The organism is Candidatus Hydrogenedentota bacterium, assembly GCA_013359265.1.
Classification (GTDB): domain Bacteria; phylum Hydrogenedentota; class Hydrogenedentia; order Hydrogenedentales; family SLHB01; genus JABWCD01.
In genome coordinates, this window is the sequence record JABWCD010000010.1 from 57672 (window position 1) to 165032 (window position 107361).

99 protein-coding genes and 1 pseudogene (1 of these 100 cut by a window edge) are annotated in these 107361 nt (G+C 59.7%); 70 read left to right on the forward strand and 30 right to left on the reverse strand.

What is annotated here, in order from left to right; genetic code table 11:
- The 4 genes from secD to HUU46_10855 form a co-directional block, all read left to right on the forward strand.
- Positions 1 to 900, forward strand: the final stretch of a protein-coding gene (gene secD / locus HUU46_10840; protein ID NUM54130.1) for a protein translocase subunit SecD. 1815 nt of this gene lie to the left of the window's left edge; 900 of the gene's 2715 nt are visible here — the last part of the coding sequence; its start codon lies off the left edge, out of view; its stop codon occupies positions 898 to 900.
- 45 nt (positions 901 to 945) lie between these two features.
- The gene (gene cysE / locus HUU46_10845; protein ID NUM54131.1) at positions 946 to 1770 is read left to right on the forward strand and encodes a serine O-acetyltransferase; all 825 of its coding nucleotides are present in this window, start codon (positions 946 to 948) and stop codon (positions 1768 to 1770) included.
- A 403-nt stretch (positions 1771 to 2173) separates the two neighbouring features.
- Positions 2174 to 4009: a 2-oxoacid:acceptor oxidoreductase subunit alpha gene (locus tag HUU46_10850; GenBank protein NUM54132.1), complete on the forward strand. Its 1836-nt coding sequence runs from the start codon at positions 2174 to 2176 to the stop codon at positions 4007 to 4009.
- Positions 4010 to 4021: 12 nt separating this feature from the next.
- Complete coding sequence (locus HUU46_10855) at positions 4022 to 5074, forward strand: 2-oxoacid:ferredoxin oxidoreductase subunit beta (protein ID NUM54133.1); 1053 nt, start codon at positions 4022 to 4024, stop codon at positions 5072 to 5074.
- A 24-nt stretch (positions 5075 to 5098) separates the two neighbouring features.
- On the opposite strand, the gene HUU46_10860 is transcribed toward HUU46_10855, so the two are convergent.
- A complete protein-coding gene (locus HUU46_10860) occupies positions 5099 to 6364 on the reverse strand; it encodes a hypothetical protein (protein ID NUM54134.1) in 1266 nt (421 codons plus the stop codon).
- Positions 6365 to 6508: 144 nt separating this feature from the next.
- Here HUU46_10860 and HUU46_10865 point away from each other — a divergent pair, with 144 nt between their 5' ends.
- The 7 genes and pseudogenes from HUU46_10865 to HUU46_10895 all read left to right on the forward strand — a co-directional run bounded on the left by HUU46_10865 (position 6509) and on the right by HUU46_10895 (position 17712).
- Positions 6509 to 7660 carry a cysteine desulfurase gene (locus tag HUU46_10865; GenBank protein ID NUM54135.1) on the forward strand — a complete coding sequence of 384 codons (1152 nt, stop codon included), beginning with the start codon at positions 6509 to 6511 and terminating at the stop codon, positions 7658 to 7660.
- Positions 7661 to 8132: 472 nt separating this feature from the next.
- Positions 8133 to 11045, forward strand: a complete 2913-nt coding sequence (locus tag HUU46_10870; GenBank protein ID NUM54136.1) for a hypothetical protein — start codon at positions 8133 to 8135, stop codon at positions 11043 to 11045.
- Between the two features lie 102 nt (positions 11046 to 11147).
- Positions 11148 to 11999: an ABC transporter permease gene (locus tag HUU46_10875; protein NUM54137.1), complete on the forward strand. Its 852-nt coding sequence runs from the start codon at positions 11148 to 11150 to the stop codon at positions 11997 to 11999.
- Positions 12000 to 12143: 144 nt separating this feature from the next.
- Positions 12144 to 14219 carry an ABC transporter ATP-binding protein gene (locus HUU46_10880; GenBank protein NUM54138.1) on the forward strand — a complete coding sequence of 692 codons (2076 nt, stop codon included), beginning with the start codon at positions 12144 to 12146 and terminating at the stop codon, positions 14217 to 14219.
- A gap of 131 nt (positions 14220 to 14350) precedes the next feature.
- A complete protein-coding gene (locus HUU46_10885) occupies positions 14351 to 15682 on the forward strand; it encodes a radical SAM protein (protein NUM54139.1) in 1332 nt (443 codons plus the stop codon).
- 126 nt (positions 15683 to 15808) lie between these two features.
- Positions 15809 to 16346, forward strand: a pseudogene (locus HUU46_10890) (transposase).
- A gap of 259 nt (positions 16347 to 16605) precedes the next feature.
- Positions 16606 to 17712: a site-2 protease family protein gene (locus HUU46_10895; protein NUM54140.1), complete on the forward strand. Its 1107-nt coding sequence runs from the start codon at positions 16606 to 16608 to the stop codon at positions 17710 to 17712.
- A 468-nt stretch (positions 17713 to 18180) separates the two neighbouring features.
- Here the strand turns inward: HUU46_10895 and HUU46_10900 are convergent, their stop codons facing one another.
- The 9 genes from HUU46_10900 to HUU46_10940 all read right to left on the reverse strand — a co-directional run bounded on the left by HUU46_10900 (position 18181) and on the right by HUU46_10940 (position 28885).
- Entirely contained in the window at positions 18181 to 18726 is a 546-nt protein-coding gene (locus tag HUU46_10900) for a type II secretion system protein GspG (GenBank protein NUM54141.1), read from the reverse strand.
- A complete protein-coding gene (locus HUU46_10905; GenBank protein ID NUM54142.1) occupies positions 18716 to 19474 on the reverse strand; it encodes a hypothetical protein in 759 nt (252 codons plus the stop codon). The genes HUU46_10900 and HUU46_10905 overlap by 11 nt, the downstream gene beginning before the upstream one ends.
- 5 nt (positions 19475 to 19479) lie before the next feature.
- The gene (locus tag HUU46_10910; GenBank protein NUM54143.1) at positions 19480 to 20559 is read right to left on the reverse strand and encodes a PilZ domain-containing protein; all 1080 of its coding nucleotides are present in this window, start codon (positions 20557 to 20559) and stop codon (positions 19480 to 19482) included.
- Between the two features lie 100 nt (positions 20560 to 20659).
- Positions 20660 to 21874 (reverse strand): exo-alpha-sialidase, encoded by a 1215-nt coding sequence (locus HUU46_10915; protein ID NUM54144.1) that lies wholly within the window; start codon positions 21872 to 21874, stop codon positions 20660 to 20662.
- 47 nt (positions 21875 to 21921) lie between these two features.
- Positions 21922 to 22671 carry a sulfite exporter TauE/SafE family protein gene (locus tag HUU46_10920; GenBank protein ID NUM54145.1) on the reverse strand — a complete coding sequence of 250 codons (750 nt, stop codon included), beginning with the start codon at positions 22669 to 22671 and terminating at the stop codon, positions 21922 to 21924.
- A gap of 726 nt (positions 22672 to 23397) precedes the next feature.
- Complete coding sequence (locus HUU46_10925; protein ID NUM54146.1) at positions 23398 to 24345, reverse strand: 2-dehydropantoate 2-reductase; 948 nt, start codon at positions 24343 to 24345, stop codon at positions 23398 to 23400.
- Between the two features lie 125 nt (positions 24346 to 24470).
- Positions 24471 to 25664: an SUMF1/EgtB/PvdO family nonheme iron enzyme gene (locus tag HUU46_10930; GenBank protein ID NUM54147.1), complete on the reverse strand. Its 1194-nt coding sequence runs from the start codon at positions 25662 to 25664 to the stop codon at positions 24471 to 24473.
- A gap of 49 nt (positions 25665 to 25713) precedes the next feature.
- On the reverse strand, positions 25714 to 26907 hold the full coding sequence (locus HUU46_10935) for an SUMF1/EgtB/PvdO family nonheme iron enzyme (protein NUM54148.1): 1194 nt from the start codon (positions 26905 to 26907) through the stop codon (positions 25714 to 25716).
- 49 nt (positions 26908 to 26956) lie between these two features.
- Positions 26957 to 28885 carry an acyl-CoA dehydrogenase family protein gene (locus HUU46_10940; protein ID NUM54149.1) on the reverse strand — a complete coding sequence of 643 codons (1929 nt, stop codon included), beginning with the start codon at positions 28883 to 28885 and terminating at the stop codon, positions 26957 to 26959.
- Between the two features lie 798 nt (positions 28886 to 29683).
- Between HUU46_10940 and HUU46_10945 the strand changes: the two genes are divergently transcribed.
- Both HUU46_10945 and HUU46_10950 read left to right on the forward strand, forming a co-directional pair.
- On the forward strand, positions 29684 to 30937 hold the full coding sequence (locus HUU46_10945; protein NUM54150.1) for a DUF1015 domain-containing protein: 1254 nt from the start codon (positions 29684 to 29686) through the stop codon (positions 30935 to 30937).
- A gap of 92 nt (positions 30938 to 31029) precedes the next feature.
- Positions 31030 to 31674 carry a hypothetical protein gene (locus HUU46_10950; protein ID NUM54151.1) on the forward strand — a complete coding sequence of 215 codons (645 nt, stop codon included), beginning with the start codon at positions 31030 to 31032 and terminating at the stop codon, positions 31672 to 31674.
- 3 nt (positions 31675 to 31677) lie between these two features.
- Here HUU46_10950 and HUU46_10955 read toward each other — a convergent pair whose 3' ends face one another.
- The gene (locus HUU46_10955) at positions 31678 to 33177 is read right to left on the reverse strand and encodes a PilT/PilU family type 4a pilus ATPase (GenBank protein ID NUM54152.1); all 1500 of its coding nucleotides are present in this window, start codon (positions 33175 to 33177) and stop codon (positions 31678 to 31680) included.
- A 212-nt stretch (positions 33178 to 33389) separates the two neighbouring features.
- Between HUU46_10955 and HUU46_10960 the strand changes: the two genes are divergently transcribed.
- On the forward strand, positions 33390 to 33530 hold the full coding sequence (locus HUU46_10960) for a hypothetical protein (GenBank protein ID NUM54153.1): 141 nt from the start codon (positions 33390 to 33392) through the stop codon (positions 33528 to 33530).
- 3 nt (positions 33531 to 33533) lie between these two features.
- Here the strand turns inward: HUU46_10960 and HUU46_10965 are convergent, their stop codons facing one another.
- The 3 genes from HUU46_10965 to HUU46_10975 form a co-directional block, all read right to left on the reverse strand.
- On the reverse strand, positions 33534 to 33902 hold the full coding sequence (locus HUU46_10965) for a hypothetical protein (GenBank protein ID NUM54154.1): 369 nt from the start codon (positions 33900 to 33902) through the stop codon (positions 33534 to 33536).
- Positions 33899 to 34636: a phytanoyl-CoA dioxygenase family protein gene (locus HUU46_10970; GenBank protein ID NUM54155.1), complete on the reverse strand. Its 738-nt coding sequence runs from the start codon at positions 34634 to 34636 to the stop codon at positions 33899 to 33901. The genes HUU46_10965 and HUU46_10970 overlap by 4 nt, the downstream gene beginning before the upstream one ends.
- A 166-nt stretch (positions 34637 to 34802) precedes the next feature.
- A complete protein-coding gene (locus tag HUU46_10975; GenBank protein ID NUM54156.1) occupies positions 34803 to 34970 on the reverse strand; it encodes a hypothetical protein in 168 nt (55 codons plus the stop codon).
- A gap of 501 nt (positions 34971 to 35471) precedes the next feature.
- Here HUU46_10975 and HUU46_10980 point away from each other — a divergent pair.
- The 9 genes from HUU46_10980 to HUU46_11020 all read left to right on the forward strand — a co-directional run bounded on the left by HUU46_10980 (position 35472) and on the right by HUU46_11020 (position 46146).
- Positions 35472 to 37808 carry a DUF4838 domain-containing protein gene (locus tag HUU46_10980; protein NUM54157.1) on the forward strand — a complete coding sequence of 779 codons (2337 nt, stop codon included), beginning with the start codon at positions 35472 to 35474 and terminating at the stop codon, positions 37806 to 37808.
- A 23-nt stretch (positions 37809 to 37831) separates the two neighbouring features.
- The gene (locus HUU46_10985; protein ID NUM54158.1) at positions 37832 to 38284 is read left to right on the forward strand and encodes a PIN domain protein; all 453 of its coding nucleotides are present in this window, start codon (positions 37832 to 37834) and stop codon (positions 38282 to 38284) included.
- Between the two features lies 1 nt (position 38285).
- Complete coding sequence (locus HUU46_10990) at positions 38286 to 38495, forward strand: hypothetical protein (protein NUM54159.1); 210 nt, start codon at positions 38286 to 38288, stop codon at positions 38493 to 38495.
- 145 nt (positions 38496 to 38640) lie between these two features.
- Positions 38641 to 40125: a DUF1501 domain-containing protein gene (locus HUU46_10995; protein NUM54160.1), complete on the forward strand. Its 1485-nt coding sequence runs from the start codon at positions 38641 to 38643 to the stop codon at positions 40123 to 40125.
- 74 nt (positions 40126 to 40199) lie between these two features.
- Entirely contained in the window at positions 40200 to 40472 is a 273-nt protein-coding gene (locus HUU46_11000; protein ID NUM54161.1) for a BrnT family toxin, read from the forward strand.
- Positions 40469 to 40744: a BrnA antitoxin family protein gene (locus tag HUU46_11005; protein NUM54162.1), complete on the forward strand. Its 276-nt coding sequence runs from the start codon at positions 40469 to 40471 to the stop codon at positions 40742 to 40744. The genes HUU46_11000 and HUU46_11005 overlap by 4 nt, the downstream gene beginning before the upstream one ends.
- 292 nt (positions 40745 to 41036) lie before the next feature.
- On the forward strand, positions 41037 to 42242 hold the full coding sequence (locus tag HUU46_11010; GenBank protein ID NUM54163.1) for a type II secretion system F family protein: 1206 nt from the start codon (positions 41037 to 41039) through the stop codon (positions 42240 to 42242).
- 158 nt (positions 42243 to 42400) lie between these two features.
- Complete coding sequence (locus tag HUU46_11015; protein NUM54164.1) at positions 42401 to 43141, forward strand: superoxide dismutase; 741 nt, start codon at positions 42401 to 42403, stop codon at positions 43139 to 43141.
- A complete protein-coding gene (locus tag HUU46_11020) occupies positions 43078 to 46146 on the forward strand; it encodes a PKD domain-containing protein (protein ID NUM54165.1) in 3069 nt (1022 codons plus the stop codon). The genes HUU46_11015 and HUU46_11020 overlap by 64 nt, the downstream gene beginning before the upstream one ends.
- A 15-nt stretch (positions 46147 to 46161) precedes the next feature.
- Here the strand turns inward: HUU46_11020 and HUU46_11025 are convergent, their stop codons facing one another.
- Positions 46162 to 46971 carry a flagellin FliC gene (locus HUU46_11025; protein NUM54166.1) on the reverse strand — a complete coding sequence of 270 codons (810 nt, stop codon included), beginning with the start codon at positions 46969 to 46971 and terminating at the stop codon, positions 46162 to 46164.
- 352 nt (positions 46972 to 47323) lie between these two features.
- On the opposite strand from HUU46_11025, the gene HUU46_11030 reads away from it, so the two are divergent.
- Positions 47324 to 48259, forward strand: a complete 936-nt coding sequence (locus HUU46_11030) for a DUF72 domain-containing protein (protein NUM54167.1) — start codon at positions 47324 to 47326, stop codon at positions 48257 to 48259.
- A 7-nt stretch (positions 48260 to 48266) separates the two neighbouring features.
- Here the strand turns inward: HUU46_11030 and HUU46_11035 are convergent, their stop codons facing one another.
- From HUU46_11035 to HUU46_11045, 3 genes are all read right to left on the reverse strand, one after another.
- A complete protein-coding gene (locus HUU46_11035) occupies positions 48267 to 50483 on the reverse strand; it encodes a glycosyltransferase family 39 protein (protein NUM54168.1) in 2217 nt (738 codons plus the stop codon).
- 59 nt (positions 50484 to 50542) lie between these two features.
- Positions 50543 to 50785, reverse strand: coding sequence for a CDGSH iron-sulfur domain-containing protein (locus HUU46_11040; protein NUM54169.1), 243 nt, complete (start codon positions 50783 to 50785; stop codon positions 50543 to 50545).
- A gap of 76 nt (positions 50786 to 50861) precedes the next feature.
- A complete protein-coding gene (locus tag HUU46_11045) occupies positions 50862 to 51641 on the reverse strand; it encodes a dienelactone hydrolase family protein (protein NUM54170.1) in 780 nt (259 codons plus the stop codon).
- 290 nt (positions 51642 to 51931) lie between these two features.
- On the opposite strand from HUU46_11045, the gene HUU46_11050 reads away from it, so the two are divergent.
- Positions 51932 to 52339: a PIN domain-containing protein gene (locus HUU46_11050; GenBank protein ID NUM54171.1), complete on the forward strand. Its 408-nt coding sequence runs from the start codon at positions 51932 to 51934 to the stop codon at positions 52337 to 52339.
- A gap of 66 nt (positions 52340 to 52405) precedes the next feature.
- Here the strand turns inward: HUU46_11050 and valS are convergent, their stop codons facing one another.
- Together valS and HUU46_11060 are read right to left on the reverse strand one after the other, a co-directional pair.
- Complete coding sequence (valS, locus tag HUU46_11055) at positions 52406 to 55036, reverse strand: valine--tRNA ligase (GenBank protein ID NUM54172.1); 2631 nt, start codon at positions 55034 to 55036, stop codon at positions 52406 to 52408.
- Positions 55037 to 55952: 916 nt separating this feature from the next.
- On the reverse strand, positions 55953 to 56606 hold the full coding sequence (locus tag HUU46_11060; protein NUM54173.1) for a site-2 protease family protein: 654 nt from the start codon (positions 56604 to 56606) through the stop codon (positions 55953 to 55955).
- Between the two features lie 230 nt (positions 56607 to 56836).
- On the opposite strand from HUU46_11060, the gene HUU46_11065 reads away from it, so the two are divergent.
- The 13 genes from HUU46_11065 (at position 56837) to HUU46_11125 (ending at position 69789) form a co-directional block, all read left to right on the forward strand.
- Complete coding sequence (locus HUU46_11065; GenBank protein ID NUM54174.1) at positions 56837 to 57163, forward strand: integration host factor subunit beta; 327 nt, start codon at positions 56837 to 56839, stop codon at positions 57161 to 57163.
- Between the two features lie 139 nt (positions 57164 to 57302).
- The gene (locus HUU46_11070; GenBank protein ID NUM54175.1) at positions 57303 to 58325 is read left to right on the forward strand and encodes an agmatine deiminase family protein; all 1023 of its coding nucleotides are present in this window, start codon (positions 57303 to 57305) and stop codon (positions 58323 to 58325) included.
- Positions 58326 to 58333: 8 nt separating this feature from the next.
- On the forward strand, positions 58334 to 59209 hold the full coding sequence (locus HUU46_11075) for a carbon-nitrogen hydrolase (protein ID NUM54176.1): 876 nt from the start codon (positions 58334 to 58336) through the stop codon (positions 59207 to 59209).
- Between the two features lie 3 nt (positions 59210 to 59212).
- Positions 59213 to 60592 carry a sodium:solute symporter family protein gene (locus tag HUU46_11080; protein ID NUM54177.1) on the forward strand — a complete coding sequence of 460 codons (1380 nt, stop codon included), beginning with the start codon at positions 59213 to 59215 and terminating at the stop codon, positions 60590 to 60592.
- 65 nt (positions 60593 to 60657) lie between these two features.
- The gene (ccsA, locus tag HUU46_11085) at positions 60658 to 61506 is read left to right on the forward strand and encodes a cytochrome c biogenesis protein CcsA (protein NUM54178.1); all 849 of its coding nucleotides are present in this window, start codon (positions 60658 to 60660) and stop codon (positions 61504 to 61506) included.
- Positions 61503 to 62777, forward strand: coding sequence for a glutamyl-tRNA reductase (locus HUU46_11090; protein NUM54179.1), 1275 nt, complete (start codon positions 61503 to 61505; stop codon positions 62775 to 62777). The genes ccsA and HUU46_11090 overlap by 4 nt, the downstream gene beginning before the upstream one ends.
- Entirely contained in the window at positions 62777 to 63694 is a 918-nt protein-coding gene (hemC, locus tag HUU46_11095; GenBank protein ID NUM54180.1) for a hydroxymethylbilane synthase, read from the forward strand. Before HUU46_11090 ends, hemC begins: the two co-directional genes overlap by 1 nt.
- On the forward strand, positions 63691 to 65211 hold the full coding sequence (gene cobA, locus HUU46_11100; GenBank protein NUM54181.1) for a uroporphyrinogen-III C-methyltransferase: 1521 nt from the start codon (positions 63691 to 63693) through the stop codon (positions 65209 to 65211). Before hemC ends, cobA begins: the two co-directional genes overlap by 4 nt.
- A complete protein-coding gene (gene hemB, locus HUU46_11105; GenBank protein ID NUM54182.1) occupies positions 65174 to 66229 on the forward strand; it encodes a porphobilinogen synthase in 1056 nt (351 codons plus the stop codon). Before cobA ends, hemB begins: the two co-directional genes overlap by 38 nt.
- Before the next feature lie 26 nt (positions 66230 to 66255).
- A complete protein-coding gene (locus HUU46_11110; protein NUM54183.1) occupies positions 66256 to 66411 on the forward strand; it encodes a hypothetical protein in 156 nt (51 codons plus the stop codon).
- 226 nt (positions 66412 to 66637) lie between these two features.
- Positions 66638 to 67468, forward strand: coding sequence for a sugar phosphate isomerase/epimerase (locus tag HUU46_11115; GenBank protein NUM54184.1), 831 nt, complete (start codon positions 66638 to 66640; stop codon positions 67466 to 67468).
- 13 nt (positions 67469 to 67481) lie between these two features.
- The gene (locus HUU46_11120) at positions 67482 to 68474 is read left to right on the forward strand and encodes a PmoA family protein (protein NUM54185.1); all 993 of its coding nucleotides are present in this window, start codon (positions 67482 to 67484) and stop codon (positions 68472 to 68474) included.
- Positions 68475 to 68490: 16 nt separating this feature from the next.
- Positions 68491 to 69789: a Gfo/Idh/MocA family oxidoreductase gene (locus HUU46_11125; protein NUM54186.1), complete on the forward strand. Its 1299-nt coding sequence runs from the start codon at positions 68491 to 68493 to the stop codon at positions 69787 to 69789.
- A gap of 278 nt (positions 69790 to 70067) precedes the next feature.
- Here the strand turns inward: HUU46_11125 and HUU46_11130 are convergent, their stop codons facing one another.
- Positions 70068 to 71534 (reverse strand): sulfatase, encoded by a 1467-nt coding sequence (locus HUU46_11130; GenBank protein ID NUM54187.1) that lies wholly within the window; start codon positions 71532 to 71534, stop codon positions 70068 to 70070.
- A gap of 122 nt (positions 71535 to 71656) precedes the next feature.
- On the opposite strand from HUU46_11130, the gene HUU46_11135 reads away from it, so the two are divergent.
- Positions 71657 to 71824: a hypothetical protein gene (locus HUU46_11135; protein ID NUM54188.1), complete on the forward strand. Its 168-nt coding sequence runs from the start codon at positions 71657 to 71659 to the stop codon at positions 71822 to 71824.
- 25 nt (positions 71825 to 71849) lie between these two features.
- Entirely contained in the window at positions 71850 to 72761 is a 912-nt protein-coding gene (locus HUU46_11140; protein ID NUM54189.1) for an ATP-grasp domain-containing protein, read from the forward strand.
- An 11-nt stretch (positions 72762 to 72772) separates the two neighbouring features.
- On the opposite strand, the gene HUU46_11145 is transcribed toward HUU46_11140, so the two are convergent.
- A complete protein-coding gene (locus tag HUU46_11145) occupies positions 72773 to 73123 on the reverse strand; it encodes a hypothetical protein (protein ID NUM54190.1) in 351 nt (116 codons plus the stop codon).
- A gap of 186 nt (positions 73124 to 73309) precedes the next feature.
- Here HUU46_11145 and HUU46_11150 point away from each other — a divergent pair, with 186 nt between their 5' ends.
- Positions 73310 to 74143, forward strand: a complete 834-nt coding sequence (locus HUU46_11150) for an SDR family oxidoreductase (protein NUM54191.1) — start codon at positions 73310 to 73312, stop codon at positions 74141 to 74143.
- A gap of 14 nt (positions 74144 to 74157) precedes the next feature.
- On the opposite strand, the gene HUU46_11155 is transcribed toward HUU46_11150, so the two are convergent.
- Positions 74158 to 74730 carry a DUF2585 domain-containing protein gene (locus tag HUU46_11155; GenBank protein NUM54192.1) on the reverse strand — a complete coding sequence of 191 codons (573 nt, stop codon included), beginning with the start codon at positions 74728 to 74730 and terminating at the stop codon, positions 74158 to 74160.
- A gap of 113 nt (positions 74731 to 74843) precedes the next feature.
- Between HUU46_11155 and HUU46_11160 the strand changes: the two genes are divergently transcribed.
- From HUU46_11160 to HUU46_11215, 12 genes are all read left to right on the forward strand, one after another.
- Positions 74844 to 75734: an HAD hydrolase-like protein gene (locus HUU46_11160; GenBank protein ID NUM54193.1), complete on the forward strand. Its 891-nt coding sequence runs from the start codon at positions 74844 to 74846 to the stop codon at positions 75732 to 75734.
- A 118-nt stretch (positions 75735 to 75852) separates the two neighbouring features.
- Positions 75853 to 76059, forward strand: a complete 207-nt coding sequence (locus tag HUU46_11165) for a hypothetical protein (GenBank protein NUM54194.1) — start codon at positions 75853 to 75855, stop codon at positions 76057 to 76059.
- Entirely contained in the window at positions 76056 to 76322 is a 267-nt protein-coding gene (locus tag HUU46_11170; GenBank protein ID NUM54195.1) for a type II toxin-antitoxin system RelE/ParE family toxin, read from the forward strand. Before HUU46_11165 ends, HUU46_11170 begins: the two co-directional genes overlap by 4 nt.
- Before the next feature lie 12 nt (positions 76323 to 76334).
- Complete coding sequence (pdxB, locus tag HUU46_11175) at positions 76335 to 77477, forward strand: 4-phosphoerythronate dehydrogenase PdxB (protein NUM54196.1); 1143 nt, start codon at positions 76335 to 76337, stop codon at positions 77475 to 77477.
- 75 nt (positions 77478 to 77552) lie between these two features.
- Entirely contained in the window at positions 77553 to 78839 is a 1287-nt protein-coding gene (locus tag HUU46_11180) for a DUF2088 domain-containing protein (protein ID NUM54197.1), read from the forward strand.
- A 245-nt stretch (positions 78840 to 79084) separates the two neighbouring features.
- Positions 79085 to 79312, forward strand: coding sequence for a DUF433 domain-containing protein (locus tag HUU46_11185; protein ID NUM54198.1), 228 nt, complete (start codon positions 79085 to 79087; stop codon positions 79310 to 79312).
- A 9-nt stretch (positions 79313 to 79321) separates the two neighbouring features.
- Positions 79322 to 79669 carry a DUF5615 family PIN-like protein gene (locus HUU46_11190; GenBank protein NUM54199.1) on the forward strand — a complete coding sequence of 116 codons (348 nt, stop codon included), beginning with the start codon at positions 79322 to 79324 and terminating at the stop codon, positions 79667 to 79669.
- A gap of 36 nt (positions 79670 to 79705) precedes the next feature.
- Positions 79706 to 80998, forward strand: coding sequence for a diphosphate--fructose-6-phosphate 1-phosphotransferase (locus HUU46_11195; protein ID NUM54200.1), 1293 nt, complete (start codon positions 79706 to 79708; stop codon positions 80996 to 80998).
- Between the two features lie 6 nt (positions 80999 to 81004).
- Positions 81005 to 81286 carry a BrnT family toxin gene (locus tag HUU46_11200; protein NUM54201.1) on the forward strand — a complete coding sequence of 94 codons (282 nt, stop codon included), beginning with the start codon at positions 81005 to 81007 and terminating at the stop codon, positions 81284 to 81286.
- The gene (locus tag HUU46_11205) at positions 81270 to 81500 is read left to right on the forward strand and encodes a hypothetical protein (GenBank protein ID NUM54202.1); all 231 of its coding nucleotides are present in this window, start codon (positions 81270 to 81272) and stop codon (positions 81498 to 81500) included. The genes HUU46_11200 and HUU46_11205 overlap by 17 nt, the downstream gene beginning before the upstream one ends.
- Before the next feature lie 123 nt (positions 81501 to 81623).
- Entirely contained in the window at positions 81624 to 83072 is a 1449-nt protein-coding gene (gene gnd, locus HUU46_11210; GenBank protein NUM54203.1) for a decarboxylating NADP(+)-dependent phosphogluconate dehydrogenase, read from the forward strand.
- A gap of 3 nt (positions 83073 to 83075) precedes the next feature.
- Complete coding sequence (locus HUU46_11215) at positions 83076 to 83984, forward strand: sugar phosphate isomerase/epimerase (protein ID NUM54204.1); 909 nt, start codon at positions 83076 to 83078, stop codon at positions 83982 to 83984.
- Positions 83985 to 83987: 3 nt separating this feature from the next.
- Here HUU46_11215 and HUU46_11220 read toward each other — a convergent pair whose 3' ends face one another.
- Both HUU46_11220 and HUU46_11225 read right to left on the reverse strand, forming a co-directional pair.
- Positions 83988 to 84341, reverse strand: a complete 354-nt coding sequence (locus HUU46_11220; protein NUM54205.1) for a DUF5615 family PIN-like protein — start codon at positions 84339 to 84341, stop codon at positions 83988 to 83990.
- Positions 84338 to 84577: a DUF433 domain-containing protein gene (locus HUU46_11225; protein ID NUM54206.1), complete on the reverse strand. Its 240-nt coding sequence runs from the start codon at positions 84575 to 84577 to the stop codon at positions 84338 to 84340. Before HUU46_11225 ends, HUU46_11220 begins: the two co-directional genes overlap by 4 nt.
- A gap of 101 nt (positions 84578 to 84678) precedes the next feature.
- Between HUU46_11225 and HUU46_11230 the strand changes: the two genes are divergently transcribed.
- Positions 84679 to 85659, forward strand: coding sequence for a D-glycerate dehydrogenase (locus HUU46_11230; GenBank protein NUM54207.1), 981 nt, complete (start codon positions 84679 to 84681; stop codon positions 85657 to 85659).
- A 217-nt stretch (positions 85660 to 85876) separates the two neighbouring features.
- Positions 85877 to 86494, forward strand: coding sequence for a hypothetical protein (locus HUU46_11235; protein ID NUM54208.1), 618 nt, complete (start codon positions 85877 to 85879; stop codon positions 86492 to 86494).
- A 43-nt stretch (positions 86495 to 86537) separates the two neighbouring features.
- On the opposite strand, the gene HUU46_11240 is transcribed toward HUU46_11235, so the two are convergent.
- Positions 86538 to 87344 (reverse strand): hypothetical protein, encoded by an 807-nt coding sequence (locus HUU46_11240; GenBank protein NUM54209.1) that lies wholly within the window; start codon positions 87342 to 87344, stop codon positions 86538 to 86540.
- A gap of 172 nt (positions 87345 to 87516) precedes the next feature.
- On the opposite strand from HUU46_11240, the gene HUU46_11245 reads away from it, so the two are divergent.
- Genes HUU46_11245 through HUU46_11265 form a run of 5 tightly spaced genes read left to right on the forward strand, consistent with a single transcriptional unit; the run spans position 87517 to position 92448 of the window.
- On the forward strand, positions 87517 to 88164 hold the full coding sequence (locus HUU46_11245) for an IMP cyclohydrolase (protein ID NUM54210.1): 648 nt from the start codon (positions 87517 to 87519) through the stop codon (positions 88162 to 88164).
- The gene (locus HUU46_11250) at positions 88161 to 89702 is read left to right on the forward strand and encodes an AAA family ATPase (GenBank protein NUM54211.1); all 1542 of its coding nucleotides are present in this window, start codon (positions 88161 to 88163) and stop codon (positions 89700 to 89702) included. Before HUU46_11245 ends, HUU46_11250 begins: the two co-directional genes overlap by 4 nt.
- Positions 89695 to 90540 carry a tetratricopeptide repeat protein gene (locus tag HUU46_11255; GenBank protein ID NUM54212.1) on the forward strand — a complete coding sequence of 282 codons (846 nt, stop codon included), beginning with the start codon at positions 89695 to 89697 and terminating at the stop codon, positions 90538 to 90540. The genes HUU46_11250 and HUU46_11255 overlap by 8 nt, the downstream gene beginning before the upstream one ends.
- A 6-nt stretch (positions 90541 to 90546) precedes the next feature.
- Entirely contained in the window at positions 90547 to 91977 is a 1431-nt protein-coding gene (locus HUU46_11260) for an adenylosuccinate lyase (protein ID NUM54213.1), read from the forward strand.
- A gap of 18 nt (positions 91978 to 91995) precedes the next feature.
- Positions 91996 to 92448, forward strand: coding sequence for a cyclic nucleotide-binding domain-containing protein (locus HUU46_11265; protein ID NUM54214.1), 453 nt, complete (start codon positions 91996 to 91998; stop codon positions 92446 to 92448).
- Positions 92449 to 92550: 102 nt separating this feature from the next.
- Here HUU46_11265 and HUU46_11270 read toward each other — a convergent pair whose 3' ends face one another.
- Positions 92551 to 93291, reverse strand: a complete 741-nt coding sequence (locus HUU46_11270) for a metallophosphoesterase (GenBank protein NUM54215.1) — start codon at positions 93289 to 93291, stop codon at positions 92551 to 92553.
- Between the two features lie 205 nt (positions 93292 to 93496).
- Between HUU46_11270 and HUU46_11275 the strand changes: the two genes are divergently transcribed.
- Genes HUU46_11275 through HUU46_11295 form a run of 5 tightly spaced genes read left to right on the forward strand, consistent with a single transcriptional unit; the run spans position 93497 to position 98270 of the window.
- The gene (locus HUU46_11275) at positions 93497 to 94102 is read left to right on the forward strand and encodes a PilZ domain-containing protein (GenBank protein NUM54216.1); all 606 of its coding nucleotides are present in this window, start codon (positions 93497 to 93499) and stop codon (positions 94100 to 94102) included.
- A complete protein-coding gene (locus tag HUU46_11280) occupies positions 94099 to 95196 on the forward strand; it encodes a pyridoxal-phosphate dependent enzyme (GenBank protein ID NUM54217.1) in 1098 nt (365 codons plus the stop codon). The genes HUU46_11275 and HUU46_11280 overlap by 4 nt, the downstream gene beginning before the upstream one ends.
- 24 nt (positions 95197 to 95220) lie before the next feature.
- Positions 95221 to 95658: a hypothetical protein gene (locus HUU46_11285; GenBank protein ID NUM54218.1), complete on the forward strand. Its 438-nt coding sequence runs from the start codon at positions 95221 to 95223 to the stop codon at positions 95656 to 95658.
- 7 nt (positions 95659 to 95665) lie between these two features.
- Positions 95666 to 97183 carry an alkaline phosphatase family protein gene (locus HUU46_11290; GenBank protein ID NUM54219.1) on the forward strand — a complete coding sequence of 506 codons (1518 nt, stop codon included), beginning with the start codon at positions 95666 to 95668 and terminating at the stop codon, positions 97181 to 97183.
- Positions 97184 to 97190: 7 nt separating this feature from the next.
- Positions 97191 to 98270, forward strand: a complete 1080-nt coding sequence (locus HUU46_11295; GenBank protein NUM54220.1) for a hypothetical protein — start codon at positions 97191 to 97193, stop codon at positions 98268 to 98270.
- A 20-nt stretch (positions 98271 to 98290) separates the two neighbouring features.
- On the opposite strand, the gene HUU46_11300 is transcribed toward HUU46_11295, so the two are convergent.
- Positions 98291 to 99502 (reverse strand): Gfo/Idh/MocA family oxidoreductase, encoded by a 1212-nt coding sequence (locus HUU46_11300; protein ID NUM54221.1) that lies wholly within the window; start codon positions 99500 to 99502, stop codon positions 98291 to 98293.
- Between the two features lie 249 nt (positions 99503 to 99751).
- Here HUU46_11300 and HUU46_11305 point away from each other — a divergent pair, with 249 nt between their 5' ends.
- The 4 genes from HUU46_11305 to HUU46_11320 all read left to right on the forward strand — a co-directional run bounded on the left by HUU46_11305 (position 99752) and on the right by HUU46_11320 (position 102389).
- On the forward strand, positions 99752 to 99982 hold the full coding sequence (locus HUU46_11305) for a hypothetical protein (protein ID NUM54222.1): 231 nt from the start codon (positions 99752 to 99754) through the stop codon (positions 99980 to 99982).
- A complete protein-coding gene (locus tag HUU46_11310; protein NUM54223.1) occupies positions 99969 to 100439 on the forward strand; it encodes a hypothetical protein in 471 nt (156 codons plus the stop codon). The genes HUU46_11305 and HUU46_11310 overlap by 14 nt, the downstream gene beginning before the upstream one ends.
- A gap of 80 nt (positions 100440 to 100519) precedes the next feature.
- Positions 100520 to 101806 (forward strand): PQQ-like beta-propeller repeat protein, encoded by a 1287-nt coding sequence (locus HUU46_11315; protein ID NUM54224.1) that lies wholly within the window; start codon positions 100520 to 100522, stop codon positions 101804 to 101806.
- A gap of 169 nt (positions 101807 to 101975) precedes the next feature.
- Positions 101976 to 102389: a hypothetical protein gene (locus tag HUU46_11320; protein ID NUM54225.1), complete on the forward strand. Its 414-nt coding sequence runs from the start codon at positions 101976 to 101978 to the stop codon at positions 102387 to 102389.
- 120 nt (positions 102390 to 102509) lie between these two features.
- Here the strand turns inward: HUU46_11320 and HUU46_11325 are convergent, their stop codons facing one another.
- Entirely contained in the window at positions 102510 to 104039 is a 1530-nt protein-coding gene (locus HUU46_11325; protein ID NUM54226.1) for a sulfatase, read from the reverse strand.
- A 182-nt stretch (positions 104040 to 104221) separates the two neighbouring features.
- The gene (locus tag HUU46_11330) at positions 104222 to 104980 is read right to left on the reverse strand and encodes a class I SAM-dependent methyltransferase (protein ID NUM54227.1); all 759 of its coding nucleotides are present in this window, start codon (positions 104978 to 104980) and stop codon (positions 104222 to 104224) included.
- 728 nt (positions 104981 to 105708) lie between these two features.
- Here HUU46_11330 and HUU46_11335 point away from each other — a divergent pair.
- Positions 105709 to 105969 carry a hypothetical protein gene (locus HUU46_11335; protein NUM54228.1) on the forward strand — a complete coding sequence of 87 codons (261 nt, stop codon included), beginning with the start codon at positions 105709 to 105711 and terminating at the stop codon, positions 105967 to 105969.
- Positions 105970 to 107361: the final 1392 nt, after the last annotated feature.

Here is a 107361-nt window from a genome sequence, read left to right on the forward strand (position 1 = left end):
GTGGACATTGCGGCGGTGCGCTCCCAAATCGAGTCCGCGGGCTTCGACGAACCGACGGTCACCGCATACGAACAGTCAAACGTCGAATCCCGCAACCAGTTCATGATCCACGTTGGCGAAGCCGAGAAACAGTCGACCGAAGGTACCGAGGTCACCGCCGTCAAGAGCGTCGATCAACGCATGCAGGAATCGCTCGTGAGTCTTGCCGGTGGCGACGCGTCGAAAGTGGTCGTGGAACGGGTCGACATGGTGGGCCCCGCGGTGGGCGCGCAGTTGAAGTGGGATGCCGTCAGCGCGGTCTTGTGGGCCACGGTGTTCATCATCATCTACCTGTGGTTCCGATTCGAATTGAAATTCTCGGTAGGCGCCGTGGCGGCGATGCTTCACGACGTGTGCATCACTATCGGCATCATGTCCATGCTCGGACGCGAGGTGTCGCTGGGCGTGGTCGCGGCGGTGCTGACCGTCGTCGGCTACTCGCTAAACGACACAATCGTCGTGTTCGACCGCCTGCGCGAAGACCTCAGACTGATGCGCGGGCGCGGCATGAGCCTGCTCGAAATCATGGACAAGGCGATCAACGAAACCCTGAGCCGTACATTGCTGACCAGCACATTGACGCTCGCGGTCGTCATCGTTCTGCTGATCTGGGGCGGCTCGGTCATTTTCGACTTTGCTCTGGTGCTGGCCATCGGTATCATCGTGGGCACGTATTCGTCGGTTTACATCGCAAGCCCCATCGTGTACTGGTGGCAAAAGTACATCGCGAAGCTGGGGCCCTCACAGGTCGCCGGCGGAGGCGATTCCGGGCCTTCGGGGCGCTATCGGCGCCGCCGCCAGCGCGACGATGGCCCGCACACGGACGATCCTGCGAAGAAGGAAAAGGAATTGCTGGTCTAATCGGCCTGTTTCCTTTAGGCGCCGGATGCGCATCCGGCGCCTTTTTTGTATAGGCGCGTTGGCGCGAGGAGTTCGAACGTGGATTCCCTATGGAAGACAATTCGCGAGGAAGCGGAGCGCGAAGCGCGCAAGGAACCGCTGCTCACCAACTTCCTCTACGGCGTGATCCTCAATCATAAATCGTTGGAGGACGCGCTGACGTTCCTGCTCGCGTCGAAACTCGAGAGTTCGACCATCCCCGCGATTGCAATGCGCGACCTGCTCGAAGAAGCCTTCGAGAACGATCCCACCTTCAGCAAACATGTCCGCACCGACATCAAGGCGGTGAAAGACCGCGATCCGGCGTGCTCGGGGTACTCGACGCCGCTCCTGTATTTCAAAGGATTTCACGCGTTGCAGGCGTACCGCGCCGCGCACTACTTCTGGTCGCGCGAACGGTATCAGTTGGCGTTGTTTCTTCAGAGCCGCGTTTCCCAGGTGCTGCAGGTGGACATCCATCCCGCCGCGCGCATCGGCTGCGGCATCCTGATGGACCACGCTACGGGCGTCGTTATTGGCGAGACGGCCGTGGTCGAAGACAACGTATCCATGCTGCACGGCGTCACGCTCGGCGGGACCGGCAAGGAGAAGGGGGACCGCCATCCCAAGGTCCGCCGCGGCGTCCTCATCGGCGTCGGCGCGACGATTCTAGGCAATATCGAGATCGGCCAGGGCGCCAAGATCGGCGCCGGCAGCCTCGTGCTCAAGTCGATTCCACCCCACTGCACGGCCGTCGGCGTACCGGCGGAAGTCGTGAAAGGCCTTCGTACGGGCCAAGCCGGCCTCGAAATGGACCACAGCATCGATCCCTTCCACGGCGACGGAATCTGAGGGCGCCGCTGCGTTTCGGTACCCGTCCCGATCTGCCGCGATCTGCCCTGATCTTGACTAGGCCGCGCTAATCAAGTATTTTATTGTAGTTTAGAAGTCCTGGTTGTCAGTCGCACCAACGCCCGGCCGCAAAGGCGCGGGAGAGGACGGCAGGCCGAGAAGCCTGCCGAAGCTGGCTTGTTCTGTTTAGGCATGACGACGCACCCCGCTACGGGCATGGGGTGCAACGTTAAGTGATTGCGTCCCGGCAAATTGTGACGCAGTCGCCCGCCCCGTACTCGCTGGTTCCAGTCGCCGTTCCTCGGCGACAAGTCCAGCGCAGGTGTCCTGTTTTACCGAACGCAGACCTTGCAGAGAATATAGCCGCGCCCCGCGCGCGTTAGTAGAGGTGGAGTTTACGTAGATGAGTCAGGCAGTCGCCGGTGAGGCGAAGGAAACCGCGTCACCGGACCCGTGGCAACAGATCAACGACGTTGTCATTCGTATAGCGACCCCAAACGGGTCGGGCAGTCAGTCGGCAAACAATGCGCTGATGCGCTCCATCTTCACGATGGGCGTTCCGGTAAACAGCAAAAACCTGTTCCCGTCCAATATTCAAGGCTTGCCGACGTGGTTTACCATTCGCGCGAGCGAGCACGGATGGCAGTCCGCGCGGAACCGCACCGACCTGTGCATCGCGATGAACCCCCAGACCGCGGCCGAGGACATCGCCGAGTTGCAGGCTGGGGCGATGCTTATCGTCCGCGAGTCGCTTAAGCACCTCGTCACCCGCGATGACCTCAGTGTCTATATCGTGCCCTTCAACAAGATCGTCAACACCGTCTGCGAGGAAACGCGCCTGCGCAAGATGGTAATCAACATGATCTACGTCGGCGTCGTGGCGTACTTAATCGGCATCGATTTCGAGGAAGTGGAGAAGGCCATTCACTGGCAGTTCGCCAAGAAGGCCAAGGCCGCCGAATTGAACACGAAAGCCGCCCGCGCGGGGTTCGACTATGCCGTCGGAAACCTGCCGGCGCAGTCGCGTTACGTGCTCCGGCGCAGCACCGCGGCCAGCGGCAAGATTCTGATCGAAGGCAACCAGGCGACCGCGATGGGCATGGTCTTCGGCGGGATTACGTTCGCGTCGTGGTACCCGATCACGCCGAGCAGCAGCGTGTGCGAATACCTGATGGGGTTCCTGGAAAAACACCGCCGCGAGCCGGACGGCAAGAATAATTACGTGGTGCTTCAGGCCGAGGACGAACTCGCGGCGATCGGCATGGTGCTTGGCGCAAGCTGGGCCGGCGCCCGCGCGTTCACGGCAACGTCCGGCCCGGGCATTTCGCTCATGGCGGAGATGGCCGGGCTGTCCTATTTCGCGGAAGTGCCTGCCGTCGTCGTGGACGTGCAGCGGATGGGCCCAAGCACAGGCCTCCCGACGCGTACCGCGCAGGGCGACATTGGTAAGGCCTACATGCTGTCGCACGGCGACTGCAAACACATCCTGCTCATTCCCGGCAACATGCGCGAGTGCTACGAGTTTGCCATGGAGTCGCTCGAGCTAGCCGAAAAATTCCAGACCATGGTGTTCCTGATGTCCGACCTCGACCTTGGCATGAACAAGTGGATGTCCGAACCATTCTCGTACCCGGACAAACCGATCTCGCGGGGCAAGGTCCTGTCGAAGGAAGACTTGAGCAATAACGGCACGTTCGCGCGTTACAAGGACATTGATGGCGACGGCATTCCGTACCGGACAGTCCCGGGGACGGATCACCCCGGCGCTGCATTCTTCACCCGCGGCACCGGGCATACGGAGACGGCCGCGTATTCGGAAAAGCCCGACGCGTGGCAGCGCAACATCGACCGGCTGTCGCGCAAGTTCGATACGGCGCGGGAGTGCGTGCCGGCCCCGGTTGTTGACGCCGGGAGCGGCGCAGAGATCGGCATCATTGCGTACGGCTCGACAGACGCGGCAGTCGCCGAGGCGCGCCACATCCTCGAACACGAGTACGGAATTAAGACCGACTACCTGCGCATCCGCGCACTGCCGGTCAACGGCGCGGTCAACGCGTTCTGTTCCTCGCACCGGAAGGTGTTGATTGTGGAGCAGAACCGCGACGCACAGGTCGCGGCAATTCTGAAGAGCGAATATCCGGAACTTGCGCCACGCTTCAAGAGTGTCTTGCACTATAACGGCTTGCCCGTCGACGCGGACACGCTCGTTGGTAAGATTCGCACGCATGCGGAAAGCTAGAAGAGGAACCGAATGAGCAGCACAGTCGCAGCACCGCCCGCCAAGACCCCAAAGACCAATCGAATCGGCTTGACCCTCAAGGACTACCAAGGGGCGGAATCGACATTGTGCGCGGGCTGCGGCCACGACGCCATCACGAGTTCGATCATCAAGGCCTTCTACGACCTCGGCGTGCCGCCGCACATGGTCGCCAAGCTCAGCGGTATCGGCTGCTCGAGCAAGACGACGAACTACTTTCTAAACGGCTCGCATGGGTTCAACTCCGTGCACGGCCGCATGGCCACCATCGCCACCGGCGCCAATCTGGCGAACCGCCACCTCGTCAATATTGGGGTATCCGGCGACGGCGATACCGCCTCGATCGGACTTGGCCATTTCTGCCACATGGTGCGCCGCAACGTCCACGTGGTCTATATCATCGAAAACAACGGGTGCTACGGTCTGACCAAAGGCCAGGCGTCCGCCACGGCGGACAAAGGCACAATCATGAAGAGCGGGATTACCATCCAGAGCCAACCGGTCGATTTGTGCGCGTTGGCAATCGAGATGGGCTGCGGGTTCGTGGCGCGGTCGTTTTCCGGCGATACGCAGCAGGTGCGTACACTCATCAAGGCGGCCGTCGCTCACACCGGCACCGCGGTGCTGGACATCGTTTCGCCGTGCGTTACCTTCAACAACCACGAGGGCTCGACCAAGAGCCAGGTGTACGCGCGCGACCACGAAGAGCCGCTGCACGAAATGGACTTCATCCCGCATTACGAGAACATCAGCGTGGAATACGAGCCCGGCACGACCAAATTGGTCAAAATGCACGACGGCTCCCGCGTAACGTTGAAGAAACTCGAAGTGGAGTACGACGCGCACGACCGCATGAAGGCCCTTGAACTGCTGAGCCAGGCGCGCGAGAACAACCTGTTTTACACCGGCCTGATTTACTTCAACCCGAACATCGTTCCGCTCGACGAACACGTCAAGCTTGTCGACGAACCGCTGGCGCACCTGCCCGAATCGCGCGTTCGCCCCTCGAAGGAAGCGTTCGACTCCATCATGAAGTCGTTCGGTTAGACGACGCCGGGTTTCCGACGTAGGCTATTTAATCGTCACCTTCGCCTTTACCGTGTCCCTGGCGCCGGAATCCCCGGTTGACCTCGCGTTAACTTTGAATTGCTTCGATCCCGAAGTGCCGCCCGTCGTTTGCACGCGCATCTTTAGATTCTTACCCTGCCCGGGAGCAATACCCGGCAAGGTATAGCCGCTGCCCACAACCTGACTGGTCACGTTCGTGTTGCCGTCAAGATAGGTTACGTTGAATCCCGCGACGCTGCCGGCGCCCGTGACTTTAATATCGTCCGTCTGCGTGCCACGGTTTTCGACACGAATCGTACAGTTCGCCGTGTCGCCCGCATCCACGCTCAGCTTGGCCTGCTGGCCCTTGCCGGACGTGTTGATGGTTCCCTCGCCCTTGAAATTGTTGCTGTTGCCTTTCGCGATAGACGCGTCCGGCTGGTAGTCCTTCTCGATCGCCACGTTGTCATAATCGACATCGAACGTAACGTCCGCCGCAGGATTCGTACCCGCGCGCGAATAGGCCGCCGACCGGATACCAAAATACGCGCCATCGAGCGGCGTATCGTCCGTGTCGGTCACCATAACCTTGCCGCCACCACTGCTCACATCCGCGCTCAAAGTTAGCGAGCCGCCGCTGTATGTTCCCTCAATCGAGAACGTAAACGCGCCCGCGGCCCCCTTCAGCGATTTGGACGCCTCGGAATCTACCTGTCCGTCACCGCCATGTTCGAACAAATGCAGCTTGCCTTCGGTGTCCGACGCCCAGGGATCGATTTCGTCGCCACCCAGTCGCAGCGTATACACGGCAAGATAATAGTGCTGCCCATCGTTCGCATGCGCGAAGCCCGCGAAGGAACCGGGTGAAAAGGCCCCGCTCCCCAGAACACCCAGCGCCACCGTAACCGACAGATCGGGCACCGTCGGATCGTTCGCCTTCGCAATCAATTCCGAAACATCCACGTCCACCGAATACCGGAAATTTCCGCCCGCCACGTTCGGAGCCGAAAAATGCTGCCCCGTTATTACGAGCGACGCACTGTCGTCCGCAAGCGTATGCAGGAACACGTGGCTGCGCAGCACCTTGTTTCCAGTGACGTTCTGAATTGACCACGACGAGTCCGACACCCCGCCGCCGATCGTGTGCGACGAAGTTAGGCTCAACGTGAAATCGTGGTCTCCATCTTCGAAGTCTTCAAGCAATGGGGCGGAAAGCGCGCACGCGTAAAGCGCGCAGAAACCTGCCAATGCGCTAATCTGCAATTCTCGAACTCGCGGGCGGACCGGCATAGCATTACCTCCGATTGGGAACCAACAAACCCGTTTGCCGCGCAGCCATGAACAAGCGGCAAGTTTAGCCGATTTAGGCCGATAGTCCAATAGGGGCGGTCGGCGCGCACAAATGCGCTAGAATCGGCGCGGGAGAGCCGCGAAGTGACTACAGTTTACCTTGACCATAGCGCCACCACGCCCGTCCGGCCCGAGGTGCTGGACGCTATGCTGCCCTTTCTGCGCGACGCATACGGAAACGCCGGCTCAATTCACGCCTTCGGGCGCGCGGCACGCCGCGCGGTAGACGACGCGCGGGACCAGGTCGCCGCGCTTCTTCATGCCGACCCGCGCGAGATCGTGTTAACATCGGGCGGGACCGAGTCGAACAATCTCGCCATTCGCGGCGCGGTTGCCGCCGTCGCGCCGGGTAGGCGCCGAATCGTTGTATCGGCGGTCGAGCACCACGCGGTCCTGCATGCCGCAGAGTATGTCCGTGCAAATGATGGCGTTGAACTCGTCGTGGTCGGCGTCGATTCAATGGGTCGCGTCGACAGCGACGAAATTGCTGCCGCTGTGGACGACGCCACCGTCCTGGTTTCCGTGATGCACGGCAATAATGAGACCGGAACAATCCAGCCTGTTGAGGCCATTGCGCGGCGTTGCGCCGAGCGCGGCGTGCCCTTTCACTGCGACGCAGTGCAGTCCGTTGGCAAAGTGCCCATCGACGTCGACGCCTGGCCCGTCAGCATGCTTTCAATCTCGGGCCACAAACTTGGCGCGCCAAAAGGCGTAGGCGCGCTTTACATCCGAAACGGCGTTTCGATTGCCGCGCAGGCCGTGGGCGGAGGGCAGGAACGGGGACGGCGCGCGGGGACAGAGAACGTGGCCGGAATCGTTGCGCTCGGCAAGGCATGCGAAATGGCCCGCACGGAAATGGGGGAGGCCAGTGCGCGAATGGCGCAACTTCGGGACGTGCTCGAACGCGGCATCCTGAATTGCATCCCCCAAGCCCAGGTGAACGGGTCGCAAAGCCACCGGTTGCCGCACATCCTCAATGTCGGATTCCCCGGCGCGGACGGGGAGTCGCTCGTCCTCGCGTTCGACTCCCTCGGTATCGCCGTGTCGAGCGGCTCCGCCTGCACGGCAGGATCGCTCGATCCCTCGCACGTTCTGCTGGCGATGGGGCTGTCCTACGGGCGCGCTCAGTCGGCGGTGCGGTTCAGTTTGGGTACGACGACGACACCGGCCGAGATTGAATCGGTCGTGGCCCGCACGCCGGACGTGGTTCGCCGCTGTAGCGCCCGTTCTCATTAAAAGCACTACTCTCGAATTTGCACCTTTCTCTAAAATCGTCATAGTGGAACATATTGAAACCACTTGCGTTACAACACAATCTGTGGTACAAGAAGGCGTCTTAATCCGGCCCTGGGGCCTGCCGGGGGAATGGTTGACCAATGGGGGACGCTCATTGCCGCTTCGCGACGCAAAACGTCACTCCAATGCGGCCTGGCAACCATGCGAGATTACGACGCGCCATCCACATCGAGGTGGAGTTTGCCTTTATGGAGAGGGTGGCGTGCCAGAGTCAAAGCGTTACCTTGAAAAGGGTTAAGTGCGTAGGGATGTAGTCCGTAAGCACGCGCTGCGACGAACGCTGGAATCGGGGACGTCCGCAAAATGATTCGGTACGCGACTTGCTCCCCGCGCTCAGGCCGGACTGTTCTTGGTCCTGCGTGGCAAGGGAAGAGCGACGTGGATCACACACGCGCCGAGGGAGAGTAACGGGATGCAGTTTACCCGTCTGACCTTTGCACTCATATGCCTTGCCTCGATGGCCCAGGCTGCCCAAGTTGTCGACTACGACATCGTGTATGTACGCCAGCCGCGCGCGGGCGACAACGAGCACGTAATGTGGCCGGAGGTGTTCCACCCCGCGCGAATCGAACCGGGCTGCGATCTCATGCTGCTCCATCCGGACGGATCGGAAGAGGTTCTGGTCGACGCAGGCGAGGGCGCGGCGACCGACCCGTTTGTGTCCTTCGACGCCAAGTGGGTGTACTACGCGTTCTTCCATCAGGTGGACCCGGTTGGCGCGTACAACATCACCAAGGCCGGTTCCGACATCTTCAAGATCAACCTGGAAACGCGCGAAATTGTTCAACTGACCGACCAGGAATTTACACCAAACATGGGATCGGGAACGTGGCTTCTCGATAGTTTTGTCGACAATCCGACGTGGGTTGCCAACAGCCTCGTCCACGGCATCATCAATCTTGGGCCATGTCCGCTGCCCGGCGGGAAGATCGCGTTCGTAAGCAGCCGCAACGGGTTCACCCCGCCGAAGCTGTATTACACGGCGCCCACCCTGCAACTGTTCGTGATGGACGATGACGGTTCGAACGTGCAATGCATCGCCCCGATGTCGATCGGAAGCGCCATGCATCCGGTCCCGCTGAAAGACGGCCGGATCATGTTCAGCTCATACGAATCCCAGGGGTTGCGCGATCTCCGCATGTGGGGACTGTGGGCCATCTGGCCGGACGGGCGCAAATGGGAGCCTCTCATGAGTGCGTTCCTCCCCGGCCAGGCCCTGCACTTTACGACACAACTTTCCAACGAGGACATCGTCGTCGAGAACTACTATAACCTGAACAATTTCGGGTTCGGGACCCTGTACAGCATCCCGCCGCGCCCGCCGCAGGACGAGCCGCCCTTCCAGACGTGGGTCCGGAAAGAAAATACGTGGTTGGTCCAGGTGCTCGCGAGCGGCATCGAGTGGGGCCAGCAAATGAGCTTCACGCCAAAGGGAATCACCGTGCTGACGCCGTTCTCGAGCGGCGCGGATGAAGCGGCCGCGGTCGGCTCCGGCGGAACACGTGTCGGCAAGTTCACACACCCCTGTGCCGCGCCGAACAACGATCTGCTGGTGGCCTATTCGGCTGGACCAGTCAACGCGCTCAATCGGCCCGTGTCGCTGCCCGCCCCTGACGCCGGCATCTACCTGATTCGCGATGGCGGCGTGATAACCAGCCCAAATCAATTGGTGAAGATTAAGAACAACGGCAACTACAACGAGGTCTGGCCGCGCCCGGTGGTTCCGTACATCGATGTCCACGGCGTCGAAGAACCGGTCGACCTGCCGTGGCTTCCGAACGACGGATCGCTCCATCCCGACCTTCCCGAAGGCACCCCGTATGGCCTCGTCGGCAGCAGTAGTCTCATCAAGCGCGATACGTTCCCTGGATACGTCATCGCCTGGGAGAATGAGTTTGACGGGATGGACGCATTCAACACGACGGAAAACGACCAAAGTACGAACTGGATATATCAGGGCGCGGACGCGGGCCTGTACAAAGACAAGGATATCTACGCCGTACGCCTCCTCGCGATGGAGCCGGTCACCGACCGGTACCGCGGTCCGAACAGCGGACGTCATTACGAAAGCCACGCCGGGGAACGTCTGCGCATTCTCGGCGAAATTCCCGTACTGAAATTCAATCCCGACGGCTCGCCCATAAAGGATCCCGACGGAAATCCCGATACGAGCTTCTTGGCGAAGATTCCCGCGGACACGCCGTTTACGTTTCAGACGCTCGACAAGAACGGCATGGTGTTGAATATGGCGCAGACCTGGCACCAAGTCCGGCCCGGTGAGGTGCGCAACGACTGCGGGGGTTGCCACGCCCACAGTCAGATGCCGCTTGCCTTCGACCTGACCGCGGCAGGCCAGCCGGGTTATCAGGTCTGGGACCTGTCGAAACAGACGCCGTTGCTCGCCCAGGACGATGTTGGAGAAACGGTACTCGCGTACGATGAGAAGAGCGTCGTTGACGTCGAATTCATCCGGGACATCCGGCCGATTCTCAAGAAGCATTGCACGCCATGCCATACGAAGAAAGACCCGACCCCACCCGGAAACTTGGTGCTGGATGACCGGAAACTCGAAGGCACGCTGCCAAACGACTATGAACGGCTTGCCTGGGACCGCGACGCACGCTGGGGCTACAAACCCCTGGTAACCGTTGGCGGCGACCCCGAATGGCGTCAGACGAATGCCAGCCGATACATTCGCATGTTCCAAAGCAGGCGCAGCCTGTTGGTTTGGAAAATCTTCGGTGAGAGGCTCGACGGATGGAAGAATAAGGACCATCCTACGGAAAAAATTCCGGGTGATCGGAATTCGTTGAAATACGGTGTTGATCCGAACGATTGCGATTTGGACTACACCGGCACCATCATGCCGCCGCCCGATAGCGGCGTGCCCCCGTTATCCGAAGAACAAAAGATGCTGATCGTCCGATGGATCGATCTCGGGTGTCCCATCGATCTGACGAAGGGCACCGATAACAAAGGTTTCGGCTGGTACCTCGACGACCTCCGGCCCACGCTCACCGTCAGTTCGCCACGGCCTGGCGCAAACCCCGGCGGTCCGCTCAGCGTCATTCGGATTGGCGTTGCCGACGCCAACAGCGGTATCAAGAACGGCTCGCTGTCCGTGAAGTGCGACGCACAAATCGTCGCGGCACGAAACCCCGGCGATGAACTGGCGGACTACTTCCAACTCGTCGGCGATGGCATCTATCAATATACGCTACCCGAACCGATTCCCGTCGGTACAGAGACGGTCCTGCATGTTCAAGTATCGGACAAGCAGGGCAATGTTACGTGGGCGGATGTCGAGTTTTCAGTGACGGAGTAATCGCGCCAGTGCGGCGCCGTGCCATTGATAATTGGCGTGGTGCGAAAACTGTGGGCATCGGGGCTTTGATTCGATCTCCGGCTCCTTGATACCGTCTGGTACATGTCTCTAACGATCTACTCGAACGTCGACCATTCCGTCGCCGGAGGCGTTCGCGAACTGCTCCGAAGCCGCGGATTGCTATGGGACCTGATATCGAAGGACCTGCGCGCCCGGTACCGAAATGCCGTCATGGGGTTCGTGTGGGCGGTGCTCCAGCCCATACTCATGATGCTTATCTTGTACGTTGTGTTCGGCAAAATTTTCGGCGGCCGATTCGCCGTAACCGGCGGCGACGATCATCCGTACGAATTGATGCTGCTCACTGCGCTCATTTTTTGGCAGTTCTTCGCGTCGGCCTTTAGCCGGGCGACGGTTTCCCTCATCGACAACGCGGACTTGATCAAAAAGGTCTATTTTCCGCGCGAACTGATCCCCATCGCGTCGATGGGCAACAGTATTGTCAATCTGGCGATAGGGCTTCTCGTATTGATCGGCATGTACTCCTATCACGATCACCCTGTCGGAATTGGAGTCGTCTGGGCAGGGCTGGTGTTCGTGGTCCAATGTGCGTTACTCATCGGCCTGGCCCTGCTGTGCTCGAGCCTGAACGTGCGGTTCCGCGACGTCGGCTACGCCGTTGAGGTGGGGCTAATGATGGGTTTCTACGCCACGCCCATCTTCTACTCGACCGACGCCCTTCGCATCGCCGCGGGCAACTATCCGGCGGTGCTGACACTCTATGCGCTGAACCCAATGGTGGGTATCGTTTCAGCCTATCGCACGGCGCTGCTCGGCAACGAATTCCCACCGATGAGTGAGTTGGGTTGGCCAACTATATGTGCTCTGGGCATTCTAATCGTCGGCGCGTTCGTGTTTCGCCGCATGTCGCCGACGATTGCGGACCATCTATGACCGGTTTTGCGCAAGCAGCGCCTCGTTCGCCGAGCGCGGCGCAGTCCGGGGTTGATCGCCTGCAACGCTCACCGGCTCCAATGCGCGCCACGCTCGGCGAGCGCGGCGCTACCCGTGCGTCCGTAAGTTTGATTTGGCTTTGCTATGCCGCTAATCGAGCTTGAGAATATCTCGAAATCGTTCTCGACGCGTCGTGGCGCGGGCATGCTGCTCGGGCGTGGCGGATTGGCTGACGTGTTGCGCGGCCGGAAACATTCTACGTTTCAGGCGTTACACGATATTTCGTTCACCGTCGATCACGGCGAGTCCGTCGGACTAATCGGGGCCAACGGCGCGGGCAAGAGCACGCTGTTGAAAATAATTGCCGGGGTCACGGCGCCGACCTCGGGCCGCGTCACGGTGCGCGGGCGCGTCGCATCGCTGCTCGAACTCGGCGCAGGATTTCATCCCCTCCTCACGGGGCGTGAAAACGTTTATCTCAACGGGCGAATCTTGGGGATGTCGCGCGCGGAAGTCGATAACGTGTTCGACGATATCGTCGCCTTCTCCGGACTCGAAGAGTTTATCGATAATCCTGTCGACACCTATTCGAGCGGCATGTTCGTCCGTCTTGGGTTCGCGGTCGCGGTGCACTCGAACCCGGACATCTTTCTCGTCGACGAAGTGCTGTCTGTCGGCGACGAAGATTTTCAGCGTAAGTGCCGCGAACGAATCGGAGAGTTGCGCAGCCAAGACAAGACTATTCTCTTCGTCTCGCACGATCTCAGCATCGTCAACACGCTGTGCGATCGCGTCATCTTGTTGAGCGGCGGGACGATGTTTGTCCGCGGTACCGTGCAGGAGACCATCGATTTCTATCTGCGGCAGATCGGACAAAAGAAAGGCATCCACACGATTGCGTCGCCATCAGCCGAAGCGATTGTGAGTCACGGGCGCATATCGGCGTTTCACAACCGCAAGGAAATTAGCGCGACCAGCGGGTTTCAGGTCCACCTGCGCAGTATGGGTTTTGTTCATGCCTCCCCGTCTGCCGACTGGAATGTCGTCGCGCGCAGCGAGAACGGCTGTGTCGCGGTCGGCAAAATGCCTCGCCTGCCGATAACACATACGTGGCGGCTGCAACTCAACGGCAGCACGCTCACGTGGTCGATTGAGGTCGAGTGCGAACGCGCTGTGCAGGTCGAGGGCATTGACGTAAACCTGTTTGTGAAGAAGTCATTCACGCGCTGGCAGTATCGCGATGAGACCGGGGCCTTTCCCGAAATCCCGCTGCAACAGCAAACCTACCTGGAAATCGTGCCGGGCGACGCAGTTGTGCGCGAGGCCGGCGCGTTCTCCGACGATCCCGGGGGTCCGTCACCGGTCTCCATCGAGGCCGTGGGGCAATCCAAACCGCACCGGCTGCAGTGGTCGAACACGGATTATGCCGTCGGCTGCCGAGTACTGCAGGTTTTGTTCAACGACCTCGGCCCGGAGAACATCATGGCCGCGGGCCGGCACGAATTGGTCACGCTCGAAATCAATCTCGGCGCGGACCGCGAGACTATTCTCGGTTACCGGGCAAAATACGTTCGCGGCACGGCGCTAAATGACGGCGATCTGACGTTGCGGTTCGCGGACGGCCGCTTCACGCTCGAATGGCGCGGCGAAGAACTAACGCGCACAGTCGCCCTCTACACATCGATCCTAACGCACAAGATATGGAACGATAGCGACAAGCTCCATTGGGGCTACGTCGAGTGCTCCGGGTCGGTCATGCGCGTCACCGGCCGCTCGCGGCGTTTCCCGTTTGCGCAGCACTGGGAACTCGACCTGCGCGACAGCGCGCTCTATCTGACGATTTGGCTGGAAGTCTTTGACGATTTCGACATGGACGAGTGCCATACGTCGATTGGACTCCGCCCCGAATACGACCGATGGAAGACGGACCACGAATCGGGCGAGTTCCCGCCATTCGAGCAAGGACTCGAGGATTGGCGCCACGTAAACAAGGAATACGCTACAGGAGCCACAGCCTGCGCCTTGTCACCCAATCTCCCGTCTGTTATGCTGAAGAGCACTGCAGGCGGCGTGTCGTTTCGAATGACTGTCCTGAACACGGGATTCTCGGATAACACCCGGGTATTGCAGGCGTTACGGACTCCCGATGCGGGCCGCTTGCGGTTCGCGCCGGGCCGCCACCTGTACTTTCAGGGCCTCGTTCGGGTCGAGCCGCAGTGAGAATATTTGGCCTGCTGTAAGTGTTTGAATTGTAAGCGTTTTGTCAAGGCTTGTACCAGGATCGAATGGCATAAAGCCGTCTTTTCCGGGTATACTTTGGCATTCTGAGTTGCAACCAGGGGAGTGGTCTGATGACGCCGGAAACTGCGGTCGCGGAGAACGCGCAGGTCGCCGAGGGTAGAGCGCCAACGTTTGGCGGTGGCCAGTGGCAAAAGCTGGGCCTGAACAAGACGCAGAAGCGCGTGCTGACGAAGCGCGCGGTGATGTGGCTGGGCCAGACGTGTAACCTGCGCTGTTACTTCTGCTACTTCCTGAACCGCATTGACGATGCGCATCACCCCGAGCACCCCTTCATGGACATACAGAAAGCGAAGGACATGTGCACCATCCTTCGCGAGTTCTACGGTTGCACGTCGATCGACATTCAGGGCGGCGAACCTACCATTTATCCGCATATTCTCGAACTCATCCGGCACTGCCATGAGATTGGCTTGTACCCGACCCTGATTACCAACGGTCTGCATCTCGCGAAGCCGGGCAACCTTGAAAAATTCCGGGACGCGGGCGTCCGCGATTTCCTGTGCAGCCTCCACGGCATCGGCGACATTCACGACGAGGTCGTTTGCAAGAAGGGCGCCTACGAGAAAATCACGACAGCCATCGGCCGCATGCAGGAACTCGGCATGCCGTTCCGCTTCAACTGTACGATGTCGAAGCCCGTCGTGCCGATCATTCCGCAGATTGCACAAAAGGCAATCGACTACGGCGCGAACGCCGTAAACTATCTCGCGTTCAATCCGTTTGAAGACCAGGAGACCGGCATTCGCACCCACGACAACGTCGCGAAGTATTCGGACATCAGACCGTACCTGACCGAAGCGATGGACATGCTCGAAGCGGCGGATATCGAGTGCAACGTGCGCTACCTGCCGCTGTGCATGGCCGAGGACCGTCATAAGAAAAACTTCTACAACTTCCAGCAGTTACCCTACGACCACCACGAGTGGGACTACCAGAGCTGGATGTGGACCGGCCTGCAGCCGCAGCGCATGAAGGAAGGCGGCCTTGTGCCCGCGTTCCGCATCGGCGTGCGCGACCGGCAGATCATGGGCATGGCACACAAGGTGCGCGACTTCGCCGTCGAGAAGCCCACGATGGCGAAGTTCATCTTCGGCGCGCAACACGTCGTCGCGCGCATCGAGCAGGCCGTCCGCGGCACCGAGGAAATGTACCGCGAAGAAGCGATGATTCGCGCGAAGTACGACGCCGGTTACCGCTACCACGAAGCCTGCGAAAAGTGCGCCGCCCGCCGCATCTGTGACGGATTCCACGGCGACTACGCCGACCTCTTCGGCACCGGCGAAGCCACACCCATCCAAGGCGCGCCCATCGACGACCCCAAGCATTACATCAAAGTCCAGAAGAAAGTCGTCGAACGCGAAGACGAAGCCTGGGCGCTGTAGTTGTATTCTCGTCAGTATTCTCGTCAGTATTCTCGTTCCCAAGCTCCCAGCTTGGGAACGCACTCGCCCCAGAAGCTCTGCTTCGCGTGCAGTATTGCGCATTGGAACCTGCTACGCTAAATACTCATGCGCTCCCGCTACAGAGTGCACGATGCCGAAGGCATCTACTTCATTACCAACACCATTGTTGAGTGGATCCCGGTGTTCATAACCCGCGACGCATTCGAGATCGTTACGCGCTCGCTTGCGCACTGCCGAAAAAAACAAGAACATGTGGCTCTACGCATACGTCATCCTCGAAAACCATATGCACATGTTCGCCGGAGCACCCAAACTCAGTGAGGTGATGCAGGCGTTCAAAAGTTTCACGGCGCGCGAAATCCTGCGAATGGCGCAAGCGACAGGCCGCGATTGGCTGCTCAACCGGTTCGCGTATTACAAACGGCTGCACAAAGTCGAGAGCGATTACCAGGTGTGGCAAGAAGGGTTTCACCCGAAGAAGATCGATAGTGACGCCATGATGCAACAAAAGGTTCATTACATTCATGAAAACCCGGTTCGGCGCGGCTACGTCGACGCTCCTGAGGAATGGAGGTACTCGTCGGCACGAAACTATGTCCGCAACGATCATTCGGTGCTGGAGATCGACGAAATGCCGCTGTAGTTTGCACGCGAAGCGGAGCTTCTGGCGCGGGTGCGTTCCCAAGCCGGGAGCTTGGGAACGAGTGTGAACGAGTGTGAATGTCGTCGAGTGCGAAGACGAAGCCCGGGCGCTGTAAGAGAAGCGAGCCGGACTGTCCACGAACGAGCCTTGACCGGATTCTTCTACCCATTCGCAGACCGCTACGGGCATATGTCCATTGGCTATACTGTTAATAGAGAACTGAATGCGATCTGCCGAAGGCGTTGGAGTTATTGGACACATGAAATGGTCATGGCGGGCAGGTTCCCTGTTCGGAATCGCCGTATACATACATTGGACGTTCGTCATTCTGTTGGGCTGGATTGCGCTGGGGCACGTTCAGTCGAATGGCAGTCTGCTGCAGTTCGTCGTGGGAATCGTCTCGATCTCCGTCCTGTTCGGCGTGGTCCTGCTGCACGAACTGGGGCACAGCCTCATGGCGCGGCGGTACGGAATTCAGACAAAGGACATTACCCTGCTGCCCATTGGCGGCGTCGCCCGGCTCGAACGCATGCCGGACAAGCCGCGCCAGGAATTCTGGGTGGCAATTGCCGGTCCCGCGGTGAACGTCGCCCTCGCGGTCATCTCGGGCATTATCCTTTTTATTGGTTACGGGCACGTTCCCATGCTGGGCGGAATCGGGTTCGAGACGCCGCCGCTCGAGCAGTTCTTCTTCGTGAACGTCTATCTTGTCTTGTTCAATATGCTGCCCGCATTCCCGATGGATGGAGGACGCGTGTTGCGGGCAATCCTGGCCTCAAGACTTCCCTACGCTCAGGCCACGCGGATCGCCGCAAGCGTGGGGCAGGCGATGGCGCTGCTCTTTGTCCTCGCCGGATTCATGACGGGCAACTTTATGCTGTTCTTCATCGCGATGTTCGTGTGGCTGGGTGCCGAGGGCGAGGCGTCCATGGCGCAGGTGAAGTCCGCGCTTGGCGACGCAACCGTGCGCCAGGCGATGATTACCCGGTTTCGCTCGCTGTCGCCGCACGACCCGCTGTCCGCTGCCGTTGACGATATTTTCAGCGGCTTCCAGCAGGATTTCCCCGTGCTCGACCATGTCGGACGGATTGTCGGAATACTCACCTACGCTGGACTCATCAAGGCGCTGAGCGACAGCGGCCCGCGCCTGCCCGTCGCAAATGCGATGTCCAACGAAATCGGCATGTGCAGTCCCACGGACCGTTTGGAGGAGGTACTGCCGAAATTGCAGGCCAGCGCTTCGTCAACGTTTGCAGTGATGGACCATGGCGTGCTGGTTGGACTGCTGACGCTGGGCAATCTGTCGGAGTTCATCATGGTGCGCAGCGCGATGCAACAGGGCGCCAATCAAGTGAACCCGCTGTAGCGGCGCCATTCCACGGCAAGTACACGAATTAAGTGGCCGCCACAATCGACCTGCTCTGCAAATAAACACATGCTGCGCGGTATTCTCGTGCTCGTGCTTCGTAATCGTGCTACTCCGAAAATGCACAAGTTGTCCCGCGCGCCGAAAGGCGCAACGCAACCCTGGCAGCCCGTGGCAAAACTCCCGTAGCGCCCGGTCTCCGCGCCGGGCGAAACGCGGCGAGGCCAAGTTCGGCCCAAAATCGCGCCCGCCACGGAGAGCGGGACGCTACAAATTGCGGTGTTTGGACTTTTGCCACGGGCTGCTCGCCGGGGGCATCGCCCCTGGAAATTGTCCACGCCCCCATCACCGCGCGCTGAAAGCGCACTGCTCTCATAATCGTAATCGAGTATTTGGCTTCGAGACCGAGCAATGCCCCAGCCTGTCGCTACGTAAATTCTTGAATCGCGCCAAACGTCGTAGTCCGCGCTATTGCCGCGTGCCGCTCTCCAAGAAATACTGCTGATGGCGTCGCTGATACGTTTCACGCCACGGCTTCGACGCGTCCCAATTCGAAATGTTGTCGGCACGCTTCTCGATGGAGTTTATGCCGGCGTCGCCATCCATGCCGATTGAATAGACTTGGTATGTTTCCGGGGCGAAATACTCGCCGTCGTCTTCCAACGCGCCGGAGTTCGGTGTGCCGTATTCGGAGTGGGGGACATACACGAACGGCTGGCCCCACGCATCGAGCGACTCGTCCGTTGGCACGTAATTCACATTGCGGGAGAGATGCTTTGTGGCCATGCGCAAACCCGTCTGTCCTCCGGGCGGATATGCATCGAGGTCAGTCTTGTACGTTTCAAGCGCCGTCACCAGCAGCGTCAGCGCCGCTTCCGTTCGGTTCATCTGCGCCTTGGGCGACCCCTTCGGGACGGACACCGAGTACGCGATGAACCCAAGTACGATTCCGAACGCGCACATGCCCAAGAGCGCCAAGGTCACGATGACCCTGCTGCGGGTCCTAGAAGTCAAGGTCGATCTCGTCGGGCGAATCGCGGTCGTCCTTGCAGACGAGCCACGCCGCCGTAAACACGAGGCAATCGAGATAGGCGATCGCGAGGTCGCACGCCAGCCGCGCGACCGTAATCAGCGCAAACGTCGAAGTCTCTGTCCCGTCCGGCTGCGTCAGCAACCCAACATACGTGCCAAAGATGCACTGGAGGATCGTGATGCCGAACACGGGTGCGAATTCGATCGGTCGACGCGAAAGCGGGCCTAATCCATCGCCGAAGGTCTGCCACGAGAACGATCCAAGGAACATCTGGCAGGTGCCGAACGGCACCAGAATAACGACAAGCGCCCAGGCAATGAACGTTGCCAAAACGTTGAGCGCCTGGATTTCCCCTTCACCGAAAGGCGTGCCCGCGATCCAGAACGCGGTGTTCGCAACAAGGTTGAATTCGAACCACATCATGTAGAAGCGCTGAAGCGCCTCGCGGTCGTCGCGGACTTTCCACAGGGGGCGGTCGATTTCTCGCCCGATTCGCGAAAACACCACACATTGCGCGATCGCGGCTATGGCGCTGTACGCGGTGAACCACGCGATTCGCATCGCATTCGACGCCAGGGTCGGTTCGACGTCCGGGTCGGGGTTCAGAACGGTCTGATAGATGGTGAACGCCGAGCCCGCGAGGCTCAATACGACAGTGACGGCAAGGTACAGCGCGACGTTCGGCAGATGACGCTGCAACACATTCGACGCGGACTTCAGCAACTCCACAACCGTTACCCTGCCTGTCCCGTCATCTCGATGTACTGTTGCTGCTTGTGCATCACGTAGCGCGCGACGGCTTCGCGGTTCTCGTCGTCGATCGAAACGTACGCCGCACGCACCAGGTACCGCCCCGCGGGCAGCGGGTTCACCGCGACGATGCGCACGTCCACTTCAAAACTCTGCGTCCGCTCAAGGGGCAGATCGACGGTGACGCGCAGCATCACCTGCGACGGCACGGGCTGCGGCACGACGACGGCGAGCCCGCCCGCGCTGATGTTTACAATCTTGCCGCGCAGCCGCGTGACGATCCGGCGCGGCGTGTCGGTCTCGCTGACCGCGCCGTCCACGGGACCGTCCATCACACCAACGTTGGTCGATTGCTCGTGGCGCACGCGGTAGTGCTCGCGCGACTGAATCCGCTCGAGTTCGGCGGTATGCGCGAAGGTAAGTCCAACCGGCTCGGACTCGCGCCGCACGAATTTCGCGGTGAAGCTGTACCGGGCGTCGTCGTCGCGATACAGCCGAAATCGGACGTCACCGCCTTCCGAATAGCGCGGCGGCTCGACGTCCACCGCCATGCCCACCCCGAAGTACGCCTCGTTCACGCCCTGTACCAGCCCCCGCTTCCAACGCGGCGGCGATTCCGCGGCGTCGACAAACCACACCTCCTGCGGACTGTAAAGTTGCCGCGTTGAAAAAATACGCTGGCCGATCGGCACCATATCGAGCGCGAGACGCGTGCGGATGTCGCGAAGCACCGTGCCAACGCGTTCGAACTCCGCCAAGTCGCCTTTGGCGCGGAGCGCGTCCATCTCCTCGTCCACGCATTCGTCGAAATACTGGTGCACCGTCGCGGCGCGGTGCGGTTCGCCGGGCGACCACCGGCGCAGCAGTTTGTGCAAAACGGATTGTTCTTCTGTGGTTAGCTCTTTTTCCTGGGCAATCTTGCTGACGGCATCCCACATGCCGACGACGCGCGCGCGCTTGGCCCGCCATTGGCGTATCCATTCCACCACCACCGCAAGCGTGAGCAGAACGGCGCAGACAATGACCGTCCAGAACAACACCCCGGTTAGCGAACCAGAACCCATGCTTGCCCCTGATCTCGATGCGTACAGAGCCCCATATGATAGGGACACCGCGCGGGTGTTGCAAAAACGCACCGCGTGCGCGCATCTGTGTGACCGTCCCCTACGGTTGGTCGCCTTCCATCACCCACGCCTCGTTAAAGCGGACGTGCTTAATCGTGCGCAGATTGTAGCTGTACGTCGCGTGAATGCTCCCATCTTCCCCCTGCACGACCGACGGATAGTCGAACCGCCCGCCCTTCGTCTGTTCGAGATGACGCGTCCACTTCCACGTCGTGCCGCGGTCATCCGACAACGACACGGCCAGGCTGTCGCGTTCCTTTTCCTGATCGTTATAGATCAGCAGAAGTTTCCCGCTGGCCAGCACAATCGCTTCGATTCCTGCATTCGGATGCGGCCTGTCGGTGCGCGACACCTGTCCCCACGTCATGCCGCCGTCGGTCGAGTCGCTCCGTTTGATACGGCCGCTGTCATTGCGAAAGAACGCCGTCATCGTACCGTCGGGGTATTGCGCGATCGTCGGTTGTTCCATGAAAAGGTCGGGCACCGGCTTCGAGTACGTCCACGTCTCGCCGACATCGTTCGTGAACGCCATGCACACGACCCCAGTGTTCTCGTTCGCCAACGGCAGGACCAAGGTTCCATCAAGGCGAATTACAGGGTGCGCGCGCGGAAACCATCCGAGTCGTGCCGCCAGGGGCCGCGCCTGCTGCGCCTCCACGAATGCGCGCGCCTCCGCAATTTTGTCGTCCGGCCAGCCTTCGTCCTTGCGCGCTTTCAACGCCGCCTCGATCACGTTCTCCGGCCCTTCGGTCTGCGGCACGAGGATATTTGACTTGTCCCACGTCGGACGCCCGGGATGATCGTAGCGCGACGCGACGCGGTAATGGACCAGGCCGCTCCCCCAGGTCCAGTCCGGCACACCGAGCAACGTCGGATAGAACAGCCACAGCCGCGAATGGCTGTCGATGACCATGCACGGATTATTGTCCGACACGCCAAACGTATCGGCCATGACGAATGGCTGCTCCCATTCCTGCGCGCCGCGCTGCATCCGGCTGCCGCCGATGCGCACGTCGGCGGACTTGTCTTTGTCCTTCTTAAAGTATGGGTCGGGCAACTCGCGCCCGTTCTCGTACCACACGGCGCGCAAATCGCCGTTTGGGCATTCGACAATGCACGACGCGTGGACGTGCCCGTGCGGCTCGATCGCTTGCTCCGGATCGAATACAAACCGCGCCTCGAACTCGGGCCCTACCGCAAGGGCGGCGTGCGCGGCGAGCGCGACGGCAAACAGAATCGGCATTGATCGGAACATGGTGTTGTCCCCCTCCTGTGATTGTGCCCCGCACCCGTCGGCGTGACCTATGCGAACGCGCGTACCAGCAGGACGATGCCCAGCGCGACGAGCAGTCCCAATACGACATTCCGAAATTGGTCGTGGTCGAGCCGGCGATCAATACGGTAACCGATGTACGCGCCGAGTGCGAGTCCCGGAAACGCAAACAGCGCGTACCACCCGACGTCGCGCGTGAACAGGCCAGCCGCGCCTTGCCACAACACGGACGCGGCGCCACTGATAAGAAACAGACTCTGAAGCACCGACTTAAACTCGGCCCGCGGCCAACGGCGGAGGCGCCCGTAGATGATGGCAGGCGGGCCGTTCGTCGCGTACGCCGCGCCAAGAATTCCCGACAGCAGCCCGGCGATCGACGCGCCGATATAAGTCGGATCTCTTCGGACCGACGCAGGCTCCCAATTCGCGCCAAGCAGCACACCGCGCAGTTCGAATGCCGCGTACAGGAGGAGCACTCCGCCCAGCACCCCCAACACGACGTTCTCGGAAAAATGCACGAGCGCATACGTGCCGATCGGTATTCCCGCGAGCGAGAACAGAATGATCGGAATCGAATCGCGCCAGGGCCACCGTTCGCGGTGCTGATACCAAATCCATGCGGATAAAAACAGGCCGACGGAGTTTTGGAGTGGTGTAGCGGTAACCGGCGCAATCGCAAGCGTCAGGATCGGCATCGCGATAAGCGCCGAACCGAACCCCGCGGTCGCGTGAACAATGCCGCCCAAAGCAAATGCGAGAACGACAATTAGTTCATGCACAACGACTACTCATCTGAAGCAAGAACCGATCTGAGTCATGCTAAACCGTCCATTACATCGATCCTGCCGAAGACATCCAAGAATTTTGCACCTCACCCTTGATCTCTTTGGCTTTAGTGCGCTTGTTCTCCGAAATTCTGAAATTTCAAATCTCAAATTGATTGATTAAGCTCTTTGGTTGCGGCTACACCGCGTGCGCGTGCTCCTGCTCGTCATCGTACTCGATCTCCTCGAGAATCGAGTGCGCGTACTGCTTCCATTGCCCTCCGAAGCAGCAGGGCTGCGGAGGACCAGTAACGACTCGCGAACGGGATCACGAAACGGTCGGTGTGCTCACACTTGAATAGCTTTAGTGCGATTGTTCTCCGAAATTCTGAGATTTCAAATCTCAAATTGATAGTTAGAGCCCTTCGGTTGCGGCTGCACCGCGTGCGCGTGCCCCTGCTCGTCATCGTACTCGATCTCCTCGAGAATCGAGTGCGCGTACTGCCTCCGTTGCCCTCCGAAGCAGCAGGGCTGCGAAGGACCGGTAACGACTCGCGAGCGGGAGCACGAAACAGTCGGTGTGCTCCGACTTGAATGGCTTTAGTGCGTTTGTTCTCTGAAATTCTGAAATTTCAAATCTCAAATTGATTGATAGATCCCTTCGGTTGCGGCTATGCCGCGTCGCGTCCATGTCGTCCATAGCGTCCATATCGCATCGAGCATTGCCGGCCCGCCCCGCGATCACCGCACACCCAAGGCGTACTCGCGCGCGTGTACAAGCCGCGTCAGCAGTGTATTCGCGGGACAGGGAATGTCGTGCTGCGCGCCAAACCGGCTGATGGCGCCGTTCAGCGAATCGATTTCCGTGCGGCGCCGGTGAATAAAATCCGCGCGCATGCTCGCGTAGTGCGCGGCGGTGGGGGGGATGAGGTCCTCGAACAGATGGCGCACGTACTTCTCGGGCGTGTCCGGTTCGAGCGGCACGTTCATTGCCCTCGCGACGGCGTAGAGTTCGTGCACAATCTCGCGCATGGTCTGGCGCGTATGCTCCGTATCCAGCAGGCCGCCATAGGGCACGTCGAGCAGCGCCGACATCGGGTTCAGCGCGCAGTTGTACGCCACCTTGTTCCACAGCACCGTCCGTATCTTATCGGTGTACACAGTGGGCAGTCCCGTCGCGTTCATCGCCTCGGCGACCGCGCGCACGCGATCGGTTGACGTTACCGGATGATACGTGCCTAGAGCCGTCGGGTTCGCGATGACGGTCACGTCCACCCATCCGGGTTCGCGTACCACCACGCCATAGATCGCCCTCGCGCCAATCGTCCGCTCCCAACCGATGCGTTCCGCGATCACTTCCGCGTTGCCCAGTCCATTCTGGTACGAGCAGACCAGCGTGTCGCCTCCCACGAGCGGGGCTATGGCGTCCGCCGCCCGCGGCGTGTCGTATGCTTTCACACTCACAAGAATCAGGTCGTGCGCGCCGCGCTCGATCCCCGCCACGGACGTACGCGCATCGAGTTGGGTCGTGTGGTGCTCGCCCCAGATTCCCGTGATGCGCAGACCGCGGTTCGCGACGGCGTTCATGTGATCGGCCCGGCCAATCAGCGTCACGCGGTGGCCGTGTTCCGCCATGAACCCGCCCACAACGCTCCCAATCGCCCCTGCGCCCATAATTAGAATGTTCATTGGCGGTGATTGCTCATGATGAAAGACCCCGGCACAAGTATATTCAATTGCAGCAATATGCCCAAAAATAGGAGGCGCCCTGAACAGTGTTCCGGGCGCCTATCTACCAATGCAGCGATTCTGCACTATTTCGGCACTTGCTCCTGCTGCGGGATGTCCACCGTTTCTTCGCTCGGTACGGGGTCGCTTGGCGTCGGAGTCTTCCTGCTTGTCAGCTCTGGTGCCGCAGAGAGTTCTTCGCACAGGAGGCGGAAGCAACCTCCGTAGTCCCACGGCCCACCCATCATGGGTGGACCGGCAAATCTGATCCAACCGTTAGCCACAATATATGGGCCACCCGTGACCGCGTACATTCCTCCGCGATGGGCTGGTGATTCTGAAGCGCCAGATACCGCACTACTCCACTCGTCAGCGGGTGGATGCCAATTCCCCTTCACATATTCATCCCAGATGCTCTTGTTCGCCGTGATGCTTTCCACAGTGTATTGGTGTAACGCATTCTGGCATATTTCGGTGCTGCCACCAATCATGTCGTGAACGCCCTCAGGCGTTGCACCTTTCGGAAACCTCCCAACATATGTGCCAATCGGGGCTCCATGATCCCAAGAGTCTTCCCAGTACACATCCATCAAAAAAACTCTTCCCATGGGGCTTTCGTTGCCCCACGGATAAATGCGCCCTTCGCTGCCGCGTGCTGCGTACTCCCATTCAACCTCCGTCGGGAGGCGGTACTTACGGCCGTCACGTTCTGAGCGCCATCTGCAATATGCTTGTGCGCCCTCATAACTCACAGGCCCTACCTCTGACCACTCATATCCCGCTTTGGGATTGTAGCTGCCCCCGTTGGATCGTGCCACCGGGCAAGTGTTACCGAATTTAATAAACGTCACTGTGCTTTGGCCTTTTCGCCGCGCATCGTTCAGGAACTCACAATACTCCATTGCTGTTATCGCGTATTTACCGAGCAGAAAATCTTCGACAGTCTCCTTATGTTGTGGCAATGCAAGTCTGCGCCTCTGTTTTGTGAAGCCTTTCCACAGTTTCGCTGACTCTGGAGGAGCGCCCATTGTAAAAGTGCCACCCTTTATTAACACGAAGCTGCCTATGTCCGTCGGAATGGGAACGTCGGGAAGCGGAAGGTAAGGGCCTACATATTCGAACTCGTGCTCGGGATAGTTCTCCCATTTGACGGAATCAATGGGATCTTCGGGAGGGACTGGATCCCAGAAGCACGATTCTGCTGCGAGGATGAAAAGCACCAACGCGACGAAGCGCCCACTACATCGAAGATTCCTGCCGGATAGCAACGCCAACGACATTCGTAACCCTCGACCGGTGCGACACAGCTTAATTATACGGCAGACGTACCTACTTCGGCACTTGCTCCTGCTGCGGGATGTCCATTGATACTTCGCGCGGTACTGCGTCGCTTGGCATCGCAGTCTTTCTGCTCGTCAACTCTGGCGCCGCGGACACATCTTCGCATAACAGGCGGAAGGCTCCTCCCTCGTAAACCCACTGCCCGCCAATCATCGGTGGACCCGGTGACCTTGACCAAGCGTTCGCGACGATATACGGTCCCCTGGTAACTAAATACCCTCCGCCACGCATGGCCGGACCCGAGGTCCCTCCAAATCGCCTGTGTTGGTGCGAAGCGGGTTGCCAGGTTCCGCTCACGTACTTCGCCCAACGTTCAGCGTCGGCCGTAATGCTTTCAGTAGTGTACGGGTGGAACGCGTTCTGGCACATTTCCCAGCGCTCGCAAATCATATCATGCACGCCGTCGGGCGTTGCCCCTTTTGGAAATCTTCCAACGTACGTCGCAGTAAGGGCGCCCTCCTCCCAAGAATTCCGGTACACATCCGCCAGAAACGCCCTGCCGAGAGGATTCTCATTACCCCACGGGTAAAGTCGGCCTTCACTTCCCCGCGCTACATACTCCCATTCAACCTCGGTCGGCAGCCGGTATGTCCTGCCATCGCGGCCGGAAACCCATCTGCAATATGCTTGCGCACCTTCGTAACTCACCGGGCCAACCTCCGACCACTCATATCCAGGTTTGGGTTTATAGTCTCCACCGTTAGAGCGAGCTATCGAACATATCTCACCAAACTGTAGAAATGTCACCGTGCTTTGGCCAGCCCGTCTTTGTTCGTTTAGAAACTCACAATACTCGGTCGCGGTGACAAGATATTTGCCAATTAGAAAGTCCCCGATGGTCTCCGCATGTTGTGGCTGCGCCAACGTCCGGCGCAAACTAGCATCACCTTTCCATACTTTTTTTGACTCGGGGGGCGCACCCATCGTGAATGTGCCGCCTTTGATTAGCACAAAGCTACCAATGTCTGTCGGGATGGGGACATCGGGAAGTGGAAGGTAGGGCCCCGCATATTCGAACTCGTGTTCGGGATAGTTCTCCCACTTGACGGGATCAATCGGCGCTTCGGGAAGATTCGGTACCCAATTATCGATGCACGAGTGTACGATTGTCGCGACAGCCACGCACACGGCGATGCGACCGAATCGCCTACACCTCTCACTGGCTAGAACGACCAACGACATCCGAAACCCTCCACGGGTGCAAGAGGGCTTGATTATACTTTTGACATATCTATTTCGGCACTTGCTCCTGCTGCGGGATGTCCACCGTAACGCGGGCAGGGGGGTCCTCCTCGAAATGCGTGGGCGTGCCCTTGTAGATGGCGTCGTCCATCCACGCGAACTTGCCGTCCGCGTACGCGCGCGACACCTTGTTGAGCAGGCGGTTGTGGTTTCGCGACACGTGCGCGAAACTGCGTGCGATGCGTTCCCGCGCGGACCGGCAGAAGTAGTCGACCAGGTTTTGCAGATCTTCGTCGCCCGGGTTCTTCGCAAGCAGCCTTTCCGCGCGCGCGAGGCTCGCGCTCATCGCGAAGAGGTCCGTGCCAATATCCACGAACGACGCGAGCACGAGTTGCTCGTATTCGAGCTTCGGCCCGAACTTCGCCATGGTATGGAACATCGTACGCGCCAGGCGCTTCGCCGTCCGCGCGATGTAGTGCAGGTGCTCGACGTTCGTCTGCGACAGGTGTTTCGCGTCGTAGCCGCCGCCCGCGGGCATCCACGTCTTCGGATACCACGCGGCATAGAACTTCAATGCGTTTATGATCGCCTGGAACTTCGATTCCTTCTGCCCCGGCTTCGGCATCATGATCGGCATCACGCGGCTCACGTGCGTGTCCATCGCTTCGCGCGCGATGAACAACTGCATGATCTCGCTCGTGCCTTCGATGATGCGCGAAATGCGCGCGTTGCGCACCGACATTTCCACCGCGAAGGGCTTTTCGCCGCGCGCGCGGAGCGACGCCGCCGTTTCGTAGCCGCGCCCGCCGCGCACCTGCAAGACGTCGTCACAGATTTTCCACGCGGTCTCCGTGCAATAGTACTTCGCCATCGCCGATTCGAGGCGGATGTCCGCGTCGCCGCGTTCTGCGAGCGCGCACGCGAGATCGTTGATACTCTCCATCGCGAACGTCGCCGCGGCAGTATCCGCGAGCTTCTTGCCGACGGCCTGGTGCTTGGCGATAGGCGCGCCCCACTGCACGCGCTCGTTCACCCAGTCGCGCAAGTGGCGCATTGCCGCCTTTCCACCTCCCGCGCACGTCGCGGGCACGGTGAGGCGGCCCGTGTTCAACGTCGTCAGCGCGATTTTCAATCCGTCGCCCGCCTTGCCGATCAGGTTCTCCGCTGGCACCTTCACGTTGTTAAAGCGGAGCAACCCGTTGCGAATGCCGCGCACGCCCATGAACCGGCACACGTGGACGACCTCAAAACCGGGCGTATCCGTCTCGACGACGAACGCGCTGATCTGTTTCTTCTCTTTCCCGTTGACGATCTTCGGCGGCGTCACGCACATGACCACGAGCAGTTCCGCCACCGGCCCGTTCGTACACCACAGCTTCTCGCCGTTGATCAGATAATAGGAACCATCTTCCGACGGCGTCGCAGTCGTGGACATCTTCGCCGGGTCGGAGCCCACGCTCGGCTCGGTCAACGCAAACGCGGAGATCGCGCCCTTCGCCAGCCGCGGCAGGAACGTTTCTTTCTGCGCCTTCGTGCCGAACAGCTTCAGCGGCTGCGGCACGCCAATGCTCAGGTGCGAACTGATGTAGACCGACGTCGATGCGCAATACGTCGCAATATACGACACGATGCGGTTGTAGTTGGTCTGCGACATGCCGAGGCCGCCGTACTCCTTCGGAATCTTGATCCCGAAGCAGCCGATGTCCGCCAGCGCGCGCAACGCCTCGCGCGGCACCTCCTGATCACGATCGACCTTTTCCGGGTCGATGTACTTCTCCATCACCTCGCGCACCTTCTCCATGTACTCGTCGCCGATGCGCTTGTCTTCGGGGTCCTGCTCGGGGAAGGGGGAGATCAAGTCCCAGCGGAAGTTGCCGTTGAACAACTCCGCCACAAAACTCGGGTGCTCCCACGCCGTCTCGCGCGAGTCCTCGGCGAGATCCATCGCGGCCTGTTTTTCATGCTCGTGCGACTTCATAACCCTCCCCCTCGTTTCCGCCGGACCCTCGATCCCGCGGTCTCTTTACCTACTATTCAGTAGGCTACCCGTACATAATTCTCCACCAAGGAAAACAGCCTTGCTCTTGCCGAATGCAGTATAGTCCCGAACCCCAATTCTGTCAACGGCTTCCAAGTACTTCGTCCCAACGGCGATAGCCCCAGGCCGCCCCGTCTGACGGACACTACCACACAAAACTGGGACCGCCCGCGCGACTATCACCGCTGGAGGCCCCCTTGAATCGTCGAATTGTCGAGTACCCCCCTGCACCCGGTGCGAAATCGGACGCCTCCACGAAATCACTGAGGTTACAAAGAATTCGGCTCAACCACCCCCCTCGTTCCGTCAAAAAAGAAAAACGCACCCCCTCCACTATCCACATGGAGTGCTGCGAATCGTCGTCGCAATCCTCACGCGTCAACCCACGCTCACGACATACCCGCCGGAACCGTCAGCCCCCGATTCCCACGTACCGCGCCACCCGCCACCCGACTCCGACTCCGACTACCTGTGCGTTCCCTGCGCTCTTTCGCGGCTACTTCCTCCTCTTGAATTCCCGAAACCCGACACCCGAAACCCGAAACCCGATACCCGGGACCCGCGATTTGGCTGTGACTACGTCGCGCTGTGTCATCGGTGAAATCTGTGATCGTGTGTCTCTCACGTTTTTCGTGTTCTGTCGTGGCAGACCCGTGCGCGACCTTGAACGCGCGCCGCCGCACGCGTAAACTGTTGGTTTACCTCTAGGTAACACCCGCAGGGAGACTGTTTACAACCATGTCAGAAGTCCGCGGATTCCGCGCGTTTCGTTTCGATCCTGCCGTCGTCGGTAGCCTCGACGACGTTGTCACCCCCCCGTTCGACGTCATCACCGAAGACGAGCGGGTAGTGCTCGCGGCGCGCAGTCCCTACAATTATACGCATGTGATACTTCCGCAGGACCGGGACGGAAAATCGAAATACGACGTCGCGGCGCAGTTGCTCGAAGAGTGGATTGCCACGGGCGCCCTCAAACAGGACGAGGACGACTCCTATTACCTGCTCGAGCAGACCTTCACGGCGCTGGACGGCGAGACCTGCGTGCGGCGCGGGTTCCTGGGCGTGGCGAAAGTGCCGGAGCCGGGCGAAGACACCGTCCTCGGCCACGAGCGGACCTTCGAGTGGAAGGTGACGGACCGCCTTGCGCTGACCGAAGCGACCCGCGCGAACCTCGGCGCGGTGTTTGTGTTATACCGCGACGATAAGCACGAGTTGGGGAATTTCTTAAGTCAGATGAACCAGCGCCCGCCCGACCTCGTCGCGCGCACCTTCGAAGGCGTGACGCAGCGCGTGTGGCGCGTGAAGGCGGATCCCGCCGTGACCGCATTTTTCGCGGGCAAACGGCTGTACATCGCCGACGGTCATCACCGGTACCGCACCGCGCACACCTACCGCGACAAGATGCGCCTCGCCGAGAAGCCAACCGGTCCGCGCCCGTACGACTACGTGTTGATGGGTTTCATCGCGCTGGACGATCCGGGGCTGTTCGTGTATCCCGCGCACCGCGTCATTGATCTGCCCGGCAACTTTGACGAGGCCGCATTCCTCCGCGAATTGGAGAAGTGGTTCGAGGTCCTGAAGGTGGACGACGAGTTGGCCGCGCACGTTCGCGATGAAGAGGAGTGCGCCATTGGCCTCGCGCTGCGCGGCGGCAAACGCTACGTGTTGCGCTTGCGCGACATCGATCGCGTCGCGTTGCTCGGCGATGCGCACGGTCCCGCGTGGCGCGACCTCGACGTCTCGGTGTTGCACGGCGGCATTCTCGAAGGCATCCTGCACTTCGCGCCCGATGCCTTTCACATCTACGAGAAAGACCCGGCCATCGCCGTCGACATGGTCGAGAGCGGCAAGAAAGGCGCAGCCTTTATTTTGCGCAACATGCAGCCGTCGCAAGTGTGCGCCTGCGCCGAAGCGCGCGAGTCGATGCCCCAAAAAGCCACGTATTTCTTTCCGAAACTTCCCTCCGGCGCCGCGATCTACATCCACGTGTAGGCGGATTCCTACACGCTTCCTCGGCGTTTCCCCTTTACGAAATTCACACGGCTGTGGCATCATGTCTATGGGTGCTGCAGGAGTATTGTATTATGCGCATAATTGCTGATTTTATTAGACAAAACACCTTTGCAATTATTGTCGTTATTGTAATTCTCATCCTCATCGCTTCCGCCTGCACCCCTCAGGGCAACTTGGTCGTAGGGCCCGTTCGTGTGACCGCCACCGTGGGCGAGGCCAGCTTTCTCAGCACGCTGTTTTCGCTGAAGGGCGGCGCGACCATTACGCACAAGCAAAAGTTCTGCGAAATGCCGACGGAAGATGAACTGCAAAGTGAAGTGACAACCGTTGGCGATATCGATCTGAGTGCGTTCATCAGACTGGAGCGACTCGAACTTGTTGAGACGGTGCTCACCGCCACGAGCGGCGATTTCAGCTTCATGACGGACATGACCGTGACGTTCATTCCCAAGCCGGGCGCGGGCGACCCGGTTGTGTTGGGAACGGCAAGCGATCCGAACGGATTTGGGACCGAGATTGCCCTGGTGCCGCCGGGCGGCGTGGACTTTCTCGAGTTGATTCGCGCAAACGACGCCGGCGACCCGGACGCGTGCCCGAAAATCGAATACGAGATCACGTTCCAATCCGTCCCGCTGCAGGATGTCGAGTATCGATTGGACGTGACCGTAGACGGATACGCCGAAGTCGGGCCGGAGAAATTTCTCGCCGCGTCCTGACGGCTACTTCAGCAGCTTGCGGCCCTCGGTGCCCTTGATTCCCGTGGTGACGCGAATAAACGCCTCTTCATCCGCGCACGCGGAGATGGCTTCCTCGCGCGAGACAAGGTTTTTCCGAAAGAGTTCTACCGCGTATTGATCGAAGCTCTTCATTTCCGTGTCGACTTCGATGATGTTGTAGAGCCGCTGGATGTCGCCTTCGAGGATCGCGTCGCGCACCATCGGCAGGTTGCACAGGAGCAATTCGATGCACGGGATGCGGCCGCCGCCGGTGCGCTTGAGCAACCGCTGGCAGCAGACGCCCTTCAACGTATACGCCAGTTCCTGACGGATCACGTCGCGTTCGTCGTTCGGGAAATAACTGATGATGCGGTTGACCGTGTCCACCGCCGTCATCGTATGCAGCGTGCTGAACACGAGATGCCCCGTTGACGCCGCGCTGATGGCCGCGCGGATCGTCTCGCGGTCGCGCATCTCGCCCACGAGAATCACGTCCGGGTCTTCGCGCAAGGCCCCGCGCAGCGCGTTTGCGAACGAAAACGTGTCGCGCCCGACCTGACGCTGCGATATGATCGATTTCTTGTCCGTGTACACGAACTCGATCGGGTCTTCCGTCGTGATAATGTGCGCGTACCGGTTCTCGTTGATGTAGTCGACAAGCGAGGCCAGCGTGGTCGACTTGCCGCTGCCGGTCACGCCGCACACGAGAAACAGGCCGCGGTGCGAATCCGCGACATTACGAATCGATTCGGGCAGGTTGAGCTTCTCGAACGGAAACGGCGACTCGGGGATGAAGCGAATCGCGAGCGCCATCGCGCCCATCTTGATGTATCCGCTGCACCGCAGGTACGCGATACCCGCGAGATGGTACTGAAAGCTGCTTTCCTTCTCAGTCTCCAGTATCTCGACCTGCTGCTGGCCGCCGAGCTGAAACACGATCTCGCGCATGTCGTCCGCGCTGAGCGGTGGATAGTCGAGCGGACGCAGGTCGCCGTCGATGCGCATGTACGGCGGCGTCCCCGCGCGCAGGTGAATGTCCGAACCTTTGCTCTGCGTCAACTGCTCGATCAGCATATTGATGTTGAAATCGAGCTTGCGGAACGACGCAACGTTTACCTGCCACGATTGCGAACGCAGCGGCTGGCCGGCGAACTCCAGAACGACCTTGTCGATCGGTTCGAGCATGTGCATCTGCGGCCACTCGAACGCCGGCAGCGTCAGCGAACATCTGCCGTCCACGACACGAAGCTGATGCGGAATTCGGGTCTCGTCGATGCGGTGCCGGATTTGGTCCGGGTCGAGCCCGTCTTTCACGGGGAAATCGATGCGGAAATACTCGACGCGCTTGCCGAAATCCATCGATTTCGCGACTATTTCGGCGTGATTGGCGGTGAACGATATCTCGACGGGCAACCCCATTTTTCGGACCACTTCGTGGACGCCCGTGCGGAACACTTCAAATAGCGTATTGCGCGAATTCGTGCCAATCACCATGGCAGACATGTACAGCCACTCCACAACCAATCGATGCGCCAAGGGGGTGAAGAGCGCGGAGTCTAGCACGCGCCGTTTTAGGCAGTCAACGAGTCGCCGGCACTAACGGGCTGTGCTCTCATTTCGATTGACACGCGAGCGAATAATGTCGCAGTGGCCCGCGCGTTGCGGATGTCACGTTTGCCGTGGTAGGCTCCACCGAAGACGCGAGTGCGAACGCAATGTGGTCCTACTACCTCTATATGGCCTTGCTCATCACGACGCTGGTGTTGTGGGGAATCGTTGCACTGCGCGACGACGGACAAGAAAATGGCGCGTTGCCAAAGAGCGATCCCAATAGCGATGCGGAAAAGCGGCCCTGACGCTCAGCTTTCCGTCGCGTCATCGACCGGCTTGTCCAATCCGAGCGAGCGCAGGAACGAATCGATGTCGATATCTGATTCCGGTGCGCCCTGTTCGGGATGAAAGCGCAACGGCCCCTTGATGTAAGCCCGCTGGCACGACGGGCAGAGGTCCAGCTCGAACCCTTTATAGACGGTTTCTTCGATCTCGCGCGGGTCCTTGTGCCTCATGCGTTCTATGAGTTTCAGCATTTCCGATCGGTGATCGCGCACGAGGTCCGCCAGACCGATCTCGAGCTTGTCGTAGGCCGCGCGCACGTCAATCTTCACGTGATAGCGCAATTGGCCCTTCGCCAATTCTTTTCCGCAACCGTCGCAGCGATGAACGATCATGTCTTCCCATCCGGGACAATTTCGGCCACGGGCCGTGGATCGATGCGCGGAAATGCCTTCAGCAACCGCCATTCTCCGTCGGGATGAAGGGCGCGTACATCGTCCCGAAAGAACTGTATGCCATACGCGACGCGCGGATTCGGCGTTACGTTGGGACCGGATCCATGCACCGTCAACCGGGAAAATGCGATGCAATCCCCGGCCTGCATTCGGACGGGAAGGACATGGTCCGGGACGGAGTCAACCGTCCTGTGGCCATCCTTGTCCGGACTCTCGATGCCGTCGATGGTTCCGTCAAGGTGTGTGCGTGGCGCGACCAACAGACAGCCGTTCTCCGGCGTCATGCGCTCGAATGCAAACCAGAAGTTGATCCCCGGACCGTCGAACCGCGTGTACTGGTTGTCCTGGTGAAAGTGGAACTGCGATCCGCCGGTGCTCTTCACCGCCGTGAACGGCGAATGCAGCGTGCTTGGCCCGTCCATCAGCCGCGATGCAAGCTCGCAGAGTGCAGGACTATTGATCAAGGCATCCAACCGGCTGTCCGCGAGATACTGCTTCGTCTGCCGGAGTTTTGTCGTGCCGAAACCGACAATACGCAGAATGTCCAGAATGTCCCCGCGCAGCGCCACTGCGTCGGACTGCGCCAACAGGCCCGGCAAGACGAGATAGCCCTCGGCACGGTAGAACGCGACTTCCGCGTCGGCAAGACTGACGTATTGAATGGGATCGATCATTCCGTTTGCCCGTGACGGCGTCATGCTAACAAAACAAAGCGCGTGCCGCCATTGCGCCCCGCGGCGTGCAGAAAACAAATGCACGTACGGTCCGTTCTGCCGCACGTGCAATGAAATAGTGGGCGGCCGCGCTCCTTCGTGCGGCCGCCCACCAGACCCACCCGGTCTAGTTCAATATCCGCTTCTTGCGTTCCTTCGCGGAACTCATAATCGAAAGCAGTTCCTGTGAGATCGCCTCAACTTTTTTCACCATGGGAAGGAGTTCCGTGACGAGTTTCTCGCGAAGCTGTTGCAGCCGTTGCTTCTCGTCCTCCGTCAACATCAAATCCGACATACCGCATCTCCGCCTCGTTTTGGTGGGCGGGTACCGGTCAACCCACCCACACCGCACCTAGGGCCCAAAGGGAGCAATATCCTTGCCAAGGAAATAGCGGGGGTAACTTGAACATAACCTGGGGTGCTGCCACCGCACTGTCCGCACCAAATACTCGAAATAGCCGCGTACACCCCGCAGCCTGCAAGTTGCCGTCGCCATATGAGGTTACCGCACCGTAACCTAACGCGGAAAGCCTTGTCACCGATGACAACGTTTTACCCAATCGGCACGGGCGACGTCGCATTAATCTTAGCACACGTCCAGCGTTTTGTGGCCGAGGAAACGCCAACGGAAACAGGCTGTTTGTTCTCGGGGTGTCTCCGAATCGGGGCTGTGCTGACCTTCGGACCACCGGAAACGGGTACGGTGTCGCAAACCCAATTGCCTGTATACTGCGATGCATGCGCCAAATTGGGGTAGGCGCTGGACGTCGCGGACAAGGAAATTGCGGGGGAAACTATGCGAAGTGCACTTCAAACATTCCTTTTGACACTCGTGGCGGCGACCGCCATTACGCCATTGACGAACGCTGACGGAACTACGCTTGTAAATCGCGGCACGGCAGTTTCCACGATAGTTGTAGCCACGGAGTGCAGCGAACAAACGCGGCGCGCGGCGGAAGAATTACAGACATACCTCGGGCGAATGTCGGGCGCACGCATCGAGATTCAAACCGAGGACAAACCTGTAGCGGGCGCGGCTATCTACGTGGGCGATGCCCGAGCGATTAGCGACGCGGGGATCCAAGTGCCGTCCGGATTCACGCATCAGATGAACGAAGAAGGCTACGTCATCACAACCATCCCCGGCGGTATCCTCCTCGCTGGGAATGAAGACGGGCCCTATCATGGCACACTGTACGCCGTCTACGATCTGTTGGCACGACTTGGGTGCCGCTGGTACTTCCCTGGGATGTATGGCGAAGTAATCCCCAAACGCGAGACCATCGCCATTGAACCGATCAACGTCACCGAACGCCCGGATTTTCGCTTCCGCAACATTTGGTACTCCGGTTGGATGCCCGTAAACGATGAACAGTCCAGGCAATTCGCAGTGTGGCGCGAGCGCAATCGCATGAACAGCCTGACGGGCCTGAGCCTGCCTGGCGACGGAAGCATCACGCGACTCGCACCGGCAGAAAAATACTTCGAGAGCAATCCAAATATCTTTGCCGTCAACGAGAAAGGCGAACGCGTGAAGGACATGCTCTGCCTTTCCGAACCGGAATCCGTCACAATCGCCGTGAAAACGATCACCGAAGAGTTCCGCACGAACCCGGACTTATGGACTTTTGGGTTTGCACCGCCGGACGGACATCCGCGATGCCATTGCCCGCGCTGCACGGCCGCGGAACCTGGCTTCACGGGAAAGGGCTTTGGAGAACCCAGTCTGAGCGACACGTGGTTCCTTTTCGCGAATGCGGTCGCCAGGGAAGTGTACAAGGAGTTCCCCGATCGCTGGTTGTGGACGAACGGCTACGCGAACCGAGTGCGCCCACCGGAGGGCGTTGGGCCGTTGAGCCCCAACCTCGGCATTCAATCCGCGATGATCGACTCGTGCACGCTTCACCAAATTGACGATCCGCACTGTTGGCAACGGCAGGTGTACAAGACGGTGCTCGACCGATGGACGCGCGATCTGGGGTGTGTATTCATATACGACTACGACCCGGGCAAGAGCCTGGAGAATCTTCCCTACCCCAATCTACACACACTCTCCAATGATATGCGCTACTACAAAGACCGCGGTGTCTGGGGATTCTGGACCGAAGGAAACAACAACTGGATGGTCACGCATCTCAATTACTACGTGCGCTCCAAATTGATGTGGGACATCGAAGCAGATGTGAAGGCGTTGGTGCGCGATTATTGCGAAAACTTCTACGGCGACGCCGCACACCCCATCGAACAATACATCTGGACCTTGGAACGCGCCGTGGAAGATACGCATGTTCACACCACCTGGGGGAGGCTTATCCCATGGCACGTGGTTCTTCCTCCCTCGACCATGCAGGCACTCGATTCGCTGATCGCGCGCGCAATTGGCCGTACAAAAGAAGCAGACGACGTCACCCGCACGCACGTTCGCGTACTCGAATTGACCCACAATCACACGCGCGCATTCCTCACGATGGAAGAATGTGCCGCGGGCGGCGACTTCGCGGGCGCCGTCGCGAATGCCGACAAAATGAAATCGATTCGGGATGAGGCCGCCACAATCGATCCCGCGCTCCTTCCGCACACACCCGATTGGTGCAAAGACCATCGCGGCACACTCGAATGGTTTCGCGAGACGTATCAAGCCCTCGCGGATCAATGCGGCGGCGCAAAGGGCGATCTCGTAGCCATGTTCCCATCGCAATGGGAGTTCAAGACCGACCCACGCGAGATGGGTACGCTCGAACAATGGTATACGCCCGGCAACGGCGGCGAGTGGGACTCGATTTCCGACACGGTCTACTCGGACGTGCAAGGCTATCAGGACGACGTCGGTTGGCCCGCCGCGACCCGCGCGTGGTATCGCGGCGCGGTCGACGTTCCCGCAAGCGCTGTGGACAAACCGCTGCGCCTCACCATTGGCGGCGTGTATAGCGCCGGCATTTGGATTTGGCTGAACGGCATGATGATCGATCACCGCACCCGCCAGGACTCCGGTACTCCATTCGATATTGACGTGACCGCCCACGTTCGCCCTGGCGAAACAAACCGCATCGCCATCCTCGCCAGCACCATCCCCGCCGACCGAATGCCCCGCGGCGGCCTACACCGGCGAGTGTTCTTGTGGTCTCCGAAATGACGCGATAAAATTGTGTAAGAGCAATGCGCATCCTGAGAATATATGTGGACACTTCGGTGATCGGCGGTTGTCTGGATGCGGAATTCGAGGCGGACAGCTTGGCATTGCTCGAAATGGCGCGAAGTGGCCGCGTGAAGCTCCTGATATCGAATATTACATTGCGAGAGCTTGACGATGCGCCGCAGGCCGTCCAGACGATTTTTCAAGCGTTGCCGGAAATGTGCATCGAGGAAATAGTATCGAATGCAGACACCGAGTACCTTCGAAACCGCTATATTTCGCATGGTGTCGTCGGCGCCGCGTCTTCCATTGACGCGCACCACGTCGCATTGGCGGTAGTGCATCATGCGGATATGATCGTCAGCTGGAATTTCAAGCACATCGTGCACCACGAGAAGATCGACGGGTTCAACTCGGTTAACCTGGCGGAAGGATACCCACCGCTTCGCATCTATTCGCCGAAGGAGGTTGTCTGAAATGGCCAAGAAGGAATTTGACTGCGTGGAAATGAAAGCCCGAATTCAGGAGCGGATGCAGAAGGAGTATGAGGGCCTCTCCGATAGTGAGGTGCGCGAGCGCATTCGCCGTAGGCTTGAAACATCCAATTCACTTATTGCCCAAAAATGGCGCAGGATGCGGGATATAAAAACGGCCGAGATTCCTTCGGCCGAACACGGTAGCCAATGATTGAGGTTTTCCATGCCCTGACCGTTTTGCGCGAAGAATTGCGCCATACCCTTGGCGACGGCAAATGGGAGCGCATTCGCGAATTCGCGGAAATGTGCTCCGAGACAAACATGCGGCTTCTAACCGCAGCGCAGGTATTAGCCGCATGAGACGCAATACACATCCCGAAGCAGTCTCTAAGGCCGGACTTCGCCTCCTTGATCGCCGGTCCTTCCTCGAACACGCCGGCACAGGCCTGAGCAGCATCGCGCTCGCGGCATTGTTGAGCCGCGACAAGGCGCTCGCAGAACCTATCCGCCCTGTAATACGCCCCGATGCGCCGTTCGCCGCACGCCCCCCACACGCCGCTCCCAAGGCGACGCGCGTGCTGTTCGTGTTCTGCTCGGGCGCGGTGAGCCACGTCGACACGTTCGACTACAAACCCGCGCTGTTCAAATACGACGGACAGCCCCTTCCCGGCAACGAAAACCTCATCACATTTCAGGGTGAGCAAGGCGCGGTCGCCAAACCGCTGTGGGACTTCAAACCGCGCGGCCAATGCGGCAAGTACGCCTCGGACCTCCTGCCCCATCTCGCAGAGATGGTCGACGAGTTCTGTTTTATCCACTCCATGATCGCCAAGAGCAACACCCACGGTCCCGCCGAGAGCCAGATGAACACCGGTTTTATTCTCGACGGATTCCCCAGTATCGGCGCGTGGGTGACATACGCGCTCGGGTGCGAGGCGGACGATCTACCCGCCTACATAGCGATTCCGGATCCGCGCGGATACCCCCAAATGGGACCGAACAGTTGGACCGCCGGTTTCTTGCCCGCTGTGTATCAGGGCGTCTCGTTCAGCGCCGATAAACCCATCGCGCATCTGAACACGCCGGCCAGCATTTCGCCCGAAGCGGACCGCGCCACGCGCGAGTTCCTGAAATTCATGAACGAGAAGCATCTCGAACAGTTCCCGGGCGACACGGAACTGAGTGCACGCATAGCAAGCTACGAAATGGCCGCGAAACTCCAACTGCGCGCCGCCGAAGTCGACGACTTCACCGGCGAATCCGAATCGACCCGCCGCATGTACTGCGTTGACGACCCAAACAAACTGAAGGCCGCCTTTGGGCGCAATTGCCTGCTCGCGCGTCGCCTCCTCGAACGCGGCGTCCGTTTTGTGCACCTGTTCAACGGCGCCTACGCCATGGGCGAGGGCGTCGGCAATTGGGACGGCCACAAGGTCATCAAAAAACAGTACGACATCCATGCGCCCATCCTCGACGAACCCTGCGCCGCGCTATTCAAAGACCTCAAAGCGCGCGGTCTACTCGAAGACACCCTCGTCGTTTGGGCCACCGAATTCGGCCGCATGCCCACTTTTCAAAAAGGCGCCAGCGGCCGTGACCACAACCCCAGCGGGTTTACCGCGTTTCTCATGGGCGCGGGCGTGAAAGCCCCCTTCAGCTACGGCGCCACCGACGAATTCGGCTACAAAGCCGTCGAAAACATCACCACCATCTACGACTTCCACGCCACCATCCTCCACCTCCTCGGTATCAACCACGAACAACTCAGCTTCTACCACAACGGCACCGAACGCCGGCTGACGGACGTGCATGGGCACGTCATTGCGCCGATTCTTGCCTAACGCTCCCACGGTTCCTCCGCCTTGACACACCTGCCCTCGCTTGACGGTATGTACAAATGTACATATAATTGAGCATGGAATTTGAATGGGACTCGGCCAAAGCACGCGCAAATGTCGCAAAACATGGAGTACGTTTCGCTGATGCTACCACCGTGCTTTCGGACACACGCGCTGTGACTGTTTTGGACGAACACCCACTGGAAGATCGGTTTGTAACGATTGGAATGGATTCACTCGGTCGAATCTTGGTCGTCGTGTATACCTGGCGGGGCGATGTCGTGCGGATGATATCGGCGCGCAGAGCGACGCGTCACGAACGAAGTGCATACGAAAGGTCGGATCTATGAAGAAAGAATATGATTTTTCAAAGGGAAAGCGCGGGGCAGTCATTCCCAGTCCGGGCAAGACTCGGATAACCATACGAATCGACACGAGAATTCTCGATTGGTTTCGCGATCAAGCCGATGCGGCTGGCGGTGGTAGCTACCAGACAGCAATCAACGACGCACTGCGCGAGCACGTTAGGGCACGAAAAGAGCCGATTATCGGCGCCCTTCGTACGGTTGTACGAGAAGAGCTGGCGGCATATGGAAAACGAAAATCACGGCGATCCGGCTGATTTACAATCCTCGGCCCCGAGATAGGCGATACACCCCGCCTTGCACCAAATTCGATGAAGTGAATCACATGCCACCCAAACCTGGCCGTTGTTCATTTTTGCACGCAAAGTCCGCTTTATTGTCACGCCTTGAAATCGGCGGCGACGACTGACTATCGCATAAAGTTCTGTAAACATTAATGTTACGAAAATACTGGGCGTAAGCAAAACCGTTGGCCTACTCCTTGCACTGCTTCCTTCGGCGAACTGGAGAGATGTGAGTCTTAGCGGACGGACGAAGGAGCAGCGGACGATGCCAACATTTGCGTATGTAGCCAAGACCCGCGACGGCCAGCGGAAGTCGGGCACGCTCACGGCCGAAAACAAGCAGGCGCTCCTGCGCAGCTTGCAGGCGCAGGGCTTGACGCCCGAAAGCGTGAAGGACAAAGAGGCCAAGTTAGGAGCAAAAGGCGGCGCGCGCGTCAAGTCCACGGAAATCCTCGTGTTCACGCGCCAACTTTCGACGATCGTGAACGCGGGCTTGCCGTTGCTGCAGGGCCTCGACATTCTCGCCGAACAGACCGAAGACGCGCGGTTCGCGACGACCATTCGCGACATCGGCAGCGCCGTCGAAGGCGGCGATTCCTTTTCGGAAGCGTTGAAACGGCACCCGCGCGTGTTCACCGATCTGTACGTGAGCATGATTCGCGCGGGCGAAGCGAGCGGTAACCTCGATAATGTGTTGCTCCAACTCGCCGATTACATGGAAGCGATGGAGGAATTGAAGCGGCGCATCCGGTCGGCGATGACCTACCCGGTCGTTGCGTTCGCGATGATCTTGCTGATTGCCACCGGCCTCATCGTGTGGGTCGTGCCGCAATTCGCCGAAATCTTCAAGAGCTTCGACAAGGCGCTGCCTGCGCCGACGCAAATGCTGATCAACATCAGCGAAGTGCTCCGCAGTTGGAAAATTCTCATCGTCATCGCGGCGTTCATCGGCGCCGTTGTCGGGTTCCGCGCGTATCGCGCAACCCCGAACGGCAAGCTGCAAACCGACGCGATGTTCCTCAAGTTGCCGGTGTTCGGCAAGCTCCTGCGCAAGGTGGCGATCAGCCGCTTTGCCCGCACGCTGAGCACCCTAACGCGCAGCGGCGTATCCATCCTCGCCGCGCTCGAAATCGTCGAGCGCACGGCCGGCAACGAAGTCTTCGCGCGCGTCGTCCGCAAGGCGGCGGATAACGTGCGGGGCGGCGAGACCTTGGCCGAGCCCTTGGCCCGCAGCCAGGAATTCCCAGCGATGGTCACGCGAATGATCGGTGTCGGTGAAAAAACGGGCGCCCTCGAACAGATGCTTGCGAAAATCTCCGACTTCTACGATTCCGAAGTGAAGGCGGCGGTAGACGGGTTAACGAGCCTCATCGAGCCGATCCTCATTCTCATGATGGGCGTCGTCGTCGGTGGTATCGTTATCGCGCTGTTCATGCCGATCCTCCAGCTATCGAGCCTCGTCAGCAACTGACGCATATCGTTACGAAGTGCCCGCGGACCCGTTCCGGCCCGCGGGCTTTTTTCTTTTTTCCGTCCATGCTGTTAGTCTACGAGGGAGCTGCTAACGCGCAACATGCTGCAAGCCCATCGATACCTGCCCTGGGCTAATGGGCGTGAAGGGAGTATTTCATGAAGAATACGCGCAGAACGTTTCTGAAATCGGCCAGCGGCATAGCCGCGGCGGGCGCCGCATTCGCCACGCCGAACATGGTGCTTGCCGCCGCGGAGGATAAGCCGGCTGCGTCCGGCGGCGGCGCGTTGACCGATCATAAGTTGCCAGACTTACCGTATCCATACGATGCGTTGGAACCGTACATCAATACCGAGACGATGAAGTTGCATCACGACAAACACCACGCCGCATATGTGACCAATCTCATAAAGGCCGAGAAAGCGCTGGCGGATGCGCGCGCGGCGAACGATTTCGCGATGGTGCAGCATTGGTCGCGCGCGGCGGCGTTTAACGGTGGCGGCCACGCACTGCATTCGCTCTTCTGGACCATCATGGCGCCGGCGGGCAAGGGCGGCGGTGGCGAGCCTACAGGCCAGCTTGCCGACAAGATTAAGCAAGACTTCGGCAGCTTCGCGGCGTTCAAAGCGCAGTTCTCCGCCGCCGCGAAAGCCGTCGAAGGTTCCGGCTGGGCGCTCCTGCACCATCGCGTCACGGACCACCGCCTCATCGTGCTGCAAGCGGAGAACCAGCAGAAACTCGGCACGTGGGACTCGATTCCCATACTCGGCATCGACGTGTGGGAGCACGCATACTACCTCACGTATCGCAATGACCGCGCGAAGTACGTCGACGAATGGTGGAACATCGTCAACTGGGAGCATGTCGCGAAAAACCTCGCCGCACATACTCCGCGATAGCGTCCCCGTTCGAGCGGGCCGCCCGGCAAAAAGGTGGCATGTCTTCTACTGCGTCGCGTGCGATAATGTGTCGGTGTGGGCATCGACTGGGCCCCATGAGGAAACGTCCGATGCGAGTCTGGGCCAGGTGCGCACTGGTCGTCTGGTGCGCGTGCGCCGCCGCGGACGAGAAGTCCGCAACGCCGTCGTTCACGGCGGATACCACGCTCGGGCAGGCCCCGCTCACGGTCACATTCGCCGACACGAGCACAACAAGCGGCGGTCCAATTACTGCGTGGTCGTGGGACTTTGGGGACGGCACTCCGGTGAGTTCGGCACAAAATCCGACGCATACGTATACAGCGCCGGGCAGCTTCACGGTGACGCTGACTGTAACGGAAGGTGGCACACCCTATGCCGTATCGACCCCGCGCTTCGTGAATGTCGCTAACACGTCGCAGCCGCCTCCCGGCATCGTCAGTCTGACGAGTGCAGTTGTCGTGCAGCGGTCGGGAACCTTGCCCAAATCCGAGGCGAAGGCGGCAGTCGTACTCGCTGAAGAGATTCAAGACCGGACCGGCTTGAACTGGCCTGTAACCACAGCGTTTCCAGCCTCGGGCACGGTCATCGCGATTACGTCGCAAACCGGTTTGGGCATCGGTGCGGAAGGGTACCACCTCTTCGCGCAATCGGACGGGGTTGGGCCCACGATAGTCTGGGTCATCGGCGAAGATGCGCGCGGCGCGTTGTATGGCGTCGGCAAATTACTGCGCAGCATCGAGTGGGCTAACGGCGTCGCGCAACTGCCACAAGCCCCAAACATCATAACCGCGCCCGCCTACCCATTGCGCGGACACCAACTCGGATATCGGAACACGGCGAACACGTACGACGGCTGGTCGGTCGCACAGTACGAGCAGTACATCAGGGAGCTGGTAATATTCGGGGCGAACGCAATCGAGAACATCCCCTTCGATTCCCCGAGCCCACATTTTCCAATTACGGCGGCGCAGATGAATCAAGCCGTGAGCGCGATCTGCGACGATTATGGTATCCAGTACTGGGTTTGGACCCCCGCCAATTTCGATCTGAACAACGCAACGCTCCGCGCGCAGGCGCTCGCGGACCATGCCGCGCTGTATCAGGATTGCGCGAGGCTCGATGGAGTGTTCGTTCCCGGCGGCGATCCTGGCAGCAATTCCCCGCTACTCGTCCTCGATTACGTACAGGACCTGCACGACACGCTGGCGACCTATCATCCCAACGGCGGTGTGTGGTTGTCGAACCAGGGTTTCGAGCACACGGCCAACGATACGCTGTTCGACGAACTGCAATCACAGCAACCGGCCTGGTTGGTGGGGATGGTGTACGGGCCGTGGACGTGGATGACGCTCGATGAAATGCGCACGCGCACGCCCGGCCAATATCCCATCCGCCACTATCCCGACATCACACACAACGTACGCTGCCAGTATCCCGTGCCCGAATGGGACCAGGCGCTCGCGCACACCCAAAACCGCGAAGCATCGAATCCGCGGCCGGAAGACCATGCGGCCATTCACAACCGGTTCGCGCCGCTGACAAACGGCTTTATCGCCTACTCCGACGGTGCGCACGACGACGTGAACAAACAGATATGGAGCATGCGCGGGTGGGACCCCGGCGCGAACATCGACGATATTTTGCACGACTACGGCCGGTTCTTTTTCGGCGCCGACGTGGCTTCGGATGTGGCGTCAGGCATTCGCAACCTCGAACGGAATTGGCGTGGGCCGCTCGTCTCGAACACGGGCGTCAACAGCACGTTTAACCAATGGACAACGCTGGAAACGCAAAAGCCCGGGCTTGCGGGGAACTGGCGCTGGCAGTTCCTACTATTACGCGCATACTACGATCGATACATCCGGGCGCGCGTGATTAACGAAAACGGTCTGCAACAACAAGCGCGCGCCGTGTTGGAAACCGCGCCCTCAATCGGCGCGAATAACGCCATGAACAACGCGACTGCTATCTTCAATATGGCGACGGCCAATCCGGTGCGCACCGATCTGCGGGACCGCATCGAGGACCTGTGCGTCGATCTTTTCGCGTCTATCCACTATCAGAGCAGTGTGAACGCGCCGTACGTCGCGAGCGGGCTGGAACGCAGTTGCGTGCTCGATCTTGTCGATTGGTCCGTGAACGATCGTCATTTCTACGAGTATTGGTTTACGAATGTAATTGCGCCCATGGCGACGCAAGGGGAGAAGTTGGATGCCATCGAGGCGCTCTTGAATTGGGAGGATCCCGGACCTGCGGGATACTACGACGATCTTGGCAACTCGTCGAAACAGCCGCACCGCGTTCAGCAGGAACCGTACGACTTGGATCCCGGTTACGTTGAATCCACGCAAAACGAGTTCGTCTGGCACAACGGCGTCACAACCAATCTGCGCCAAGGCGCGGGTTTGCGCTCATGGCAAGATCAGGCTCAAACGCTCTACGGCCAGCCGCTCGAACTGCGCTATACAGGCCTCCAGGCCGACGCTGCGTACACTGTCCGGGCAACCTACCTTGGTCGTTTCAACGCCGTAATGACCGCAAGGGCCGATGGCGATGTATTGGGTACGTCCGGCGTACCAGGATCGGCTCCGTATCAGGTGCAATACACGATCCCCTCCTCAGCGGTCGTGGATGGGGAGTTGGTGCTATCCTTCGATCGGGTGAGTGGCCGCGGCTGTCAGGTCGCGGAAGTGTGGCTTACGACTCCTGATTCCGATTCCGATGGATTACCGGATTACTGGGAACTCCGTTACGGATTGGCGATAGACGATGCAGCGGGTGTGAACGGCGCAATGGGCGACCCGGACGGCGATGGGCTGTCAAATCTGCTGGAATTCCAGGGCAACTCCGATCCGACCGATCCGAATTCACCGCCGAATCTGCCGGTCGCGGGTGTTGTAGCGCTCGCAGCCTGCGTCACCATGATTGCCGTCGCGCATACGGTGCGCGGCCGGCGCCGCGGCAGCCTGCGACGGGCTGCCTGATTCTCGCGTTGTCGTCTATTGTCCGAGCAAGCCCACCGCGACTTGACTGTTCAGGCTCGACTTCTTGATCGCGTTGACGCCCGCGCCAAGCAGAATCTGGTTGCGCGTCTGCTCGATGACCAGCTTCGCCACGTCCGCATCGCGAATACGCGACTCAGACTCGATAATGTTGTTGCTCGTGGTTTCCCGCACGTTGATAGCGCTCTCGAATCCGCTTTGCTGCGCACCGATACTGGCCCGGCTTTCGCTGATCCGTTCGAGCGCATCATCCAAATTGGATATCGCGCTTTGCGCTCCGGCCTGCGTGCTGAGGTCGATGCCGCTTATGCCAAGAGACGATGCGGTGGACTCGCTCAACGCGAGTTCATCGCCACCCTCCGTCCCCAACGAAACCGAAGACTGGCTCCCATCCAGGAGTTTCGTTCCGTTGTACTCGGCGCCGTTTCCGGTTTCGTCGATCTGCTGGATGAGCTGCTGCGCCTCGTCATTGATCGCAGCGCGCTGCTCGTCCGTGAGCGTGCCGTTCGACGCCTGGACCGCGAGTTCGCGCAGTCGCTGGACAGCGTCGCCCTGCGTTTCCAGCGCGCCATCGGCTGTCTGCGACGCGCTGATGCCCGACTGGAGGTTCTCGACTTCCTGCGTGTACTGACGTACATCCGAACGCAATGCCTCCGCAATGGCCAGGCCGGCCGCGTCGTCCGCCGCGCGGTTGATCCGCTGACCGGACGCGAGCCGCTGGTAGTTCTGCAGCAGCGCTTTGGTGGTGGTCTGAACGTGCCGCTGCGCCGTCAACGCGGCCGTACTTTCGCCGATTCTCAGCCCCATCTGGCCTCTCCTCCCAAGTCAAGAGATGACCTCATAACCATGCGAAGCATATCATAAGTCCGCAAATCACGCAACAATATTTTATTGTTTTGCACGAATTAGTTGAAATTAGCCCGGAAAAACGGTTCAGGCCCACCGCATGCTGGTGCACAACTCAAACCCAAGCTGCCAAGAAAAGTACGGAGAACGGTATAATTTCAATGGAGCCATTGCGTAATCCGGAGGTGAGTACAATGAGGTTCTTCGAGCCACGTGTTTGGACCGTGTGGGATATCGGCTGCCTGAAGTGGAGTTCGATCCTGTTCGGTGCGGTCCTTGGCGCGTATTTCTCCAGCTTTGTCATGGCATACGTATGGGTGTTTGTGCTCGGCTTTGCCGTGTTTGCTGTTCGGCCGATATTGATGTACTTCGGACCCGATCGGCCCAAGGGCGGCCAGCCGGGCAAGACTGCAGGTGCGCCATCGTAGAAGAAGGTTCGCACGCACCTTCCATACGCCTTGGAACGTGCAGTTGGAGCACGTCCGACTGGGTCGGTAAGGTCTATTCTGCCGGCGCGAAGCAGGCGGACTACATCGCCGAGTACGCGCAACGTTATGACACCGTCGAGATCGATTCGACGTTTTACGGTACGCCCCGCCAGTCTACGATCGATGGATGGCGCGAGCGCACGCCGGAAACCTTCACGTTCGCCGCGAAGGCCCCGCAGATCATTACGCACGAAAAATTCCTCGTCGCGTGCGAACGCGAATTCAACGATTTCCTCAAGGCAATGGACACACTCGGACCAAGACTCGGCCCAATTGTATTTCAGTTCCCGTACTACTCGAAGAAATACAATGTCAACGAATCGGACTTCCTTGAGCGGCTGGCGCCGTTCGTCGAGTCGCTGCCGAAGGACGGGCACCTATTCGTGGTTGAAGTGCGCAATAAGTTGTGGATTCGCAAGCCGCTTCTCGAACTGTTGGGATCTCACGGAATCACGCTCGCCCTAATCGATCATCCGTGGATGTACCGGTCGGAGCAACTCATGAAAGTCGGCGGCATACTTACCGGGCCGTTCGCGTACGTCCGGCTGCTGGGCGATCGGTATGGCATTGAGAAGATCACGAAGACCTGGGGAGAGCACGTAATCGATCGCAAGCCCGACCTCGAACGGTGGGCAACCGTGATGAAATCGATCCTGGGGCAACGGTTGAACGTGTTCGGCTACGTCAACAGCCATTATTCGGGCTACGCCCCGGGCGATGTCGACACCCTGTACCAACTGCTGGGTGCCGCGCGCGCGTAGTCATATATCATCTCGTATTATCTCGTTTTGTCTCGTCAAACCGGCCGTCCTCAACCGGCTGCTCCGTCGATTGTTTGTCTTGCGGCGTGTCGTAATGCGTGGCAACGGCCAGCCGCCATATAAACGCCGCGGCCATGTAGGGTTTGCGCGTCGGCAATTCAAGCCCGTGCCCGCCACCTTCGCCTCGCGAACCCGTACGGAATGTGGGTTGCACACTTGCGAGATCGACTGAAAGCACGTTAGTTCCCTCGATGGTGATGTCGCCCGGCACGAACAGACTCAATTCTGATTTGGCCTCGGTCTCGAGCGTCGCCTTTCCAAGGTTCTTTCCGTTCAATGAGAACGCTACGTCTTGTGGTTCGTTCATTTGCGTTGGCAACGACAGCGCGAGTTTCAGGTCGTAGGCATGTCCTTTGTGCATGTAGAGGAGCAACTCGTTGTGCTGCGATTGCGCCACGAACGCGCCCTTGTGGCGGTAGGCATACGCATAGTCCGTCTGCCATCCGGCGCCGAGGAACGGACGCAACGCCGGACCCTGCACGTCGATATCCGGCGAGAACGGAACGCCGCCCATCACGTCGTATTGCGATGGCGACACGTCGTACTTCGCCGCAAACAACAAACTGGCAGGATACGAAAACGGATTGCCAAACATGTCGTGGAAGATCGTCGCCGAGGCGCTCCACACCTGCTGAAAGGAAACCGGACGGCCGAACGGCGTCCAGCCGGACCGCGACTGAACGATGAGCAGGAAGTTATATAGGAAGGCGATCAACACGGCCGCCGTGACGGGGACCAGGTAATGCTTGCGGCAGAAGCGCACGCACCACACGCCGAACGCAGCTATGCCCGGCGCCATGAACGGGAGCACGCCCACGAACCGCCGCATGCCGAAGGAGCCGCCGGCGTGCCACGCGTCGATCGCGGCATTCGAGTAGACGTAAGCCGCGAGTACGAGCGCGGAACAGACGGCTACGTGGCGCGTGCGTTTCCAGAATGCGATGAGTCCGACGAAACCCGCGAGCAGCACTGGATGCCACGCGAAGAGCCCGTGGTGCGCGGAGAACAGTACTTCGAGGATGGCGGGACGCGTCCACGCCATCGGACTTCCGGGCGGAGTGTTGATGCCTCGCGTGGCCCAGTCGTAGCGGACATACCAGACCGCAAGTTGCAGCATGTAAACGACAAAGCCAATCGCAGTCATCGAAGCGAAGCCTCGAACCGATCGAAGCAGCGCAGAACGGTCCTTCGCGTCGCGCACCAGATCGGCGATTGGCAGGATTACGAGCACGGCGTGAGTGGGGCGCACCAGCATCGCAAGGCCGATGGCCGCGCCAAGCGCGAGCCAATTGGTCATCCCCTTTTCTTCCTGGCCGCGCACCCAAATCCAGAACACGAGCGACGCCGCAAAGAATGATGCGGCGTGCGACATCCACGGTTGATCAGTCTGGTACCAGATGATCGGCGACGCAACCCACAACAGGACTGTCGCGAGGAACGATGCTAGCTCCGAGAACCATCGTTTCAACGAGGCATGGACCATAATCATGCCAAGCCACACGCACACGCTGCTGCCGAACGCGCATGCGAACGCATACGGCGTCGAGATGCCGTCCGCCGGCACGTTTTCGCCCAACGCGCGCAGCACCAGTAGCACAACGTGCGCGGCGAGGTAGAATGGCATCCAGACGATCGGGGTGCCGATGGGGGCAACGTTATACTCGGGTCGTTCCTGGTGCGCCTCGCTCATCAACTGCCAGGCGCCGGGAATTCGTTTCAGTTCGTTCTCGAAGTTTACGTCGTGATCGAAGACCCACGAATGCAGGTACGCGTAGTACTGCGGCTCGTCGTGTCCGGCAACGATGCCCCAATGCATGAGTCCGCGCGCGCTGGAAACGAACGTGTTCACGCAGACAAGAAATATGCACAGAAACCCGAACCGCGCCCAGCGCGTCGCGGGGGAGACGGTGTCCTTTCTCGCGCTGAATCCCGACGAGCGCAGCCAGGTATATTGGATTGCGAAGAATGCAACAGCGACGCTGTAAATCCAGACGCCGTTGATACCCACGATGCCGCCGAGTGCATTCGGTTTTGTGGCGGAAACGAGGATCGACACGAAGAGAAGGAGCCCGGAGCCAATTATGCCGATGCGCTGTAACACGGTGATCAATCCCGCGTTGGGCAGGGGTTGAGCGTTTTCTCTCGGCTCGGATTCAATGGACATGCGCGCAATCCTATCGGCGCGATGCGATCCGCGCAACTAGCGCCCGCGAATCGAAGCGATTACGTGGGCAAGCGCTTGTGCGTTCCGTCACAGAACGGCGACTTGCCCGTGTGTTTGCACTGGCACATCGCGTAGCTGCGCTTTTCGGTGATGGTCACTTCCACCGGCGAGAACTCGGACCCTTTGTGCGACCCGTCGCACCACGGCTGGTTCTTCGATCTTCCGCAGCGGCACCACCAATACGATCCGGGCTCGAGTTCCAGGACGGCGGGTTTACGTTCGGCAATGGTTGGTTCCGGCATCATTACGCCCTCCCTCGACTTCGTGGTGCCAGAAGTGTAGCGCATGACGATACTCGCCGCCATAATCCGAACAGCACTATTTCAGGCGTTCGGAGAAGAACGCGAGCACGCGATCCAACGCCGCGCGCGTGGGCTGGCCTTCTTTGTCGATGAGGTCCTTGGTCAACACGCTATGCGCAGTACGTGGATGCCCGTGCGGATTACCCGGCGACGAATCGATCTCTATTCCCTCAAAGCCGTCGCCGAGTTCGTCGCGCAGGCGTTGGAACCGTTCGGGCGGGCACAGTGGATCGTGCGTGAAACGGAGGCCGAGGACCCCGGCGCCTTCCTTCGCACGGCGTTTCACCACGCACAGGTCGTCGTCGGAGAGGTGCAGCGCCGCGTGGCGGTCCTTGCCCAAGGGGAAGGGCAGCGACGGTTGGCTCAACACCGGCGCCATCACGGCGTCGTCCACCATCAGTGCCAGCGCGAAGTTTCCCGTAAGACACATGCCCAAGGCCCCAACGCCCCTGCCGCCGATTTCCTCGTGGACGTGCCGACAAAGAGCACGCAGCCATTCGCAAATCGGACTCGACCCGCGCGACGCCAACACCGAAAACTCGCGGCTGATGCAGGCCCGCGCCATTTGCGCAACGGCGTATGCGTTGGAGAACGCCTTGCCCGGCGTGCCGAACAAGTGCGGCATGAACACCGTGAACCCCGCGTCCGCGACGCGTTCGGCGAAGCGTTGCACTTCCGGCGTGATGCCGGGAATTTCGTGCATGATCACGACACCCGGGCCGAATCCCTTTTGGAAGACAACGCGGTCGGTGCCATTGTGCGTGAAAGGGAATTCGGTGAAGCCGGGCAGTGACATGGACTTCCTCACCCATGGTATACTGAACGTGAAAGGAATGAAACTATGACATTTCGCGGCAAAGTGCAAGGTGGGGTCATCATTCTGGAGGATGGAGAATCCCTACCTGAAGGAATTACGGTAGAGGTCTACGCGTTCCCATCCGAGGCAACGTCTCTACGGGAAGGCCCCGCCAAGGAGGGGGGACGAACATTGAGCGAAAGGTACGCCGCCTTTATTGGGATAGCCCCCGATCTCCCTCCGGACATGTCCTTAAATCACGACCATTACTTGTACGGTTGCCCCAAAAAGTGAACTGCGTTTTCGCGGACACCTCGTACTACTTCGCGCTAGCCAATCCGAGGGATAGCGCACACGGCGTTGCTAAAGCGTTTAGCGACGAATACGAGGGAAAGATTTACACCACCGAGTATGTTCTCGTCGAGCTAGGGAACGGAATGTCTAGACAGGCGTCAAGGTCGGCATTTGTTGCGCTTTACGACTCGTTGATCCTGGACGAGCAGACAACAATTATCGCTGGAAATAGTGATTTAGTGGAGCGAGCTGTAAGGCTATACGGCGCTAGGCTCGACAAAGAATGGTCACTGGTCGACTGCACGTCGTTCGTTGCTATGCAGCATCACGGTATCCAGGAATCGCTAACAACGGATCGTCACTTCAAGCAAGCCGGATTCAGCGCCCTGCTTTCGCGTACCTAACCTGCAATCGATTCGCGAATGCAGCTTCGATGAAGGCGGTGCCGTCTCGGTAAATCGATGCCGTTTTTACGTCAATAACTGGAAGTCGATGCTAATTTGCATGCTAGTAGCGGACGGGGCTGTCCGCAACTCGACTGAATTGATGTGCAACATCCCCTTTATGTCACCCCAGACAGACTCTAAAGCTGCGAAATCGTCTCCGGCGGCAATCACTTCGATTCGAGTTATTGGGGCCTTCATGCTGAGGTTGTTTCGCGCTTTCTCTTTTCTCACTTCCGCAATGACGTCGGATATGCGTTGATACGTGGACGCGTGCATTGGGAAGGGGATCGATTTAAATTCCTCCGGCGTTGGCCAGGGGCTGCGGTGGATGGTTTCGTTCATTCCGGGGTCGTTGGCGTAGGTCCAGTGCCAGATTTCTTCCGTGAGGAAGGGCATGAAGGGGGCGAACATTCGGAGCAGCGCGCGGTGGACGAGGCGCAGCGTTGAGGCGGCGCTGAGGCGGCCTTCGCTGAGTTCTTCTTCGTAGGTGCGCGGTTTTGAGAGTTCGACGTAGTTGTCGCAGAAGGTGCCCCAGAAGAAGTCTTCCGTGAGCTGCAGCGACTGAGCGTAGTCGAATTGGTCGAAGGCGGCGGTGGCGCGCTCGATGAGCGGGCGCAACTCGCGGACGATTGCGCGGTCGGTTTCGTGCGTGACGCGTTCCGGGCCGAGCAGCGCGGGGTCGATGCTTTCAAAGCGCCCGAGCACGAACTTCGACGCGTTGAACAGTTTTGTCGCGAGGCGTTTGCCGACCTTGAAAACCTGTTCGTCGAATGCGGTGTCCACGCCGGTACGCGCGCGGCCCGCCCAATAGCGGACGCAATCCGCGCCATACTGATCGATCAGCGGTTCCGGCGTGACGACGTTGCCCTGGCTCTTGGACATTTTCTTGCGGTCCGGGTCGAGAATCCATCCGCTGATGATGACGTTGTACCAGGGCACTTCGCGCTCGTGCATCCACGCCTTCACGATTGTGTAGAAGGCCCATGTGCGGATGATCTCGTGGCTCTGCGGGCGCACGTCCATGGGGAACAGCTTCTTGTGGCGCTCGGGATTCAGCGGCCCATGTGTCGCGATTTGGGGGGTGAGCGAACTGGTGGCCCATGTATCGAAGACGTCCGGGTCGCCGGTGAAACCGCCGGGCACGTCGCGTTGATCCGCGGTGTAACCGCCGGGAACGTCGTCAAGCGGATCGATTGGCAACTGGTTTGCGCGCGGCTTGATGACCTCGTCGTAGAGCACTTCGCCGTTTTCGCCGAGCTTGTACCACACGGGGATCGGCACGCCGAAGAAACGCTGGCGGCTTAGGCACCAATCCTGGTTGAGGCCGAGCACCCAATTCTCATAGCGCGCCGCCATGTGCGCGGGGTGCCACTGAATCTTGCGGCCTTGTCCCACGAACGCGTCTTTGTGTTCGAGGATGCGCGTGAACCATTGCCGGGCAGGGATCAACTCGAGCGGTCGGTCGCCTTTCTCGAAGTACTTGACCGCGTGCGTCATGTCTTGCTTGGGACGATCAATGACGCCATCGGTCGTGTTTGCGATCTCGACAATTATTTTTTGTGCTTGCTTCGCATACTTGCCCTGTAATTGCGAGTAGACGTGATTCGCTTGATCCGGCTCGATGCTGACGAACCGGTGCGCGCTATCGACTTCACGCGGATGTAGAAACTTGACAGGCAGTAAGTGACCATCGCGGTCCAGCACCTGACGCGTTGGCAGGTTGTACGTCTTGACCCACTCGACGTCCGTTTGGTCGCCAAACGTACACACCATCACGACGCCCGTACCCTTTTCGGGATCGGCTTTCGCATCGGACATGATGGGTACGGGCGCATGGAAAAGTGGCGTGACCGCATTCTTGCCGATGACACCCTTGTATCGATCATCGTCGGGATGGACCAGCACCGCCACGCACGCGGGCAACAATTCGGGGCGGGTTGTCGCAATCACGAGGTAATCGCTCGTGCCTTCGATGCCGAATCGCAGGAAGTGGTAGGCGCTGGGTACTTCCTTATCGACCAATTCCGCCTGCGCAATGGCGGTGCGGAAATCGACATCCCACAGCACAGGCCGTTCGGCCTGGTAGACCTCGCCTTTTTCCAACAGTTCGAGGAAGCTCAACTGAGAAATCTTGCGGCAGTGTTCGTTGACGGTGGCGTATTCCTGGTCCCAGTCGTAGGACATGCCCATGCGTTGCCACAGGTGGCGGAAGACTTCTTCGTCTTCCTTCGTGGCGATGTCGCAGAGTTCAATAAAATTCTTGCGCGAGATGGGTTGCGGATCGCCTTTGCGGCCACGTTCGGCCTTGAAGTTCGGGTCGTAATGAACGTGCGGTTCGCATTTCACGTTGAACAGGTTTTGGACGCGCCGTTCGGTGGGCAGACCGTTGTCGTCCCAACCGATGGGGAAGAAGATGTTCTTGCCGCGCATGCGGTTGAAACGGACGATGAAGTCCTGGTGCGAATAGCTGAAGATATGCCCCATGTGCAGCGAGCCGCTTACCGTTGGCGGCGGCGTGTCGACCACAAAGGTTTCCTCGCGCGGGCGGGAGGGGTCATATGTGTAGGGATTGGTGTTCTGCCAATGCGCGCGCCACTTGGCTTCGACTTCTTCGGGCGCGTAATTTTTCGGCAACTCGGTATTCGGCGTCGTCACGGGGATTCCTCGGCTCAACGGATTGAAAGACTGCGGGTTATGCCCGCACGCGAAAGCGAAAAGTATACCAACGGCGCGACCGTTTTTCACGGCGCCGAGACGATGTCCGTTCGCGATCGTTTCTTAACCATTAGCCCAGCGCGTTGCACTCGCAAATCGCGAAGTAGTGAATAGTGCAGCAGTTAAGAAGTCAGGAAGCGAGGAAGTCAGGAAGCAAGACGACTATTTTAGAACTCCGGGCTGGTCACACGCTAAGGGGATGAACGTGCGCTCCGGAGGGGCAGTGCGGGAAACAGGACATGCACGCTCTTTGCCCCTGGGGTCTGAACTTGGGTGGGGTGTGGCGAGTTCTTTTTGACGAATCAAGGGGGCGGTCGAACCACGGTCGTCGCAGGCGCCGCTTCCACAGTGGCGCCTCCGATTTGGTACCGCCGCCAGGGGGGTGTGGCGGAATCTTTTTTGACGAAACAAGGGGGGGTGGGGGCCCAATTCGTCGTAAGTCGTGATTTTCTGGTGGCCGCAGGGTTGGCACCCCCCTGGGAAGACTGAGGTGCAGTTTGCCGAGGGTGGCAGAGTTGCAAGCGAATGATTGCGGGTTTCGAGTTTCGGGCGGAGAGTGGATCGGGGCCGATCGACGAGTATGGGAGTGAAGGTGTAGAGGTGCGAATGTGCGAAGGTGTGACTCGGTGACATGATGCCTTTGCGCGATGGTTTCCTAACCATTAGCCCAGCGTGTTGCACTGGGATGGGAAGAAAGACCGCGAATAGCGTAGTAGCGAGTAGTTTGGAAGCAAGGCGGCGATTTGGACCGGCGTAACGGTGAACAAACGACGAAAAGGACCAAAACGACCAAAGGGACCTAAACAGTACGAGACGCGATCAACTGTTTCTGGTCTGCGTCCGGTTTTGGTCCGCTTTAGCCTTGTTGGATTCCCCACAGCGCCAGCCAGGTGGCCTGTTCGAAAAGATAGTCCAGCGGACCGCTCAAGAATCTACTGGAAATAAAAATAGCGATAAGGATGCCGAAGGGCCCGATGGATTCGAGCATCTGCTTGCCCGAATCGGGGAGCAGGAAACCGAGCAGCGCCGAGCCGTCCAGTGGGGGGACGGGGATCATGTTGAACAGCGCGAGCAAGAGGTTGATGTAGATCATCAGCATCCCAAGCTGCAAGAGGAAGACGTCCTGCATTGTTTCGATGCCTACGGCAATAAACCCAATGCGCAGGAGCAGGATAGTCACAATCGCTATCAGAAGGTTTGACGCCGGTCCGGCAAGGGCTATTAGGACGGGATCGCGGCGGAGGTTCTTGAGGTTGCGGGGGTTGTACGGCACCGGCTTTGCCCACCCAAAGAGGAAGGGAATCCGCGTAAAGAACATCATCATCGGCATAATCACCGTGCCGATGGGGTCGACGTGTTTGGCCGGGTTCAGGGTCACGCGGCCGAGCAGCCGGGCGGTGGGATCGCCGCACATTTCCGCCACTTTTGCATGGGACGCCTCGTGGACGCTGAGGGAAAAGACGAGGCAGAAGTACTGCATGATGAAGGCGGCGATGATCTCCGGTTCCATGAATATTCCCGAGGGGTGAACTGTTTCGGGCAGTATACGAGGGGGGCGCTCCGCAGTCAAAAAAGCCGTGAAAAGGCGGGGTTGGCCCATATAAGCAGTGGGCTGGAAAAGACTTGCACGAATGGACCCCTTCCCGTATAATCCAAATCGTCTTAGATTTTGCTAGGTCCATGCCGCACAGCAACTTTCGGGTGCTTACCCGGCCAAATGGAGGGTCCGGCTCGGTGACAATGACAAAACGCGAACTCGTGATTCGAGTTGCCAACACGCTCGGCATGACGCAAAGCGATGTAGCCAAGATCATTGAAGGGGCCTTCGATACGATTTCCCGCACGCTTGCCGAGGGCGAACGTTGGGAGTTGCGCGATTTTGGCGTGTTCGAAGTGAAGACGCGCGCAAGCCGCATCGGCCGCAACCCGCGCACCGGCGATCAAGTGCCTGTGCCGGAACGCCGCGTGGTTACGTTCCGCCCCGGCAAGAAGATGAAAGAACTGATCTGCGGCGAAGCGCCCGCCGAAGGGGCCGCGCAACCGTCCGGCGAAACGCCGTCGATATAGCGCGGAGCATCTCTACACCGTTGGTATCATTGGTCCCGTCCGAAGTTCCTCTCGTTGTTGGTGAGGGATTTCTCCTCACGCGCCTGCCTACAGCACTACCGTATGCGACCCGGAGGGCGATGGCGTGATTGGGCACGGTATTGTGCGATTGCCCGCCGAATGGGAGCCGCAGTCCGCCATCCAGCTTACGTGGCCGCACGCAAACTCCGACTGGGGCCCGACGCTCCATGAGGTCGAACCGTGTTTTGACGCGATCGCAGCCGCTATCAGCCGTTACGAGGTGGTGCTGATTGCGTGCTCCGATCCAGGACACGTGAAGCAGCGGTTGGAGCGCGCCGGCGCCGTGATGGAAAACGTTCGCGCGTACAAGGCCGACACAAACGATACGTGGGCGCGGGACCACGGGCCGATCACGGTCGAGCGCAATGGCGGGTTGGCGTTGCTCGATTTTGGTTTCAACGGATGGGGCGGCAAATACCCTGCCGATCTCGATGACGCACTCACGACCGCGCTCTTCGCGCAGAAGGCGTTTGGGGACATCCTCATGGAATCGATCCCTGTTGTGCTCGAGGGTGGCTCGATCGAGAGCGACGGGCGCGGGACGATTTTGACGACCACATCGTGTCTGTTGAATCCGAATCGCAACGGAGAGACCACGGAATCGGAGGCGGAATTTGTCCTGCGCGAACACCTTGGCGCGCACCGTGTGCTTTGGCTGAACCACGGTCAACTCGAAGGCGACGACACGGACGGTCACATCGATACACTGGCGCGGTTTTGCAGTCCGAATACCATTGCATATGTTGCGTGCTCGAACAAGCGCGACAAGCACTACAAACCGATGAAGGCCATGGAAGAGGAACTGCGCGCGTTGCGCACGGACGACGGCGAACCGTACACGCTTGTACCGTTGCCTTGGCCGAAGGCGTGTTACGACGACGACAAGAACCGCCTCCCGGCAACGTACGCCAATTTTCTGATTGTCAACGGCGCGGTGCTCGTACCCGCGTACAACGATCCGGCGGATGCGAAAGCGCTGGACATCATCGGCGGATGCTTCCCCGGGCGCGAAATCGTAGGCATCGATTGCAGGCCCTTGATCGTGCAGCACGGTTCGCTGCATTGTGTGACCATGCAGATTCCCGCGGGAGTTCAGGTATGAACGACACCTTGACGGTCGCGATGGTGCAGCAGGCATGTGGCGCCGACCTCGAACAGAATCTTGAGCTCTCTCTCCGGTTCATTCGCGATGCCGCCGATCGCGGGGCGAAGCTCGTCGTGTTGCAGGAACTGCATGGCGGGCCGTACTTCTGCCAGTGCGAGGACACGTCGTATTTCGATTGGGCCGAATCGATTCCCGGCCCCTCGGCGGCGCGATTGGGCATGCAGGCGCGCGAATCCGGCGTAGTGATTGTGTCGTCCTTGTTCGAGCGCCGCGCGGCCGGCGTCTATCACAACACCGCGGTCGTGTTCGAAGCGGACGGGTCGATTGCCGGCAAGTATAGGAAGATGCACATTCCGGATGACCCAGGGTTTTACGAAAAGTTCTACTTCACGCCCGGCGATCTCGGGTTCCATCCCATCGATACGTCCGCCGGCAAACTCGGCGTGCTGGTGTGTTGGGACCAATGGTTCCCCGAAGCCGCGCGCCTGATGGCGTTGCGGGGCGCGGACATCCTCATTTACCCGACGGCGATCGGATGGACGCCCAGCGATGCCGATGACGAGAAGAACCGCCAGCGCGACGCGTGGACGACAGTTCAACGCAGCCACGCGATTGCGAACGGGCTGCCGCTTGTTGTGGTGAACCGCACCGGGTTCGAGCCCGATCCCTCCGGCGCCTCCGACGGTATCCACTTCTGGGGCAGCAGCTTCGCCGCGGGCCCCCAAGGCGAGGTACTCGCGCAAGGCGGCATCGACGCGGAGCAGGTCATCCTCGCCGAAATCGAGCGCGCGCGCACCGAGCGCGTTCGCCGCATTTGGCCCTTTCTGCGCGATCGCCGCGTTGATGCGTACCAGGGCCTTGATCAACGCCTGCTGGATTAGTCCGTGAACTGGGTCCTCACCGGCGTCATCGTCTACGTGCTCGCGCAACTCGCGGTCGGCCTCTACGTTTCCCGCCGAAACAAGACGGAAACCGACTACCTGCTTGCCGGCCGGCGACTTGGTTACGTGATGGTGACGATGAGCGTGTTTGCCACGTGGTTTGGCGCTGAGACGTGCATCGGGTCGGCCGGCGCGGTGTATGACGAAGGGTTGTCGGGTAGCAGGGCCGACCCGTTCGGTTACACGATCTGCTTACTTGTGATGGGTGCACTTTTTGCAGTGCCGTTGTACCGCAGACAATTGACGACGCTGGGCGATTTGTTTCGTCAGCGTTACGGCGGCGGTGTTGAGAAAATCGCGGCAATTGTGATCATCCCGAGTTCGGTGATTTGGGCGGGCGCGCAGATACATGCATTCGGCCAAGTCGTGTCCGCGATCTCGACGATACCGGTCGCGGTGTCGATTCCCGCGGCTGCGCTTGTTGTTATCGTATACACCGGCTCCGGCGGGCTGCTCGCCGACGCCGTAACGGACGTGCTGCAAGGCATCGTGCTGATTCTCGGGTTGTTCGCGACCTTCATCGCTGTTTTCGTCGCGCTTGGCGGCCCAAGCGCGGCTGTAGCGCAAATCGATCCGACGCGGTTGAACCTGTTTGGTTCTGAGTCGAGCATTTTCGAGCGTATTGAGGCCTGGGCCGTGCCCATCTTCGGATCGGTGCTGGCGCAGGAACTCGTGTCGCGGACGTTGGCGGCGCGCGACGAACGGGTTGCACAGCGATCGGCGTTCATGGGCGCCGGCATCTACCTTATTGTCGGCTCCTTGCCGGTACTGATTGCGTTGGCGGGAAGTTCGCTCGTGGGCAAAATCGAGGAACCGGACCAGTTTCTTCCAACGGTGGCGATGAAACTCCTGCATCCAGCGCTATACGTCGTGTTCGCCGGCGCGCTCATCTCCGCCATTTTGTCCACGGTTGACAGCGCGCTTCTGGCCGCGGCCGCGCTCGCATCGCACAACGTCATTCTGCCCGTGATGCCGGGCATCTCGGAGCGTGGGAAAGTGCGGCTAGCGCGTAGCTGTGTCATTGCCTTCGGCGTGGCGGCGTACTTCTTTGCCATCCGCGAGGGCACCGTGCACGACAAGGTGGAGGAAGCGTCCGCGTTCGGCAGCGCCGGGATACTGATCGTTGGGGTGTTCGCGATGTTCAGCGGATACGGCGGCAAATGGGCAGCGGGGGCGTCGCTGCTGGTTGGCAGCGGAGCGTGGCTCATCGCGAACTTTCAGATGGGGTTACCCTATCCGTATTTGTGCGCGCTGGCAGCGTCGCTTGTCGTGTATCTGGCTATCGCCGCGATAGAGCCGAATGTGACGCAAACGTCCACGTAAACTGGCGGGATCAGGCCAGTTTCAGGTATCCTATCCCATTGAGACCAATTGGATTGGAACCGATCATGTCGCTCGCGATTGATATTGTGTTTTACGCCGCGTTTGCGCTGTTTGCGGCGTCGACGCTCACGTCGTATCTGTACCTCCGCGCGGACAAGGGAGGGATGCTGGGGGTGACTCAGCGCGCCATTGCCGTGGCTGCCGGATTATTGTTCGCGGCATTTTGCCTGCGATGGGCGAGCTACGGCCGGATTCCGCTGACGAACATGGTCGACATTGTCAATGTCCTGTTAGTCATGTCGACGGCGATTGTCATCGCATTGGTCCGGCGCGAGTCGCTCCGCCCGCTGGTCTGCTATTACGCGCCGCCCCTGGCGGCGCTGTCGCTGCTCAACGTGATGCTCAGTTTCGGGAAACTGCACGACGAGCCGAAGGAACTCAATGATGTATTTCTCGCGATACACGTCGGGCTGGCATTTCTCGCCTACGCACTGTTTCTCATCGCTAGCCTCACCAGCGCCGTGTACATCGTCCAGGCCCGGCGCCTGAAATCGCCGCTATCGTCGGCCACGACCGCAAAGCTGCCGCCGCTCGAACACCTCGATGCGACGCTGTTTCGTCTCATCGCGTGGGGGTATCCGTTCTTCGCGATTACCTTGATACTCGGTTTTGTCGGCGCGTATCTGTACTCGAACGAACTCGATGCCCGCTGGTGGCTCTCGGCGAAAATTCTCTATGCGGTCTTTATGGCCGCGCTCTATTCCTTCTCGTTTCATTCGCGGCGTTTGGGGTTGCTTCGCGGGCAAAAGCTTGCGTACGTCATGGTCATCGGCTTCGGGCTGATGCTCGCCATTTACCTGCTGCTCGGCGTGACCGACCTGAAAGACCTCGGGTTCTGGAGCACGCGCGCATGAATCTGGTCGTCGTTGGCTTGAGCCATCACACCAGTTCGGTGGAGCTGCGCGAGCGGCTGCATTTTCCCGACTCGGCGTTGCCGAATGCGCTGATGCACCTGCGCGGGTTGCTGGGTGACGCGGGCGTCGTTGTCTTGAGCACGTGCAACCGCGTCGAAATCTACGCGAGCACCGAGGCCGCGGTGGGCGAAGCGCACGCGACGATTCGCCGCTTTATCGGTGACTGGCACAAGGTGCCCGAATCGGAATTCGACGAGGCGCTCTACGAGTATGACGGCCGCGAAGCGGTCGGCCATTTATTTCGCGTGGCGTCGAGTCTGGACAGCCTCGTTGTCGGTGAAGCGCAGATACTCGGCCAAGTGCACGACGCGTTCAACGTCTCGCAATCGGAGCAATGCACGGACAAGATTACGAGCGTACTGTTTCAGCGCGCGTTCGCCATTGCGAAAGACGTCCGATCGCGTTCGAGCATCAGCGCGGGCAAGGTATCGATTGGAAGCGTTGCGGTCGATCTCGCCGTATCGATTTTCTCCGATCTTGCCGGCAAGACGGTGATGGTCATCGGGTCGGGCAAGATGGGCGAGGTGACGTTGCGCAGCCTGGTGTCGCGCGGTGTGGACCGCGTGCTGCTGGTGAACCGCAGCGAAGAGAAGGCGATGAGCCTGGCGGAGCGCGTTCGCGGCGAGCCGCTGCCGCTCACGGCGATGGAAGAGAACCTGCCCCGCGCCGATATTGTCATCTCGTCCACCGCGGCGCCGCAGTACCTGCTGTCGACCGCGCATTTTCAGCGCGCGCTTAAGCGCCGCGGTTACGCGCCCTTCTGCGTGATCGACATTGCGGTGCCGCGCAACGTGGACCCGGCGGTGAAGAAGATGGACAACGTGTTTCTCTACGACGTGGACGACTTGCAGGGCGTTGCCAACGCAAACCTCGATGCGCGGCGCCAGGAAATCGATTTGTGCATGAAGCGGATCGACGAAGGCGTCGAGCAATTCTGGAGTTGGTTGCAGGGTCTCGTCGCCGAACCGACCATCGTGTCGATGGCGGCGGAATTCAACGCTATCCGGGAACGCGAGTTGCACAAGTTGTTCGTTACGCTGCCCGACCTGACGGAAAAGCAGCGGGAAGAAATCGCGGTGTATTCCAAGCGCTTCGCAAACGCGCTGCTTCATCGCCCGACCGTTCAACTCAAACGCGAAGTCGCCGACCAGGATCCGAGCAAGGTACTGCACCTTGTGAAGCGGCTGTTTGGACTCAAGGAGGGTTCGTAATGCCGCGTCTTGTCATCGGGTCGCGCGGCAGCAACCTTGCGTTGACGCAGTCGAAGGCTGTCGGCGAAATGCTTCGCGCGGCAATCCCGGGACTGGAAGTCGCAATCGAAATCATTCATACCCAGGGAGACAAGATACTCGACGCGCCGCTGTCGCAAATCGGCGGCAAGGGTCTCTTCACGCGCGAACTCGAAATTGCGTTGATGGATGGCCGCATCGATCTTGCCGTTCATAGTCTGAAAGACCTGCCGACCGAACTCCCCGATGGACTTGCGTTGGGGTGCGTTCCCGAACGCGAAGACCCGCATGACGTATTCGTGTCGACAAGGTACGATTCGCTCGACGCGCTTCCCGATGGCGCGACGATCGGGACGTCGAGCCTGCGGCGCCGCGCGCAACTGTTGGCGTACCGGCCCGATGTGAACGTCGTCGATCTGCGGGGGAACGTAGAGACGCGCATTCGCAAGGTCACCGACGGACATATCGACGGCACGATTCTCGCCCGCGCGGGCATTGTGCGCATAGGCCGGGCAGAGGCCATTCGTTCGACGATTCCCGAAAGCGTCATGATTCCCGCGACGGCGCAAGGCGCGCTCGGGATCGAGATACGCGGGGGCGACGCGCGCGTCGAGGAGATTGTGTCGCGCATACGAGACGAGCGTGCGACCACGGAAGTAACAGCCGAACGTGCGTGCCTCGGCGCGCTCGAAGGCGGATGCCAGGTCCCCATCGGGACACTTGCGCGTCAGCACGGCGCGTCCATTACGCTGGTTGCGTGTGTGTGCAGCCTTGATGGCAAGAAAGTGTTGCGCACCGAGATCAGCGGCCCGATTGGCGAAGCCGCGGCGTTGGGCGCGAGCGCCGCGGAAACGCTGTGCGAAATGGGCGCGGCGGACATCATCGCGGCAATCCGATGAGCGATTCGCACGGCAAGGTTTATCTTGTGGGCGCTGGCCCGGGCGATGTTGGTCTCATCACGGTGCGCGGCCGCGAATGCCTCGAACACGCGGACGTTGTCATCTATGACTCGCTCGCAAACCCCGCGCTGCTCGAGTTCGCTCCAAATGCGGAGCACATTTTTGCGGGTAAAGCGACCGAGAAGCACACGCTGACGCAACCGGAGATCAACGCGCTGCTCGTCGATCGCGCGCGCCGCGGCAAGCGCGTTGTGCGGCTCAAAGGCGGCGACCCATTCGTGTTCGGGCGCGGCGGAGAGGAGGCCATGGCCCTTGCGGCCGAGGGCGTCCCGTTTGAGGTTGTGCCCGGCGTGACGGCGGGCATCGCGGTGCCCGCATACGCGGGCATTCCGGTGACACATCGCGGCGCGTCGATCAGTGTGACCCTCATCACGGGTCACGATGAACAAGCGCTCGAATCCGGCGAGATCGATCCCGCGAGCATTGGGCTGCGGGGGACGCTTGTCTTCTATATGGGCGTGAAGAACCTCCCGATCGTTGCCGCCAAGCTGGTGGCGTTGGGCCGCGATCCGAATACGCCGGTCGCCGTTGTATCGCAGGGAACGCACCCCAGCCAGCGCACCGTCGTCGGCACGCTTGCCGACATTCACGAGTTGTGCCGGCGCGAGAACATTGTGCCGCCCGCCGTTGTGGTCATCGGGGAAGTCGCCGCGCTTCACGATCGCTTGACATGGTTCGAGAGTCTGCCTCTGTTCGGAAAACGCATCGTCGTGACGCGGGCGCGCAACCAGGCCGGCGAACTGGTCCGGCAGTTGCACGATTTGGGCGCGGACATCTTCGAGTTCCCGACGATCGAAGTGGAGCCCGCCAAGATTGAAGAACCCTTCGGCGAAATCGGCGAATACGACTGGATCATTCTGACGAGTGTGAACGGCGTCGAAATGCTTTTCGAGCGGCTGGAGGAGGCGGGCAAGGACGCGCGCGACCTGGCCGGCGTGAAGCTCTGCGTCATCGGGTCGGCGACCGCCGAGGCGCTGCGCAAGCGCTTCCTGCGGGTGGACCTGATGCCGGAGAAGTACGTCGCAGAGGACCTCATGGCCGCGTTGATCGAACGCGAGCCGGCACTCGAAGGGAAGCGATTCCTGCTGCCGCGCGCGGATATCGCCCGCGGTTTCCTGCCTGAAGAATTGCGCAAGCGCGGGGCATACGTGAAGGAACTCGTGGCGTACCGCACCGTCGCCCCGCGTTCGTCGGACGAACGCGCGGACGCGCTCATCGCGTATAGGCCCGATCTGGTTACGTTTACCAGTTCCTCGACAGCGCGCAATTTTCACGACATGCTCGGGCCGGAGCGCATCGGGATAGTGAAGCAGACGGCGGCGTTCGCCTCGATCGGCCCAATAGCGGCCAAAACGGCGGAAGATTTGGGCATGCATGTTAGAATCCAACCGGACACGCACGATATTCCGCATTTAGTGGATGCAATCGTCGCGGGAATTGGGCGCCAATCCGGATAGTAGACGAACAGAAGGGGATGTAACAGTGGGCTTTCCGCAGACCCGAATGCGGCGGTTGCGCGCGACGCCGGCACTGCGCCGCATGACGCGCGAGACGACGTTGTCTGTCGACGATCTCATTATGCCGCTGTTCGTGCGGCCCGGAAGCGGTGTGCGCAATCCCATCGCGTCGATGCCCGGGAACTTTCAGTTCTCGGTTGATACGCTCGTGGAAGAAATAAAGACGCTCGCCGATCTAGGCGTGCCCGCGATCATTCTGTTCGGCATTCCGGAATCGAAGGACCCCTTGGGCACCGGCGCGTACATTCACGACGCAATCGTGTGCAAGGCGGTCGAAGCGATCAAGAAAGCGGGCGTCGATATCTGCGTGATTACGGATGTGTGCATGTGCGAATACACCGATCACGGGCACTGCGGCACCTTGAAAACGAATCGTCACGGCGTGCGCGATGTCGACAACGACGCGACGCTCGGCCTGCTCGTCAAGGAGGCGCTGGCCCATGCCCGCGCGGGCGCGGACATGGTCGCGCCATCGGACATGATGGACGGCCGAGTCGGCGCGATTCGCAAGGGACTGGACGAGGCCGGGTTCACCGATCTGCCCATCATGGCCTACAGCGCAAAGTACGCTTCCGCGTTTTACGGTCCGTTCCGCGACGCCGCGGAATCGCCCCCGCAGTTTGGGGACCGTTCGTCGTACCAAATGGACCCGGCCAACGCGCGCGAGGCCATGCGGGAAATTGCACTCGACATCGAGGAAGGCGCGGACATTATCATGGTAAAGCCCGCGTTGCCGTATCTGGATATCGTGCGCGCGGCGTCGGACCGGTTCGACGTGCCCATCGCCGCGTACAACGTGTCCGGCGAATTCTCGATCCTCAAGGCGGCGGCTGAACGCGGATGGATTGACGAGAAACGCGCCGCGCTCGAATCGCTTACGTCCATTCGCCGCGCCGGCGCGAAAATGATCCTTACGTATTGGGCGAAAGACGCGGCAAAATGGCTGGCAACACGTTGACGGAAACGAAGAGGAGTCCCCGTTCCATGCGTAAACGTCCTCACCGCCCCGCACCGGCGCAGCAACTGCCTGACCTGACCAATCTCCTGATACTGGCGCAGATACTCTCGCTCATAGGCAACGCCCTGCGCAACGGGGTCGGGCGCTTCCTCGATTTCATCATTCTCCTGTTCAGTCTGTAAACCACCGGGGGCGTGGCCGGCGGCGGAGTTGTCGGCGAGCGCGTGCGACCGTCTGAAAACCAGTATTTTTTCTTCCAGTCTGCTATACTGTTTTTTGGCGTCGGCGCGTCGGGGGACATGCCGGCCCGCACATTGTACGTCGGGGGGTAACAGGCCGCCGCGCGGCCCGCGTTAACTTCCGCTTCATAATCGACCGTAGTCACACACCAGAGGGGGAATTCTGGTCATGGCAAGTATCGGCATTGGCATCAACCTTGAGTTTGTTCGACACGAGGACAAACCGTTCGAATGGGGCGTCGACAAGGCCGCGGAACTCGGCTACGAGTACGTCGAGCCGATGGTGCACCTCGGCCGCGAATTATTGAGCGAAGCGGGTTACTTTCACAGCGTCTCGATGTACGACGATCCCTATCGGGTCAAGCGCGCCTGCGAGAAAGCGGGCGTGAAATTGTCGGGTTTCAGCGCGCACTGTCCGTTGTGCAAACCGGAAATAAGCACGGAATACCTCAAGCAGGCTATCCGCTTTGCGGCGGAAGCGGGCGCGCCGGTCTGCAATACGGACGAAGGTCCAAAGCCAAAGTGGACCACTATCGAAGAAGATCACACGCTGATGCGCTACGTATTGCGGGAAGCGAGTTATGTCGCCGAAGCGCGCGGCATCTTCATCGGCATTGAGCCGCACCAGCAGTACTCGAAACATCCCGACGGCCTCGACCGCATTTACAACCTCGTCGATAGCCCGGCCATTGGCATTAATTTCGATACCGGCAACAGCTATCTCTGCGGGCACGATCCGTACGCGTGGCTGGAGCGCGTGAAAGACCGTCTCGTCCACCTGCATGCGAAAGACATTTCGGTTCAACAGTCCGATACCGAGCGCGGCAAAGTCACGGGCACGCCCGTGGGCTGTGCCTGCGGCGACGGCGTCATCGATTGGAAACGCGTGATCGATATCGTGAAGACGGCACCGCGCGACATTGTGTTGTCCGTTGAGTGCGGAACGGTCGAGCAAGGAAAGCGCAGCATCGCGCATTTAAGATCACTGCTACACTCATAATAAGGAGAGCACAATGCGCTTTACTCTGCGTTTTGGTATTGCGATCGGCAACGTACTGCTTTGTACGGCGACAAGCGCGTTTGCGGCAGAGAGTGGCTTTGATTGCGCGGACGAGCGTGGCCGGCTGACTGTGTTAGTGGGCAAAACGCCTAAGCTAACCTGGCGATACGAACCCAGAGCAGTCGATGTTGAGACAACGAATTTTTCCTTATTCACGCCTCCAGCGTTCAAACCTTACGTGGAAGCGCTTTATACACCCTCGGGCGTCAACATACTCCGCGATTCGCCTGAAGACCACAAACATCACCACGGGCTTATGTTTGCGGTCGCCGTTGATGGGACGAACTTCTGGGAAGAGGCGGAGGGCCATGGGGAACAAGCGACACAGGGGCATCAATTCGAGCTTTTTGGTGATCGTCAAGCAGTTGGTGATGCAACGCTGACGGAGAAAATCGAATGGAAGTCGCCGACCGGCGACATTGCGGTGGAGGAAGATCGAACAGTTGTCCTGCACAGACCCGCAGGTCTGGTCCCTACGCTGCTGACCTGGAAGTCCTCCTTGTACGGTTCTCAGGGCAAACCCGGGCCCACGTTCACCGGCACAAAATACAACGGTCTCGGCATGAGGTTTCTCGAATCGATGGACAAGGGTGGTACCTTCTTCAATGCGGACGGGGGGACGGGGGTGGCGGGGACTGCCATCGTGAAATCGACGTGGTGCGCGTATTCCGCGAATGCGGATGGCAAGCCGGTAACGGTGGCAATGTTCGACCATCCCACAAACGAGCGGCACCCCGCGACGTGGTACACGATGGACACGCCATTTGCGTACTTGTCCGCCACGCTCGCGCTCGACAAGGAACCGCTGCAGAAAATGGAACTTGTGCTTACCTACGGCGTGGCAGTGTGGGACGGAACGAAAACCAAGGTAGAAGTGGAAGCAGTCTATCAACGCTGGTTGAAACTCGTGGAGCCGCTTGTCGCGCCCACGGCGCCGGCAAAATAGCTCCGGGGGGAGTGCTATGAACACAGAATCGAACGAACTCAAACCGACGCGGCGCACGTTCATTTACACGGCTGGCGCGCTTGCCGCGGGGTCCGTGCTACCGCGCGCAAAGGCCCAGGCGCAGACGCCGGTGGGGGCGAACGACCGCATCGGCGTGGGGTTCATCGGGTGCGGCGGGCGCGGCTCGCATCACGCGAAGGAGCTCGCGGCGATGCGCGAGCGCGGCGAGGCGATCGAACTGGTCGCCGCGTGCGATGCGTACCGTCCGCGGATGGCCGCGCTCGCGGAGCGGTTCCAGTTGAAGCAGCATTGGATTCATCACGAATTGCTTGCGAACGCAGATGTCGACGTCGTCTGCGTGGCAACGCCGGACCATGTGCACGCGCCGCAAGCGGTGGACGCGGTGCGCGCGGGCAAGGACGTGTATTGCGAGAAGCCGTTCACGCATTGGCGCCAGATCGAGATTACGAAGACCGCGTGCGACGAGATCGGCAAGTCGGATCGGGTGTTCCAACTCGGCACCCAGGGCATGTCCGATCCCGCGTGGCACACGATGGCGAAGCTGGTGAAGGAAGGTCTCATCGGCCAGCCCATTCATGCCGAGTGCGGATACTTCCGCGTGGGCGACTGGGGCGAGCGCGGCATGCCCATTGACGATCCGAACGCAAAACCCGGGAATGACCTCAACTGGGAAGCGTTCCTCGGCGATGCGCCCAAACGCGACTTCGACGTCAGCCGCTATTTCCGCTGGCGCATGTATGAAGACTACAGTGGCGGACCTGTCACCGACTTGTTCCCGCATTCGCTGACACCGACAGTATTCATGCTCGGCGTGAGCGTTCCGTCACAGGCCGTCGGCATCGGCGGAATCTATCGGTATCCCGAGCGCGAAGTGCCCGACACTTTCAACATGTTGCTGGACTATCCGGAAAAGCTCACGCTTGCGGTTCTCGGTACGCAGGGCAACAACCTGCAGGGCGCGCATGGACGCGGATCGGGAGGAAGGTGCCCGCACCTGCGCGGTTGGGATGGAACGCTGACGGTCATGCCGAACCCGGAAACGAAGCAGGATGAAGTTGTGTTTACGGCGGCAGAGGGGGCGAAGAAGGACGCGCAGCGGTTCCCAATCGAAGGCAAGGAAAGTGTCCCCGAACACTGGAAGAACTTGCTGACCTGCGTCCGCACGCGCGAGAAGCCGAACAGCTCGATTGACCTTGCGTATCGTGTGCAAACTGCGCTGCAAATGGCTGCGCACGCGGCGCGCACCGGCAAAACGGCGAAGTACGATGCGGAGTCACGCGCGGTAATTCTGTAGTCGGTTTAAGCGTGGGTGGGGCGAGGCTCCTTTCGAGCTGTGTTTCGTAAGCAGAAGAGTGGCTCGGACGGAGCCTCGCCCCACCCGCGGCACCGGACGGAGCTTTGCCCCACCCACGGCACCCGACGGAGCTTTGCCTCACCCCCGGTACCGGACGGGGCCTCGCCCCACCCACGGCACCGTGACGGAGCCTCACCTCACCCGCGGCACCGGACGGAGCTTTGCCCTCCGCGGCAACGGTGACGAGCATGCCTTGCGTGTTTTGTCGGCGAAGGTATCTACTTCCCGCCTTCGCGGAGAACCGTGCGCAATTCTTCGACAGTGTTCGCGTGCGCCGGATCGCCGGCGAGGTTCTTCATTTCGCCCGGGTCGGTCGTGTGATCGTACAGTTCGGTCCCGTCTGCGGCCCCGTTCCACTCGGTGTACCGCCATCGTTCGGTGCGGACGCTGCGGCCCGTGATTTGTTCGCTGTCTTTTTTGCGCTGTACCTGCGAGTACGCAGCGTGATTCCACTCCGCATTGGGATTCTCCACCAACACGCGGAAGCTGTGTCCCTGGGTTTTCGCGTCTCCCGCGATTCCGCACAGATCGACCAAGGTCTTGTGGAGCGAGACTAATTCGACCGGTCGTGTACTTTTCGTGCCGTTCGCCCCGTTCCCCGGCACGCAAACGATCAGCGGCACGCGCGCGGACTCCTCGAAGATGCTCATCTTTTGCCACAGATGCTTCTCGCCGAGGTGATACCCGTGATCGCTGTGAAACACTACGATTGTATTGCCGGTGAGATTCAAACGATCGAGCGCGTCCAGCACCAATCCGACCTGGGCATCCATGAAGGTGGTCGATGCGGCGTACGCCTGAATTGCTTCCCGGCGTAATTCGCCGCTCATGGCGTGATGCATGGGCTTGTGCGTCGCCAAGGCGGGCGCCGGAAACAGTTCGTTCAAGTTCGCGGGAATCTCGGGCAGGGGGATCTCGCCTGTTGGATACATGTCGAAATACTTCTTCGGCGCAATGTACGGCGTGTGGGGCCGGTAGAAGCCGACGGCGAGGTAGAACGGTTTGTCCTCCTTCGCTCGCGCTTCCAACATGCGGATTGCCGCCGCCGCGCCAATGCCGTCCGTCTGTTCCGCGTCGACACCGTCCGCGGCAAGCCAGCTCAACGTGCCGCCGGTGTTCTCCGGCTTCTTTCCCGTTACGGTGCGCGACTTCCCATCCGGGCCGAGTTCCAACACCTCGACCAACCCGATATCGTCGACATCGCGGCCCCTGGGGTTGTAGACCTCTTCCCACGACGCGGGGTCGTCCAACCCGTCGGTTCCGATCTGCCGCGGCACGCCGTAGTGATAGATTTTGCCCACGCGCGCGACACTGTATCCGGCGTTTTTGAAACTTTGCGCGATTGTGACCGCGTCGGGAATGGCATCGCGAAACACGGCTTGGTTGTCGAGGACCTTGATCGTATCCGGACGCATGCCCGTCATGAACGAGGCGCGGCTTGGATTGCACAGCGGATACTGACAATAGGCATGTTGAAACAACACGCCACGCGCGGCCAGACGGTCGATGTTCGGGGATTTCACCATCGTATCGCCGTAACAGCCCAGCCGCGCGCACAGGTCATCCGAAATGATGTGCAACACATTCAGTTTTCGAGTTGGCGGCGCGGCATTTGTTCCAAGGGCGGCGCCGATGGTTGCCGCGGCCGTCGTGCCCATAAACTGCCGTCGACTGATGGTCCTCATTGCGCGCACTCCCTTGCTGCGAACCGGCCGGGTTGTCGGGCACAGCGTAACAAAACGGCCTGCTCGGTGGTATAGAATAGAGACGCCACACGAGGGGGCCTGTTCCGCATTGGAGGTGTACCATGAAGCGCGCAAAGGAAGTATCGAAGAAGAAGCGCCTCTTTATCGAGGAATTGGAAAAGCCCGCCATGGCCCTGACGGTTACTACGGCGGCCAAGTGCGAGGAGGGAGGCAAATGGTGCTGGGTAACAACGCTGGCCGTCGGCGAGGAAAGCACCAAGGCAGTATAACCTGACACCGCGCAGACGATCCGGCATGGGGACGGTCATCATCTTCGGGGCAGTCGATGACCCGCAGGTGGTGCGTGTGCGTGAAGAAATTCGCCAGCGTCGCGGCCGGTCCCTACTTGTCGATACCCAGGCATTCCCCGGGCAGATGTCCCTATCGATGGGCCGGGGTAAAATCGAATGCGATGGGCGTCGTTTGCCTCGCGCCGTCACCTCGGTTTATCTCCGCGGCTTGGGTGCAAACCCGCTCGCGCCGCAGTACCGCAAGGACTTTCGGCAACGCCCGCACGGCCTAATCGCGCAGATGGACGAACGTCTCGCACTGCTCGCTTCGATTATCCTCGCGTTGAAATCGCGTGGCGTTCCCATCGTCAACGATCTTGACGTCAATGCGCAGCACAGCCGCAAGCCGTATCAGCTTGCGCTGCTCGACGGGGCCGGGCTTCCCGTCCCGCGATACCTTGCGTCGTCTGATCCGGTGGCGGTGAAAGCGTTTGTGCGCGCGGTAGGCCGCGCGGTGTACAAACCGGTGGGTGGCGGCGCGACGGTACGCGCCGTGCGCCGCGCAGACCTGACGCAAGACCGCCTCGAATCCCTTCGCGTCGCTCCGGTGCTGTTTCAGGAGCGGGTGGAAGGGGTCAGCGTCCGCGCGTATGTAGTCGGCGGCAGGTGCGTCGCCGCCGCAGAAATTCACTCGACCGAGCTTGATTACCGCCGCAAAGAGGACGAGGTGGTCGCCACGAGGTTGTCGCGAGCGGAAGCGCGTGCCTGCATTGCTGCCGCGCGGGTGTGTTCCATGACGTTTTCCGGCGTCGATTTGATTCGCGGCGGGCGCGGGTTTCACGTACTCGAGTGCAATCCTTCCCCGATGTTCGCCGTATTCGAAGACAAATCCGGGACCGATGTTGCCGGCCCCCTCGCCGAACTGCTGCTGTCCTGATCGAGAAGCGGTCAGAAGGCGTTCGTTTTTCGTTCGTACTCCTGCCGCGCGCGGCGGAACTTGATTTGGATGTCCGGGCTATACGTCGGGTCGTGGCTCGTGCGCCACTGATCGATAAGCTGTTGGATGCGCATGTCGTAGCTTGGCGTGTAGTTGTTCAGGAGGTACATCAGTTCGTTCCGGATGCGCATCGCTTTTGGATCGCCGCCTTGCGAGCTCTTCGTGAGCAATTCACGACGCCCCGCCTCAATTCGGTCGCGGTAGGCCTGGTGGTCCTGGGTCGTCGCCTGCGCCCCCTTGATCTTGCGCTTCGCTTCCTCGCGAATGCGCATCTTGAAGTCAGACTTCTTCATTGCACACATGGCCAAGCTCCATCGATGTCTGGTCCCAACGCCAGCGCGGCCCGGTTCAGGAGGACGCCGCCCGAGTACGCGTGCGAGTATTATGGGACTTGCGTTCTTGATCGATCACGCAACGTATGATAGCGTTTCACTCTGCGTTTCTTGGGGTTATTGTACGCTATTCCGCGCAAATTGAAGGAGTCCTGCGTGCCCGACGGCGTCCAAGTTTTTGACCTGACCGGCAAAGTCGCAGTCATTACAGGCGGCGGCGGAGCGCTTGGCAGCGCCATCTCGTGCGGGCTGGCCCGGGCGGGCGCGCAGATCGCCGTCACGAACGTTACCCTTGATAAAGCTGCGTACGTCGCGTCGCAAATGCGGGAAACCTGCGGGCACGCCGTCGGCTACGAACTCGATATCACCAAGCCCGGCGCGGTCGAATCGTTCGCGGACGAGGTTTTCAAGGAGTTTGGCAAGGTCGATATTCTGGTGAACTGTGTCGGGGGGAACCTGAAAGAAGCGACGACATCTCCGGAACTTTCCTTTTTCGACATTACGCCGGACGCGATGCAACGGGTCATTGACCTCAATTTTCTCGCCGCGATTGTGCGGCCGTGCCAAGTATTCGGCAAACGCATGGTTCAGAACGAAGCGGGTGGGTCGATCGTTAATATTTCCTCGATGGCTGCAACTACGCCGCTTACGCGCATCGTCGGATACAGCGCAGCGAAGGCGGCGGTGGACAATTTCACGAAGTGGTTTGCGGTGTACCTTGCTCGGGACTGCAAATCGAAGCTGCGTGTGAACGCGATCGCACCCGGGTTCTTCCTCACCGCGCAGAACCAATTCCTCCTGACCAACGATCGCACGGGCGAACTCACCGAGCGCGGCCAACAAATCATCGATCACACGCCCATGGGCGATTTCGGGATCAGCGGCGACTTGGTCGGCGCGGCCGTGTGGCTCGCGTCGGATGCGTCGCGCTTTGTTACCGGAACGATTATCCCTGTGGATGGCGGCTTCTCCGCGTTTTCAGGCGTGTAACCGCTGAACGCGGATTACCCGCCTGCCTGCCAACGTCCGATGGCGTCGATGGGGTGGATGAGATTGATGATGTTGAGGGTGAGGTTGTCGCGGATGCAGGCGAGTGTGAACAGTTCGAAGGCAGCGACAAGACCCACCGTCATCCACACGCGGGCGCGCCACGCGAAGGCGAAACCCGCGATCATGGACAGGTTGTCGCACACAGAATTGATGATGCTGTCGCCGACGTAACCTTGCGCGAGCGCCTGCTTGCGGTAATGGTTTATTACCATCGGCGTGTTCTCCAAGATTTCCCAACCCGCTTCGAGCCCGACGGCGCCGGCGAACCGCCACGCCACCGGCATTTTCGGAAATGCCCACGTCAGCAGACCGTAGAAGGCGAGTCCGTGAATGATGTGCGAAAACGTGTACCAATCTGTCAGGTGTTGGGAGTTGCCCGAACTCTTCACGACGCCTTCCCACGCTTTGACGTAGCCGCAGGTGCAAATCGGCGGCTGCCCGAACAGATAGAGCACGGTGGCCTGAAGCAATAAGAGCGCGGCGGCGGCGGACAAGGCGACAGGGACGGTGCGATTCTCGAATTTCATCGGCGGAGTGTAACACGCTGACACCGCTGCTTCCCACGGCTACAACTCGGTTATCGCGATGCGCTAAACTACCGCTTTGCGCGTGGGGTGCGCGCGCTAATATAGGAGGTTCCATGTCCGATCCCGTTGCTGTCCTGAAGGGTCATAAGCCATCGCACGAATTCCTGATCGCCATCGATTCGGACGGGTGCGCGTTCGATACGATGGAGGTGAAACATAAGGAATGCTTCATTCCGAACATCATCAAACATTGGGACCTCCAGCCCATTTCGAAGTACGCGCGCGCCGCGGCGGAGTTCGTCAATCTTTACTCGAAATGGCGCGGCATCAACCGCTTCCCCGCGCTGGTGATGACTTTCGACTTGTTGAGCGAATGGGACAAGGTGCAACAGCGCGGATGGAAGGCGCCGGACATCCCAAACTTGCGGAAGTGGGTGGAGACGGAAACGAAGATGGGAAATCCTGTCCTCGCGAAATACTGCGAGCTGCACGATCACGCGGACATGCATCGCACGCTCGCGTGGAGCAAGGCGGTGAACGCGACGGTCGCGGACATCGTGAAGGAAGGCTTGCCGCCGTTTCCGTTCGTGCGCGAGTGCCTGCAAAAGGCGCAGAGCAAGGCGGACATGGTGGTCTGCTCGCAGACGCCGACCGAAGCCCTGCAGCGCGAGTGGGAAGAGCAGGGGATTGCGCAGTACGTTTTCGCGATCGCCGGCCAGGAAATGGGATCAAAAACGGAGCACATCCGTTTCTCGTCCGAGGGCCGCTACGACAAGTCGAAAATTCTCATGATCGGCGATGCCCCCGGCGACATGAAGGCTGCACGAGGAAACAATGCGCTGTTTTTCCCGATTAACCCAGGCGAAGAGGAAACGTCGTGGCAGCGGCTATACGAGGAAGGACTTGATCGGTTCTTCCACGGCACCTATGCAGGGGACTACGAGGCGGGATTGATTCACGAGTTTGAGAAGTTCCTGCCCGATACGCCGCCGTGGAAGAATTAGGCTTCTGACGCGCAAGCTTGTCATCTTCGTATTCTTGTCAGTTCTGCAACGCGAAACAGAGAAGCGGTCTGTGCACAATCTGTGATAGAGTTACGTATGTAAGATCGAGGAGGCAGCTATGGCAACCCCAGCGAGCGAGGGACAGCTAAAAGAAGCGATTAAGTCGGCACTTCCAGAAGTGTTGGCGGAAAACCCCGAATTATTCAGGGGCATCATCGAGGACGTTGTCGAAGAGATTGGTCTTGCACAAGCCATCCGCGAAGGTCTGGAAACAGACCCTGTCGACGAAGAGGAAGTGCGAAGGATTTTGGGCGAGACGTCGTGAAGGCGGAATTTCGACGAAGTTTTACAAGAGACCTTGAAAAATTGAATGACCGTAGTATTCGAGAACGCGTGTCCGAGGTAATCGACGCCGTTAAGGCAGCCAATAATCTGGATGAAGTCACTGGGGTGAAGAAGTTGCAGGCAAGCGCAAACCTTTTTCGAATTCGAGTTGGCGAATTCCGTATCGGCATACGCGCAATTGGAGAAGACGTTGTCTTCGTACGCTGCTTGCACCGCAAAGATATCTATCGGCACTTCCCGTAGAGCCCGCTCCACTTGAAAATTATTGTCGACGAAAATATTCCTTACGGCGGTGACGCATTCGAGTCGCTCGGTAATGTTATCCTGCGGCCGGGGCGCGCGATTTCCCAGGAGGATGTTCGCGACGCGGACATGCTGATGGTGCGTTCGATCACGAGGGTGAACGCGGCGCTGTTGGACGGATCGCGCGTGCGCTTTGTGGCGACGGCGACGATCGGGACGGACCATCTCGATGAGGCGTACCTGAAAGAACGCGGTATTGCCTACGCCAGTGCCCCGGGCTGCAACGCAAACAGTGTGGCGGAGTACATCACCGCCTCTCTGCTCGTGCTGGCGGAAACGCGCGGGTTTAAGTTATGGGACCGTACGCTGGGTATCATCGGCCACGGCAACGTCGGCAAGCGAGTCGCACAGAAGGCGCGCGCGCTTGGGATGAGGGTCGTGCTAAACGATCCGCCGCTCGAACGCGAAACACGTGACGACACGTATCGTCCGCTTGAGGAAATCTTCAACTGTTCGATCATCACGGCGCACGTGCCGCTCACGAAGTCCGGACCCGATGCGACATATCACCTGCTGAACGAGGCCTTCTTTTCGCGGTGTAAGACCGGTACGCTGATACTGAACACGTCGCGGGGCGCGGTGTGTGACGGGAACGCACTGCGCGTCGCGCTCGAATCGGGCAAGATCGGCGCGGCCGCGCTCGACGTGTGGGAAAGCGAGCCCGACGTAGACCTCGAATTGCTCTCGAACTGCGCCATCGCGACGCCGCACATCGCCGGGTACTCGTTCGACGGCAAGGTGAACGGTACGCGGCAAATCTACGAGGCAGCCTGTGCTTTTCTCGGCGTCACGCCCACGTGGGACCCCGCGCCGCTTTTGCCTGCGCCCGATGTGCCTGAAGTGCACGCGAATGGCACGGCGCGTTCCATTCAATCCGAGTTGGCAGCGACGGTTTGCAGCGTCTACGACATTTTGGAGGACGACGCTCGGATGCGGGCGCTGCTAACGATGCCCGCCGCGGAACGCGGACCGTACTTCGACCGGCTCCGCAAGGAGTACCCGCGGCGGCGCGAATTCCACAACACGAGGGCGGTCGTCGATCCCAAAAACGCGGTGTTGAGCAAGACGCTCGAAAGCCTGGGGTTCTCCTCATGAGCGTCCCGTCAGCAAACTCGCACGGACCGCTGACAGGCGTATAATGGGTCGAAGAGCAGTCTTGGATTGTCACGAATGCGCCAATTAATACAACGGAACTCTGCGCTTTCTGCCGAGCAATTGGCGCGCTTCGTCCAAGATGCCTTCGAGCACGAACGAGTAGACGCCAAACGTGCGTTGTTTATCGTTCCTGACTCCACGCGCAGCATGCCGATGCCGGCCATGTTTCGCGCGCTGTACGACACGTTGCATGCCCGAGTTGCGAAGATGGACTACCTCATCGCGCTCGGGACGCACCCGCCGATGCCGGACGATGCGATTTACAGAATGCTTGGAATTAGCGCGGAAGAACGGGCCGGCGTGTATCGCGACGTCGGAATCTTCAATCACGAGTGGAAGAATCCGGCGATGCTCGCGCACATCGGTGATCTCGCCGAGGAGCAACTCGCCGAGATTTCCGACGGTCTCTTGCGCGAGACGGTGCCGGTCACGATTAACAAGCGGGTGCTCGACTACGATCTCGTCTGTATCGTCGGGCCGGTGTTTCCGCACGAGGTCGTTGGCTTTAGCGGCGGCAACAAGTATTTCTTTCCCGGTGTCGCGGGCGAGGAACTGCTAAATGTATTCCACTGGCTTGGCGCACTGATTACGAACCCGATAATAAACGGCGCGAAATACACGCCCGTCCGCGCCGTCGTGGATACGGCCGCGTCCATGATTACGGTGGAAAAGCGCTGCTTCTGTCTCAATGTGATGGGCAAGGACTGCCACGGCATCTTCTATGGCGCACCGGAGGAGGCGTGGTCTGCCGCCGCAGATTTATCTGCGAAGACGCACATCGTGTACAAGGACAAGCCATTCAAAAGCGTGCTCGCGATGGCCCCGGAGATGTACGACGAGATTTGGGTGGCGGGCAAGTGCATGTACAAGCTGGAACCGGTCGTCGCGGACGGCGGCGAGTTGATCATCTACGGCCCGCACATCCGCGAAATCAGCATCACACATGGTGAACTTATCAAGCGAATTGGTTACCACACACGCGACTATTTCCTCGCGCAGATGGACAAGTTTGCCGACATTCCGGGCGGTATTCTCGCGCACTCCACGCACGTCCGCGGCATCGGCACATATGAAGACGGCGTGGAAAAATGCCGCGTGCAGGTGACGCTGGCCACATCAATTCCCGAAGCCGAATGCCGCGCCATCAACCTGGGCTATCGCGATTGGCGCTCCATCGACCCGGAGCAATGGCGCAACCGCGAACATGAAGGATATCTGCTTGTCGAGCGCGCCGGAGAGGTCTTGTACAAGCTAGGAGTGGAAAGTCCCGCGCCTTCGGCCGCCGTATCTGCTGTAGTTTAACTTGGCCTGCGTTCGCGCGGTTTTCGCGCAGTCTGTTGGTGGGTATACTTTCACGATCCGAAAAAAGTGGGTCGCGTGCCAAAAAAAGGAATCGCGGCCAAATTGAGCGTGCCGAGTCCGGCCAGGAACGGTTCGCCGCGGGAAATTGCCCCCACGTCCAAGGTGTTCGCAGATCGGGTTAGAGAGGATGCGGGCTGATCGCGGCTCGTGCTATATTTAATGCGAGAGTGTGTGGAGCAACCAGAATGAATTGGCAAGAACGAATCAGTGTAAACCCGGCGGTCTGCCACGGAAAACCCTGCATTAAGGGGACCCGAATCATGGTGACGGTCGTGTTGGACAATCTTGCGGATGGGGAGTCGCCCGAGGAAATCGTAAAGTCATATCCCCCATTGACACTGGAGGATGTTCGTGCCGCTATCGGCTATGCCGCGGAATTGGCCCGTGATCAAGTGCTTATTCCTATCAGCTAACCTGCTTCCGTGGACCTCAAACTCGACGAGAATCTGCCTATCGAAGCTGCGGTGCTGTTGCGTTCCGAATTCCACGATGTCATGACGGTCGGCCAAGAGGGGTTGTCCGGCGCAATTGACTCGGACATCCTGCGGGTATGTGCCGCGGAGGGGCGCACCTTATTTGCGTGCGACCGCGATTTTGAGAACACGAAACGTTATCCTTCCACCGAGTCTGTTGGAATCGTTGTGTTGCGCGTGGGGCCGGGCAAGGAAAGCGTCTTAGCCACGATCCGGGGAATTCTTCCATTTTTTTATGAAGCGAACATTCAGGGGCAAACTTGGATAGTTGGCGAAACGAGTCTTCGCATTCGGTGATGCGAACTTCGATCAAGTAAACGTGGGGCAGTACTGATGAGTGCAAAAAACGTCATTGTGGCCCAGTCGGGTGGGCCGAGTCCGGTTATCAACAGTTCGCTGCGGGGGATTATCGATACGTGCAAGATGTTCCCGGACAAGTTTGGGAAGATTTATGCGGGATGGCATGGAATCGAGGGCGTCTTAAAGGAGGAGTTGCTCGATATCTCCGCGCAGCCTGAGGAAGAGATCGCGTTGTTGCGGTACACGCCCGCGGCAGGGTCCATTGGCACGTGCCGGTACAAGTTGAAAGCGAAGCAGACAGAGGACTTCGCGCGCGTCATCGACGTCATGAAGGCGCACAACATTGGCTATTTTTTCTATACCGGCGGCAACGACTCGATGGATACCTGCCACAAGGTGTCGGTGCTTGCTCATGAGAAGGGACTCGACCTCGTTGCGGTCGGGGTGCCAAAGACGATCGACAATGACGTCGGCGATTCCGAGTTCAAGCTGATTGACCACACGCCGGGTTACGGCAGCGTAGCGCGGTATTGGATGGCGGCCGTGCAAAATGCGAATGAGGAAAACGGCGGGTCGTGTCCGGCTGATCCCGTTCTCGTGTTGCAGGCTATGGGGCGCAAGATCGGATACATACCCGCCGCGGCGCGCCTGGCCGATCCGAAACGCGAGATGCCACTGCAAATTTATATGGCGGAGTCCGGCGTGTCTGCCGAGGAAATGTGCGATCTCATTAATGATCAGTTGAAAAAGGACGGACGCTGCATCGTCGTCGTGAGCGAAGGTTTCGAACTGGGTGTTGAAGGCGGCGAGGCGCTCGATAGTTTTGGGCACAAAGTATATGGGTCTGCAAAAATGAGCGTGCAGGCGCAGGTCGTCGCGATGCTCAATGACAGGGGCTTGCCAGTGCCCGGCGCAGCGCGCGGGCAGGTATCCGGTACTGACCAGCGCATGACCGCGGCGTACGCATCGATTGTCGATCTCGATGAGGCTTACAAGGTGGGCCAGAAGGCGGCGCTCATTGCGGAGTCGGGCGAAAACGGCTGGATGGCGACAATCCTGCGTCAATCGGGTGTGATCTACAACGTCACGTACGACAAGGTGCCGCTCGAAAAGGTCGCGAACTCCGAACGCACGTTTCCCAAAGAGTGGATCGCGCCGAACAAGATCGACGTCACCGACGACTTCGTACGCTATGCAAAACCCCTCATCGGCGAGGACTGGGCCAGCGTCCCTGTCGTAAACGGCCGGCAACGTTTTACTCAGTTCAAGCCGTTTTTCGCGGAGAAGAAACTGCCAGCGTACGATTTGCAGGCCCTCAGAAAGTAAGCACGCATGGAGCCGTTGTTCGCATGGAACCCGTCCAAGGCGACGTCGAACCTGGCAAAACATGGCGTGGATTTTTCCGAGGCGGCGGGTGTCTTTCGTGATAGGCTATCGATTACGGTTCCGGACCCGATGCATTCGGATCGCGAGCAACGATTCATTACAATAGGTGTATCGACGCGGCGGCGGTTGCTCGTTGTCGTGCATACGGATGATAGAGATCGGATTCGGATTATTAGCGCGCGGCGCGCAACACGGCTCGAAAGAAAGCGATATGAGGAAAGCAGCTAAAACTGTAGATGACGATATGCTTGGCGAATACGACTTTCGATGCGGGGTTCGCGGGAAGTATTCCAGTCGATTTACAGGCGACCAAGTCATGGTCGTGCTCGAACCGGACGTTGCGAAGTCCTTTCCAAGCGCTAAATCTGTCAACGAAGCATTGCGGCTACTCATTCGTGTTTCCGACGCTGCTCGCAAAAAATCCGGTGGGAAAAAGAAATGAGGTCACGGAGCGTGGCTGTGCGTTGCAGCATAACCGCCAAGGCGATTGCTGCGATGACGCGTTCCAACATCTGCTATCGCCGAGTGAGTTAGTTCATATCAGTTTACTGGGGAGTGAGTATAAATGTCGCAAGCGGATATTGGTCTGATTGGGTTGGCGGTGATGGGGGAGAACCTCGTGCTCAACATGGAGAGCAAGGGGTTCACGGTGGCTGTGTTCAACCGCACTGTGTCGAAAGTCGATGACTTCATTAATGGCCGCGGCAAAGGCAAGAAGTTTATTGGGTGCCACAGCATCGAAGAGTTCTGCAAAAGCCTCAAGCGCCCGCGAAAGGTGATGATGCTCGTGAAGGCGGGCAAGGCGGTCGACGACTTCATCGAGCTTCTGCTGCCGCATCTCGAACCCGGCGACATTATCATGGATGGCGGCAACTCGCATTTCCCCGACACGATTCGCCGCGTCGAGCACGTCGAAAGCAAGGGGCTGCTCTACATCGGAACCGGCGTTTCCGGCGGCGAGGAAGGCGCGTTGAAGGGACCGTCGATCATGCCGGGGGGATCGCCCGCGGCGTGGGAGCACGTGAAGCCAATCTTCCAGAGCATCGCAGCGAAAACCGACAAGGGCGAGCCCTGCTGCGACTGGGTCGGCGAAGGCGGCGCCGGCCACTTCGTGAAGATGGTGCACAACGGCATCGAGTACGGCGACATGCAGATGATCTGCGAGACGTATCATCTCATGCACCACGGCCTCGGTATGCACAACGACGAAATGCACGCCGTGTTCGCGGAATGGAACAAAGGCGAGCTCGACTCCTACCTCATCGAAATCACGCGCGACATCCTCGCGCACAAGGAAGACGGACACTACACCGTCGACATCATTCTCGATACCGCGGGGCAGAAGGGCACGGGCAAATGGACCGTGGTTGAAGCACTTGATCACGGCCAACCGTTGACGCTGATTTCCGAGGCGGTGTTTGCCCGCTGCATATCCGCGATCAAGGAAGAGCGCGTTGCGGCGGCGAAAATCCTGCATCCGCATATTGCGCAATTCGCTGGCGACAAGGCGGCGTTCGTCGAAGACCTCAAGTACGCGCTGTATGCCTCGAAAATCGTCAGTTACGCGCAGGGCTATCAACTCATGCGCGCGGCGGCCAAGGAGTACGGCTGGAACCTGAACTACGGCGGCATTGCACTGATGTGGCGCGGCGGCTGCATCATCCGTTCGGCGTTCCTTGGCAAGATTAAAGAAGCGTTCGACAAGAACCCCGGCCTTGTCAATCTCCTGCTCGATCCCTTCTTTACCGACGCCGTCACAAAGGCGCAGCCCTCGTGGCGGCGCGTCGTCAGCACGGCGGTGAACGTCGGTATCCCGGTGCCGGCGATGAGCAGCGCCCTCTCGTACTTCGACGCGTACCGAACGGGCCGTTTGCCGGCCAACCTTCTACAAGCGCAGCGTGACTACTTCGGCGCACACACCTACGAGCGCGTCGACAAACCGCGCGGCGAGTTCTACCACACCAACTGGACCGGCCGCGGCGGTACGACGAGCGCCACGACGTACGTGGTGTAGTCAATGAACGGATCGATCCACGATTACGCCCGCGTTGGCATCGTGCACTTCATGGCCTACCCCGCCTGCATGGGTGGCGAGGGTCCCGTACTCGAGAGCGTCTCGCTCATCGCGAACGATCCCTATTTCGAGGTCATTGAGATCACGCGTATCAAGGATAGCGATACGCGCATGAAGGTCCGTGCCATCGCCGAACAATCCCGCATCGATCTCTGCTTCGGCGCCCAACCAATTCTTCTCGGCGGCGGACTCGACCTGAACCACGCCGATACCGCCGAGCGTCAGGAAGCTATCGACGCGGTCAAGTCCGGGATTGATCAGGCGCATGAACTCGGCTGCAAGGGCGTTGCCGTGCTAAGCGGCAAGGTCACCACAGATAAGCAAGCGGCGTTGCAGCGTCTTGCGGATTCGCTCAAACAGCTCGCGGGATATGCAAAGTCAAAAGGGTTGCCGCTCGTCTTGGAGACTTTTGATCAGGTGCCGTTTGGAAAGAACTGCCTCATCGGCCCGAATTCGGATGCGGTGGACGTTTCGAAGGAAGTCCGCAGGGAGTATCCCGATTTCGGCATCATGCTTGATCTCAGCCACCTGCCGCTGCAGTACGAGACCTCGGCGGAGGCGATCAAACTCGCCGGCGATCACCTCGTCCACGCCCACATTGGTAACTGCGCGATGGACGATCCCGCGCACCCGGCTTACGGTGACAACCATCCCCGCTTCGGCGCACCCGGAACTCGCAACGATGTAAAAGAGTTGGCCGACTACCTCCGCGCATTGCTGGATAATGGCTACCTGTCGACGAAGAACCGTCGCATCTTGAGTTTTGAAGTGAAGCCAATGGCTGGCGAAAGCGCCGAAGCGATTATCGCCGGGTCGAAGCGAACGCTGGATCGGGCGTGGAGACTCGTTTAATGCTCAAACAAGTGGCCGAACCCGAATCGTCGAGTCAGTAACGACCATGAAATGATTTAGCGCACGCTGTTCGATGTTAGGCCAATGTTTCTGTAGTAGCGCGAGTCGTGGCACCACTTTTCTTGGCTTGAATCGAAGCAGGACCACGCCGGTAATCGCCAATCGCTGGCGTATCGCCAGATCGCCAAAGTCGCGATCATACGTAAGAAGGATTCGCCGCTCTGAATTAGCGCGCTCCACCAAAGCGGTGTCGGGCGTCCCATCTGGCAGTTCGCACGCCCAAAGCACGTCAACCTGTTTAGCGCGCAGCCACTTAACCAAGGCGCCTTCGATGTTGGCGTCGGCCAGGATTTTCATCCCACGCGGTCATTCGTCCAAATAGTTTCATCAAATCCAATGTAATCCGCGGCAAAAGCCTGGGCCGCTTGTACATGCTCGGGGCGCAACTGAGGGTACGAATCGAGCAACTCGGCCAGATCAACGCCACCGCCGAGTTTATCCAATATAAGCTCCACGGTCAGGCGCGTCCCCTTAATTACCGGCTTGCCCAGCATGACATCGGGTCGTTGTTCGATGTATTCTCGCCAATCCATAAGGTGAAACCTCTTCGATTCAGGATATCAGTCCGAAATCGGATTGACAACATGCTGTCAACTGGTGGTTTTGTCGGGCGCATTCCAGGAGATTTGAATTCATGCGCATTTTCGTCGCACGCCAGGTACCCGATGCCGGTCTCAATTTGCTGTACGACGCATTCCGAGAGGACAGCGTCGACATCTTCCCCGAAGACCGCATTATCTCGAGGGAGGAATTGCTCGCGGGAGTGAAGGGTGCGGACGCAATACTGCCGATCCTCACGGACAAGATCGATGGGGAAGTGCTCGACGCCGCGGGACCGCAACTCAAGATCGTCGCGAACTTTGCAGTGGGATACAACAACATCGACGTGCCGGCGGCGACGGCGCGCAGGATTCCCGTTACCAATACGCCGGGCGTGTTGACGGAGACGACCGCCGATCTCACGTTTGCGCTGATCCTCGCGGTGGCGCGGCGCATTGGCGAAGGCGAGCGCATGGTCCGCGCGCGGCAATGGTCAGGCTGGGGGCCGATGCAGTTGCTCGGGTCGGACGTGTTCGGGAAAACGCTCGGCATCTTCGGTTTCGGGCGCATTGGAAAAGCAGTGGCTCGCCGCGCGCGCGCGTTTGACATGAGGATTCTCTACACCTCACGCGATCCCGTCGATCCAGAACTCGAACACGAGTTCCACACACGTCCAGTTGATAAGGCCACACTGCTTGCCGAATCCGACTTTCTTAGCGTGCATTGTCCGCTCACGCCTGAGACAACCCACGCGATAGGCTCGCAAGAATTCAAACTGATGAAGAAGACCGCGTACCTCATCAACACCTCGCGCGGTCCAGTGGTCGATGAAGCGGCATTGGTTGATGCTTTGCGCACCGGAGAGATTGCGGGTGCGGGGCTCGACGTTTATGAGCATGAACCTGCACTCCACGAAGGCCTCTACGCCTGCGAGAACGCTGTCATTGCGCCTCATCTCGGCAGCGCCACGCTCGAGACCCGCGGGAAGATGGCGACCATTGCCGCGACGAACATCATCGCCCGCCTGCGGGGGGAGCGCCCGCCCAACTGCGTGAACCCGGAAGTCTTGGGCTAGCCGAACGGCCGCGTATCGGCATCGCTCTTCCGCCAGCGGACGCCTGCGATGCTGGATAATCTCCACGTTTTTTGATGTTTTGGCGGGATTTCCTCCTTGTGCCCCTTGCCTCGCCCAGACCGCATTCGCCGTGGCGAAACCATTGTGCCTGTGGGGGTATTCAGAATTGTGGTACAGTTGTGATACGGAAAGTGTCATCGCGGAGAAAGGGGGGCTTATGTCACGAGTGCTTATGCCGATCGTGCTGGTGCTGCCGCTGGTGCTGTCCGGCTGCATGGTCCGGTCGCTGCGCCCAATCTATACGGATGAGGACCTGATTTCGATGCCCGCCCTCGAGGGGACATGGAAGGGCGAAGACGAAGGGGAACAGTTTTCGTTCGCTCGTCAAGGCGATGGGTACCTCTTCACGTTTACGGAAGATGGCGTGCCCATTACGGGAATCGCCCACTTCGCCGAAATCGGGAAGACGAACTACATGGATGTAACCCTGGTCGAAAGCGCCTTCGAGTCCTTTCCGGAAGAGAAGAAAGAGGAGATCGGACCGATACTGGCGCCTTTCATGTACTACACGACGCCTGTCCACATCTTTTATCAGGTCGAAGTCCGCGACAAGGTGCTTCGCATGCGGACGATGGACCACGCCTGGGCGAAGGAGCGCCGCGAGAAAGGGCACTTGTGGATCGATCACATCGCGGAAGGCGACTCGACTCTATTGATTGCGGACACACCACGCGTGCAGCGGTTCCTGCGCCGCTGGGAAAAGAGCGAAGACGCCTGGGGCGAATGGGAAGAACTGCCGCTCGTGCCGGCGGAAATGGCGCCTAAGTCACAGTGAGCGCGATTGGTCGGCGATTGGCCCGAAGGGTTGAGCCGCATACTCAGTCCTCCGGCGCTTCGGCGCCCGTATATTCCGCACTCGCGTTGTACCGAAACCGAACCCACTCGGATTGTCCACCTCGCCAGCCAATCGAGATGTACATCGATTCCCCATCCGCTGGCCGGTAGTGGTAGGTGTACACGCCGTACTTTACAGTATCACCGAGAACGTGGTCCGGTTTTCCGATCAGTTTCTCGACCTGTTGTTCATCCATCCCCGGCTCGACGCGGTATGCTCGTGAATATGCCGCTACCGTTGCCGCGTTATCGTACGCCTCCGCAGGGGCGGACAGCGGCAAGAATGGTAACGACAAAACAATGATGGGACTCCACATGAGCAGTTCCGCGCGCGTTTGCTTCGCGCGATCGGCTTTCGACTGGAATCCGGACTTAGCCGCGGCGTAGTCAAACGTTTCCGGCCCGCGCGGGGGAGTAAATGGCGACAACAGTTCGGCAAACCCGTGCTCATGCGGGAGCGAAACGCATCCGACGACTGAGCCGCTCGTCCGTTCCAAGAACCGGCAATCCTCCGCGGATTTCACCGATGCCAACTTTCCGTCTTCCCAAAGGAAGTAATATGGAACGCCGTTCGCGCCCGAGACGAACTTCCTGCACACGTAGTCGTGATCGCTTGCCACTTTGAAGATTGGTTCGCCGGGTTTTCCAACCGCTTTCCGAACTTCGGACTCCGTCATTTCAAGTCGCGCGCGGGACAGACCACGCGCGGACACCCTGTGCATGGAATCCGGCGTGGCGCAACCCATCGCGAGGATGAGCGCAGTGAACATGGTTGCGGGTTGCAGTCGCACGTGTGGTACCTCGGGCGGAACCGGGAAGCGTTTCGGCGTCCGATTCTCATTATAGTCCGGTGTACTCGTGCTAATCCGCCCGGTTCCAGGGCCCGCCTGTTGTTCGCAAGTTCGGGCCATAAACCGCTAAAATGCCGGTAACCGGTTGTGGGGAATCAGGGGTAGCAGCATGTTGTACGTAGGTCGAATTGTCTGTGTCGGGGTAACGCCGTCGGGGCGGGTATGCGCGGGATACCGCGTGTCGAGCCGATCGTTTCCAAACCGGCGGGCCGTGGCGCGCGAGCATTCAGTGAGCATCATTCCGAAGCCGGGCCACGAGTCGGACGTCGAGAAGAACCCGTACATCGCGTACAACTGCGCACGGATCGTGCGCGACGGCGAAGTCGCCGTGCTGACGAACGGCAGCCAGACGGACCCCATCGCGCAGAAGATTGACGCGGGCATGCCGGTGCGCGACGCGCTGGCGTTGTCACTGATCGCGCTGGACTACGAGCATGACAGCTACAACACGCCGCGGATATGTGCAGTTGTCGATAGAACAAATCAGACGGGCTGGCTGGCGACGGTCCGTGAAGATGGGCTAAACGTATGCCGCATGCCGCTGAGTCCGCGCACGTTCTTCTATGTCGCGACCTACGAAGAGAACGATATCTCGGAGGCGCGGTGCGGTGCGTTTGACGCAGAGACGCCGCAGGACGCCTGCACCTTCCTGCTCGGCGGCGGCATATTTGCACAACGCACAAATCCGGTAACCGCCGTTGCTGCGGTCGCGACGTACAGCGGCTACTCGCTCGCCCACCAAGACGCGCCGGTGGCATGAGCGTTCAATTCGTTCGAGAGCTGGAAGAACTAATCCGGGCACGGTATTCGCTGCTTTATCTTGTGACGTGGGAAGAGGACCGGGCGCGCCGGTTGCTGATCGATCTTGCCGCGAACATGAAGAAATACTTGTTCGAGTGGAGCATTACCGACGGATTGCGGTCGATGAACGGCTCGCCGGAGAACCGGACATCGGCGAAGCGTTTGCGCGAGCCCTTGGCGGTGTTGAACGAAATCCTCCAGGCCGATGTCTCGGGCATCTACATTCTCAAGGACTTCCATACCTACCTCGAAACTCCGGAGATTGTGCGTCAGTTGCGCGATTTGGCGTCCGCGCTGCGGCGCAGCCGCAAGACGGTTATCATCCTTTCGCCTACGTTGAAGGTACCGCCGGAGATGGAAAAGGCAATCACGATCGTCGATATGCCGTTGCCGTCGTATCAGGACTTGAGCGATCTGCTTGAACATACGATTCGCTCCGGCGAAGCCAACAAGAAATTCGATGTGCGCCTTTCAGGCGCCGACCGCGACGCGATGGTGAAGGCCGCCATGGGGCTGACCCTGGGCGAAGCCGAGAACGCCTTCGCGCATGCAATCGTTCTCGACAAGGTCCTCGACCGCGACGACGTGAAGGCCGTCGCCGCGGAGAAGCGTCAAATCATTCGGAAGTCCGGCCTGCTGGAATTTTACGAAGTAACGGAGAATCTCGCGGGCGTGGGCGGAATGGACTCGCTGAAGGATTGGCTGTGCAAGCGAGTGCGTGCGTTCAGTCCCGAGGCGCGCGAATACGGACTGCCCCAACCGCGGGGTATTCTGCTCATGGGCGTGCAGGGGTGCGGCAAAAGCCTGCTCGCGAAGACGATCTCCGCGGAGTGGCGGCTTCCGCTGCTTCGCATGGATATGAGCATGATCTTCCAGGGGTATATCGGCAGTTCGGAACAGAACATGCGCAAGGCGGTGCAAATCGCGGAGAGTGTCGCGCCGGTAATCCTCTGGATTGACGAAATCGAAAAGGCGTTCTCCGGTGTGCAGGGATCGGGCAGCAGCGACGCGGGTACAACCGCGCGTGTCGTCGGCACGTTCCTGACCTGGATACAAGAAAAGACCGCGCCGGTATTTGTAGTGGCCACCGCGAATGACGTGCAGGAACTGCCGCCGGAATTGCTGCGCAAGGGCCGGTTCGACGAAGTATTCTTCGTTGATTTGCCGGGCGAGTTCGAGCGCGCGGAAATCTTCGCGATCCATTTGGCGAAATTGAGACGGGAGCCGTCGAAGTTCGATTTGAGCGTACTTTCCAAATCAGCGGAAGGTTTTAGCGGCGCGGAGATCGAGCAGGCGATCGTTTCCGCCATGCACGACAGTTTCTTTGCGGGACGCGACGTCACGACCGAAGACATCCTAGTGAGTCTGCGGGAAACGGTGCCGCTGTCCAAGACCATGCGCGAGCGCATCACCGATTTGCGCGAATGGGCGCGCACGCGCTCACGGCCCGTGTCGACGGCGCAAGGCGGACAGGGCTCGGTGACCGCGGATGGATAGGTTCGACTGGCTCGAACTGGACAGCACGCCGGGATTCGCCGCGCCGAATTCCCGAACACATGCAGCGCCTATCGAGCCAGTCACCATGCCGAAGGACGCGCCGTCGTTCTACCGCGCCGCGCGCGGCATGCGGGAGTCCGGACACTTCAAGGCGGCAACGGACTTTTACCGCCGCGCGGTGGGATTCGACGATCACCACTACGATGCGTGGGTGGAACTGGTGGACACGCTTGTCCGAGCGCGTCGCGTAGAAGAAGCGGATGCCACCTCTCTTGAAGCCCACGAGAGCCATAAGCAGGTCCGGGTGCTGTACGCCTCGCGCGCGCTGGTGTTGGCGCACCTGGGCCGGTTGAACGAAGCCATGCAGTTCTCGGACGTAAGCGTTGACGCCGACCAATCGTGGTACGCGCGGTGTGTCCGCGGCGAGGTCTTGCTGCGCATGGACGTGGGGTTTAGAGGGGACGCACTCGATTTGTTTGAACAGGCGACGCGGCTCGCGCAGAATGCGTGGGAACCGGCGTTTCTGGCGGGTTGGGTGCTGTTGGATGCGAAGCAATACGCGTTGGCGGCCGGCTATTTGGCTGAAGCGGCGCACCAGCATCCGCGGGCGTCGCTTACATGGCTGTGCCTTGGCGATTGCTTTCGCGAACTGAAGTTCTACGAGCAGGCGTTGTTCTACTATCAGCGTGTCACAGAGTTGGAGCCATCGAGCGCAATCGCCATTCAACGGCAAAAGGAATGTGGGCCGCTCATGTTCGGGTTGATGCGCGCGTTTTCGCGCGATTCGTTGCAGAAGCGCTGGCGCCGTGAGTTTGACAAATTGTTTGGAAGGGAATGAGCCGAGATGTCCACCGAGTACGTAACGCCGTTGGTCGAGCGATTCGCGACGAAAGAGATGGCGCAACTGTGGGGCGCGCAAAAGAAGTTTTCGACGTGGCGCAGGTGCTGGGTCGCGCTCGCGGAAGCGGAACAGGAATTGGGCCTTCCGATTACCGACGAGCAGATCGCGGAACTGCGCGCGCACGTGGACGATATCGATTTCGCGGCGGCGGAGAAGTTGGAACGCGAGCTACGCCACGACGTGATGGCGCACGTGCATACGTACGGGCTTGTTGCTCCGAAGGCCATGCCGATCATCCATCTGGGCGCGACGAGCTGTTACGTCGGCGACAACACCGATCTGATTCTCATGCGCGAAGGGTTGGATATCCTGTTGACGAAAGCCGTCAATGTATTGAAGGCGTTGTGCGACTTTGCCGTGAAGTGGAAGGACCTTCCCACGCTGGGGTACACGCACTACCAGCCGGCGCAGTTGGTCACCGTAGGCAAGCGTTCGTGTCTGTGGGCGCAAGACCTCGTCTTTGATATCGAGGACATCGAGCACACCATGGCGCGGCTGCGGTGCCGCGGCGTGAAGGGGACAACGGGAACGCAAGCTTCGTTTCTATCGCTGTTCGACGGCGACCACGACAAGGTGAAGCGACTCGAACAGCGAGTCTCCGAAAAACTGGGTTTCGACAGGGCGTATGCGGTGACTGGACAGACGTACCCGCGGAAAGTCGATTCCCAGGTGCTGCGCGTGCTCGCCGGAATCGGCGAGAGCGTGTGTAAATTTGGCACGGACATGCGGCTCCTGCAGAACCTGAAGGAAGTGGAAGAGCCGTTCGGCGAAAAGCAGATCGGATCGTCGGCGATGGCGTACAAACGCAATCCCATGCGGGCCGAACGCGCGTGCGCATTGGGCCGGTTCCTGGTGGTTGCGCCGCTCCACGCGGAATTGACGAGCGCGACGCAGTGGTTCGAGCGCACATTGGACGATTCGGCGATCCGCCGCATCAGTCTTCCGGAGGCCTTTCTCGCCGCGGATGCGGCGCTCAATTTATATCTCAGCATCATCGAAGCGCCGGACGTGTACCCCGGCGTGATCGAGCGCCGCGTGCGCGCGGAACTACCGTTCATGGCGACGGAGAATATTCTGATGGCCTGCGTAAAGCGCGGGGGCGATCGCCAGGCGCTGCACGAGGTCATACGGCAGCATTCGCAGGCGGCCGCGCGCAAGGTGAAAATGGAGGGCGGCGAGAATGATCTGCTGGATAGGCTCGCGGCGGATGCGCGCATTGGAATGTCCCGAAGCGAGATGGATAAGGTCCTCGACCTTCGCGAGTTCGTAGGCCGCGCGCCGGAACAGGTCGTCGAGTTCCTGGAATACGAAGCGCAGCCGCTGCTGTTGAAGCACGCGGGAAGGCTTGGCGCCGCATCGGACGTGCGGGTCTAACGGTTTCGAGAGGGACGAATGTACGATATCGATTCTGAAATTGGCGGCCTGCCGTTCATGCTGGAGCTTGACGATTACCTGCGGTCGCGCGCCGTCACGGCGTTTCGCCAGGTTTCCGAGCGCAAGGAACTTTCCGGCGGGACCTTGCTCTTCTCGCGCGACGACACTACTTCGGACGACGGGTACATCGTTTTCTCGGGGAATGTAGTCATCGAGGGCGCGGACGGCCTGATGAAGACGGTGATTCCCACCGCGTTGATTGGGGAAATGAAGCAGTTCGACTTCGACGGCCAACACCATCGCATGGCGACGGTCCGCGCGGACGACGACATCGAAGTGCTGCACTTTTCGTGGAAACGGTTTTACGACGCCCTCCGCGCATCAGCGTCCGAAGAAGAACAGGGCGAATTCCGCCGCGCATTGCGCCACTACGCATGGATGCACTACATGGACTTGCAGGGCGAACTCTAGTGGTCTGCGTCATTTGAATTTGGCGGTCCCAGTCACGTGGAATACCGCCCGGCACGGAGGCCGGGCGCTACAAACATCAACAAAATCGATTGACGGGAACCACTAGCTCGTTCCGCCGTCCACGATTTCCACCTTTAGAATCTTGAATTCAAGCCCCTTCATCGGGGAGCCGGCGTTGTGGAAGAAGATGCCGCCGTACTCGAAATTCTGCATGGCGCCGTGGGTGTGTCCGAAGTACACGTGCCGGATGCCATTGTCTTTGGTGAGGCCGACATCGTCGAGATAGGACAGGACCCGACGCACGACGCGCTTCTTGGGATACTTGGCCGCGACCGCCATCCGGTGCAGCCCGATGTGCAAGATCATGTCGTATATCGAATGCAGGATGGGGTGGCGCGGTGTGTCGAGCAGCCATTCTTCGCGATGCTTCTCGAGCTCGGCCGCGTCCATCATCGGCTTGTCCGACACGTCGCCGTGAAGAAACACCGTGTCTCCCAACCGCAGGTAGTAGGGGTGCCAGGAGAGATTGTCGAGGCTTGTGACGAGTCTCGACAGCGCCGCGATGAACGCCTGGTTGTTGTCGTGGTTTCCGAGGATGAAATGAAACTCGCAGCGCGGAAACTGGGCGACGAGCTTTCGGAGCCATTCGACGGCCTCGTATACCGTCTGATCGATGGTCGGCAGCGTGGTCCAACGGAAGTCGAAGGTGTCACCGTTCAGTATGAAAATGTCCGCGCGACTCGCGTGCTCGAAGATGGCCGGCTCGTGGGTCTTGAAATCGGACCGTTTGGAGAACATATGCAAGTCAGACACCACGTATCCGACACGCCGGTTCTGGCCCACTGCTCGCTCCTCCGAACCCCCGCGACGACGTCTGGGGCATTTCGGTGCTTCCATGTAGATCGTATCGCCGCACGCGGACACGCTGCAAATAGGGTACGATTCAAGGTAGCATTGCGCGCCGGGGGATGGTATACTACTGCTAATAATGCGTAAGCGCCGCAAATGGGGCAAGGGGCGCTACCGAATTCACCGAGGTAATTCAGACGTGTACGTCTCTTTCGATAAGGGCAAAAAGTGCGCGTTGCGCATTGACGGTAAGCGATACGCCGCCGAATTGTTGGACGTGCGTGACCGCGTGTTGCGCATGCGGTGTCTTGAAGACGGGTTTTCGATGGATTCCCGCGGCATTGTGGTGGAACTCGATGGGCCGCAGGGCATCGCGGCGTACTTCACGCGCTTCCTTACGTCCGCGCCGGACAACCATACCGAGTTGGTTCTGCTCCGGTCCGCCAATCTGAACTGCGACGAACTGCGATCGTTCTTGCGAGTGCCGACGGAAATTGCCGTGACGGTTGCGTTGGAAGACTCACCCGCGCAATTTGGGGCAAAGTTGCTCAATATCAGTTCGGGCGGCGCACTGATGGAAAGCGACACGTTACCGGAGATGGAATACGGGGAGCGCATACGGCTGCAAATCGCCGACGAACCCGCGATCTCGGTCAAGGGCGAACTCGTGCATTTTTCCAACGGAAAACCGTCGAGTTCGCTGCGAATCGGTGTCCGCTTCATCGACGTGGACGACGCCAGCGTCCGGGCGCTGACGTGGTTTGTGTGGAAGCGCGTCAAGATGTTCTTCCACGATTACTCATGACGCGTCCGCTCCTCGTCCGGTATCCCACGCTCGCATCGCGCCTGCCTTGCACCGAACTTGGCGAGTTTCCAACCCCGATTCACCGTGCCGCGCGTTTTGGGGCGGCCATCGGACTCGATCGCGTCTACGTGAAGCGCGACGACCTATCCGGTCCGGTGTACGGCGGGAACAAAGTTCGCAAGCTGGAGTTCCTGCTGGGAAAGGCGCTCCACGACGGGCGCGGCGAGGTACTGACCTTTGGCTTCGCGGGTTCGAACCACGCGCTGGCCACGGCCATCTACGCAAAGCAGGTGGGGTTGCGGTCCATTTCGACCTTGCTGCCACAACCGCTCTCACACGCGTTACGGCGGAATCTGTTGATGGGGCTTTACAGTGGCGCCGAGCTTCACCACTACCCCTCGCGGCTCGCGGCAACGTTTGGGACGTTATACCAACTCGCGCGGCACCGCCTAACACGCGGCGCCTGGCCGCAGATCATACCCGCAGGCGGATCGTCGCCGCTTGGAATCATGGGTATTGTAAACGCCGTGATTGAACTCGACGAACAGATTCGCGCGGGACAGATGCCGCCGCCGGACCGGATCTATACCGCGGTCGGATCGATGGGAACGGCCGTGGGACTATTAATCGGACTCGCGCTAACGGGGTGTGAATCCAATGTTGTTTGCGTGCGCGTGATCGATACGCACATGGCAAACCCCGCCGCGCTCGAGCGCTTGTATACGCGTACAGTGGCGTACATGCGGCAAGCAAATGCGGCAATCCCGGACCTGTCGATACCGCGAGATCGCCTTGAATGGCGTGATGACTACTTTGGCGAACGCTACGCGCTTTATACCCCCGAAGGTGTCAAAGCGGTTCGGACGCTCGACGACACAGAAGGAATCCGGTTGGACGGTACGTACGCGGGCAAGGCGCTTGCCGCATTAATTGGCGACGCGCGCCGCGGCGCGCTCGATGGTCAAACGGTCCTGTTCTGGAATACATACAACGCGCGGCGATTTTGGGAATCGATGCCGTCGATCGACTATCATGCGTTGCCTCGAACGCTGCATCGTTACTTCGAGGAACCCGTCCAACCCTTGGACACGTAGCCGCCAACCGGAAGGAGTACCGCTATGGCCGCAGGACCCGCACAGAATTATGCGAACCACAAAACGATGGACAACGCCCTGACGTGGATCGCCGTGCTGGCGCTTGCATCCGCGCTGTTGTCGCTCACCGCGATCGCGGGCATCCCGCATGTCGCGTCTGCGTCGCCGATACTGATGGCGATTGCTGTCGTCTGGATATTGTTTCGCATGCGCACATATGCCACGCGATTGCAGGACCGAATCATACGTTTGGAAACGCAATTGCGCTTGCAGCGCGTTCTGCCCGCCGATCTCGCCGCGCGCATCGGAGAACTCGAGCTGACGCACGTAATCGGCTTGCGTTTCGCGTCGGATGCGGAGCTCCCGGAACTGGTGCAGCGGGTCCTCGCGAACCGGTCCATGCGAAGCGACGACATCAAGAAGCTGGTCAAAGACTGGCAGGCCGATCATCTACGGGTGTAACGCGGCTATGCAGCGGTACTGTTACGCACTTATTCCAGCGGTCGCATTCTTCTTCTGGGGCGCGGCGCATGCAGCCGATGGGCCAAAGGCATTGGTCATCGTGATCGACGGACTTCGCCCGGACTACGTGCGCGAAGACCTCATGCCAAACCTGCACGCGCTCGGCGAAGACGGCGTTGTCTGCACAAACCACCATGCCGTCTTTCCGACCGTTACGCGCGTGAACTCGACGACATTTTCGACAGGCTGCTATCCGGCGCGGCACGGCATTCTGTCGAACGGTATCTACGTACCGGCGGTTGACAAGCAGAAAGGATTCAGTACCGGTAGTGCCGAGAACCTGATGAAACTCGACGCCGCGACCGGCGGAAAGGTGGTCACGGCGCCAACGCTCGGCGAGATACTCGATTCCGCGGGAATGAAGATATTCGTTGCGAGCTCGGGCTCGAGCGGGTCGTCTTTTCTGCTGAATCCGCGCGCGAAAGGCGGCGGCATCGTCAATTCGGAACTGGTGCTTCCGGAGTCAGCGCGTGCGCACGTCGACGAATTGCTCGGCCCCGTGCCTGAAGAGGCAGTACCCAATGCGGCGGCAAGCCGGCGCATCGTCGATGGACTGATACGCATCGGCATCGACGAACATCGCGCGGAAATGATGTTCTTGTGGATCACCGATCCGGACCACACGGCCCATGTGCGCGGTATCGGCACGCCGGATACCTTGGCCGCGCTGAAACACGTGGACGAAGAAGTGGGCCGCGTGCTCGCGGAGCTGAATGCCAAGGGGCTTCAAGACCGAACGAACATTTTCATCACATCGGACCACGGCTTTTCCACGCAAAAGGGAATGGGCGGCATTTCACAGTTGCTCGTGCAGCAAGGCGTGAAGAAGAGTCTTGCGAGTACGGACGTAATCCTTGCCGACGGCGCGATCTATGTCGACAACCACGACGAGTCGAAGGTCCGCGCGATTGTAGACGTCTTGCAGGCCACGGAGTGGGTTGGCGCGGTCTTCACGCCGGCCGCGGCGCCGGGTGACGTAAAGGGCAGGGTAGCGGGCACGTTCTCGTTCGATTCGATCTACTGGAACCACGAACGCGTGGGCGACATTCTCGTCGATGCGAATTGGTCGGAAGCTTCCAACGAATTGGGATGGAAGGGCACGACGATGTTGCAGGGTATGGCGGGCCACGGCACGTCGAGTCCCTATGACATTTACAATACGCTCATCGCCGCAGGCCCCGCGTTCAAGCGCGGCATCACGAGCGACGTACCGACCGGCAACGTCGATATCGCACCGACCGTGTTGCATGTACTGGGAGTGAAAAACACTCCGGGCATGGACGGCCGTGTACTGATAGAAATACTCTCGGACGGACCCGACCCGAAATCGGTTTCGGTAACACGCGCGACCGAATCCACGGAAAATGCGACAGGAACGATCGTGTATCGCGCGACCATGCACCGATCGACCGTTGACGGTCACACCTACCTCGACTACACCCGCGTTACGCGGGAGAAGAAGTAACATCGGAATGGCCACGGCACTAGCGCCAAAATCCGACGCGCAGTGGATGATTTACGGCGCGAACGGCTACACGGGACGTCTGTGCGCGATCGAGGCCGTGCGGCGCGGCATGCGTCCCGTGCTCGCGGGGCGCAATGGCGACGCGCTCGCGATGCTCGGCAAACAACTCAAACTTGAGACGCGCATATTTTCGTTGGACGATCCGCGGGTGGTTGCCGACAACCTCGGCGGCGTCGCGGTCATGCTGCACTGCGCCGGGCCCTTCTCGGCAACGAGCGTGCCAATGCTGTCGGCGTGCGAGCACGGGCACTGCCATTATCTCGATATAACCGGCGAAATCGACGTGTTCGAGTACGTGCATCAGCGCGATGCGCATTGGAAACGGGCCAACATTGCCGTGATTCCGGGCGTCGGGTTCGACGTCGTGCCGTCGGATTGTCTCGCCGCGATGCTCAAGCGCGCGCTACCCGACGCCACGCACCTGACGCTCGCGTTCCGCTCGAAGCGCGGAAAGATGAGCCCGGGCACGGCAAAGACGATGGTGGAGGGATTGCCGCGCGGCGGGCGCATCCGGCGCGACGGCCGTATCGTCGAGATTCCCAGCGGATCGTTAACGCGAAAGATTCCGTTTGGGAGTACGGAAGAACCCGCCGTCGCCATTCCGTGGGGCGACGTGTCCACCGCGTACTACTCGACCGGTATTCCCAACATCGAGGTGTACCTCGGCGTGCGAAAGAAACAGATGCGGCAGATGCGTTGGGCCGCGCGCATGAGGCCGATCCTGAGTCTCGGCTTTGTGCAGAACTATCTGAAGAATTCGATCGAGCGGAAGGTAAAGGGTCCAAACGAAAAAGAACGCGCCGCGGACGAGACCGTTCTGTGGGGCGAGGCGCGCAACGCGGCGGGCCAGAGCGTCGCGCTCCGCATGCACACGCCCGAGGGCTACACGCTCACCGTTGACGCATCGCTCACCATCGTCAAACGCATCCTCATCGAGGGCATCGCTCCGGGCGCGCTCACGCCTTCGATGGCATTCGGCCCGGATTTCGTAACGACGCTTCACGGCGTGAACGTGACGAAGGCATAGCCAGGCACGTAACGATTCGCCTACAACGTCCACCCCTCGCGGTACGGCGGATTCACGAGGGCGTTGGCTTCTTCGTCGTTCGTGACACGCAGGTTGACGCTGTCCCACTTGAGACGTCGGTCCTTCAAGCGGATTGCGAGCATGCCCAACAACACCATCTCGGTCAGCGCGCCGCCGTAGTCGAAGCTCGAACTTGCGGGCTTGCCATCCTTGCAGGCGCGGACCCAGTCCATTTCGTGCAGCGCGTCCTTCACGCGCGGCAGCGTCATCTCGGGCTGCTTGTAGTCGGCTGCAAGCGACTTGGGCAGCAGTTTCAGCCCGCCCGCGCCGTGCGACTTATGAACGATGGTCCCCTTCTCCCCGATGATGAGTGCTCCGTTGCGATCGAACTTGTCGTCCACGCCGAAGTCGCGCGGCACCGGCGGCAGCAGGCGTCCGTCGTACCACGTAAGGTCCACCGGGGGCATCGCGCCGCGCGCGGGAAACCGGTAGCGGACGATGCTTGCGCGCGGATACGTTTCCGCTGCGACGGCAGGGTCGTAGTGCGTGGTCGATGCCTGCACACTTTCGGGTGCGCCGAGGTTCAGCGCCCAAAATGCCGGATCGAGGATGTGGCATCCCATATCGCCAAGCGGGCCCGTGCCGAAATCGTAAAACCCGCGCCACGTCAGCGGCGTGTACACTGGGTGATACGGGCGCATTGGCGCGGGGCCGATCCACAAGTCCCAGTTCAACGTCTCCGGCACGGGCGGCGTCTCCGCGGGCCGCGCCATCATCGGAAAGTTCGACCACGGGTCGCCGCCTACGGGCCGGTCACTCCACGCGTGTACCTCGCGTACCGCGCCGATTGCGTCGTCCGCGATCCACTCGCAGCAGCGCCGGATTTCGTCTGACGAATGCCCCTGGTTTCCCATTTGGGTCATTACGTCCGCGGCCCGCGCCGCTTCGGCGATCGTGCGCGTTTCGTAAATGCTGTGCGCGAGCGGCTTCTGGCAGTAGATATGCTTACCCGCGCGAATTGCCGCCATCGCGATCACCGCATGCGTGTGGTCCGGCGTAGCGATAACTACTCCGTCAAAATTCTTTGACTCCTTGTCGAACAACTCCCGGTAGTCCACGTACCGCTTTGCGTTTGGAAACTCCCCGAACGTCCGCGCGGCAAGCGCGGAATCCACATCACACAATGCGACGATGTTCTCCGACTTCATCTTCTGAAGGTTTGCACGGCCCATCCCGCCGACGCCGATCCCCGCGATGTTCAACTTCTCGTTCGGCGACACCTTTCCCGGAACTACCTTTGCCGTGTTTACTCGCTCCGGCGCCGTCGCACACCCCGCCGCACTGAGCGTGGAAGTAGCGATGAATTGCCGGCGAGTGAGGTCAAGTTTTTTCACCAGTATCTCCGTATGGGTCGCCCTGCAGGGCAGTTCCAGTTGTGCCGCGGAGTTGCGGGTCCGCCGCGCCCCGTATATCGTACTCGAATGAGCGGTTCGACTGAAGCACCTGAAGACGGCATTATTCCGGCGGATTGGCTTGCCGAATTCGAGGCCGCCGCGCGCCGGCCCCTGGAAACGCGTATGAGGTATGCTTTTATCAAAACGTACAAACCCGTCTTGGATGACGCTGCCTACCGATCGTTTGACACGATGGAAGACTACCGTCGCTGGTGCGAAGAAAACCTGCCAGATTGGCTTGGTTATGCCCGCGTTTGACTATCGTCAAGCGCAGGAAATCCGCGATGTCTTCGCCGCGCATCGCGTCCGCTATCTGTTCATCGGCAAGTCCGCCGCAATTCTGCTTGGCTTTCCCGATACTACTCAGGATGCCCATATCTATCCCGATAAATCGTTGGAAAATGGCCGAGCGCTCGTTCCCGCATTGCGCCAATTGGGATTCGATCTGTCCGACACGCACGCTGCGGAAATAGAACGCGGCAAGGACTTCGTCCAGTTGAAGAACGGTCCCTTCGATGTCGATTTGGTGTTCGCGCCGGACGGAATCGAGCATTTTGGAGAAGCCTGGCTTCGTCGCGTAGATATCGACGGATTTCCCGTGTGCCACCTGGACGATATTATTGCCAGCAAGGAAGCGTCGCATCGTGTAAAGGATATCGAATCGCTCCCACGGCTGCCATCGTTCAGGAAGTATTGGCTGAATCGCCGCACATAGCCGTCTTCCGATTCTTCGAGTCCATGAACTTGCGAAACCAAAGAGCACGTGGGGTTCGGATTGTCAATCGCCGTGCATCGATGCTCCGTATTTCTCATGGGCATTGCACCGCGTGGGTGGTGGCGGCCTTTTTCGCCGCGACGGCCCCGGCGGATGACTGGCCGCAATTTCGTGGGCCGGGACGCGACGGCGTGTGGCGCGAGGTAGGCGCGCTAGCGCCGTTTCCCGCGGAAGGACTGAAAGTGCTGTGGCGAACGCCGGTGGGAATTGGATGGTCGAGCCCGATTGTCGCGGAAGGCTGTGTGTACCTGTGCGACGCACAACTGACCAAACCGCTCGCGAAGGAACGCGTACTCTGTTTCGATTCGTCGACCGGTATGTTGCGCTGGCAGTACGAATCCGGAGTGTCCTTTCCCGATTGGGCGTACGTGCACGGCCAGGGCGGCGGGCCGACGGCAACGCCCATCTTCGACGCAGGCAGGGTGTACGCGATGGGCCCCTTCGGCCACCTACATTGCCTCTATGCCGACGACGGTTCGCTCGTGTGGCGCAAGAATCTCGACGAGCAGTTTGATATCAGGTTGCTCAGTGTCCGGCCGTCCCCGCTCATCGACGGCAACCTACTCATTGCGTTCATCGGCGGATTACCCGGAGCCAGCGTGATAGCGGTGGACAAGACCACGGGCGAAATCGTCTGGAAGGCGCTGGACGATCCGATCGCCAATGGTTCGCCGGTCATTATCACTGCGGGCGGCGCACGCCAACTCATCGTATGGTCCGCGGAGTCGACAGCGTCCCTCAATCCAGCGACCGGCGAGATTTACTGGCGTGAGCCGATGACGACCAGCACAAACGACGCCATCCCGACACCGGTCGCCTTGAATGGCCGCTTGCTGGTCGGAGGGCTGATGTTCGCATTGAATCCAAATCGGCCCGCTGTGACTGTGTTGTGGCCGGGAATCCACCCGGAGGGGAAACGCATCCTGAGCAATACATCGACGGCCGTGTTGCAGGACGACTACGTGTATTCCGCGCGGTCCGGTGGCGCGCTGGTCTGTCTCGACGCGCAGACGGGCGCGGAGTTGTGGTCGACAGACGCGGTCACCGAGCGGGCCAACGGCGCGAGCATTCACATCACACCGGTCGGCGATCAGTGTCTCCTTTACACGGACAGGGGAGACGTCGTTCTGGCGCGTCTCACGCCGCAGGGGTACGATGAGATAAGCCGCGCGCATCTGCTCGAGCCGACCACGCCGTTCGGGGGCAAGAAGTTCGCGTGGCCCCCGCCGGCATTCGCAAACGGGTGCGTCTTCGCACGCAACGACGAGGTACTGGTGTGCGCCCGCCTCTGGAAGTCTCCGAATTGACACATGTTTGACTTGTTTGCGGCCGTCGTCTTACGCGAGGTCCCTCTTATGTACCCAACGCGAACCCCAAAAATAATCACACGATACTGAAGCGAATCTCGGGTGTATAATGCGAGTTGTAGTAGTGGGCGAACGGCAATCGCATGGGTGCCATGCGGGAGGGTGCGTCATGGCGTACGAAATCAAGAAGGTGGACATTTGGGAAGCGGGACTCGAGGACCGGCCGGGTGGGCTTGCCGACAAGCTGGAGCCGTTGGCGAAGGGTAAGCACAACTGCGACTTTGTGCTGGCGCGCCGCACCGGGGCCGGCGGGGCCGTTTTGTACCTGGCGTTGAGCAAGAGTTCCGCGAAGACGGCAGCGTTGGCTGGACTGGGTAAGCCGACCGATCTGTTTGCGCTGCGTATCGAGGGGCCGGACAAGCCCGGGCTGTGCGCGAAAGCCGCGCGGGCCGTGGGTGACGCAGGCATTAGCATGCGCGGCTTAAACGGCGTCGTGTTGGGGAAAAAGACTGTTTTGCACCTTTCGTTCACAAGCGCGGACGACGCCGCCAAGGCGCAGAAGCTTTTGAAGAAGGCGCTCTGATCCCCCACGGATTGGCTTGGTCGAGGTTGTGTACCCGGCGCGGCATTGCAGCCGGCGAGCCGATTACGTGCTCGCGCTCGATCGGCGCATCGTTTTCGGTGCGCGAACGCGGATGACGGGTCACGAGTTCTTGCTGGGCGGCGCGGATGCCGCGTCCGGCTGTGGTATCGAATACGTGCGCTTCAAATCGGCGAGTCGCTGTTTCATTTCCGAAACAACCTTCGCATACGCGGAATCGCCGTACACGCTGCGCATCTCGCCCGGGTCCTTGTCGAGATCGAACAGCTCCCACTGATCGGCGTCGTAATAGTGAATCAACTTGTACCGCTCCGTGCTCACGCCTTCGTGGCGTGGGACGTTATGCTCGCCGACTTCGTAGTAGTGGTAGTAGATGGCCTCGCGCCAATCGCTTGGCGTCTGCCCTTTGAGCAAGGGTACAAGACTGCGTCCGTGCATGTCCGCTGGGGGGACGAGCCCCGCCGCTTCAAGAAACGTCGGCGCGTAATCGATGTTTTGCGTTAGCCGCTCGACGCGCGTGCCGGGCTTCACTTGGCCCGGCCAACGAACGAGCAACGGCATTGCCAGCGATTCGCGGTACATCCAGCGCTTGTCGTAAAGCCCGTGTTCGCCAAGGTAAAACCCCTGGTCGGAGCTGTAGACAACGATCGTGTTCTCGGCCAGGCCTTTTTCGTCGACGTAATTCAGGAGACGCCCCACGTTGTCGTCCACAGACGCAACGCAGCGGAGGTAGTCCTTGATGTAGCGCTGGTATTTCCATCGCACGAGATCGTCGCCCTGGGGATTCTGTTTCAGGAACGCCTCGTTCGACGGGCCATACGCGACATCCCAGCGCGCCTTCTGCTCGGGCGTCATGCGTTCGGTCTCGCCGTTCTTCATGTCGCGGCCGAGCGCATCTGGAGTGTTCAAGCCCGGGACCTTCAAGTCGTAGTCGAACATCAGATGCTTGCCGATCATCGCCTCATTCCCGGCGAGCACCGGCGCGCGGTTCGCATAGTCGTCAAACAAACTCGGCGGTTCGGGGATCGAGACATCTTCGTACAACGTCAGGTGCTTGGGACCGGGCGCCCACGTGCGGTGCGGGGCCTTGTGCTGGCACATCAACAGGAACGGTTTGTCCGGGTCACGCCCGCGGTCGAGCCAGTCAATCGCCAGGTCCGTGATGATGTCCGTTACATACCCTTCAATACGGCGCTTTCCCGCGGGACCGATGAAGTCGGGGTTGTAATATGTCCCCTGGCCCGGGAGAATCTCCCAATGGTCGAACCCCGTCGGATCGGTCACGAGATGCCACTTGCCGATCAGCGCCGTCGCGTATCCTGCGTGTTGCAGCAATTTCGGAAACGTCGTTTGATCGCCGTTAAAAGTGTCGGCATTGCTCCGCATGCCATTCGCGTGGCTATGCTTCCCGGTCAACACCGTGGCGCGGCTGGGCGCGCAGATGGAGTTGCCGCACGAGTTGCGAAGGAACAGCGCGCCCTCACGCGCAATCCGGTCGATGTTTGGCGTTTGGTTGATGCGCGAACCGTAGGCGCCGATTGCCTGCAGCGCATGATCGTCGCTGAAAACGAATAGAATGTTCGGGGGCGCGCTCGATTTTTCGGCCTGGCCGCGGCCGATGCCCGCTGCCATCCCGAGCGTCGTGGCTGCCAGAAAACTCCGGCGCGACACCTGCACCGTTTCGCTCCGATCCGTCATCGCGCAATCCTGCTGTAACGCCGATGGCGGTAGTGTAGCGGCCTGCCCGTCGAATTACGAAGCCGCAAAACGGGACGCGCAGGACATACGGACAGCGTCGAATCGAATTGCGCTGCCTACGCAGCTTTGGCGACTGCGGCCGCGCTGGCGTTGCGCGCGACGGCGAGCCAATCCCATGGGCGCATGTTGCGCAATTCCCGCGGCGGCGACACGGCCTGGCTGCGCCATGAGTATTCGACACGCCGGACGCGCGCGACCTGAAGGCCCAGCTCCGCGAGCGTGTCTGTCAGTTCGGTGCGCGTGTAGTGTTTCGTGCGGACCCCTTCGATGGACACGATGCCCGCCGCGCTCGGCGCGGATTCGGGGATCGCGGGGATGTGGCCCTCGAGTGTGTCGGGTTCGGGCTGTTCCGCCTTCGCGATGAGCGTAGCGGACTCAACCGACGGGACAACGAGTAACAGTTTGCCGTTCGGCCTCAGAAGCGAAGCCGCCGAACGCAAGACGTTATACCACGCGCGGCGGTTCGGGTTAATGGCGACGTTTACACAAAGGACCGTGTCGTACGCCCCCGCACGGGACCTCGGTACCGTAGCGGCTTGATGGACCGACACATGCCGTTTACGACGCATGCGTCTCCGGGCCATTTCCACACAGGCCCGGGAATGGTCGTACCCGTGTACTTCCTCGAACAGCCGCGAAAGCGTGGGGAGGTAGGTGCCGACGCCACACCCGAAATCCGCTACCGTCGGCGAAGTCCGCGCCGCCCGCTCAAGTTCACCGACAATCACCCGGTTTCGATCATGGCGCAATGTGTTAAAGATTTGTTGCGTCCACAGCGGCGCGATGCCGTCCCAATACTCGCTGTCCTGCTTCATGCCTGACCATCTCCTGTTGCCAGCAAGGGAATTACGTTCCCCGCAACAACCCCAACGCCGATCTCTCTCCATGTTCGTTATAGCCAAAATGGCACGGGACGTCAAGCGTTTTTTCGACAAGAACCGCAATATATGGTATGGAAGCCTGCCATAACGCACAACAAACTGTATTGACTAAGTCCCGCCTTATAGTAGTCCGCCGTGTATCGCGGCAATGGCTGCGGGATATTTTGTAGTATATCTTCCATTCCATCATCCCGCCGCCGCGCAGCCCGTGGCAAGAGTCCAAATACCACAATTCGTAGCGTCCCGCTCTCCGTGGCCGGCGCGATTCTGGGCCGAACTTGGCCTCTCCGCGTTTCGCCCGGCGCGGAGACCGGGCGCCACAGGACTTTTGCCACGCGCTGTTAGTGTCATGAGTTTGAGATTCTTTGCAAAAGACTGCCCGCACGGACATCGCGCTCAAAGTCCCCCTTTGAAGGGGGATTTAGGGGGATGTGTGATTGTGACCCAATGGATCTTATGGAACTGATTTCAAACTCAGGACACTAGCCGCGCTTGCAGGCGCTTTCCTCGGGTTCATTGACGGAAAAACCCTACACATCCAGTCTCAGCATTCCGATACCGGTACGGGCCGAAGTCAAACTACAGTCTATTCACGGAGCATAGGCATGGGTTTTCAGTAACTCGCGCCACTAACGGCCCATGGACAAGAAAGGAACACCATCATGAAAAAATCACTAATGCTGTCGATCCTGGCAGGGGCGCTGGTGTCCTTCGCCGGATGCGATACCGGTCAGGGCGCTCCCGGTCCGGTGCCGCCCGTAAGCGATCCGCTGGCGCCGATGGCGACGCCGCCCTCGCCCGCGACAGAGCCGACCTTGCCGGAGCAGCCCTCTGAACCGGCGGAGCCGTCATTGCCAATGCAGGAACCGAAAATCGGCGATCCGGAGCCGGCTCCCGAAACAGGGAACTTCCCACAAACGTAGGACGCATGGAAACGCACCGATCGCCGGATTGGCATCAGCCATAACCGAGAGCGGAGAGTGTGTGACCATACTGACGAATCAGAAAGCGGCGGAGACGCTCATAGGTACCGGGCGCGCGGGACGAAACAGGAAGAAGACGTAGCGCCCGGACCTATCCAATACATCGATTCTGCCGAAGATGTCTAAAAAATATTCCACCTCTCGCGTAAGCGCTATTGCTTCGGCGCATCGCTCTCTGAAATTCTGAAATCACAAATCTGAGATCGATTGATAAAACTCCCTCGGTGCGGCCACAAGCCGCGCTGGTGGTTCGTGCCGCACTAATTTGCGAGTGATTGTAGCGCCCCGGCTTCCATGCCGGGCGGTGCCGTATTTGTCTGCGCGTCGGCGCCCTGTTTCTTGAGGCGCACCGAACTTTAAGAGGCACGAACCACCAGCAGCCTGCGTCAAAAGTCCTGTAGCGCCCGGTCTCCGCGCCGGGCGGTATTGGGCGCGACTGGAACCGCCAAATTCAATTAACGCCGACCACTAATGGTTCCCGTCAATCGATTTTGTTCATGTTTGTAGCGCCCGGTCTCCGTGCCGGGCGAAACGCGGAGAGGCTAAGTTCGGCCCAAATGCGCGCCCGCCACGGAGAGCGGGACGCTACGAATTGCGGTATTTGGACTTCTGTCACGGGCTGTTAGTGGTTCGTGCCGCATTGATTTGCGAGTGATTGTAGTGCCCCGGCTTCCATGCCGGGCGGTATTTGTCTGCGCGTCGGCGCCCTGTTTCTTGAGGCACACAGAACTTTAAGAGGCACGAACCACTAGTGTCGTGAGCTTGAAATGCGCACAATTTGTCGTGCTCGCGCTTCGTGCTCGTGCTACTCCGAAAATGTGCCATTCGTCCCGCGCGCCGAAGGCGCAACGCAACCCTAGCCAGGGGCATCGCCCCTGGAAAATGTCCACGCCCCTGTCACCGCGCGCTGAAAGCGCACCGCTCAAGTTTTCATAATCTCAGGTGGAACTCTGTTCGTTACGACTCGTAACCGTAATCGTAATCGGGCATTCGAACTCCAGCACAACTTCCATGGGCGTTCGACTTTTCAAACGAATTTGAGATTCATGACACTAGCGGTTCCCGTCAATCGATTTTGTTCATGTTTGTAGCGCCCGGTCTCCGTGCCGGGCGGTATTCCACGTGACTGAGACCGCCAAATTCAAATGACGCAGACCACTAGGTTCATTCGTTCGCCACAAGCGAACGGACAAACGTGATGACTGATGCGGGAGTTGAGACGGCGTGTTCTTTGGACCGCGTGAAATTGGCGCCACCGGTGCAGGAGCGGAGCAGGCAATGCGCGGCGCGCCTCCGGCGGCCAGCCGGGCGCGTGCCGTCTCGAGAATCGCC

Bases quoted from the DNA above. Each gene is read 5' to 3' on its own strand.
- HUU46_11120 (NUM54185.1), top strand. From the start codon at position 67,482: ATGCGCTTTACTCTGCGTTTTGGTATTGCGATCGGCAACGTACTGCTT.
- HUU46_10945 (NUM54150.1), top strand. From the start codon at position 29,684: ATGTCAGAAGTCCGCGGATTCCGCGCGTTTCGTTTCGATCCTGCCGTC.
- HUU46_10965 (NUM54154.1), bottom strand. From the start codon at position 33,902: ATGATCGTTCATCGCTGCGACGGTTGCGGAAAAGAATTGGCGAAGGGC.
- HUU46_10910 (NUM54143.1), bottom strand. From the start codon at position 20,559: ATGGGTTCTGGTTCGCTAACCGGGGTGTTGTTCTGGACGGTCATTGTC.
- HUU46_10850 (NUM54132.1), top strand. From the start codon at position 2,174: ATGAGTCAGGCAGTCGCCGGTGAGGCGAAGGAAACCGCGTCACCGGAC.
- HUU46_10880 (NUM54138.1), top strand. From the start codon at position 12,144: ATGCCGCTAATCGAGCTTGAGAATATCTCGAAATCGTTCTCGACGCGT.
- HUU46_11300 (NUM54221.1), bottom strand. From the start codon at position 99,502: ATGGGCCGTGCAAACCTTCAGAAGATGAAGTCGGAGAACATCGTCGCA.
- HUU46_11180 (NUM54197.1), top strand. From the start codon at position 77,553: ATGCGCCAATTAATACAACGGAACTCTGCGCTTTCTGCCGAGCAATTG.
- HUU46_11335 (NUM54228.1), top strand. From the start codon at position 105,709: ATGAAAAAATCACTAATGCTGTCGATCCTGGCAGGGGCGCTGGTGTCC.
- HUU46_11125 (NUM54186.1), top strand. From the start codon at position 68,491: ATGAACACAGAATCGAACGAACTCAAACCGACGCGGCGCACGTTCATT.
- HUU46_10975 (NUM54156.1), bottom strand. From the start codon at position 34,970: ATGTCGGATTTGATGTTGACGGAGGACGAGAAGCAACGGCTGCAACAG.
- HUU46_11060 (NUM54173.1), bottom strand. From the start codon at position 56,606: ATGGAACCGGAGATCATCGCCGCCTTCATCATGCAGTACTTCTGCCTC.
- HUU46_11195 (NUM54200.1), top strand. From the start codon at position 79,706: ATGAGTGCAAAAAACGTCATTGTGGCCCAGTCGGGTGGGCCGAGTCCG.
- HUU46_11225 (NUM54206.1), bottom strand. From the start codon at position 84,577: ATGGATTGGCGAGAATACATCGAACAACGACCCGATGTCATGCTGGGC.
- HUU46_11220 (NUM54205.1), bottom strand. From the start codon at position 84,341: ATGAAAATCCTGGCCGACGCCAACATCGAAGGCGCCTTGGTTAAGTGG.
- HUU46_11140 (NUM54189.1), top strand. From the start codon at position 71,850: ATGGGGACGGTCATCATCTTCGGGGCAGTCGATGACCCGCAGGTGGTG.
- HUU46_11155 (NUM54192.1), bottom strand. From the start codon at position 74,730: ATGAAATTCGAGAATCGCACCGTCCCTGTCGCCTTGTCCGCCGCCGCC.
- HUU46_10925 (NUM54146.1), bottom strand. From the start codon at position 24,345: ATGAACATTCTAATTATGGGCGCAGGGGCGATTGGGAGCGTTGTGGGC.
- HUU46_10870 (NUM54136.1), top strand. From the start codon at position 8,133: ATGCAGTTTACCCGTCTGACCTTTGCACTCATATGCCTTGCCTCGATG.
- HUU46_10940 (NUM54149.1), bottom strand. From the start codon at position 28,885: ATGAAGTCGCACGAGCATGAAAAACAGGCCGCGATGGATCTCGCCGAG.
- HUU46_10955 (NUM54152.1), bottom strand. From the start codon at position 33,177: ATGTCTGCCATGGTGATTGGCACGAATTCGCGCAATACGCTATTTGAA.
- HUU46_11110 (NUM54183.1), top strand. From the start codon at position 66,256: ATGCGTAAACGTCCTCACCGCCCCGCACCGGCGCAGCAACTGCCTGAC.
- HUU46_11000 (NUM54161.1), top strand. From the start codon at position 40,200: ATGGAATTTGAATGGGACTCGGCCAAAGCACGCGCAAATGTCGCAAAA.
- HUU46_11010 (NUM54163.1), top strand. From the start codon at position 41,037: ATGCCAACATTTGCGTATGTAGCCAAGACCCGCGACGGCCAGCGGAAG.
- HUU46_11030 (NUM54167.1), top strand. From the start codon at position 47,324: ATGGGTGTTTGTGCTCGGCTTTGCCGTGTTTGCTGTTCGGCCGATATT.
- HUU46_11035 (NUM54168.1), bottom strand. From the start codon at position 50,483: ATGTCCATTGAATCCGAGCCGAGAGAAAACGCTCAACCCCTGCCCAAC.
- HUU46_11260 (NUM54213.1), top strand. From the start codon at position 90,547: ATGTCCACCGAGTACGTAACGCCGTTGGTCGAGCGATTCGCGACGAAA.
- HUU46_11285 (NUM54218.1), top strand. From the start codon at position 95,221: ATGGCCGCAGGACCCGCACAGAATTATGCGAACCACAAAACGATGGAC.
- HUU46_11115 (NUM54184.1), top strand. From the start codon at position 66,638: ATGGCAAGTATCGGCATTGGCATCAACCTTGAGTTTGTTCGACACGAG.
- hemC (NUM54180.1), top strand. From the start codon at position 62,777: ATGCCGCGTCTTGTCATCGGGTCGCGCGGCAGCAACCTTGCGTTGACG.
- HUU46_10895 (NUM54140.1), top strand. From the start codon at position 16,606: ATGAAATGGTCATGGCGGGCAGGTTCCCTGTTCGGAATCGCCGTATAC.
- HUU46_11135 (NUM54188.1), top strand. From the start codon at position 71,657: ATGAAGCGCGCAAAGGAAGTATCGAAGAAGAAGCGCCTCTTTATCGAG.
- HUU46_11145 (NUM54190.1), bottom strand. From the start codon at position 73,123: ATGTGTGCAATGAAGAAGTCTGACTTCAAGATGCGCATTCGCGAGGAA.
- HUU46_11065 (NUM54174.1), top strand. From the start codon at position 56,837: ATGACAAAACGCGAACTCGTGATTCGAGTTGCCAACACGCTCGGCATG.
- HUU46_10990 (NUM54159.1), top strand. From the start codon at position 38,286: ATGGCCAAGAAGGAATTTGACTGCGTGGAAATGAAAGCCCGAATTCAG.
- HUU46_10960 (NUM54153.1), top strand. From the start codon at position 33,390: ATGTGGTCCTACTACCTCTATATGGCCTTGCTCATCACGACGCTGGTG.
- HUU46_11320 (NUM54225.1), top strand. From the start codon at position 101,976: ATGGCGTACGAAATCAAGAAGGTGGACATTTGGGAAGCGGGACTCGAG.
- HUU46_10950 (NUM54151.1), top strand. From the start codon at position 31,030: ATGCGCATAATTGCTGATTTTATTAGACAAAACACCTTTGCAATTATT.
- HUU46_10935 (NUM54148.1), bottom strand. From the start codon at position 26,907: ATGTCGTTGGTCGTTCTAGCCAGTGAGAGGTGTAGGCGATTCGGTCGC.
- HUU46_11235 (NUM54208.1), top strand. From the start codon at position 85,877: ATGTCACGAGTGCTTATGCCGATCGTGCTGGTGCTGCCGCTGGTGCTG.
- HUU46_10855 (NUM54133.1), top strand. From the start codon at position 4,022: ATGAGCAGCACAGTCGCAGCACCGCCCGCCAAGACCCCAAAGACCAAT.
- HUU46_10995 (NUM54160.1), top strand. From the start codon at position 38,641: ATGAGACGCAATACACATCCCGAAGCAGTCTCTAAGGCCGGACTTCGC.
- HUU46_11265 (NUM54214.1), top strand. From the start codon at position 91,996: ATGTACGATATCGATTCTGAAATTGGCGGCCTGCCGTTCATGCTGGAG.
- HUU46_10930 (NUM54147.1), bottom strand. From the start codon at position 25,664: ATGTCGTTGGCGTTGCTATCCGGCAGGAATCTTCGATGTAGTGGGCGC.
- HUU46_10885 (NUM54139.1), top strand. From the start codon at position 14,351: ATGACGCCGGAAACTGCGGTCGCGGAGAACGCGCAGGTCGCCGAGGGT.
- ccsA (NUM54178.1), top strand. From the start codon at position 60,658: ATGTCGCTCGCGATTGATATTGTGTTTTACGCCGCGTTTGCGCTGTTT.
- HUU46_11215 (NUM54204.1), top strand. From the start codon at position 83,076: ATGAACGGATCGATCCACGATTACGCCCGCGTTGGCATCGTGCACTTC.
- HUU46_10875 (NUM54137.1), top strand. From the start codon at position 11,148: ATGTCTCTAACGATCTACTCGAACGTCGACCATTCCGTCGCCGGAGGC.
- HUU46_11015 (NUM54164.1), top strand. From the start codon at position 42,401: ATGAAGAATACGCGCAGAACGTTTCTGAAATCGGCCAGCGGCATAGCC.
- HUU46_11315 (NUM54224.1), top strand. From the start codon at position 100,520: ATGCTCCGTATTTCTCATGGGCATTGCACCGCGTGGGTGGTGGCGGCC.
- HUU46_11160 (NUM54193.1), top strand. From the start codon at position 74,844: ATGTCCGATCCCGTTGCTGTCCTGAAGGGTCATAAGCCATCGCACGAA.
- hemB (NUM54182.1), top strand. From the start codon at position 65,174: ATGCAATCGTCGCGGGAATTGGGCGCCAATCCGGATAGTAGACGAACA.
- HUU46_11185 (NUM54198.1), top strand. From the start codon at position 79,085: ATGAATTGGCAAGAACGAATCAGTGTAAACCCGGCGGTCTGCCACGGA.
- HUU46_11025 (NUM54166.1), bottom strand. From the start codon at position 46,971: ATGGGGCTGAGAATCGGCGAAAGTACGGCCGCGTTGACGGCGCAGCGG.
- HUU46_11205 (NUM54202.1), top strand. From the start codon at position 81,270: ATGAGGAAAGCAGCTAAAACTGTAGATGACGATATGCTTGGCGAATAC.
- HUU46_11020 (NUM54165.1), top strand. From the start codon at position 43,078: ATGGTGGAACATCGTCAACTGGGAGCATGTCGCGAAAAACCTCGCCGC.
- HUU46_11280 (NUM54217.1), top strand. From the start codon at position 94,099: ATGACGCGTCCGCTCCTCGTCCGGTATCCCACGCTCGCATCGCGCCTG.
- HUU46_11290 (NUM54219.1), top strand. From the start codon at position 95,666: ATGCAGCGGTACTGTTACGCACTTATTCCAGCGGTCGCATTCTTCTTC.
- HUU46_11200 (NUM54201.1), top strand. From the start codon at position 81,005: ATGGAGCCGTTGTTCGCATGGAACCCGTCCAAGGCGACGTCGAACCTG.
- HUU46_11250 (NUM54211.1), top strand. From the start codon at position 88,161: ATGAGCGTTCAATTCGTTCGAGAGCTGGAAGAACTAATCCGGGCACGG.
- gnd (NUM54203.1), top strand. From the start codon at position 81,624: ATGTCGCAAGCGGATATTGGTCTGATTGGGTTGGCGGTGATGGGGGAG.
- HUU46_11040 (NUM54169.1), bottom strand. From the start codon at position 50,785: ATGCCGGAACCAACCATTGCCGAACGTAAACCCGCCGTCCTGGAACTC.
- HUU46_11295 (NUM54220.1), top strand. From the start codon at position 97,191: ATGGCCACGGCACTAGCGCCAAAATCCGACGCGCAGTGGATGATTTAC.
- HUU46_10980 (NUM54157.1), top strand. From the start codon at position 35,472: ATGCGAAGTGCACTTCAAACATTCCTTTTGACACTCGTGGCGGCGACC.
- HUU46_10860 (NUM54134.1), bottom strand. From the start codon at position 6,364: ATGCCGGTCCGCCCGCGAGTTCGAGAATTGCAGATTAGCGCATTGGCA.
- HUU46_10970 (NUM54155.1), bottom strand. From the start codon at position 34,636: ATGATCGATCCCATTCAATACGTCAGTCTTGCCGACGCGGAAGTCGCG.
- HUU46_11090 (NUM54179.1), top strand. From the start codon at position 61,503: ATGAATCTGGTCGTCGTTGGCTTGAGCCATCACACCAGTTCGGTGGAG.
- HUU46_11045 (NUM54170.1), bottom strand. From the start codon at position 51,641: ATGTCACTGCCCGGCTTCACCGAATTCCCTTTCACGCACAATGGCACC.
- HUU46_10985 (NUM54158.1), top strand. From the start codon at position 37,832: ATGCGCATCCTGAGAATATATGTGGACACTTCGGTGATCGGCGGTTGT.
- HUU46_11330 (NUM54227.1), bottom strand. From the start codon at position 104,980: ATGAAGCAGGACAGCGAGTATTGGGACGGCATCGCGCCGCTGTGGACG.
- HUU46_11310 (NUM54223.1), top strand. From the start codon at position 99,969: ATGCCCGCGTTTGACTATCGTCAAGCGCAGGAAATCCGCGATGTCTTC.
- HUU46_11255 (NUM54212.1), top strand. From the start codon at position 89,695: ATGGATAGGTTCGACTGGCTCGAACTGGACAGCACGCCGGGATTCGCC.
- cobA (NUM54181.1), top strand. From the start codon at position 63,691: ATGAGCGATTCGCACGGCAAGGTTTATCTTGTGGGCGCTGGCCCGGGC.
- HUU46_11130 (NUM54187.1), bottom strand. From the start codon at position 71,534: ATGAGGACCATCAGTCGACGGCAGTTTATGGGCACGACGGCCGCGGCA.
- HUU46_10915 (NUM54144.1), bottom strand. From the start codon at position 21,874: ATGTTCCGATCAATGCCGATTCTGTTTGCCGTCGCGCTCGCCGCGCAC.
- HUU46_11005 (NUM54162.1), top strand. From the start codon at position 40,469: ATGAAGAAAGAATATGATTTTTCAAAGGGAAAGCGCGGGGCAGTCATT.
- HUU46_11165 (NUM54194.1), top strand. From the start codon at position 75,853: ATGGCAACCCCAGCGAGCGAGGGACAGCTAAAAGAAGCGATTAAGTCG.
- HUU46_11305 (NUM54222.1), top strand. From the start codon at position 99,752: ATGAGCGGTTCGACTGAAGCACCTGAAGACGGCATTATTCCGGCGGAT.
- HUU46_11230 (NUM54207.1), top strand. From the start codon at position 84,679: ATGCGCATTTTCGTCGCACGCCAGGTACCCGATGCCGGTCTCAATTTG.
- HUU46_11325 (NUM54226.1), bottom strand. From the start codon at position 104,039: ATGGCAGCGGGCATCGGCCGCGGCCAGGCCGAAAAATCGAGCGCGCCC.